This is a genomic window from Bacillus sp. ISL-47 (assembly GCF_018613175.1).
Classification (GTDB): Bacteria; Bacillota; Bacilli; order Bacillales; family Cytobacillaceae; genus Cytobacillus.
In genome coordinates, this window is the sequence record NZ_JAGGQS010000011.1 from 1 (window position 1) to 114,033 (window position 114,033).

Annotated in this window: 117 protein-coding genes, 1 pseudogene and 3 riboswitches; of the genes and pseudogenes, 87 read left to right on the forward strand and 31 right to left on the reverse strand. The window is 42.4% G+C overall.

Translation table 11 applies throughout. The features are described from left to right. Positions 1–6: 6 nt before the first annotated feature. Positions 7–150, reverse strand: a complete 144-nt coding sequence (locus J7I93_RS04670; protein WP_214723805.1) for an LAGLIDADG family homing endonuclease — start codon at positions 148–150, stop codon at positions 7–9. A 153-nt stretch (positions 151–303) separates the two neighbouring features. Here J7I93_RS04670 and J7I93_RS04675 point away from each other — a divergent pair, with 153 nt between their 5' ends. Next, positions 304–741 carry a hypothetical protein gene (locus tag J7I93_RS04675; RefSeq protein WP_214723807.1) on the forward strand — a complete coding sequence of 146 codons (438 nt, stop codon included), beginning with the start codon at positions 304–306 and terminating at the stop codon, positions 739–741. A gap of 18 nt (positions 742–759) precedes the next feature. Here the strand turns inward: J7I93_RS04675 and J7I93_RS04680 are convergent, their stop codons facing one another. Further along, positions 760–1,299, reverse strand: coding sequence for a flavodoxin family protein (locus tag J7I93_RS04680; protein ID WP_214723809.1), 540 nt, complete (start codon positions 1,297–1,299; stop codon positions 760–762). Between the two features lie 376 nt (positions 1,300–1,675). Here J7I93_RS04680 and J7I93_RS04685 point away from each other — a divergent pair, with 376 nt between their 5' ends. The 4 genes from J7I93_RS04685 to J7I93_RS04700 all read left to right on the forward strand — a co-directional run bounded on the left by J7I93_RS04685 (position 1,676) and on the right by J7I93_RS04700 (position 7,510). Then, a complete protein-coding gene (locus J7I93_RS04685) occupies positions 1,676–3,052 on the forward strand; it encodes an alkaline phosphatase (RefSeq protein ID WP_214723811.1) in 1,377 nt (458 codons plus the stop codon). 68 nt (positions 3,053–3,120) lie between these two features. Beyond that, the gene (locus J7I93_RS04690; protein ID WP_214723813.1) at positions 3,121–3,756 is read left to right on the forward strand and encodes a DUF4352 domain-containing protein; all 636 of its coding nucleotides are present in this window, start codon (positions 3,121–3,123) and stop codon (positions 3,754–3,756) included. A gap of 160 nt (positions 3,757–3,916) precedes the next feature. After that, positions 3,917–4,378, forward strand: coding sequence for a MarR family winged helix-turn-helix transcriptional regulator (locus tag J7I93_RS04695; RefSeq protein WP_214723815.1), 462 nt, complete (start codon positions 3,917–3,919; stop codon positions 4,376–4,378). A gap of 3 nt (positions 4,379–4,381) precedes the next feature. Next, complete coding sequence (locus J7I93_RS04700; protein ID WP_214723817.1) at positions 4,382–7,510, forward strand: MMPL family transporter; 3,129 nt, start codon at positions 4,382–4,384, stop codon at positions 7,508–7,510. Positions 7,511–7,651: 141 nt separating this feature from the next. Here the strand turns inward: J7I93_RS04700 and J7I93_RS04705 are convergent, their stop codons facing one another. Beyond that, positions 7,652–8,368, reverse strand: a complete 717-nt coding sequence (locus J7I93_RS04705; RefSeq protein ID WP_214723819.1) for a 3-ketoacyl-ACP reductase — start codon at positions 8,366–8,368, stop codon at positions 7,652–7,654. Between the two features lie 143 nt (positions 8,369–8,511). Here J7I93_RS04705 and J7I93_RS04710 point away from each other — a divergent pair, with 143 nt between their 5' ends. Further along, positions 8,512–9,504 (forward strand): LLM class flavin-dependent oxidoreductase, encoded by a 993-nt coding sequence (locus J7I93_RS04710; protein ID WP_214723821.1) that lies wholly within the window; start codon positions 8,512–8,514, stop codon positions 9,502–9,504. Positions 9,505–9,937: 433 nt separating this feature from the next. Here the strand turns inward: J7I93_RS04710 and J7I93_RS04715 are convergent, their stop codons facing one another. The 3 genes from J7I93_RS04715 to J7I93_RS25110 all read right to left on the reverse strand — a co-directional run bounded on the left by J7I93_RS04715 (position 9,938) and on the right by J7I93_RS25110 (position 11,610). Beyond that, positions 9,938–10,627, reverse strand: a complete 690-nt coding sequence (locus J7I93_RS04715) for a C39 family peptidase (protein WP_214723823.1) — start codon at positions 10,625–10,627, stop codon at positions 9,938–9,940. A gap of 126 nt (positions 10,628–10,753) precedes the next feature. Further along, complete coding sequence (locus tag J7I93_RS25105) at positions 10,754–11,305, reverse strand: DUF4097 family beta strand repeat-containing protein (RefSeq protein ID WP_214988822.1); 552 nt, start codon at positions 11,303–11,305, stop codon at positions 10,754–10,756. Beyond that, positions 11,302–11,610 carry a hypothetical protein gene (locus J7I93_RS25110; protein WP_251025729.1) on the reverse strand — a complete coding sequence of 103 codons (309 nt, stop codon included), beginning with the start codon at positions 11,608–11,610 and terminating at the stop codon, positions 11,302–11,304. The genes J7I93_RS25105 and J7I93_RS25110 overlap by 4 nt, the downstream gene beginning before the upstream one ends. A gap of 173 nt (positions 11,611–11,783) precedes the next feature. Here J7I93_RS25110 and J7I93_RS04725 point away from each other — a divergent pair, with 173 nt between their 5' ends. The 9 genes from J7I93_RS04725 to J7I93_RS04765 all read left to right on the forward strand — a co-directional run bounded on the left by J7I93_RS04725 (position 11,784) and on the right by J7I93_RS04765 (position 18,587). Beyond that, entirely contained in the window at positions 11,784–12,284 is a 501-nt protein-coding gene (locus J7I93_RS04725; RefSeq protein WP_214723825.1) for an HIT family protein, read from the forward strand. Then, the gene (locus tag J7I93_RS04730) at positions 12,277–12,732 is read left to right on the forward strand and encodes a GNAT family N-acetyltransferase (RefSeq protein WP_214723827.1); all 456 of its coding nucleotides are present in this window, start codon (positions 12,277–12,279) and stop codon (positions 12,730–12,732) included. Before J7I93_RS04725 ends, J7I93_RS04730 begins: the two co-directional genes overlap by 8 nt. A 114-nt stretch (positions 12,733–12,846) precedes the next feature. Further along, positions 12,847–13,404, forward strand: coding sequence for a tyrosine-type recombinase/integrase (locus J7I93_RS04735; protein WP_214723829.1), 558 nt, complete (start codon positions 12,847–12,849; stop codon positions 13,402–13,404). A gap of 16 nt (positions 13,405–13,420) precedes the next feature. Continuing rightward, the gene (locus tag J7I93_RS04740) at positions 13,421–14,911 is read left to right on the forward strand and encodes a potassium/proton antiporter (RefSeq protein ID WP_214723831.1); all 1,491 of its coding nucleotides are present in this window, start codon (positions 13,421–13,423) and stop codon (positions 14,909–14,911) included. A 492-nt stretch (positions 14,912–15,403) separates the two neighbouring features. After that, the gene (locus J7I93_RS04745; RefSeq protein ID WP_214987657.1) at positions 15,404–15,925 is read left to right on the forward strand and encodes a sigma-70 family RNA polymerase sigma factor; all 522 of its coding nucleotides are present in this window, start codon (positions 15,404–15,406) and stop codon (positions 15,923–15,925) included. Continuing rightward, entirely contained in the window at positions 15,918–17,276 is a 1,359-nt protein-coding gene (locus J7I93_RS04750) for a DUF4179 domain-containing protein (protein WP_214723834.1), read from the forward strand. The genes J7I93_RS04745 and J7I93_RS04750 overlap by 8 nt, the downstream gene beginning before the upstream one ends. Before the next feature lie 220 nt (positions 17,277–17,496). Then, positions 17,497–17,688, forward strand: a complete 192-nt coding sequence (locus J7I93_RS04755; protein WP_214723836.1) for a helix-turn-helix transcriptional regulator — start codon at positions 17,497–17,499, stop codon at positions 17,686–17,688. Beyond that, entirely contained in the window at positions 17,681–18,259 is a 579-nt protein-coding gene (gene def / locus J7I93_RS04760; RefSeq protein WP_214723838.1) for a peptide deformylase, read from the forward strand. The genes J7I93_RS04755 and def overlap by 8 nt, the downstream gene beginning before the upstream one ends. Before the next feature lie 115 nt (positions 18,260–18,374). Beyond that, on the forward strand, positions 18,375–18,587 hold the full coding sequence (locus tag J7I93_RS04765; RefSeq protein ID WP_214723840.1) for a hypothetical protein: 213 nt from the start codon (positions 18,375–18,377) through the stop codon (positions 18,585–18,587). 36 nt (positions 18,588–18,623) lie between these two features. On the opposite strand, the gene J7I93_RS25370 is transcribed toward J7I93_RS04765, so the two are convergent. Then, positions 18,624–18,755: a hypothetical protein gene (locus J7I93_RS25370; protein WP_277875282.1), complete on the reverse strand. Its 132-nt coding sequence runs from the start codon at positions 18,753–18,755 to the stop codon at positions 18,624–18,626. Between the two features lie 132 nt (positions 18,756–18,887). Here J7I93_RS25370 and J7I93_RS04770 point away from each other — a divergent pair, with 132 nt between their 5' ends. The 6 genes from J7I93_RS04770 (at position 18,888) to J7I93_RS04795 (ending at position 24,000) form a co-directional block, all read left to right on the forward strand. Continuing rightward, complete coding sequence (locus J7I93_RS04770) at positions 18,888–19,712, forward strand: DUF2935 domain-containing protein (RefSeq protein WP_214723842.1); 825 nt, start codon at positions 18,888–18,890, stop codon at positions 19,710–19,712. Positions 19,713–19,909: 197 nt separating this feature from the next. Then, positions 19,910–20,728 carry an amino acid ABC transporter substrate-binding protein gene (locus J7I93_RS04775; RefSeq protein WP_214723844.1) on the forward strand — a complete coding sequence of 273 codons (819 nt, stop codon included), beginning with the start codon at positions 19,910–19,912 and terminating at the stop codon, positions 20,726–20,728. Then, a complete protein-coding gene (locus J7I93_RS04780) occupies positions 20,715–21,416 on the forward strand; it encodes an amino acid ABC transporter permease (protein ID WP_214724065.1) in 702 nt (233 codons plus the stop codon). The genes J7I93_RS04775 and J7I93_RS04780 overlap by 14 nt, the downstream gene beginning before the upstream one ends. A 24-nt stretch (positions 21,417–21,440) precedes the next feature. Next, positions 21,441–22,175, forward strand: a complete 735-nt coding sequence (locus J7I93_RS04785) for an amino acid ABC transporter ATP-binding protein (RefSeq protein WP_214723846.1) — start codon at positions 21,441–21,443, stop codon at positions 22,173–22,175. Between the two features lie 236 nt (positions 22,176–22,411). Continuing rightward, positions 22,412–23,290 (forward strand): GNAT family N-acetyltransferase, encoded by an 879-nt coding sequence (locus tag J7I93_RS04790; RefSeq protein WP_251025734.1) that lies wholly within the window; start codon positions 22,412–22,414, stop codon positions 23,288–23,290. A 74-nt stretch (positions 23,291–23,364) separates the two neighbouring features. After that, on the forward strand, positions 23,365–24,000 hold the full coding sequence (locus tag J7I93_RS04795; protein ID WP_214723850.1) for a universal stress protein: 636 nt from the start codon (positions 23,365–23,367) through the stop codon (positions 23,998–24,000). Between the two features lie 99 nt (positions 24,001–24,099). Here the strand turns inward: J7I93_RS04795 and J7I93_RS04800 are convergent, their stop codons facing one another. Genes J7I93_RS04800 through spoIIP form a run of 3 tightly spaced genes read right to left on the reverse strand, consistent with a single transcriptional unit; the run spans position 24,100 to position 26,218 of the window. After that, the gene (locus J7I93_RS04800) at positions 24,100–24,855 is read right to left on the reverse strand and encodes a (S)-benzoin forming benzil reductase (protein ID WP_353050254.1); all 756 of its coding nucleotides are present in this window, start codon (positions 24,853–24,855) and stop codon (positions 24,100–24,102) included. Positions 24,856–24,912: 57 nt separating this feature from the next. Further along, positions 24,913–25,098, reverse strand: coding sequence for a hypothetical protein (locus tag J7I93_RS04805; protein ID WP_214723854.1), 186 nt, complete (start codon positions 25,096–25,098; stop codon positions 24,913–24,915). Then, entirely contained in the window at positions 25,082–26,218 is a 1,137-nt protein-coding gene (gene spoIIP, locus J7I93_RS04810) for a stage II sporulation protein P (protein ID WP_214723856.1), read from the reverse strand. The genes J7I93_RS04805 and spoIIP overlap by 17 nt, the downstream gene beginning before the upstream one ends. Positions 26,219–26,638: 420 nt before the next feature. Here spoIIP and J7I93_RS04815 point away from each other — a divergent pair, with 420 nt between their 5' ends. From J7I93_RS04815 to J7I93_RS04845, 7 genes are all read left to right on the forward strand, one after another. Next, positions 26,639–27,250: a LysE/ArgO family amino acid transporter gene (locus J7I93_RS04815; protein WP_214723858.1), complete on the forward strand. Its 612-nt coding sequence runs from the start codon at positions 26,639–26,641 to the stop codon at positions 27,248–27,250. Between the two features lie 14 nt (positions 27,251–27,264). Beyond that, the gene (locus J7I93_RS04820) at positions 27,265–27,423 is read left to right on the forward strand and encodes a hypothetical protein (protein WP_214723860.1); all 159 of its coding nucleotides are present in this window, start codon (positions 27,265–27,267) and stop codon (positions 27,421–27,423) included. A 19-nt stretch (positions 27,424–27,442) separates the two neighbouring features. Further along, positions 27,443–27,742 carry a GNAT family N-acetyltransferase gene (locus tag J7I93_RS25500; protein WP_353050255.1) on the forward strand — a complete coding sequence of 100 codons (300 nt, stop codon included), beginning with the start codon at positions 27,443–27,445 and terminating at the stop codon, positions 27,740–27,742. Positions 27,743–27,758: 16 nt separating this feature from the next. Further along, positions 27,759–28,214, forward strand: coding sequence for a hypothetical protein (locus J7I93_RS04830; RefSeq protein WP_214723864.1), 456 nt, complete (start codon positions 27,759–27,761; stop codon positions 28,212–28,214). A 369-nt stretch (positions 28,215–28,583) separates the two neighbouring features. Further along, positions 28,584–29,342 (forward strand): FixH family protein, encoded by a 759-nt coding sequence (locus J7I93_RS04835; RefSeq protein ID WP_214987655.1) that lies wholly within the window; start codon positions 28,584–28,586, stop codon positions 29,340–29,342. 105 nt (positions 29,343–29,447) lie between these two features. After that, positions 29,448–30,230: a DUF4931 domain-containing protein gene (locus J7I93_RS04840; RefSeq protein ID WP_214724069.1), complete on the forward strand. Its 783-nt coding sequence runs from the start codon at positions 29,448–29,450 to the stop codon at positions 30,228–30,230. Between the two features lie 285 nt (positions 30,231–30,515). Further along, positions 30,516–31,688, forward strand: coding sequence for an FtsW/RodA/SpoVE family cell cycle protein (locus tag J7I93_RS04845; protein WP_214723866.1), 1,173 nt, complete (start codon positions 30,516–30,518; stop codon positions 31,686–31,688). Positions 31,689–31,725: 37 nt separating this feature from the next. Here the strand turns inward: J7I93_RS04845 and J7I93_RS04850 are convergent, their stop codons facing one another. From J7I93_RS04850 to J7I93_RS04865, 4 genes are all read right to left on the reverse strand, one after another. Continuing rightward, positions 31,726–32,784, reverse strand: a complete 1,059-nt coding sequence (locus J7I93_RS04850; protein WP_214723868.1) for a Ger(x)C family spore germination protein — start codon at positions 32,782–32,784, stop codon at positions 31,726–31,728. Continuing rightward, positions 32,781–33,884, reverse strand: a complete 1,104-nt coding sequence (locus J7I93_RS04855; protein WP_214723870.1) for a GerAB/ArcD/ProY family transporter — start codon at positions 33,882–33,884, stop codon at positions 32,781–32,783. Before J7I93_RS04855 ends, J7I93_RS04850 begins: the two co-directional genes overlap by 4 nt. Before the next feature lie 62 nt (positions 33,885–33,946). Continuing rightward, a complete protein-coding gene (locus tag J7I93_RS04860) occupies positions 33,947–35,440 on the reverse strand; it encodes a spore germination protein (RefSeq protein WP_214723872.1) in 1,494 nt (497 codons plus the stop codon). A 593-nt stretch (positions 35,441–36,033) separates the two neighbouring features. Beyond that, positions 36,034–37,005 (reverse strand): ABC transporter substrate-binding protein, encoded by a 972-nt coding sequence (locus tag J7I93_RS04865; RefSeq protein ID WP_214723874.1) that lies wholly within the window; start codon positions 37,003–37,005, stop codon positions 36,034–36,036. A gap of 320 nt (positions 37,006–37,325) precedes the next feature. Between J7I93_RS04865 and J7I93_RS04870 the strand changes: the two genes are divergently transcribed. The 5 genes from J7I93_RS04870 to J7I93_RS04890 all read left to right on the forward strand — a co-directional run bounded on the left by J7I93_RS04870 (position 37,326) and on the right by J7I93_RS04890 (position 41,348). Further along, positions 37,326–38,327, forward strand: coding sequence for a FecCD family ABC transporter permease (locus J7I93_RS04870; RefSeq protein ID WP_214723876.1), 1,002 nt, complete (start codon positions 37,326–37,328; stop codon positions 38,325–38,327). Then, complete coding sequence (locus tag J7I93_RS04875) at positions 38,327–39,382, forward strand: FecCD family ABC transporter permease (RefSeq protein ID WP_214723878.1); 1,056 nt, start codon at positions 38,327–38,329, stop codon at positions 39,380–39,382. The genes J7I93_RS04870 and J7I93_RS04875 overlap by 1 nt, the downstream gene beginning before the upstream one ends. Positions 39,383–39,509: 127 nt before the next feature. Then, entirely contained in the window at positions 39,510–40,328 is an 819-nt protein-coding gene (locus J7I93_RS04880) for an ABC transporter ATP-binding protein (RefSeq protein WP_214723880.1), read from the forward strand. A gap of 2 nt (positions 40,329–40,330) precedes the next feature. Continuing rightward, a complete protein-coding gene (locus tag J7I93_RS04885; RefSeq protein ID WP_214723882.1) occupies positions 40,331–41,080 on the forward strand; it encodes an IucA/IucC family C-terminal-domain containing protein in 750 nt (249 codons plus the stop codon). Between the two features lie 16 nt (positions 41,081–41,096). Then, positions 41,097–41,348 (forward strand): YusU family protein, encoded by a 252-nt coding sequence (locus tag J7I93_RS04890; protein ID WP_214724071.1) that lies wholly within the window; start codon positions 41,097–41,099, stop codon positions 41,346–41,348. Between the two features lie 138 nt (positions 41,349–41,486). Here J7I93_RS04890 and J7I93_RS04895 read toward each other — a convergent pair whose 3' ends face one another. The 3 genes from J7I93_RS04895 to J7I93_RS04905 all read right to left on the reverse strand — a co-directional run bounded on the left by J7I93_RS04895 (position 41,487) and on the right by J7I93_RS04905 (position 42,492). Next, a complete protein-coding gene (locus J7I93_RS04895; RefSeq protein ID WP_214723884.1) occupies positions 41,487–41,840 on the reverse strand; it encodes a spore coat protein in 354 nt (117 codons plus the stop codon). A 14-nt stretch (positions 41,841–41,854) separates the two neighbouring features. Further along, complete coding sequence (locus tag J7I93_RS04900; RefSeq protein ID WP_214723886.1) at positions 41,855–42,127, reverse strand: hypothetical protein; 273 nt, start codon at positions 42,125–42,127, stop codon at positions 41,855–41,857. A gap of 233 nt (positions 42,128–42,360) precedes the next feature. Next, positions 42,361–42,492: a YuzL family protein gene (locus J7I93_RS04905; RefSeq protein ID WP_214724073.1), complete on the reverse strand. Its 132-nt coding sequence runs from the start codon at positions 42,490–42,492 to the stop codon at positions 42,361–42,363. 288 nt (positions 42,493–42,780) lie between these two features. On the opposite strand from J7I93_RS04905, the gene J7I93_RS04910 reads away from it, so the two are divergent. From J7I93_RS04910 to J7I93_RS05055, 30 genes are all read left to right on the forward strand, one after another. Continuing rightward, positions 42,781–45,162: a 3-hydroxyacyl-CoA dehydrogenase/enoyl-CoA hydratase family protein gene (locus J7I93_RS04910; protein ID WP_214724075.1), complete on the forward strand. Its 2,382-nt coding sequence runs from the start codon at positions 42,781–42,783 to the stop codon at positions 45,160–45,162. Between the two features lie 183 nt (positions 45,163–45,345). Then, complete coding sequence (locus tag J7I93_RS04915) at positions 45,346–46,521, forward strand: acetyl-CoA C-acetyltransferase (RefSeq protein ID WP_214723888.1); 1,176 nt, start codon at positions 45,346–45,348, stop codon at positions 46,519–46,521. A gap of 62 nt (positions 46,522–46,583) precedes the next feature. Beyond that, positions 46,584–48,368, forward strand: coding sequence for an acyl-CoA dehydrogenase family protein (locus J7I93_RS04920; RefSeq protein WP_214723890.1), 1,785 nt, complete (start codon positions 46,584–46,586; stop codon positions 48,366–48,368). 551 nt (positions 48,369–48,919) lie between these two features. Then, complete coding sequence (locus J7I93_RS04925) at positions 48,920–49,279, forward strand: arsenate reductase family protein (RefSeq protein WP_214723892.1); 360 nt, start codon at positions 48,920–48,922, stop codon at positions 49,277–49,279. 90 nt (positions 49,280–49,369) lie between these two features. Continuing rightward, positions 49,370–49,753 (forward strand): glycine cleavage system protein GcvH, encoded by a 384-nt coding sequence (gene gcvH / locus J7I93_RS04930; protein ID WP_214723894.1) that lies wholly within the window; start codon positions 49,370–49,372, stop codon positions 49,751–49,753. A 105-nt stretch (positions 49,754–49,858) separates the two neighbouring features. Further along, positions 49,859–50,116, forward strand: a complete 258-nt coding sequence (locus J7I93_RS04935; protein ID WP_214987650.1) for a YusG family protein — start codon at positions 49,859–49,861, stop codon at positions 50,114–50,116. 794 nt (positions 50,117–50,910) lie between these two features. Then, positions 50,911–51,264, forward strand: coding sequence for a toprim domain-containing protein (locus J7I93_RS04940; protein ID WP_214723896.1), 354 nt, complete (start codon positions 50,911–50,913; stop codon positions 51,262–51,264). A 10-nt stretch (positions 51,265–51,274) separates the two neighbouring features. Then, positions 51,275–51,580, forward strand: coding sequence for a thioredoxin family protein (locus J7I93_RS04945; protein WP_214723898.1), 306 nt, complete (start codon positions 51,275–51,277; stop codon positions 51,578–51,580). A gap of 211 nt (positions 51,581–51,791) precedes the next feature. After that, positions 51,792–53,063 (forward strand): MFS transporter, encoded by a 1,272-nt coding sequence (locus J7I93_RS04950; RefSeq protein ID WP_214723900.1) that lies wholly within the window; start codon positions 51,792–51,794, stop codon positions 53,061–53,063. Positions 53,064–53,215: 152 nt separating this feature from the next. Continuing rightward, on the forward strand, positions 53,216–53,560 hold the full coding sequence (locus J7I93_RS04955) for a hypothetical protein (RefSeq protein WP_214723901.1): 345 nt from the start codon (positions 53,216–53,218) through the stop codon (positions 53,558–53,560). A 53-nt stretch (positions 53,561–53,613) separates the two neighbouring features. Continuing rightward, positions 53,614–53,716: riboswitch (SAM riboswitch) on the forward strand. Positions 53,717–54,044: 328 nt separating this feature from the next. Beyond that, complete coding sequence (locus J7I93_RS04960; protein ID WP_214723903.1) at positions 54,045–55,361, forward strand: O-acetylhomoserine aminocarboxypropyltransferase/cysteine synthase family protein; 1,317 nt, start codon at positions 54,045–54,047, stop codon at positions 55,359–55,361. 147 nt (positions 55,362–55,508) lie between these two features. Beyond that, positions 55,509–55,613: riboswitch (SAM riboswitch) on the forward strand. A 175-nt stretch (positions 55,614–55,788) separates the two neighbouring features. Beyond that, positions 55,789–56,814 carry a methionine ABC transporter ATP-binding protein gene (locus tag J7I93_RS04965; RefSeq protein WP_214723905.1) on the forward strand — a complete coding sequence of 342 codons (1,026 nt, stop codon included), beginning with the start codon at positions 55,789–55,791 and terminating at the stop codon, positions 56,812–56,814. Further along, positions 56,807–57,475 (forward strand): methionine ABC transporter permease, encoded by a 669-nt coding sequence (locus J7I93_RS04970; protein WP_214723907.1) that lies wholly within the window; start codon positions 56,807–56,809, stop codon positions 57,473–57,475. Before J7I93_RS04965 ends, J7I93_RS04970 begins: the two co-directional genes overlap by 8 nt. A gap of 11 nt (positions 57,476–57,486) precedes the next feature. Then, positions 57,487–58,335, forward strand: coding sequence for a MetQ/NlpA family ABC transporter substrate-binding protein (locus J7I93_RS04975; RefSeq protein ID WP_214723909.1), 849 nt, complete (start codon positions 57,487–57,489; stop codon positions 58,333–58,335). 150 nt (positions 58,336–58,485) lie between these two features. Next, positions 58,486–58,857, forward strand: coding sequence for a carboxymuconolactone decarboxylase family protein (locus J7I93_RS04980; RefSeq protein WP_214723911.1), 372 nt, complete (start codon positions 58,486–58,488; stop codon positions 58,855–58,857). A gap of 602 nt (positions 58,858–59,459) precedes the next feature. Beyond that, positions 59,460–59,600 carry a YuzK family famiily protein gene (locus tag J7I93_RS04985; protein WP_214724090.1) on the forward strand — a complete coding sequence of 47 codons (141 nt, stop codon included), beginning with the start codon at positions 59,460–59,462 and terminating at the stop codon, positions 59,598–59,600. Between the two features lie 384 nt (positions 59,601–59,984). Next, positions 59,985–60,770, forward strand: coding sequence for a Fe-S cluster assembly ATPase SufC (gene sufC / locus J7I93_RS04990; RefSeq protein ID WP_214723913.1), 786 nt, complete (start codon positions 59,985–59,987; stop codon positions 60,768–60,770). 17 nt (positions 60,771–60,787) lie between these two features. Next, the gene (gene sufD, locus J7I93_RS04995; protein ID WP_214723914.1) at positions 60,788–62,098 is read left to right on the forward strand and encodes a Fe-S cluster assembly protein SufD; all 1,311 of its coding nucleotides are present in this window, start codon (positions 60,788–60,790) and stop codon (positions 62,096–62,098) included. Further along, positions 62,098–63,327 carry a cysteine desulfurase gene (locus J7I93_RS05000; protein WP_214723916.1) on the forward strand — a complete coding sequence of 410 codons (1,230 nt, stop codon included), beginning with the start codon at positions 62,098–62,100 and terminating at the stop codon, positions 63,325–63,327. The genes sufD and J7I93_RS05000 overlap by 1 nt, the downstream gene beginning before the upstream one ends. Next, complete coding sequence (gene sufU, locus J7I93_RS05005) at positions 63,317–63,766, forward strand: Fe-S cluster assembly sulfur transfer protein SufU (RefSeq protein ID WP_214723918.1); 450 nt, start codon at positions 63,317–63,319, stop codon at positions 63,764–63,766. Before J7I93_RS05000 ends, sufU begins: the two co-directional genes overlap by 11 nt. 179 nt (positions 63,767–63,945) lie before the next feature. Then, positions 63,946–65,343, forward strand: coding sequence for a Fe-S cluster assembly protein SufB (gene sufB / locus J7I93_RS05010; RefSeq protein ID WP_214723920.1), 1,398 nt, complete (start codon positions 63,946–63,948; stop codon positions 65,341–65,343). A 357-nt stretch (positions 65,344–65,700) separates the two neighbouring features. After that, entirely contained in the window at positions 65,701–69,744 is a 4,044-nt protein-coding gene (locus J7I93_RS05015) for a S8 family serine peptidase (RefSeq protein WP_214723922.1), read from the forward strand. 537 nt (positions 69,745–70,281) lie between these two features. Continuing rightward, a complete protein-coding gene (locus J7I93_RS05020) occupies positions 70,282–71,847 on the forward strand; it encodes a spore germination protein (RefSeq protein WP_214723924.1) in 1,566 nt (521 codons plus the stop codon). 12 nt (positions 71,848–71,859) lie between these two features. After that, positions 71,860–72,957 (forward strand): GerAB/ArcD/ProY family transporter, encoded by a 1,098-nt coding sequence (locus tag J7I93_RS05025; protein WP_214723926.1) that lies wholly within the window; start codon positions 71,860–71,862, stop codon positions 72,955–72,957. Then, entirely contained in the window at positions 72,944–74,113 is a 1,170-nt protein-coding gene (locus J7I93_RS05030; protein ID WP_214723928.1) for a Ger(x)C family spore germination protein, read from the forward strand. The genes J7I93_RS05025 and J7I93_RS05030 overlap by 14 nt, the downstream gene beginning before the upstream one ends. A gap of 394 nt (positions 74,114–74,507) precedes the next feature. Next, positions 74,508–75,353 (forward strand): DUF72 domain-containing protein, encoded by an 846-nt coding sequence (locus J7I93_RS05035; RefSeq protein ID WP_214723930.1) that lies wholly within the window; start codon positions 74,508–74,510, stop codon positions 75,351–75,353. Positions 75,354–75,482: 129 nt separating this feature from the next. Further along, on the forward strand, positions 75,483–75,785 hold the full coding sequence (locus J7I93_RS05040; RefSeq protein WP_214723931.1) for a YunC family protein: 303 nt from the start codon (positions 75,483–75,485) through the stop codon (positions 75,783–75,785). Between the two features lie 166 nt (positions 75,786–75,951). Continuing rightward, entirely contained in the window at positions 75,952–77,046 is a 1,095-nt protein-coding gene (locus J7I93_RS05045; RefSeq protein WP_214723933.1) for an HD-GYP domain-containing protein, read from the forward strand. Positions 77,047–77,108: 62 nt separating this feature from the next. Beyond that, on the forward strand, positions 77,109–77,855 hold the full coding sequence (yunB, locus tag J7I93_RS05050) for a sporulation protein YunB (protein WP_214723935.1): 747 nt from the start codon (positions 77,109–77,111) through the stop codon (positions 77,853–77,855). A 67-nt stretch (positions 77,856–77,922) separates the two neighbouring features. Beyond that, a riboswitch (Lysine riboswitch) is annotated at positions 77,923–78,129 on the forward strand. Positions 78,130–78,622: 493 nt separating this feature from the next. Then, positions 78,623–80,203: a Na+/H+ antiporter NhaC family protein gene (locus J7I93_RS05055; RefSeq protein WP_214723937.1), complete on the forward strand. Its 1,581-nt coding sequence runs from the start codon at positions 78,623–78,625 to the stop codon at positions 80,201–80,203. A gap of 130 nt (positions 80,204–80,333) precedes the next feature. Here the strand turns inward: J7I93_RS05055 and J7I93_RS05060 are convergent, their stop codons facing one another. Continuing rightward, on the reverse strand, positions 80,334–81,212 hold the full coding sequence (locus J7I93_RS05060; RefSeq protein WP_214723939.1) for a YsnF/AvaK domain-containing protein: 879 nt from the start codon (positions 81,210–81,212) through the stop codon (positions 80,334–80,336). Positions 81,213–81,736: 524 nt separating this feature from the next. Between J7I93_RS05060 and J7I93_RS05065 the strand changes: the two genes are divergently transcribed. Both J7I93_RS05065 and J7I93_RS05070 read left to right on the forward strand, forming a co-directional pair. Then, positions 81,737–83,248, forward strand: coding sequence for a sodium-dependent transporter (locus J7I93_RS05065; RefSeq protein ID WP_214723941.1), 1,512 nt, complete (start codon positions 81,737–81,739; stop codon positions 83,246–83,248). Then, entirely contained in the window at positions 83,248–83,355 is a 108-nt protein-coding gene (locus J7I93_RS05070; protein WP_214723943.1) for a methionine/alanine import family NSS transporter small subunit, read from the forward strand. The genes J7I93_RS05065 and J7I93_RS05070 overlap by 1 nt, the downstream gene beginning before the upstream one ends. 53 nt (positions 83,356–83,408) lie before the next feature. Here J7I93_RS05070 and J7I93_RS05075 read toward each other — a convergent pair whose 3' ends face one another. After that, positions 83,409–84,350 carry a M23 family metallopeptidase gene (locus J7I93_RS05075; protein ID WP_214987665.1) on the reverse strand — a complete coding sequence of 314 codons (942 nt, stop codon included), beginning with the start codon at positions 84,348–84,350 and terminating at the stop codon, positions 83,409–83,411. Between the two features lie 390 nt (positions 84,351–84,740). Between J7I93_RS05075 and lipA the strand changes: the two genes are divergently transcribed. Then, the gene (lipA, locus tag J7I93_RS05080; protein WP_353050256.1) at positions 84,741–85,715 is read left to right on the forward strand and encodes a lipoyl synthase; all 975 of its coding nucleotides are present in this window, start codon (positions 84,741–84,743) and stop codon (positions 85,713–85,715) included. A gap of 62 nt (positions 85,716–85,777) precedes the next feature. Here lipA and J7I93_RS05085 read toward each other — a convergent pair whose 3' ends face one another. Beyond that, positions 85,778–86,464: a YhcN/YlaJ family sporulation lipoprotein gene (locus J7I93_RS05085; RefSeq protein ID WP_214723949.1), complete on the reverse strand. Its 687-nt coding sequence runs from the start codon at positions 86,462–86,464 to the stop codon at positions 85,778–85,780. A 166-nt stretch (positions 86,465–86,630) separates the two neighbouring features. Between J7I93_RS05085 and J7I93_RS05090 the strand changes: the two genes are divergently transcribed. After that, a complete protein-coding gene (locus J7I93_RS05090; RefSeq protein WP_214724080.1) occupies positions 86,631–86,906 on the forward strand; it encodes a YutD family protein in 276 nt (91 codons plus the stop codon). Positions 86,907–86,950: 44 nt separating this feature from the next. On the opposite strand, the gene J7I93_RS05095 is transcribed toward J7I93_RS05090, so the two are convergent. From J7I93_RS05095 to glpX, 3 genes are all read right to left on the reverse strand, one after another. Further along, complete coding sequence (locus J7I93_RS05095) at positions 86,951–87,238, reverse strand: cytosolic protein (RefSeq protein WP_214723951.1); 288 nt, start codon at positions 87,236–87,238, stop codon at positions 86,951–86,953. A 108-nt stretch (positions 87,239–87,346) separates the two neighbouring features. Beyond that, a complete protein-coding gene (locus J7I93_RS05100; RefSeq protein ID WP_214723953.1) occupies positions 87,347–87,613 on the reverse strand; it encodes a DUF3055 domain-containing protein in 267 nt (88 codons plus the stop codon). Between the two features lie 55 nt (positions 87,614–87,668). Continuing rightward, complete coding sequence (gene glpX, locus J7I93_RS05105; RefSeq protein ID WP_214723955.1) at positions 87,669–88,637, reverse strand: class II fructose-bisphosphatase; 969 nt, start codon at positions 88,635–88,637, stop codon at positions 87,669–87,671. 237 nt (positions 88,638–88,874) lie between these two features. Here glpX and J7I93_RS05110 point away from each other — a divergent pair, with 237 nt between their 5' ends. From J7I93_RS05110 to J7I93_RS05125, 4 genes are all read left to right on the forward strand, one after another. Continuing rightward, positions 88,875–89,441, forward strand: coding sequence for an EAL domain-containing protein (locus tag J7I93_RS05110; protein WP_483297123.1), 567 nt, complete (start codon positions 88,875–88,877; stop codon positions 89,439–89,441). Positions 89,442–89,456: 15 nt separating this feature from the next. Then, positions 89,457–89,897 carry a type VII toxin-antitoxin system HepT family RNase toxin gene (gene hepT, locus J7I93_RS05115; protein ID WP_214723957.1) on the forward strand — a complete coding sequence of 147 codons (441 nt, stop codon included), beginning with the start codon at positions 89,457–89,459 and terminating at the stop codon, positions 89,895–89,897. Positions 89,898–90,003: 106 nt separating this feature from the next. Next, the gene (locus J7I93_RS05120) at positions 90,004–90,630 is read left to right on the forward strand and encodes a helix-turn-helix transcriptional regulator (RefSeq protein WP_214724082.1); all 627 of its coding nucleotides are present in this window, start codon (positions 90,004–90,006) and stop codon (positions 90,628–90,630) included. Between the two features lie 646 nt (positions 90,631–91,276). Further along, positions 91,277–92,044, forward strand: a complete 768-nt coding sequence (locus tag J7I93_RS05125) for a TIGR01457 family HAD-type hydrolase (RefSeq protein ID WP_214723959.1) — start codon at positions 91,277–91,279, stop codon at positions 92,042–92,044. Positions 92,045–92,078: 34 nt separating this feature from the next. Here the strand turns inward: J7I93_RS05125 and J7I93_RS05130 are convergent, their stop codons facing one another. Continuing rightward, entirely contained in the window at positions 92,079–92,582 is a 504-nt protein-coding gene (locus J7I93_RS05130; RefSeq protein WP_214723961.1) for a phosphatidylglycerophosphatase A family protein, read from the reverse strand. 200 nt (positions 92,583–92,782) lie between these two features. Between J7I93_RS05130 and yutH the strand changes: the two genes are divergently transcribed. The 5 genes from yutH (at position 92,783) to thrB (ending at position 98,381) form a co-directional block, all read left to right on the forward strand. Beyond that, entirely contained in the window at positions 92,783–93,790 is a 1,008-nt protein-coding gene (gene yutH, locus J7I93_RS05135) for a spore coat putative kinase YutH (protein WP_214723963.1), read from the forward strand. A gap of 73 nt (positions 93,791–93,863) precedes the next feature. Continuing rightward, on the forward strand, positions 93,864–94,832 hold the full coding sequence (locus J7I93_RS05140) for a 2-hydroxyacid dehydrogenase (RefSeq protein WP_214723965.1): 969 nt from the start codon (positions 93,864–93,866) through the stop codon (positions 94,830–94,832). Between the two features lie 254 nt (positions 94,833–95,086). Further along, on the forward strand, positions 95,087–96,385 hold the full coding sequence (locus tag J7I93_RS05145; RefSeq protein WP_214723967.1) for a homoserine dehydrogenase: 1,299 nt from the start codon (positions 95,087–95,089) through the stop codon (positions 96,383–96,385). Beyond that, on the forward strand, positions 96,382–97,443 hold the full coding sequence (gene thrC / locus J7I93_RS05150; RefSeq protein ID WP_214723969.1) for a threonine synthase: 1,062 nt from the start codon (positions 96,382–96,384) through the stop codon (positions 97,441–97,443). Before J7I93_RS05145 ends, thrC begins: the two co-directional genes overlap by 4 nt. Continuing rightward, positions 97,440–98,381, forward strand: a complete 942-nt coding sequence (thrB, locus tag J7I93_RS05155) for a homoserine kinase (protein WP_214723971.1) — start codon at positions 97,440–97,442, stop codon at positions 98,379–98,381. The genes thrC and thrB overlap by 4 nt, the downstream gene beginning before the upstream one ends. Before the next feature lie 120 nt (positions 98,382–98,501). Here thrB and J7I93_RS05160 read toward each other — a convergent pair. Then, a pseudogene (locus J7I93_RS05160) lies at positions 98,502–98,723 on the reverse strand (NifU family protein); the annotation flags it as partial. 185 nt (positions 98,724–98,908) lie between these two features. Here J7I93_RS05160 and J7I93_RS05165 point away from each other — a divergent pair. After that, a complete protein-coding gene (locus J7I93_RS05165; RefSeq protein ID WP_214723973.1) occupies positions 98,909–99,235 on the forward strand; it encodes a YuzD family protein in 327 nt (108 codons plus the stop codon). 113 nt (positions 99,236–99,348) lie between these two features. Here J7I93_RS05165 and J7I93_RS05170 read toward each other — a convergent pair whose 3' ends face one another. Continuing rightward, complete coding sequence (locus J7I93_RS05170) at positions 99,349–100,416, reverse strand: NAD(P)/FAD-dependent oxidoreductase (protein WP_214723975.1); 1,068 nt, start codon at positions 100,414–100,416, stop codon at positions 99,349–99,351. A gap of 482 nt (positions 100,417–100,898) precedes the next feature. On the opposite strand from J7I93_RS05170, the gene J7I93_RS05175 reads away from it, so the two are divergent. Then, positions 100,899–101,138: a YuzB family protein gene (locus J7I93_RS05175; protein WP_214723977.1), complete on the forward strand. Its 240-nt coding sequence runs from the start codon at positions 100,899–100,901 to the stop codon at positions 101,136–101,138. A gap of 80 nt (positions 101,139–101,218) precedes the next feature. On the opposite strand, the gene J7I93_RS05180 is transcribed toward J7I93_RS05175, so the two are convergent. Further along, the gene (locus J7I93_RS05180) at positions 101,219–101,908 is read right to left on the reverse strand and encodes a DUF2225 domain-containing protein (RefSeq protein ID WP_214723979.1); all 690 of its coding nucleotides are present in this window, start codon (positions 101,906–101,908) and stop codon (positions 101,219–101,221) included. 200 nt (positions 101,909–102,108) lie between these two features. Here J7I93_RS05180 and J7I93_RS05185 point away from each other — a divergent pair, with 200 nt between their 5' ends. Next, positions 102,109–102,471 carry a HesB/IscA family protein gene (locus J7I93_RS05185; protein ID WP_214723981.1) on the forward strand — a complete coding sequence of 121 codons (363 nt, stop codon included), beginning with the start codon at positions 102,109–102,111 and terminating at the stop codon, positions 102,469–102,471. A 466-nt stretch (positions 102,472–102,937) separates the two neighbouring features. Here J7I93_RS05185 and J7I93_RS05190 read toward each other — a convergent pair whose 3' ends face one another. Next, on the reverse strand, positions 102,938–103,936 hold the full coding sequence (locus J7I93_RS05190) for an NAD(P)/FAD-dependent oxidoreductase (RefSeq protein ID WP_214723983.1): 999 nt from the start codon (positions 103,934–103,936) through the stop codon (positions 102,938–102,940). Between the two features lie 395 nt (positions 103,937–104,331). Between J7I93_RS05190 and J7I93_RS05195 the strand changes: the two genes are divergently transcribed. From J7I93_RS05195 to J7I93_RS05215, 5 genes are all read left to right on the forward strand, one after another. After that, positions 104,332–105,549 (forward strand): NAD(P)/FAD-dependent oxidoreductase, encoded by a 1,218-nt coding sequence (locus J7I93_RS05195; RefSeq protein ID WP_214723985.1) that lies wholly within the window; start codon positions 104,332–104,334, stop codon positions 105,547–105,549. Positions 105,550–105,670: 121 nt separating this feature from the next. Further along, positions 105,671–106,162 carry an NUDIX domain-containing protein gene (locus J7I93_RS05200; RefSeq protein WP_214723987.1) on the forward strand — a complete coding sequence of 164 codons (492 nt, stop codon included), beginning with the start codon at positions 105,671–105,673 and terminating at the stop codon, positions 106,160–106,162. Positions 106,163–106,321: 159 nt separating this feature from the next. Next, positions 106,322–106,447, forward strand: coding sequence for a YuiA family protein (locus J7I93_RS05205; RefSeq protein ID WP_158638743.1), 126 nt, complete (start codon positions 106,322–106,324; stop codon positions 106,445–106,447). A 168-nt stretch (positions 106,448–106,615) separates the two neighbouring features. Then, positions 106,616–106,939: a YuiB family protein gene (locus J7I93_RS05210; protein ID WP_214723989.1), complete on the forward strand. Its 324-nt coding sequence runs from the start codon at positions 106,616–106,618 to the stop codon at positions 106,937–106,939. 201 nt (positions 106,940–107,140) lie between these two features. Then, the gene (locus tag J7I93_RS05215) at positions 107,141–107,854 is read left to right on the forward strand and encodes a 3D domain-containing protein (RefSeq protein ID WP_214723991.1); all 714 of its coding nucleotides are present in this window, start codon (positions 107,141–107,143) and stop codon (positions 107,852–107,854) included. A 57-nt stretch (positions 107,855–107,911) separates the two neighbouring features. Here J7I93_RS05215 and J7I93_RS05220 read toward each other — a convergent pair whose 3' ends face one another. The 3 genes from J7I93_RS05220 to J7I93_RS05230 all read right to left on the reverse strand — a co-directional run bounded on the left by J7I93_RS05220 (position 107,912) and on the right by J7I93_RS05230 (position 110,235). Further along, positions 107,912–108,697, reverse strand: coding sequence for a cobalamin-binding protein (locus J7I93_RS05220; protein WP_214723993.1), 786 nt, complete (start codon positions 108,695–108,697; stop codon positions 107,912–107,914). A gap of 15 nt (positions 108,698–108,712) precedes the next feature. Continuing rightward, the gene (locus J7I93_RS05225; RefSeq protein WP_214723995.1) at positions 108,713–109,189 is read right to left on the reverse strand and encodes a divergent PAP2 family protein; all 477 of its coding nucleotides are present in this window, start codon (positions 109,187–109,189) and stop codon (positions 108,713–108,715) included. Between the two features lie 386 nt (positions 109,190–109,575). Then, positions 109,576–110,235 carry a hypothetical protein gene (locus tag J7I93_RS05230; protein WP_214723997.1) on the reverse strand — a complete coding sequence of 220 codons (660 nt, stop codon included), beginning with the start codon at positions 110,233–110,235 and terminating at the stop codon, positions 109,576–109,578. Positions 110,236–110,395: 160 nt separating this feature from the next. Between J7I93_RS05230 and J7I93_RS05235 the strand changes: the two genes are divergently transcribed. The 3 genes from J7I93_RS05235 to J7I93_RS05245 all read left to right on the forward strand — a co-directional run bounded on the left by J7I93_RS05235 (position 110,396) and on the right by J7I93_RS05245 (position 113,974). Beyond that, complete coding sequence (locus J7I93_RS05235) at positions 110,396–110,773, forward strand: DUF309 domain-containing protein (RefSeq protein WP_214724084.1); 378 nt, start codon at positions 110,396–110,398, stop codon at positions 110,771–110,773. Between the two features lie 101 nt (positions 110,774–110,874). Next, entirely contained in the window at positions 110,875–112,377 is a 1,503-nt protein-coding gene (locus tag J7I93_RS05240) for a leucyl aminopeptidase (protein WP_214723999.1), read from the forward strand. Positions 112,378–112,660: 283 nt separating this feature from the next. Beyond that, complete coding sequence (locus J7I93_RS05245; RefSeq protein ID WP_214724001.1) at positions 112,661–113,974, forward strand: Na+/H+ antiporter family protein; 1,314 nt, start codon at positions 112,661–112,663, stop codon at positions 113,972–113,974. Positions 113,975–114,033: the final 59 nt, after the last annotated feature.

The window sequence follows — 114,033 nt, forward strand, 5'->3', positions numbered from 1 at the left end:
AACGCACTACAGGAATGCTAATAGTTCCATATCGGTTGATGCAATGGTAATGCATGGCCTTCGATGCTCACTGGCATGCATTCTGGTTAAAGTGATTGTTCCTTCTCCGTCTATTATCCCTGCAATATATGCTGCCTCCCAATTATTCATGTTTTAACCCCCTCCCAAAAGGGAATGTGTGTTCTATTTTATTTTAATTTAAAGTGGTTGAAGTTGTAAACAACCGACTTAAACTGTCTCCAAATAAAATGTAATTATATAATGGTGTTAAATCAGAATCCTTTTTAAGGAGGGACGAACAACGTGAGCCGAAATATTTCTACAGGAATCACCGCAGGCCTTATCTCAGGCATCTTTCTCGGCCTATTCTTTAAAGTCATTGAGTCTATTACCCGAATAAAAGTATATACACTGCTCCTCAACGTAGATTACATCCCGATCCTAAATAGCTATCGTTTCCCTGAAATTGTGGAATTCTTATTCCATTTAATCATTTCAGTCCTCTTGGCTGTCATCCTCTTTCATCTAATAGAAAAATTTCAATGGACCGGAAAGCAGATTATTTTTCGCAGTGTATCCATATCTATCATTATCGGCCTGCTGCTTTATCCAACGACGGCCTTATCCGACCGCACCCCTGAGATGACATCTGCTGCAGCCATTATTTTCTGGCTGTCAGGTCATCTTTTATATGGAGGCATGCTGGCTGCTTTTCTCAGAAAAAAGGGACCGTACAGCTAGACGGTCCTTTAGACGGCATTATTTTAAAAATAACTGATTCCACTGTCCCGCTTTTGCCAAAGCAAGGGTATCTTCCTTGACCTCTCCCGGTTTAACTCCGCTTCCAATGATATAGTCAGCAAACTCCATCCCGACAAAGTCAAATATGTATTGAAATTGCTGGACAAGCGGCAAGCCCTTCACTTTGGCGCTGTTTCCTCCAGTGATCACGACATATGCTTTTTTCTTTGCCAGTTCTTCTTTAAGATTGAATCGCTCATCTCTTAAATACTGTGACCAGCGATCAAAGAAGTCCTTCATCGGGCCGCTCATGCCATACCAATATAAAGGTGTGGCAAACACAAAGACATCATGCGACAGCATGTGCTGTATTAATTTTTCATAATCGTCGTCAACAGGTGAGAAGCCTTCCTCGGCATGCCTTTTATCAACAATCGGCTCTATATGCATATCTGCCAGTTTAACAAGGGTATGGTTGGTACCTTCGACAATCTTTTTGGCTAAGTACTCAGAGTTGCCATTTTCTCTTGTACTTCCAAGCAGGGCCAATACTTTCATTAAAAATCGCTCCTTTATCATTAACGTCTGTTTTTATGGATTTTACATAAAAAATTTTAATAAAGCAAAGTAAAGGCTCTGTTAAACTTGTCTGTTGATTTCCGCTCCAGGCACTCAGCGAACGCGGGCGGTCCGGGAGCCTCCTCGGCGCCTTGCGCCTGTGGGGTCTCCCTTTGACCAGCTTCTCCCGCTGGAGTCTCGTGCCTTCCACTCCAATCAACAGGGTGCTAAATTCAACATTTAGCTTTAACACAGCCAAGACAAAGAACTGGATCTTTACATAAGTGTTATAGGATTTTTACATTCTATTAATCTCTCATTTACACTATGTCCCTATACTTTTACTTGTAAGTTACTAACAGGGAGGTTCTAAAGAATGACATTTAAGAAGTTCACAAAAAAAGCACTTCCGGTCCTTGCTGCTTCTGCCGTTGCGTTTGGCGGACTAATGGGTACCGTTCAGCAAACAGAAGCAAAGGGACAATCAAATAATAGAGAGATCAAGAATGTTATTTTCCTGATCGGAGATGGAATGGGCGTATCTTATACGTCTGCATACCGCTATTTGAAAGACGACCCTAGCACAAAATTTGTTGAGCGTACGGAGCTGGATAAATATCTGGTCGGCCAGCAAATGACTTACCCGGAAGATCCGGAACAAAATGTAACAGACTCCGCCTCTGCAGCAACAGCCATGTCTGCAGGGATTAAAACTTATAACAATGCGATTGCAGTAGATAATGATGGCTCTGAAGTGAAAACCGTTTTAGAAGCAGCGAAAGAGCAAGGAAAAGCGACAGGACTTGTGGCCACTTCTGAAATCACACATGCGACTCCTGCTTCATTCGGTGCACATGACGAAAGCCGCAAAAATATGAACGCCATTGCTGATGATTACTATGATGAGCTTATCAACGGCGAGCATAAGGTTGATGTTCTTCTTGGCGGCGGAACCGATTTATTCATCCGCAAAGACAGAAACATTACAGAAGAGTTTAAGAAAGATGGATTCAGCTATGTAACAGACCGCAAGGAACTGCTGGCGGATCAAAACGAGCAGGTTCTTGGTTTATTTGCAGACCGCGGCCTTCCTAAAATGATTGACCGCAAAGAGGATGTTCCTTCACTCGAAGATATGACTGCTTCTGCAATCGAGCGATTGAACAAGGATAAGGACGGTTTCTTCTTAATGGTAGAAGGAAGCCAAATCGACTGGGCGGGTCATGATAATGATATCGTTTCAGCTATGAGCGATATGGAAGACTTCGAAAAAGCATTCAAAGCAGCGATCGAGTTTGCGAAAAAGGACAAGCATACTCTTGTTGTTGCAACTGCCGACCACTCAACTGGCGGCTACTCGATCGGTTCTGACGGGGTTTACAACTGGTTCAGCGAGCCGATTAAAGCTGCTAAGCGCACACCAGACTTTATGGCTCAGGAAATGGCCAATGGTGCAAGTGTAGAGGATACTTTGAAGCAATATATTGAGCTTGATCTGACAGCTGAAGAAATCAAATCTGTTAAAAAAGCTGCCGAAACGAAAAAGGTAACAGATATTGATAACGCTATTGAAGAAATTTTCAACGAGCGCTCCCATACTGGCTGGACAACAGGCGGCCATACTGGTGAAGACGTACCTGTTTACGCATTTGGACCTTCAAGCGAACGATTTGCGGGACAACTTGAAAATACTGACCAAGCTAAACTGATTTTTGAATTATTGAAGACCAATGTAAAGGTTGAAGATAAATAAATCTTAATCTCCCGCTGCTTTCATAGAGCAGCGGGAACTTTTTTACAAACAACTGAAGGGGGATCATCATGAAAAAACTTATCACAATGATTGCTCTCTTATCTATCGTTTTATTTGGCTGCTCCAGTACGCCCGAACAGCCTGCAGATGCCAGCGCCGAAGCTAAGGTTGAGAATGAAGCCATGAAAAACTATGCACCCAACCCACAGGTTCCGGATGACCGCCAGCTGTATAAAGCTGGGCAGACTCACCTGGATGAAAAAGGCGAAATAACTTTAAAAAAAGTTAAAAATGAAAATGGAACCTATAACATGGGTCCGATTGAATTGAAAATTACCGAAGCAAAAGTCATGCATTTAAAACCAGATTACAGCTTAGTGGACTACTTTCATACCCTGACACATGACGAAGAATTCGACTTTGTCAAAGTCTTTGCAGAAATCAAAAACACATCCGATGAAAAAGTAAACTTTGCCCCTGTGGCTATTATGGAAACAAGCGAAGGAGAAAAAGTCACCTGGGAAAATGATATTTATCTTGATGGATTAAATGAAGAAATAAGACCAAACGAAACGAAGGCCGGCAACATCGGCTTTATTATAGAAAAATCCAATTTGAAAGATATCGAAATTACGACGAGTGACGTCTTCAATGCTGAAGGGAAAAAGATTGAGGATGCAGAGAAGATTAAGATCGATTTTTAAAGGGAGAGGCTCCAGTGTTGGGGTCTTTTTTGTTTTTAGAGTTGGAAAGGTTTATAAGGATTGACAACTACCCCTCCATCCATTAAAGTTAACTACATTAATAGTTAAATAATTGAACAGTTAAACAATAGAATAATTTAGGTGTGAGGTGAATATATAAGTGAGTGTGCCAAATATTAAGGAGTTGGTCGACCGGTATATAGCTGTTTCTTTTTCTGTGGAAAAAAAGGCAGCTTCTCTTGTAAAGGATCAGATTGGCAGTGATCTTACCAATGATCAGCATTATACGCTTAGGTACATAAATCAGGTGGGTTCCTGTACTTCGTCCGAGCTTGCGGAAGTATTTGATGTGAAAAAGAGTGCGATTACCGCGATGATTACGCGGATGTGGGAGAAGGGACTGATCCAGCGGACGCGCGATGAAAATGACCGCAGGGTTGTGTATTTGACTCTGACTGAAAAAGGCAATGAGCTGTATGCTGAGGCAGAAGAAAAAATCCATAAGCTTGTAGAATCACTGATTACGAGATTTGACCAGACTGAAATCCAGCAGTTTATTGAAACCTTTGAAAAACTGAACAAAGTCTTATTAGAAAGCACAGATCATAAAGCGGGGGAATAAAGAGTGCATACAATTATTAAAAGAAAATTGCTTGTCATTATTGCCTGGATTGCCATAGTTGCCGGTTTGTTTCTGGCAGCACCGAACATGGCAGATCTCGTCCGTGAAAAGGGGCAGATCACCGTTCCTGAAGAGTATTCTTCGACCCTTGCCGGAGAGATTATGGAAGAAGTGCAAAAGCAGGAAGGCGGCGGGGATGAGACCCAGGTTGCGCTTGTTTTTCATCATGATAAAAAGCTGACTGATGCAGAAATAAACGAAGCGGAAAAAGCCATCCGCACGCTTGAAGAAAAAAGGGACGAGCTTGGCATTACTGAAATCCTGACTCATTTTAACGAAGAAAGCTTGAAAGAACAGCTCGTTTCGGAGGATGGTAAATCGATTCTGGCTTCTGTCAGTGTCAGCTGGGATGACCGCGAGGCAGCTGAGCTGAGGAAAGAGTTATATTCAGCTATCGATGATGTAAAAGTAGATTATTATTATACGAGCGAGTGGCTGATAAATGAGGACTTGATGACGAGTTCCCAGGAAGGGCTAAAAAAGACTGAAGGGATTACAGTCGTCTTTATTTTGGTTGTTTTGCTGCTGGTATTCAGATCCGTAATTGCCCCGGTCATCCCGTTATTGACAGTAGGTTTTACGTATCTTGCTTCACAGTCTATTGTTGCTTTTTTAGTTGATAAATTGGATTTTCCGATCTCAAACTACACACAGATTTTTCTAGTTGCAATTTTGTTCGGAATCGGAACAGACTATTGCATCCTGCTGCTGAGCCGTTTTAAAGAAGAGCTTTCATATAACGAAAGCACAGCTGATGCGATTGTCGCGACATACCGCAATGCGGGGCGCACCGTCTTTTTCAGTGGCGTAGCGGTTATGATTGGTTTTGCTGCGATAGGCTTTTCGCAATTTATTCTTTATCAATCCGCGGCAGCTGTGGCAATTGGGGTAGCGATTCTTCTTATTGCGCTGTTTACGATTGTGCCATTCTTTATGGCTGTATTAGGTCAGAAGGTATTCTGGCCATCGAAAAAGAGTGCTGAGCATGGCGAGAGTAAGCTTTGGGGTACAGTCGGACGCTTCTCACTGGCACGTCCATTTCTGGCCTTGCTTATCGTGGCTGCTGTTTGCGTACCGTTCCTGGTGACATATGACGGAGAATTATCTTACAACTCACTGGAGGAAATTGGCGGAGATGTTAACTCCATCAAAGCTTTTAATGCCATTGCCGATAGCTTTGGCCCAGGAGAATCCATGCCGACGCAAATCGTTTTGAAAAATGACGAGGCTATGGATTCAGCAGAATATGTAGGCCTGGCTGAAAAGATAAGCCGGGAAGTCGAAAAAGTAGACTTAGTTGATACAGTCCGCTCTGTCACAAGACCGACTGGTGAGCCAATTGAAGACTTTTTTGTTGCCAAGCAAGCTGAAACTCTTGAAGAAGGTCTAGGAGAAGGAAAAGACGGCCTGAATAAGATTTCGGACGGCTTGAATGAAGCGAGCAGTGAACTGGCCAAATCGGAGCCTGAACTGAAAGGTGCCACTAAAGGAATCAATGACTTAATATCCGGTACAAATGAAATCAAGTTCGGATTAGGCGAGATCCAAACCAATCTTGCTAAAATTGAAAACGGTATTCGCCAGGGATCTGCAGGTTCAGAGGAATTGAAAGCCGGATTGGCTAAAACGAAGGCAGGAGCGGAGGAACTCCTTGCAGGCTACCAGCAGCTTTTAGCTGGATATGAATCTGCGGAAGAAAACATTCCTAACTTAATTGGCGGGTACGAACAAATTCAAAACAACTTGAATGAGCTATCTGCAGGCATTGAACAGGCTAATGCAGCATTGTTTAACTATGTTGAGGGCCAATATCCTGAATTGGCACAAGATCAGCAATATCAAGGAATCAAAGGCCAGGTAGCAGGTCTTCAGCAGCAGCTGCCCAAGGTTTCTGAAGGAATTACTGAAGCCAACAAAGGATTATCCCAGCTGCAGGCTGGCTTGGAAATAGCTAATACAAACTTTGAAAAAGCACTAGGCGGCCAAAAAGAATTAGCTGCTGGCCTGCAAAAACTAATCGATGGAATCGATGCACAGCAGGCAGGTCTTGACCAGCTTGCCGACGGTCAGGGACAAATCGTCAATAGCTTCCCGCAGCTGACAAACGGTTTGGCTGGAATTAATGGAGGTCAGGAACAGCTGCTTGCAGGCTTTGGTGACCTGGGCGGGCAAATCACCCAGCTGACAGATGGACTTGGCCAGAGTGCAGATGGCCTGGAGCAGGTATCAGAAGGCCTGGGCTCAGCACAGGAGTACTTGGCAGGACTATCAAGCTCGGAAAGTATGGACGGATTCTATTTGCCGCCAGAAGTTCTTGAAGATAAAGAGTTTGCACAAGTATTCGATGCGTACATGTCTGAAGACCGCAAAGTGATGACAATAGACGTTGTGCTGGAAGCCAATCCTTATTCCAATGAAGCAATTGGCCAGATTGATGAAATAAGAGAAGCGGTTGAAAGGGCAGCAAAAGGAACAAAACTTGAAAATGCCATTGTGGCAGTCGGCGGTATTACAAGTACGAATGCCGATTTAAGCACAATGTCAGACCAGGATTATTCCCGTACAGTTGTGCTGATGCTGCTAGGTATTTCCATTATCCTTGTGTTCCTATTCAGATCTATTATTATGCCAATCTATCTAATTGGTTCACTGATCTTGACCTACTATACAAGCATGGCGATGAATGAGGCCATTTTTGTGAACCTTCTCGGATACTCAGGCATCAGCTGGGCGGTTCCATTCTTCGCGTTTGTTATTTTAGTTGCACTCGGCGTGGACTACAGCATCTTCTTAATGGACCGCTTTAACGAATATCGCGATTTATCCATAGCAGACGCCATGCTGCTATCCATGAAAAAGATGGGTACCGTCATCATCTCGGCCGCCGTCATCCTCGGAGGAACATTCGCTGCGATGATGCCATCCGGAATGCTATCACTATTACAAATCGCATCCATTGTCCTCATCGGACTCATGCTCTACGCCCTGGTCATGCTGCCGCTCTTCATCCCGGTCATGGTCAAAAACTTTGGCCAGGCAAACTGGTGGCCGTTTAAAAGAAGCGCTAATTAAAGAGGGAAGAGGCTATCCTTGTTGGGTAGCCTCTTTTTGGGGACTCCTCCGCTCCGCCGCCAAAGAGTCCACCGGCAAAAACAAAGGCAAACGCTATATCCTCTAAAAAAAGCAGACCCATACCGGATCTGCCATTAACATTTATGGATTTGTCGACCACATGCCAGCAGTTTTTACAAACACACGCGGATTTAATTTCAGCTGTGCCACGATAAATTCTGCAAGGTCTTCCGGCTGCATTACTTTTTCAGGATTGCCGTCAGTCAGGTTTGTTTCAATCGCAAGGTCAGTTGCAACTGTGCTTGGAGTCAGTGCGCTTACACGGATATTATGCTTTCTCACTTCAAGCATTAGCGATTCCGTCAATCCTAGAACCGCAAACTTGGATGCACTGTATGCACTTGTGACTGGGGCGCCTTTTTGGCCTGCTGTGGATGCAATGTTGATAATATCCCCGGACTTCTGCTCAATCATATCAGGCAGAACTGCTCTTGTAGCATTATACACACCCATTAAATTAACTTGGATAATGCTGTCCCATTCCTCAGGTGAAAGTTCCAGGAAGCCGCCGAATTTGGCTATGCCCGCGTTGTTGATCAGGATATCCACAGAACCGAGATCCGATTTAATATGCTCAACAGCATGTGTTACAGCTTCAAGATCGGCAACATCAGCTGCAGCAGCAGAAACATTCACATCATACTGGCTTAGTTCATCTGCCACTTTTTCAAGGTTCTCCATTGTGCGCCCCAGCAATCCGATGTTGACACCTTCTTTTGCAAGCGCGATAGCGGTTGCACGCCCGATTCCTCTGCCAGCTCCGGTAATCAGTGCTGTTTTGCCTTTTAATGTATGCATCTTTTTTCCTCCTCTTAAAAAAATCATTCATATACTACCAAAAAGAATGTAAAATTCCTAATAAACCGCCTGCTCAAATTGAATATTTGAGAAAAGCGCCCTCCGTATGGTAAGATCATTTTCACAAAAAGGAGGGCTGCCCCATGAAGCTTAGCGTACTGGATCAATCAGTCATCACGAAAGGGGAATCTGCCGGTGATGCTCTCCGCAAAACAGTAAAGCTTGCCCAGACCGCGGAAGAGCTTGGCTACACCCGGTTCTGGGTAGCCGAACACCATAACTCCAATGGCATAGCAGGTTCCTCTCCAGAAGTCCTGATCTCCCATATTGCGTCAAGCACCCGCCATATCCGTGTTGGCTCAGGAGGAGTTCTGCTGCCTCAATATAGCCCTTATAAAATTGCCGAAAATTTTAATATGCTAGAAACTCTATTTCCTGGCAGGATCGACCTTGGTGTAGGCCGTTCACCCGGAGGTTCTGCATCAACCCGGCTCGCGCTGACTGATGGAGTAAGAAAAAGCCTGAACGAATTTCCGAGGCAGGTAAAGGATCTCCAGTTTTTTTTATACAAGAAACTGCCAGAGGGGCATCCTTATCAGACTGTTGAAGCTATTCCACAGGTGGCTGATCCAGCCCAAATTTGGATGCTGGGTATAACGCATCGGGGTGCACGGCTGGCTGCCGAGTATGGAACCGCATTTACATACGGCCATTTCATAACTCCTGCCAACGGAAAAAGGGCCATGGATACGTACATGAGTCAATTCCGGCCCTCAGCTGGGCTATCAAAACCGAAGGCAAATGTGTGCATTTTTGTTGTATGTGCCGAAACACAGGAAAGGGCGGAAGAGCTGGCATTAAGCCAGGACATGTGGCTGCTGGCGGTAGAAAAGGGGAGGGACACGAGGATTATCGCACCCTCAGAGGCAAAAAGCATCACTCTGACACCAGAGGAAAAAGCAAAAGCCGCGGAAAATCGCAAACGGATGATCATCGGTACGCCTGCAAAGGTGAAAGAAGAATTGCAGCTGCTCAGTGAAATATATCAAACAAATGAATTCATGGTCATCACCAATATTTATGATTTTCAGGACAAGCTGAATTCCTACAGGCTGCTGTCCGAAGCTTTCGCATAGTGATAAAAGATCCCTAAAATGAGGATCTTTTATCATTATTATGCACAAGCATCCTCGGCTTGAGGATAATTGTCTTTTTAAATAAGAATCGGATCTAATAATCTAACTTTACACAACTAATCCACCACATAAGAATGTGTTCACTTGCAAAAGCGATCTTATCTATTTTATGCACAGCTTATCCACCAAATTAGGCTAAGGGAATTCAAACCGAAGGATTCTTTCTAATTGTGGATAAAAAATTCACTGACTTTTTTTATTTTTCTGAAGTCATCCACAATACAAGGTGTTTTCAATTAAAATTATCCACACCTAGTGGATAATTCACCGCATTAGCTTCTTTTTCGAAAAGTATCCACAACATAATAATCGATCATTCTTCATTCCCTAAAGTTATCCCCAGCCGAAGGTTTTCCCTCCCGGAATCCTTTCCTTAATCCACATACGTAATCGCCTGTTTTCCAATCTGCTCCCAGCCGGCAATGAACTCATTCTTTGGGTATTGGGTGTTTTTCTCTTTAAGCGGGTCGTTTGCATAAATATGTTCATCATCATAGCCAGTGACTAAAACGGCGTGCATTCTGTAAGTGACTTTTATCGGGCCATCTTTTGTTTCCCAGGTTTCCCATTCCGATTCAGGCAAGACGTCATAGGTGCTTGTAATAATGACCCATACAGGGCGCCCATCATCAAGCTGTTCGATGATTTTATCAAAATCACTGCCTGTCAGATCTTTAATTTTTCCCGGCAGGTAGTTTTCAGCGAGTTCTGCCACAGGTTCGTGGTAGGCTCCAAGTCCGGGTTCATCCAATGTTCGCATGTTGCCTACAAAGCCTTCATGGATGTTTCCTTTGTAGCCGTCCTCTTCAAAAGGGACCCGATTAATTTCCTCTGATAGTGTCATTTTATCCGTTTCCACTCCCGCATTATTTAAAAGCATGGCCAGGCTGGTGACTTCGCAGCCTCTTTCCAGCTCAGGCTTTTGCAAATAATGGGGAGCATCAATCAGGACCTTGCCGTTCTCTTGCTCAACAGACTCTTTTTCAGTTTCCTGCCCCGTGTTTCCGGAAGGCGCTGAACACCCCGTGAGCAGTACCATAGCCAATAAAATCGCTATCCTCAAAAAATTCCCTCCTTTTGAAAGTTTCGTTTATCAAAATATCAGTTATAAGGTTATTTCCCAATGAAGACCGTGGTTAACCATCCTAAAGCACATCAAAAAAAGCCGGTTTCCCGGCCTTTCCAATTTTTATTTAATTTCCGCTTTCCCGCTCGATACGGACACATTAATATCATGTTCACCTGTTCCGTGCTTGCCGGAAATGTCATTCTTATCCCGATTTTCCTCGTCTAGCGAAAAGCTGCTGCTGATATGTCCGCTGCTCGCTTTCCCTTTTAGTGTAAAGTCAGCGTCATCAGGCAAATCAAGGCGAACGAAGCCCGAGCTTGCTTCCACATTTACGGAATCGGTTAGTTTTTCCATCATAATATCAAGCTGACCAGAAGAAACCTCCGCATCCAATTTTCCCTGGTAGTTTTGGACTTTTACTCTTCCCGAACTCATGTCAATTTCACCGCTGCGGGTAATCAGATGATCGGCATCCATCATCCCTGAGGAACCTTCATGCTCAAATTCATTCGCTTTAATATTTGAAAGGCTGACTTTTCCGGAACTCATATCGACATCCAGTTTTTCAAGCTCGAATGGTTCGCTCTTAGATTCACCTGCAAAATCCAAACGCCCAGAACCAATATTAATCGACATGGACCTGCTGTAATCTTCCGGAATATAGATCTTCAAGTTGCTCTTATTGTTAAAAAATTGAAGCCATCAAGCCATTTACGTTTGTATTCCACATGAACTTCATTTCCGGATTTATTAACCGTTACTTTCCCTTTGCCGTCAAGCTGGGCTCTAACATCGCTGCGCTTTTCCGGAATAATCACAGTATCTGAACCGGAAACATCGATGCTGATCAAGTCCGTTCGATCGTTAATGGAAGCTTCTGTTGCGCTGCCTCCGAAGGTCATCCAGCTAGTGACACCAGTAAACAATAGATAAGAGCCGACCAGGATGATAAAAATCATAAAAATCCTTTTCAACATAATCCCTGCTTTCATTCATTAGATTTCTTATCTTTATTTTATGAAAATCCTCAGCTGAGCACATTGAGCCGCAGATTTAATTTCAGCTAAGACTTGAGGCTTATAGATTTGTAAAAAAGGATTTTCTTTTCACCGTCTATATTTTATCATAAAAGGAAAAAACAGGAGAATCTATGAAAACGATTACGCTTGCAAATGGAAAGACAATTGAAGTGGAATGCCTGAGCTGTGCTATTACCAGCGGAATGATAGAGCCGGATGGCGGAACGATCTTTGAATCAGAGAACTTTCATGCACACCAGGATGTTGCTTATCCTGTGAAGGGGCTCGTCATTCTGGCTTCCAAAAGACACATCAAATGCCTCGATGAACTGACCGAAACGGAAAGAGCAGAGTATATCAATCTTTTATCAAAAATCCGCAAATCACAGAGAGAAGTTTTGGGGATTGAACATGTTTACTATTTTTATAATGAGGATACCACTCACCATTTTCATACATGGATGGTTCCGCGATATGAATGGATGGATCAGTTTGGGCGTTCGGTCGAATCGGTAAGGCCGGTGCTCCTGCATGCAAGAAACCATATGAACCATGGTGAAAACGTGTCGGAAGTGAGAAAGGCCATTGCCAATCTGGCTGACGAGTTAAATAGGAGAGGTCCTCATGATTAAAGCAGAGTTAAAGACCTTTAAAATTACAAAGAAATATGAAGCTGCAGCGAAACAGTTAATTCTGGAAGGGTTCCTTGAGCGCTTCGGATTCATCGACCACTCCTTAAATCCTGATTTAAATAATATTACGAAAACCTATAGTCTGGAAGGAAGCCTTTTTCTGATTGGATTTATAGGGGAGGAAATGGTTTGCACAGGTGCGCTGACAAAAGAGAGCGGGGACATATGCAGGCTTCAGCGAATGTCGGTGAAAACAGCATTCCGGAATAGGGGAATTGCCAGAACGATGGTGCAAGTACTGGAGAGCCAGGCACAAGCAGAAGGTTATAAAAAAATCGTCCTTGAAACTCATTTGTCCTGGAGTAGCGCTGTTACACTTTATAAAAGCTGCGGATATAAGGAATATTTACAGGAAGAAGGAATGATCCATCTATTCAAATCGATATAAAGGATTTGCCTCGGGGCAGATTCTTTTTTTTTGTGCATTTTCAAAGTGCATATGAAATGTAATGTTACATAATATAGTGTATAATAAACTTATGTTACATTATAGGGTGATCAAATGAAGACTGTTGAAGCAATAAAAGATATTGACAAGCTGGAAGTGATGAAAAAATATCTGGAGCACAGGTCTTCCCGGGACTACTGTTTATTCCTATTTGGCATAAACACCGGTGTACGCATTCATGACCTTCTGAACCTCCTGGTCAAGGATGTGCTCGATGAGAACAATCATGTTCTTCCCTTTCTTTCCTCTACTCCATACAATAATCCGCCTGTTTATTTAAACCCAAATGTCCGTCAATCCATCCTAAACTGGATTGAAGAAGGATTTCTTACATCAGATGATTATTTATTTAAATCCAGAAAGGCCAATGCGCCGATTACGCGCCAGCAGGCCTACCGCATTTTAAATGAAGCTGCTAAAGAAGCTGAAATAGAAGGCCCCGTTGGCACTCATACCCTACGAAAGACGTTTGCCTTACATGCTTATCGAAAGGGAATTGCGATCTCGCTGATTCAAAAAAGGCTGCAGCAATCCTCGCCTGCAGAAACCCTGGCTTATCTCGGCATTTCTGACCGCCATTCCGTTCCCATTGTTCTTGATGTGAATTTATAGAAAGAAGGTGATTAAATTGGCTGAGATTATTTGGCAAACTGATGCACTTATATTATTAGCTGCCATTCTCTTTATAATCGGTGTTCTGACAACGAAGTTTTCCGCCCGCCTTGGAGTGCCGGCCCTTGTTCTCTTTATTGCTGTCGGAATGGCTTTGGGTCATTTCATTTATTTTGATAATGCCAGACTTGCACAGATGATTGGCGTACTTGCTTTTATTATTATTTTGTTTGAGGGAGGGCTGCAGACAAATTGGAAAACTGTAAGGACTGTTGTTGCCCCTTCTTTATCATTGGCAACCCTTGGAGTTCTTATCACTACAGGGCTCGTTGCAGTCGCTGCCAAGTTCATTCTCGGGGTGGATTGGGTGGTTGCCCTTCTGTTTGGCGCAATTGTCGGTTCAACAGATGCTGCTGCCGTTTTCGCCGTATTAAAAGGCCAAAATATTAAGCCAAGAATTGCTGCAACACTGGAGGCTGAGTCAGGCTCCAATGATCCAATGGCTGTGTTCCTGACTGTTGCCATGATCGAACTCATTACAATTCCGGAATCAAGTATGTTTTCTCTCATAGGTTCATTCTTTATCCAGATGGGCGTCGGGTTGCTGCTCGGGCTGCTTTTTGGTAAATTGGCTGTATTCGCACTTAATCGCATTAATTTGGATTCCAGCGGACTTTATCCTGTATTCGCAACCGGCTTTGCGATGCTGACATATGGCATTACTGCTTTTTTCGGGGGAAGCGGGCTGCTGGCTGTGTATGTTGCCGGAATTATCATCGGAAATACCGATATTGCTTACCGTCATTCCGTTTTTCGCTTTACCGAAGGCTTTGCATGGATGATGCAAATTTCGATGTTCGTCATTTTGGGGCTGCTGGTTTTTCCCGATGAGCTCTTTCATGCGGACATATTATTAAAAGGCCTTGCCATTTCTGCTCTTCTAATTTTTGTTGCCCGGCCGGCAGCAGTCTACCTGTCTACGATTAAAATGGGCTACACGCATAAAGAATTAATTTTTCTATCATGGGCCGGACTGAAAGGAGCAGTACCAATCGTACTTGCCACTTTTCCGCTGCTATCGGGTGTGGAAGGAAGCCATGTCATTTTCAATGTTGTCTTTTTCGTCGTCCTGACCAGCGCCCTTGTCCAGGGATCGACGATCACTATTCTTGCTGAAAAGCTGGGTCTTTCAGGCCCTGAAAAAGCAACGCCTATGCACTCTCTTGAGCTTGTTTCCCTCGGCAAGGCAGATGCGGAAATGATTGAATATGAAATAGAAGAAGATGCCGTCATTATTGGGCATACGCTCCTGGAGATTCCTTTCCCTGAAGGTGCCCTTGTCAATGCTATTATCCGTAAAGATCAGCTTATTACACCAACAGGAAACACGACTATTGAGCAGGGGGATTTTCTGTATATCCTCACAAAAAGAAAATATAAAAGAGAACTAAAGCAGCTGCTGAAAAAGAAAAAACTGCCTGAAGAACTGGCAGAGGCAGAAGCTTAGTTAAGCAAAAAGGTCTGTCTGTTATGGGGCAGGCCTTTTTTTAATAGGCTTTGTGCCTGTTGATTTCCGCTCCGGGAGCCCAGCGGACAGCGGGCGGTCTGACGCTCTCGGCGCACTCACGCCATCCGCTCCAATCAACAGGGTGTCAAAATCAACAACGAGTTTTAATATAGTCTTTAGTTAAGGCTCTTTTCGTATAGATTGTTGTTTTTGGACTATAAAGCTTGCCCGTTGATTTCCGCTCCAGTCACTTGCTTTCCGCGGGGAGGAACTGGAGCCTCCTCGGCGTTTCACGCCTGCGGGGTCTCCCGCTCCCTCTCTTCCCGCAGGAGTCAAGTGCCTTCCGCTTCAATCAACTCAGTAATTAAAACCAGTATGTAAGCAACAATCTTTGCGAAAACAGCCTTAGTTAAAAAGAAAATTAAATAGATAAAACTTTTTTTCCGTTTCGGAAGTCTAATGTACAGATAGAATTGAAGGGGGGACCCCGGTTTGGCGATCGATCCGCTTGTGCTGAAGGCAAAGGAAGGCGATGATGAGGCCTTTCTGCAAATCATCAGCATGCTAAAAATAGATTTATATAAAACCGCTCTTTCTTATTTGCGGAATGAGGAAGATGCACTAGAAGCGATTCAGGAAGTAACATTTCGAGCTTATAAAGGGCTTAAGGAGTTAAAGGAAGCTTCTTATTTTAAAACATGGCTAATCCGCATCATGATCAATTACTGCAACGATACATTGAAAAGGCAAAAGCGGATGGTTTTGAATGAGGATTTGCTCCTGACAATGGGAAAATCGGAGAGCCATTCGTTAATAGAGATTCAGGATGCCATGCAAGCTTTGGATGAGCGCTCACGAGAAATATTGACTCTTAAATATTTCCATGATCTGAAGATTAAAGATATCGCAGGAACACTTGATTGTCCGGAAGGAACCGTGAAAACCTGGCTGAACAAAGCGCTTAAATCTCTAAGAGAGAAGCTCGAGGAGAAAGGGGGGATGTCTCATGTATGAAAAAGAAGAACAGGACCTTGCAAAAATGAAGAAAAGTTTTGATGAAATAACGATTTCAGAGGAGAAAATTGACGCGGCTATTTTGGCAGGATTCCAAAAAGCAAAAAGAGAAGGGGCACCTGCAGAATCTGCAAGCATTAAAAAGCAACCCGGCCTGCGCAGGAAACGGTGGATTCTTCCCAGTGTGGCGGCAGCTGTGCTGGCGATTGTTTTTCTGACCAGCATTAGGGTATCACCGGCATTTGCCCATTATGTGGCAGAACTTCCGGGCATGCAAAAGATTGTGGAGATCATCCGATTTGATAAAGGGCTTATGTCGGCAGTGGAGAATGATTATTTACAGAAAATTGGTGTCACACAGGAAAAAAACGGGCTAAGAGTTACAATTGATTCAGTTATTGCGGACGAGACAGGATTGGTCATTTTTTATACGATGGAATCGGAAAAGAAGCAAAAGCTTTTTGATGTAGAAGAGATGGAGCTTGAGCCGGCAGATGGTACAAAATTTGTTTTAGGATCTTCCAGCTATGGTACTCATTCACCTTACGACGATAAACCGAGAAAATCGGTATCCTCTGCTTTAGAGCTTTTTTTTCAGGAGAAGCTTGAAACGAAAAAGTTCAACCTATCCATGAAAGTGAAAACGGATGATCTAAATGAAACGTTCCAAATTCCTTTTTCTATTGAAAAGCCTGTGAAGGTCAAAAAAACGTATGAAATGAACAAAGAGGTAACAATTGAAGGCCAGAAAATTACGGTAAAGGACATAACGGTGTATCCGCTCCGAGTCGCAGTCCATCTTGCTTATGACCCAAATAACAGCAAGAAAATCTTTGAGTTTCAGGATATCCGCCTGGTCGATGAAAACGGGGAGTCCTGGACGAAAATTTCCAATGGCATAACAGCCAGCCATGTCAGTGATCACGAGGATATTCTTTACCTCCAAAGTAATTACTTTAAGGAACCGAAACAATTATACCTGGTCATGAATAAAATTCAGGCTGTTGATAAGGATGAAGCATATGTCTTAGTTGACACGGATAAAAAAGAGATTTTGAAGCAGCCAAAAGGGTCAAAGCTCTCCTGCGTAGAATGGGAAGACGATATGCTGATGTTCACACTTGATACAAAAGAAGACTTTCATTACTTCCTTTTTAACAGTGTGAAGGACGCGAATAACAAAGATATTTATGATGGAATGTCTACTTCTTACCGGGAAGAAGGGGGTAAACAGAAGATCGGCATCTCACTCCCGTCAAGAGAGGAAACTGATTATAAAAACCCTTTAAGACTGGAACTTTCTTTCTTCCCTGCCTGGATTGAAGGAGATGTAAAAATGAAGGTTAAGTAACCGAACCAGTGTGGGCAGTGCGCCCACACTGGTTTTTTGCTAAAAAAGCGGTTTCGCGGATAAATGCAAATAAATCGCGGCGATTATATTTGTTTTTTCGCGGATATAGACGATATTTCGCGGATAAATTTTTTCCGTGCAGAAGAATGTCCAATTGGTTGGACATCATCACAGCCAAAATGATACGATAAATACAGTTTCAGCCCAAAAAGGTGATAATATGAAGAATAAAATAAAAGAAATGCGGAAAAAGCTGGGGATTACGCAGGAAATGCTGGCAAAAGAGTGCAGTGTGGTCAGGCAAACGATCAATTGCATTGAAAATAATAAGTATGACCCAACCCTGGAGCTTGCTTTTAAGATTTCCAAAACATTAAATGTAAAGGTAGATGAAGTATTTATTTATGACTAAATTTGATGCAAACACAATAATTACTATGAAAGATATTGTTCGGGAGGGCGATCCGGTTCTGCGCGAAGTGACGAAGGAAGTTCCCATACCGCTTACTGAAGAGGACCGTGGAACGTTAATCGCGATGATGCAGTATTTGAGAAATAGCCAGGATCCTGCCACGGCGAAAAAATATAGCCTGCGCCCGGGGGTCGGTTTATCAGCAAACCAAATTGGACTGAACAAACGCATGTTTACAGCATATTTTAGCAATGAAAAAGGCGAGCCGCAGGAATACTTTGTAATCAATCCGAAAATTATCAGTCACTCAGTGGGCGTGATTTTCCTTCCTGATGGGGAAGGATGCCTGTCTGTAGACCGGGATGTTAAAGGGTATGTCCCGCGTTATGAACGCATTAAGGTAAAAGCATATAACCTGGAGGGCGAAGAAGTAACCCTTCGTTTCAAGGGAGTCCCATCCATTATTATGCAGCATGAAATTGATCATCTGAACGGGATTATGTTTTATGACAGAATCGACAAAAACGACCCATTTAAAGTGCCGGAAAACTCCGTAATGGATCATCTTTAATAACGAAAGCATAGGACACACTGTGTTCTATGCTTTTTTGTTTTACCCGAGTACAGGTGTGGTAAATATTTAATACTCATTTATCAAACACTAAAACGAAAAAGGAGGAATGGTAATGGACGAGAAAGCGGCTGAAACGAATATAAAGCTGAATGAAAAGCTGGAAGATCAGAATATCCACTCTAAAATGAGCAGCAGGACAGAAGCAGAGGATGCCAATCTTAAGCTTCAGGAAGCGATGAATAATAGAGAAGAGCACCAGAACATGGCTCCAACCTATCTGTATAACAATACGCCTGCTATTAAAATATCTGGGGACGATGAATAGGAAAAACCGGCTTTGAACAGAAAGCCGGTTTTTTCTTTAATCCATATCCGTCTTATCGTTTTGATCCTTATTTCGCTTATTGCCTTTGCTGTTATCTCCGCTGATCGGTGATTGGTTTCCTCTTGGTGAGTTTTGATTTTTGCTGCCTTTGTTATATTTTTTCGTCATGGTGATTCTCCTTTCTTAAAAATGCTCCCTTATTTTCTCTAATTCACCCCTTTTTTATCCGAAATGCTCCATTCATCATTCCTTTTCGAAAAGCATATACATCTAAAAGGATTAATATGGGGGGATAGCAGGATGAATGAAATAGGGCTGACGCCTTGGGAGGAGCATGCCTTTTGGCTGGAAATTCTCGAGGACCATGCAATTTTTGTAAGAGACCATCTTTCACCGACAGAAACAAAATACGTAAAGAGAGCAGATGAATATAGACAAGCCTTTCGGAATCTGCGCAGCAGGCTGAACCAACTTCCGCCTTCTGCACAGGCAAATTCCCAGGAAGCCATTTCTTTTGCAATGGAAGTATGGCCGATTGCAAACGGCTATTTTCAATTCGAAGGAAAGCTGCAGAATTTACGGATTAATAACGTGGTTAATATAAACCTTTCTCCAACATACTTCAACGGTACATTAAGCGAGAACGAGGAATACTTGCGGCTGTTAAGCTATTATGCAAAAGGGCTGACACCGCCGCCTCAATCTCTAGTTGACTTGCTTGATTTATGGCTGGAGGACCAGCTTGGCCATATTGTTCTGCTGAGGAATTCAATTGATCCAATTGAGGTTTTTGTTGAGGAGAAGGCCGAAGTCTATACGCGGATATTCCAGGGCTTCATGGTGCAGAACCGCCATATGAAGGGATATCTGAAATTCACACAGCCGGGATTTCCGCGCCAGCAGGAATTGGCACGTGATGTTGGGCTTGCTGTTATTGAAATGAATGAATACATTAAGGGAATTGTTCAAAAATACGCCGGCAAAAGGATTCTTAATAAAACGACGTTAAGATTTCTCGAGCACCATTTCCCGGAAGCTTGCTATTTAATAAAAAAACTTAGTTATTATGCGCCCGAGCTGGCAGGAGAAGCTTCCAAATGCTCGCTGAAAAAGCCTTCTTATTAATAATCCTTCCTTTTAACCTTCTTGCTCAAAGAAGGTTTTTTGTTTGGGAAAGAGTCCCGTTCAAAGAAAGATTGCAGTAGTAATTTGGCTATTAAAGGAAAAGCTATAAAAGTAAGATTTTTTCTTTTGACAGATGTTAATTCATATAATAATATTGCTAATGCTAATAAAACACATCAGAATTAGGGGGATTAAAAATGAAAAAATTTACGATGCTTCTCATGCTGCTTATGAGCACTTTGTTGTTAATTGCAGGCTGTGGAACGAATAAAGCGAATCCAGAAAACACTGCAGAGGAGAAAAATACGACCGAGGACCTATTGGCTAAAGTTCAGGATGAAGGAAAATTAAAAATCGGAACAGAAGGGACATACCCTCCATTTACCTTCCATGACGAAACAGGTGAACTGACAGGATTTGATGTTGAAATTGCGAAAGAGGTGGCGAAAAGACTGGATCTAGAACCGGTATTTTTAGAAACACAATGGGACGCAATGTTTGCTGGTTTGGATTCTAAGCGTTTTGATATGATTGCAAACCAAGTAGGAATTCGCCCTGACCGTCAGGAAAAGTACGATTTTTCTGATCCATATATTTCTTCTGCGGCAGCACTAATCACTCATGAATCCAATAATACTATTTCGGGCTTTGAAGACATCGAAGGATTAAAAGCTGCCCAGTCCATGACAAGTAATTATGCGGATCTTGCCAAGTCCTATGGAGCGGAGATTGTGGGTGTAGAAGGATTTAATCAAGCGATTGAGCTAATAAATTCCAAGCGTGCTGATATTACAATCAACGATAATTTATCGTTTTTGGATTTCAAAAAGCAAAAACCTGATGCTCCGGTTAAAATGGTTGCAGAATCTGAAGATGCTTCTCAAAGCGGCTTGATGTTCCGAAAGGGAAGCGACACATTGGTGGAAGAAGTTAACAAAGCCTTAAATGAAATGATTGAGGATGGCACGTATCTAAAAATCTCGGAAAAATGGTTTGGCGAAGATGTACTTAAGTAGTATTTTTTTAGACCCTGAAAGGGTCTCCAGGCTTATAGAGATTGGCAAGAGTTCATTCCAGCCTTTACTTGAAGGTGCCATTATATATACCATTCCATTGACGCTGATTTCATTTGTATTCGGTTTGGCATTGGCGATTTTAACGGCTCTTGCACGAATTTCAGGCAATAAGATTCTGCAGACAATTGCTAGAATTTATGTATCAGCAGTAAGGGGAACCCCGCTGCTTGTTCAGCTCTTTATTATTTTTTATGGGCTGCCGACCATCGGAATCATTATTGATCCATTCCCTTCTGCTGTTATAGGATTTTCGTTAAATGTAGGGGCATATGCTTCTGAAATCATACGTGCAGCGATCTTATCGATTCCCAAAGGGCAATGGGAGGCTGGATACTCTATTGGAATGTCATATCCGCAAACTCTTAAGAGGATTATTCTTCCGCAGGCATCCAGGGTATCGATACCGCCTCTTTCTAATACATTTATCAGTCTTGTAAAGGATACATCTCTGGCTTCCATGATCCTGGTTACAGAGATGTTTAGAAGAGCACAGGAAATAGCAGCAACCAATTATGAATTTTTGCTTCTGTATATGCAGGCTGCCCTCATTTATTGGGTAATTTGCTTTTTGCTCTCCATCGTGCAGGGAAGGATTGAAAACCGCCTTGACCGGTATGTTTCTTCATGAAAAGGCTAGACAAGGAGCAATTCAATGATTAAGATAAACGATTTGCATAAGCAGTTTGATCAGTTAAAAGTATTAAAAGGAATTAATCTGGAAGTGGCTAAAGGAAAAGTTGTAGTGGTGATCGGACCGTCTGGATCAGGAAAAACAACATTATTGCGCTGCTTGAATGTTCTCGAACAGCCTACATCTGGGCAAATTGCGATTGAGGATCAAGTTCTTGATTTCTCACAGCAAGTGCCAAAGAAAAAGATCCCTTCTTTTCGCCGCCTTACCGGAATGGTTTTTCAGAACTACAATCTCTTTCCCCATATGACTGCACTCGAAAATATCATGGAAGGGCCTGTAACAGTTAAAGGTGAAAAGAAGGAAGCTGCCAGAAAAAAGGCCGAAATGCTTTTAGGGAAAGTAGGTTTGGGTGATAAGATCCATTATTATCCCTTTCAGCTTTCGGGAGGCCAGCAGCAGCGGGTAGGGATTGCAAGGGCACTTGCTATGGAACCAAAGGTCATGCTCTTTGATGAGCCCACTTCTGCCCTTGACCCTGAGCTTGTTGGGGAAGTGCTGAAGGTGATGAAGGATCTTGCCAATGAAGGAATGACGATGGTCGTTGTTACCCATGAAATGAGATTTGCCAGAGAAGCAGCAGATGAAGTCATTTTCATGGATGCCGGCGTGGTAGTGGAACGCGGCAATCCTGAACAGATATTCTCTAATCCAAAAGAGGCTCGCACCAAACAATTTTTAAATCTGATCCAATAAACCAAAACTCCGCGGATAAACAGCGGAGTTCTTACATATTATCTGCGTTCCCCCTCATAGAATGGCGATTTTCTCTTTTGCAAAAAAAAAATGCTTCCAATTTGGAAGCGAAAAAAAAGGGGGATTTACACTTGTAGGAATAGTATGTCCAGCCCTATTATTCTTTATTCACGTTTCTATAAAAAATTCAAAAAAAATCTGCTATTCTAATTAGTATAGGGGGAAGGAGCTTGCCAATGCTGAATTTTATCAAAGACTATAAACACCATGAACTGTACCGGGAGAGCTTTAACAGCCTTGCCTGCAAAGTATTCGGAATCACTTTTGAACGCTGGTATAAGGAAGGGTTTTGGGGAGATAGCTATATTCCGTATTCCTATGCGGACAAATATGAGATTGTCGCCAATGTTTCTGTTAATGTTGTTAACCTATTGATACACGGGGAAATCCATAAAGCAATCCAGATTGGAACTGTCATGACACATCCGGATTATCGGGGCAGAGGGCTATCTGCCGATTTGATGAATAAAGTAATCAGTGATTATGAAAGCAAATGTGATCTACTCTATTTATTCGCCAATAGGTCTGTGCTTAACTTCTACCCGAAGTTTGGCTTTAATCCTTATGAAGAAAAGCTTTTTTCGATTGGAACCAGTGACCTTAAACCTTCACCGCTGGAGGGCATCCGAAAGCTAAATGGCTCCAGCAACGACGATCTCCAATTCATTCAAAAGTTTGCCTCGAAGAGAATGCCCCTCTCGACCAGCCTGGCAGCTGAGGGTACGATTAACATTCTTATGTTTTACTGCAGCCATGTTTTCAATGAGGATATATATTGGCTTGAGGATGAAAAAGCAATCGTTCTATTAAAAGAAGAACAGGGAACGCTGCATGTTTACGATGTGATCTCACATGCAAAGATACATATAAAACCTATCCTTTCCAAATTCATTTCAGGCAGGACAAAGCAAATCCTGTTCCATTTTACCCCCAGCTTTCCGGATATTAATCCAGCAGCAAGAAGCTTTCAACCGGACGAGGTGCTTTTTTTCCGCGCCAAAAAAGAACTGATGCTTCCAGTCCATTTTAAGCATCCGCTGACAGCACAGGCTTAGCTATGGAAGAATAAGGTTTATTCCCCTGTTTGAGTGCTATACTAATTAGAGGATCATGTGAAAGAGGTGTGGAGATGAGAGAAAATATTTTAGTATGTGTCAGCAACCCTAACCATGCGGAAAGGCTGGCCCAAAGAGGAAAAATATTAAAGGACGCTTTCCAGGGGGAAGGGTATATTCTCTCCGTAGAAAACCAGAAACATGAAGATCTTGACTTTAATGAGCTGCAAACGAAATTTCTGTTCGAAAGTCTGGCAGAAAAATACGGACTGAAAATGCTCTCAAAACACTCAGAAGGCAAGAGAATCGCCAAAGTGATAGCGGATGTGGCCCAGCAATATAAGATCACCCAGATTATTCTCGGGCAGGCTGTCCAGACCAAGCTTGAACGGATGGTAAAGCATTCGCTGATCAACGAGTTGTTCGAGCTGCTCGAAGGGGTAGACATCCATGTAGTGGAGGTCACGAGAAAAATCCATGATTCATCAGAGGATTGGGATAAAGGCTTTCCCGCCCAGCTTGTCAAAAAAGGGTCTGAATACCATTTAACGATCGGCGAAAAGCATGAGAAGGGAATTGATGGAATTTTCTTCAAAGAATTATCCTCAGACTTTTCGAATGGATTTTTCGTTATTCAAAAAGATAAAAACCATGAAGTCGTCCGGATTCACCATGGTGTCGTGGACAGTGATATTTTAGGGAAAGAATAGCTTCTATTAACTGTCTAGCTCCAGGTGCCTTGCGCTTTTTTTTAAATTGAAATGCCGGCTGTTCAAAAGTAACAGCCGGCTTCGCTATTGGAGCTACTATCAAATCAAATCGTTCACATAATAAACTTTTCCGCTTTCAAGCTCTTTATTCAGCATAAGGTCGATCAATGCATCTGCCACGGTATCTGTATCTCTCAGCATACCCTTTTCCTTGTATGTTTGGAACTTTTCAAGGTCATGAAAGTCTTCCTTTGCCGAGGAACGGATGATGCCCTGCATATCTGTGTCCATGACACCAGGGCTGTATGCGATGATTTTGTGGCTGCTGCCTGCTGTTTGCTGTTCGAGTGCGGCTGTTTCTGTGAACATATTTATTCCTGCCTTTGTGCTGCAATAAGCACTCCAGCCCTGAATGGGCCTTTCTGCCGCGCCCGAAGTAATATTGACAATGGTCATATCCCGTAAAGCTTCACCCAGCAGGATGTTCGAGATCATGAAAGGTGCGATCAAGTTGACGTGCACATTTTGGATTAAAGCCTTGTGATCCAGGTTGCCGGCTGTCCCGATTGGATCAATGACCCCTGCATTGTTAAAAACATAAAGAGCTTCCGGCTGCTTTTCCCGCAATAGCTCTGTAACTTCCCCAAAGACGGATTCCACTTCCTCAGGCGAAGCCAGGTTGCAGAAATAGTGACCGTAGAAGACTTGATTCTCTGCAGCAAACTCTGTCAGTTCCGGGTTTTCTGTTCTCGATACAGAGATGATGCCTGTTCCTTCTTTGATCATTCTCTTTGCGATGGAAGCTCCAAGGCCTTTGGAGGCCCCTGTAATGACGGCCAATTTCAATTCAATCACTCCTATTTCCTGTCTTATTATGTCTATTAAAACAGAAAATAATAAATTTTGCCTGCATCAGCCATTGCGGTCCGGCCCGTATTGTTTCATTTCGTCTTCAATTAAGTTGATAATCGAGAGAATGACTCCCGAGAGCAGACAGGCAACTGTGAGGGTGCTAAGACCAAACAAAAGGTAGGTAATCATGGTGCTGAAAAATGTAAACAGGAGGCAGTAATGGCTTGCTTTAATTTCCTTCCGCATTGACCGTCTCTGCCTTCCAGTAATATTCGCTGAACACTTCAGCAAAAGCCTCAATCGAATGGTTCAGCTCATCCAGGGTATTTTCCACTCCTCCGAATTCCAGCAGAAGGGCTCGCTCGGAAAGATCCTGGTTATAAATGCCGTTGCCCTCGCTTTTCCCTTTTACAAAAACACCCCTGCTGATCCCTTTATACTTTGCCTCAAGTGCTTTATGGAGCTCCGAGGCTACTTTCAGGTTTTGCTCGTAATTTTTATGCTCTTTTCCAACAATAAAAAACAGGCGTGCATACGGCTTCTGGCCGATTAAAGCAGTTGTTTCCTCCCGGGGAAGTGAATCCCTGTGGATATCAATTAAAAACTTTACGTCCTTATTCTCAGCCAGGGCTGCTTGCACAGTCTCCCGTGAAAGAGAATAAGAGCTTTCCCAGCTCCAGCCCTTCTTTTTTAGCTCTGCGGCTGTATTCGTTTTATCATGCTCAGCCCCTATGCCTTTTGCCGCAAGCTCTTCACTCAGCTTTTTTCCGACAGCGATCACATTAACCTGTTCATTTGGGCTGACCGCCTCATTTGAATCCTTCACATCTTTTAAAAGCGGTGCAAACGACTCCCAGCTATGAGAATGATAGATGAGGACACTTTTTTTATCCGGAATGGCTGGCGGTGCGGCGATGCCCCCGCTATCCCCATTATTCAGAGCAAGCTCTCTTTCTTTTAAAAGAACTTCAAGAGGCGGTGCAGACTCTACCGGGAGATTGGTAAAATCGGTTCCCTCTCCGGCAACGGCAATGCCGGTGTCAAAGATAGAAAAACCAGGCAGTTCGCGTCCAAGGAATGTTCTGACGTCCTGTGGCTGGGTGTTGGTGGCCAGCTTGAAGAGTGTTCCTGAAAGGGAATAGCTTTCGGTTGGCACATCCCGGTAAAAATAATGGTTCTCAGCTTTCAGGAAGTGGATGAACAGCTGATCTGCCTTAATATCCTTTAGCAGCAGATTCATATGGGAAGAAGTAAAGGCGGACGGATACTTCGTTACAAGCCCAGCAAGAACCACAACCGCACAAATACTGAACACCCAGCTGTTTATGTAAAAGAAAACAGAATGGACTCTTAATTTTGAATTCATTTGGATCCCTCCATCTCTTCAAATATATGACGGATAAGCTAATTTAGAAGATGAGCAGGAAGGAAAAAGGGAAATGAAAGACGAATAAAAGAAGGTCTATTGTAAACGCTGTTTTCGCAAAGTTTGTTGCTTTCGAACCAATTTTAATCACTGAGTTGATTGGAGCGGAAGGCGCGAGATCCTCGAAAATGCTGCCGCATTTTCTTACGGAGGCGTCCGTTCGAAGAAGCTTATTCAACGTCCTACGGGAGTAGCGTTCCAAGGGAGACCCCGCAGACTCGGGAGCGTCGAGGAGGCTCCCGGTAGCCCCGTGGTTCGCTGAGTGCCTCGTGCTGAAATCAACGGGCAGATTTCTTATGCAAAAACAACAATCTATACGAAAAGAGCCATTGTAAAGGAAGCATGAAAGGAATTATTAGCATGTTAACTGCAATTATCCATGGTTTTGTGCTTGCATTTGGCTTGATTTTGCCGCTTGGTGTCCAAAATGTCTTCATCTTTAATCAGGGTGCACAGCAAAAAACATTTGTAAAAGCCCTTCCCGCCGTTGTTACAGCGTCACTTTGTGATACGATGCTGATTTTGCTGGCTGTGCTGGGAGTGTCAGTCGTTGTCCTGGCTAATGCCGTTCTTAAAACTGTTCTTCTTGGTGCGGGAATTTTGTTCTTGATCTACATGGGGTTTGTAATATTTAGAAGCAAACCTGCCAGCCAGGAAGGTGCCGCAGCTACTAAGTATGCCCCAAGGAAACAAATCCTGTTCGCCGCCTCCGTTTCCTTATTAAATCCCCATGCCATTCTGGATACAATAGGGGTCATCGGCACCAGTTCCATCAGCTACAGCGGTCAGAATAAATGGGCCTTCTCAGCAGCTTGCATAGTCGTATCCTGGCTTTGGTTCACTGGCCTGGCATGGGTGGGCAAGGTAACCGGAGAGCTGAAATCAGCGGGTACTCTTGCTGCCATTAATAAAGTGTCCGCATTGATCATTTGGGGTACGGCATTGTTTCTGTTTTTTGATCATTTTTTATAAAAGGAGAATGCAAGATGAATTCCATTTTAGAAGAGGTCAGTGAGGAGCAAAAGCATGTGCTTGGGAACCTTCTGGAGTTCTATGTGTATGAATTTACTGCTTATCTGGATATCGAATTAAATGAGGAAGGACGATACGGCTTTAAAGATCTGGATCTATACATAAAGCAGTGAGGAGTTCTTTCCTTATTTTATTAAAGTGAATGGGAACCTGGCCGGCTTTGCGATCGTGAAAAAACATAGGAGTGCAGATTTTGATTACAGCATGGAACAATTTTTTGTTATGAAAAAATATAATCGGAGGGGAGTTGGCCAAGAGGGGGCCAAATTAGCTTTTGAAACATTCAAGGGACGCTGGCGGATTACGCAAACCGAAAAGAATTATCCAGCACAAGCCTTTTGGAGAAAGGTCATTAAGCAATATACGGGTAACACCCATGAGGAATCTTATGATCAGGATAGACGATCTGTACAGAGTTTTTCAAATCTATAAAGGGGAGATGTTTTGAATGGCACAGCCATCTGTTATAGAAATAGAGGATCACAAAAAAATCGCCATCAGCCTTTTCAATAGAGTATGGGACTTGATGGAAAAGCCGGACAGAACCAGGGAAGAAGACCTGCAAATGATCCATATGGTGCATACTTCACGCTTCCATTGGGAAATGGCAGGGAAGCCTGTTAATCTTTCAAGGGGAGAATGGCAGATTTCCAGGGTGTATACTGTTTTGAACAGAGCGGAACCGGCACTCTACCATGCAAAAAGGAATCTTGAAATTTGCCTTGATCATAATATAGGAGACTTTGACCTCGCGTTCGCCTACGAAGCGCTCTCCCGGGCATACAAAACTGCCCAGGACGAAGAAAATACCCAGCATTATAAAAAACTGGCCTATGATGCAGCAGAACTGATTGCAAAAGAAGCGGACAAAAAAGTTGTTCTGAATGAACTTGCTTCCGTTTAGTATATAAATCAAAATAATTAGCAAACTTATTTACTGTTGGAATAAAAGTCTCTTTTCTAAAAGATTGTTGTTTTTATGTAGATCTGGAAACAAAAACATTGATAAATAAGGATGGTTGATTGGAGCGTAAGGTGCGAGACTCCAGCGGGAGGAGGCTCACCGCCCGCCCCGCGTTCGCTGAGCATCCTGGAGCGGAAATCAACCACTTCTCACTACTTGTTTAAAAAGCAGCAAAGTTTGCAATGACAGCCTAATAAAAAGACCTATAAGGGTCTTTTATTTTTTTAAAAAAACTTCATCGTTCTATCACAAATTCCTTTTATATTTACGTTATACAATGTAAATACAGAAAAAAGAGAGGAAAAGAAATTGAAAAAATTACTCGTTTTGATAATGGCAAGTTTTCTTATTCTTGGAGGATGCAGCCAGTCCAGCCAGCAAAAGGCCAAAGAAAGTGAAGAGACCCCACAGGTGATTGAAGCGATCTTGCAGGTGCCTGAAACACTGGAAGCAAGTGAAGAAGCGTCCCTTGCTGTTACTGTGAAACAAGGCAATGAAGCCGTAACAGATGCAGATGAAGTGAAATTTGAGGTTTGGAAGGAAGGCAAGAAAGAAGAAAGTGAAATGATAGAGGCGAAGCATGATAAAGAGGGGAAATATATGGCTGATTATGCATTCGCCGATGAGGGCATATACTTTGTGCAGGCCCATGTGACAGCAAGAAGCCAGCATACGATGCCTAAGGTTTCTATCCAAGTTGGAGACATGAAAGCTGAGAATACTGGCCATGAACATGTGGAAGAAGGGCATAAAGAAAGCCACTCCCACGGCCATGATGGAGAAGTGTCCATCGAGCTGAAAACATCTGACCATGTTCATGCAAAAGAGCAGACTGATTTGTCAGTCATGCTTGATAAAGAAGGTAAGCCGCTAACAGAAGCGAAAGTTAAGCTCGAAATCTCCCTTGATGGTTCTACACCTGAATGGGTTAACCTAAACGAAAGTGAAGAAGGCGAATACACAGCTGACCATCAATTCTCAGAAACTGGCACATACATCATCACCATCCACGTCGAAAAAGGCGATGACCTCCATGAACACACCGAAACAAAATTAACGGTAGAATAAAAGTACCAGGTACCTATACCAGTTGGCCAAACTGGTACAGGTACCTGGTACTCGTTTTCATGATAAAATAGGGGGAGAGATTATAGAAAAGCAGGTGTAAGAGTGATGGCAGATACGCATTTGCATTTTAATACCGGGATTGGAGTCCAGAAGCCTAATAGTATTCGGAATAAGGATATTAGCTGCCCTTTTTGTGCGAGGGAGGAGCTGACGGATATTATTGAGATGCAGGATTCAATTATTTTATTGAAAAATAAGTATCCTGTGCTGGAAAATGCATATCAAACGGTTTTGATTGAAACGGATCAATGTGACAGTGAGCTTTCTATGTATTCCGAGGAGCATTTAATCAGGCTTATTTCATTCGGGTTAAAACACTGGAGTGAAATGGAAGATAGTGGAGAGTATGAATCTGTCCTATTTTTCAAGAATCACGGACCTTTATCAGGAGGAAGCGTTGCCCATCCGCATATGCAAATTGTTGGGCTTAAAAATATCGATTATAAGGAAAAAGTCCATGCAAGCGATTTTGAAGGGCTTCTCATCCATGAAGAAAGCGGAACGATCTTCACGTTATCGACTTCACCGAGAATCGGCTTCTATGAATTCAATGTCAAGCTTGCCGATGAGGAGGATATTCCATACTTCGCCAAATGTATCCAGACTGCGGCCCATTACATTTTGAATGGCTTTCCTTTTCCAAGCAACAGCTACAATTTGTTCTTTTATAAGCTGGGCAAGGATATTTATGCCAAAATCGTCCCGCGTTATGTAACCACCCCTATTTTTATCGGCTATAGCATCCCTCAGGTTCCCAACAACCTGGAATGGATGAGAGATGACATTAAAGTGCGGTATTTCAGCGGGGATTATAAAAATAGGTCCTAATCCACCCAGAGAAAACGGATTTGGGCACCAAGGCGGATCTGCAGAAGTGAGTGCTGGGCAAAAGTAATCATTTTGGTTTCGCAAAAACTTGAAATAATACCCATTGCCTCTTTAGAAGTTGTGATTTATCTCTATAAAAAATATAATGGAATATTGTAGCGAGGATTAATGAGAGGTACATAAATTAATCTCTGGATTCTCTCACTTTTATCCCTTAAGCTGCGTCATACTCCGTTATGCCTGGCAAAATCCCAAAGGCAGATGGTTTTTTAAAGGAGAATGATTATGACTTCTAATCGGCATACACCCCCTAAGCTTGATTGGGGCTTAGTATTAATATTGATGCTTTTATTTTTAGTAAGCGCGATCTCGATATACAGCGCGCAGACAACGGGACAATATACTGAAAATTTCCTTCTGAAGCAGATTGTCTGGTATATCGTTGGAACAGGGATCATTGCCGCTGTTATCACATTGGACTCTGACCAGCTAAAGAAGATTTCCTGGTATGTCTACGGCCTTGGCATCCTGCTGCTCGGCTTTTTAATTATTGCGCCAAGCAGCATTGCTCCTGTCATCAACGGAGCCAAGGCTTGGTATAAGGTTCCTGGGATGGGTTCCCTGCAGCCGGCAGAGCTCGTTAAGGTGTTTATTATCCTTGTTCTAGCAAAAACGATTGATGATCATCATCAAAAAAATGCCATTAAAACCATACAGACCGATTTATGGCTGCTTATTAAACTGGTCGGTTTAACGATGGTGCCGCTCATGCTTGTCATGCAGCAGCCGGATTTGGGTACAAGCCTGGTTTTTCTTGCGATTATGCTTGGCCTGATTTTTATATCGGGAATCAGCTGGAAGCTGCTGGCTCCGATTTTTGGCACAGGAGCTGCACTGGCCGGCACCATCCTTTATTTCGTCCTCTGGCATCCTGACATTCTTGAGAAATATCTGGGAGTCAAGGAATATCAGTTTGCGCGTATTTATTCCTGGATTGATCCCTACAATTACCAGAGCTCAACAGGGTTCCAGCTTACCCGGTCTCTCCTTGCCATTGGATCAGGAGAAACAAGCGGCAAAGGGTATGGAACAAGGGAAGTTTATCTGCCTGAAAGCCATACTGACTTTATCTTTAGTATTGTAGGCGAAGAATTTGGGTTTATTGGAGCAAGTATTGTAGTCAGCCTTTTCTTCCTGCTGATTTATCATATTACCAAGATTGGCATGGAAACAAAAAACAACTTCTATACTTATATTTGTGTAGGGGTAATCAGCATGGTCACCTTCCATGTCTTTCAAAATATCGGCATGACCATCGGACTTTTGCCAATCACGGGCATTCCGCTTCCATTCATCAGTTATGGGGGAAGCTCGCTTATGGGGAATATGCTGGCTATGGGGCTTATATTCTCAATCCGCTACCATTATAAAAAATATATGTTCTCAACGAGCGACTAAAAAAGAGCGGGCCCGAAATTAAACGGCCGCTCTTTATTTATTCAATAACACCTGTTTCTTCAATCAGCACATTACATTTAACATTGAAGCTCATATTCTTGTAGTCATCTTCCCATTTCTTAAAGTCAAAATTTCTGTTCTGCGATTTCTTTAATTGGCCTATGCCGATTGGATCGATCCCCTGCTCCTGAAACCTTTTCAAGAGCTTTAAGCATTTTGTTTCCACTTCTTTCTCCAGATTTTTTTCAATCTTTTTTATCACGTCAGGAGTTAAAGCATCACCAGTGAACTCACGGATAACGCCCCTGATTTTTATTTTTATATCTGCTTTATTGTCTAGAATTTTTATTTTATGCTTGGATCTGATGCTTTTTACGGCAGCTGTAGCATCTTTGGATACAGAAATATCAAAATTGCCTTCGCTGTATTTGTCCACTAATAATTTAAAAAAGAACAAATTTTCTACTCGCAGAATATCTACTTCTTTATCATCCTTAAATAGGCTAATTCCGGAGATCTCCACTTTATCCTTGCTGACCTGTTTTAAACGCGGGAGGAACGGGTCCTTTCCTTTTTGGTAAAAATCATGGGCAGCCAGGTGCAGGTTGGTCTTTGGAATATCCCTTTTTTCGACGTTATGGCTAATCATATTATATATGTAGGTGGAATTCCCCCTTGATCCGTATTCACCTTTTAATAGATCTTCAGTTTTTCCATCCGAGGTGGCAACAAATAATCTCGCACCGATGCTGGCATCTCTTTGCAGAGAATCAACAATATCATACATTCCCTTTTTTACAACTTCAGGACCGAAGATCGCCAGTTTTAAACCGCCTGTGACCACAGGTTCAGAAGACTGTTTGGATATTGCCATTCTGATGTCCTGCCTTATAGTGCCCTCACCGCTGAAGGTACGGTTAATCACGCTCTTATCAGGCTGGAATTCCTGGAACAGAACAGTGCCTCTGTATTTATCTTCAGAATCCTCCAGCATGTCATAGCCAACAGCTACCTCAATATTAATATCATCAAGTATTTCTTTTTCTACACATCCTGTAAGAAGCATGGCAAGAAATAATATCAATAGCTTTTTCATTTCTTCTTTCCCTTCTTCTTCAGTTTTTTTGCTATCATAATGGCGAAAAAAAGCATGGGGATATAAATAAAGGTAAACGCAAATCCCATTTTTCCTATATTGTTGTTAAGCATGTTTATTTTTTCGCGTGTATCCAGAAAAGTAATTGAGAACAGAACCGCCCCTACAATAAAGAACACGCCTATTTTTTGCCTGATATTAAAAATTCTTTTTACCAGGCGGGAAGCAATCCATATTGAAATGCAAACATTTGGAAGAATGACTAAATTCCAGTTTGCAATTCCGATATATTCAAATCGTTCTACAAAGGGCATTTCAACTATTTTCCACATAGTCAAGGTAGCCCAGATTTGTTTTGCCAGCTGTTCTTCCGCAAAATAGGCAAAAGTGATAATGGCTAAAACTGTATAAATGAGGGTAGTCGCCAAAACAGCCAGATGGGCCCACTTTTGGGATTTCTTTGGCTCTTTTATAAAAGGATAGAAAAACAAGATGATTTCAAACCCAATAAAGGTAAGCGACATATGAAAGGAGGCTGTTAGAATCTCCTTGATGGAATGGTCCCAAATGGGCAAGAGATTATAGAAATTGGCGAATTTAGTAGCCCAGCCAAATGTCAGAAGCAGATAAGCAGGAAGGACAAGGCCGAAAAAGGCTGTCCCGACTACAGTCCGAAATCCGCCAAAAATGATATAAACAACAAGGATCATGAATCCAAAGGAGAACCAGAATGTGTTTAATTCCGGGAACATCCATACCTGAATAACTTCAATAAATGTCCTGACAACTGTTAAGCTGTAAAGGATGTAATAGCCAATAAAAATGGAGCTGAGAGCTTTGCCGAAAAAATTTCCCAAAAGAAATTTATGGGCAGTTACGATGTCCCCGTTAACCGCTTCGCCAATTTTATAGATCATCCAAACAATGACATGAATGCATCCCCCAGCAAACAGGATAGATATCCATGCATCATAGCCAGTATCCATGGCAATAATTCGCTGATAGCCTAGGACACCGATTCCAATTTGCATAGACATAATCATATAAAATACTAAAAAAGGGGATATCTTCAGTCTATCTGGTACTTCCTGCTCCTGCATCTGGTTCACCTCCGCTCCATGCTTGTTAACTGGTGGATCATTATTTGGGCTAGCACTTCGTGTTATTCATCAATATCCTTTTTCTCCTCGGCCTTTTTCTTGCTAAACCGGAAAGGATTTTTTGTTCTTAAATAGATAGGCCTCTTGGATTGCTTTTCAAATGGCAGTCTGATAAGCGCATCTTTCATATCTACAACCCGAGGGGGGTAGAGCGGCTCAAGAAACGGCCTTCCAAGTGAAGTAAGCCGCACTAAATGGGTCAGCAGTATACAGAAACAGAAAACGATTCCCAGCAGCCCCCAAAGCTCGGCAAAAAATAAGAAAGGGAAGCGCAGCAAACGGATTGTGTTGCCCATCCGATAAACAGGTGTCGTAAAGGAAGCGAGAGCGGCAAGGGCAACGATAATGAGGAGGACGTTACTTGTCAGGCCGGCTTCTACTGAAGCTGTCCCGATAACGATTCCGCCCACGATACCGATTGTCTGGCCGACCTTGGTAGGCAGCCGGGCCCCGGCCTCACGAAGCAGTTCAATTGTCAGTTCTAGAAACAAGGCTTCAAGAATTGGAGGGAGGGGGATCTCCCTCCTTGACGTAATCAAAGTACTTAGTAAATCTTTTGGAATGAGTTCATAATGATAAGACAAGGTCGCCACATAAATGGGCGTTACAAGAATTGAAAAAGCAACCGCAAACAGACGAATTAGACGGAAAAAGGATGATAAAATCCAATTTAAAAAATAATCTTCAAATGAACTGAAGAATTCAACCAGAGTAGTTGGCGTGATTAGAACATGGGGCGATCCATCCACCACAATGGCAATTTTCCCTTCAGCCAGAATGCCCGCCACCCGGTCGGGTCTTTCTGTATCCAGCAGCTGAGGGAAAGGGGAGTTCGAGTTATCCGAAATAAGCTGTACAATGTAGGAACTGTCTGTTATGGCATCAAACTTTACATTCGATAGCCGCTGCCTGACGGTATTCACATTGTCCTCGTTTGTAATATTTTCCATATACAGCATCACGACACTGGTTTTTGACAAACTGCCAAGTTTAAACTCTTCAATAATCAGTTCTTTTACGGGAAGGCGCTTGCGGATTAAATTCAAATTTTGCCCGAGAGACTCAACGAACGCTTCCTTAGGCCCAATAACGGAAAACTCAACTTCCGGCTGGCTGATTCCCCTGACAATTTCTTTTTGCGCTGCGATAAAGCCGAAATGCTTAAGCTCTGTTTCAATTGTCAGCATCACATAGCCGTTCATAATCTTCTGTTCAATTAAAGAAGGATCATCACAAATTTGGACATCGGCAACGGGTACAAGCTGTTTAATATCCTCAATTTCCCGGAATTCCTCATCCAGCAGATTTGGGAGAATGCCTTCCTGAATGATATTTTCATCCACTAAAGTAGCCATGAAAGTTAGCCCAAAACGCACATTTGTTTTTTGGTTATAATAAAAAACTTTCTTAAAGTCTTTGGATTTAATAAAGGACTGTTCCCATTCCTTGTGCTGAACATCCTCTTTAATTCGCTTATTTTTCAACCATCTTTTCATAGGAAAATCACCATCATTTTCGGCATTACGCTTATTGTTGCCGGTTTTGGAAAACTTATGAATGGAAGGCAATAAAAAAGTGGGGAGTACGTTGAAAAAGGGGAGACGGAGCAATTATTTTATTTTAGGTCTGTTAAAATGTCCTGTTGAATTCCGCTCCAATCAACAGGTTACCCAAATCAAAAATGAGTTTTACATTCCTATATAAAAAAGGCAAATTGGCAGTAAAAAAGGAACCTGCACAAGACAGGTTCCTTTATATATGAGCTCTCATAAAAGAGGGGGGATTATGGGAGCGCAATCACTAAGTTTTTTACTTTTGCTCTTTTCTAAAAGATTATTGCTTTTGAATAGGGTATAAGAGATAAACAAGGTTGGTTGATTGGAGCGGAAGGTGCGAGATCCTCGAAAATGCATTCGCATTTCCTTCGTGCGGTGATGATTCGAGGATGCTTATTCAAAGTCCTGCGGGAGCAGCGGGACAGGTGAGACCCCACAGGCGCTACGCGCCGAGGAGGCTCAACGCCCGCCCCGCGGAAATCAACCCCTACTCTCTTTTATTAAATAGCAACAAAGTTTGCAAAAAACAGCTCTTACTTCACAAGATATTTCTCAATGTCATCCAGAAGCAGATTTGCCGAAATGACGCCGCCTGCAGTATTCCAGATGGTGTCGCTGACTTGATAAACATTGCCTTCCTGGGCAACTTTCAGATTTTTAAATAACGGATCTTCAATCCATTCCTTTTCAAGCTGGCTTGCTTCGCCGTCGCCTGTTTCATACGTGAAGTAGAACAGTACATCTCCATCCATGGCCGGAATTCGTTCTTTTGTGGCATTTTTTTCAGCAAAGTCATCAACATTTTGGCTTTCAGGACGTGCAAGGCCGATTTGGTCTAGAATGACTCCGGAAAATGAATCTTTATGGTAGATACGGACATCGCCGGCCATAAAGCGGACAATCGATACTTCCTGACTTAATTTGTCGCCAAGGTTTGTTTTAATCTCTTCAATACGGCTGTCATAATCAGCAATAACCTTTTGCCCGTCTTCTTCTTTATTAATTGCCTTTGCATATAGCTCAAAGTTTTCCTTCCAGTTACCGCGCAATGTTTCGGCAAAAATGGTAGGGGCAATGTCATTTAATTGATCATAGATTTTTTCCTGGCGCATTTTGTTTCCGATAATAAGGTCCGGCTGAAGTGCAGCGATTGCTTCTACATTTACTTCGCTCTCTGTCCCGACAACCTGGACATCTTTCATATCATCTGCGATGTGCTCATACCATGGATCACCTGTCCAAGACTGTACAGCTCCCACTGGAGTAATGCCCATGGATAAAAGAGCTTCAGTTCCTTCATTTGTTAAAATGACAACTTTTTCAGGGGTTTTCTCCAAAGTAGTAGTTCCCATTGCATGCTCAACAGTATAGCTTGTATCTTCTGTTTTGTTTCCTTCGTTTTCTTTTTCAGCAGCCTGATCATCTTGTTCATTGTTATTTCCGCATGCGGCTAAGAACAAGATAGTCAAAACTGAAAGTATGGCAAGTAAAGATTTAAATTTCATAATGCAACCTCCAATATGTATTGTTAATGATAATCATTTTCATTTGACAACTTTATAATAAAATGGATTCTTCCGTCTGTCAATGGGTAAATGAAAATCATTTTCAATTATTTATTCGAGCCTTTAATAACCATTATTAAAGGCTTTTTTGCAAAATTAAATTAGGGAACACCAGCATATGGGAAAATCATGTCATTACATTAAACGTGATAAATTGCCAGTGAAAATGATTTTCAAACTCATTGACAGCCATTAGCCCTGTACAATAGACTTATATTGTAAATAAACCTTATTAAATAGAAGCTGGAAAGGTTTTCACTATGCTATTAAAAACGAATTTCCTAAGATGGGCAGGGCTTATTTTAACTATGCTCCTGCTGTTAGTATTAATGTCTTTCAGCATTGTATACGGATATACGGACACAACCTGGAAGATGGCCATTGATGCATTTACAGAATTTGATGGATCCAATGAACATATCATTATACAATCTGTCCGCCTTCCCAGGGCGTTAATTGCAGCGGCGGTAGGGGCTAGTCTGGCGATAGCCGGGGTATTGCTTCAGACACTGACAAAGAATCCGCTTGCTGCTCCGGAAATATTTGGGATAAACGCAGGGGCAGGATTTGCTGTTGTGATCTCTGTTTCTCTGCTATCCATCAGTAATCTTCAGTTTTTTACATGGATATCATTTCTCGGAGCAGCTGTCTCATTTATCTTTGTTTATATTATTGGTTCGATTGGCAGGGAAGGGTTAACACCCATGAAACTGACGCTTGCCGGTGCGGCAATGAGTGCCATGTTTGCCTCCATGACCCAGGGCTTTCTTGTTTTAAACGAAACGGCCCTTGAGCAGGTCCTGTTCTGGCTTGCCGGGTCTGTATCAGGAAGGAAATTAGAAACTCTTGCTGCGGTGATTCCATACCTTCTGGCAGGATGGGTTCTTTCATTGGTTATTGCGGGAAAAATGAATGTCTTATCAATGGGGGAGGATGTGGCAAAGGGGCTGGGCTTAAAAACCGGAATGCTTAAGCTTGGTGCCGGTATTATTGTCGTTCTATTATCCGGAGGGGCTGTAGCGGTTGCAGGTCCTATTGGCTTTCTCGGCATTGTTATTCCCCACCTAACCCGCGCAGTTGTTGGCATTGACCACCGTTGGGTCATTCCGTATGCAGGGCTTTTTGGCGGGATGCTCCTTCTGGTGGCAGATATAGCTGCAAGATACATCATCATGCCGCAGGAAGTACCTGTTGGGGTCATGACCGCTGTAATCGGAACTCCTTTCTTCGTGTATATAGCCAGAAGGGGGTTCAATCAATAATGAAAAAATACTATAATTTGCGCCTTTTTGGCGAAAAAGTTTCCTTTTTAATTGACCGCAGGGCACTAATGATTTTCTTTATCCTCACTGCTTCTGCTGCAGGGGTTTTTATCATTAGTACAGGGACGGGTGAAATGAAGATCGGCCCACTAAAGGTTTTGCAGGTCTTCTTTGGCGGAGGCTCGGATATGGAAAGGCTTGTTATTCAATCCTTTAGGCTTCCCCGAATTATCGTTGCACTCATGGTAGGGATTGCTCTTGCAGTAGCTGGAGGCATTTTGCAGGGGATGATCCGGAACCCGCTTGCTTCACCGGACATTATCGGAATAACCGGGGGTGCCTCTGTAGCGGTGGTCGGGTTTCTTGCCTTTTTCAGTGATGAAAACAATGCATTGACCGTAAGCATAAATTGGATGCCTCTTGCTGCGTTTGCCGGAGCTGCTATTGTGGCTTTTCTTGTTTATTTTTTAGCTTACAAGGATGGAGTTTCGCCGATCCGCCTGGTTTTGATCGGAATCGGCATCGCCAGCTTGATGAAGGCCTTAACAACTTTAATGATGGTTTTCGGCCCGATTTACCAGGCAAGCCAGGCGAATATTTGGATAACTGGCACTGTTTACGGTTCTAACTGGGGAAATGTCGCCATTTTGGTGCCATGGACGCTTATCCTCTTGATTCTGGCATTTATTTCAGCCAGAAATGTTAATATCCAGGAGCTTGGGGATGAAATTGCCACAGGCGTTGGCAGCACGGTGCAAAAATACCGCTTCCTGCTCCTGATGGTGAGTACTGCTTTGATAGGCGGAGCCGTGGCATTTGCCGGCGGGATTGGCTTTGTTGGGTTAATGGCACCCCATATGGCGCGGAGACTGGTTGGTTCAGCTTTTGGGGCTTTGCTCCCGGCCTCTGCTTTAATCGGAGGAATCCTGGTTATGGCTGCGGATCTGATCGGAAGAACTTTATTTTCTCCGCTGGAAATTCCGGCAGGTGTCTTTACAGCCAGCATCGGTGCACCTTACTTTATTTATTTGCTTTTTAAAACAAGGAACTCATAAGCATAATAAAAGAAAGTTTCTGCAGCGGAAGGCACGAGCTCCTCNNGACCGCCCGCGGAAAGGGAGGGCCTCGTGCTGAAATCAACAGGTCAATTTAACAGAGCCTTAAAAAAAGGAGAGGGCAGACATGACAACAGGGCAAGCGATCGCAACAAAGGATTTAACACTGTCATATGGAGATACGATAATCATTAATGAGCTTAACTTGGAAATCCCAAAAGGGGAAATCACCGTTTTTATCGGTGGAAATGGCTGTGGAAAATCGACCTTGCTCAGATCCATTGCCCGGCTTCTGAAGCCTAAGTCAGGTGCTGTTTTACTGGAAGGGGAGGCCATAGCCAGACTATCAACAAAAGATGTTGCCAGGAAAATGGCAATCCTGCCCCAATCTCCTGCAGCTCCTGAGGGCCTGACAGTGCTCCAGCTTGTAAAGCAAGGAAGGTATCCGTACCAGACCTGGCTGAAACAATGGTCAACAGAAGATGAACTAAAGGTTAGAAACGCTCTGAAAGCAACCGGCATGGAGGAATTAAAGGACCGGACTGTTGATTCCTTATCCGGAGGTCAGCGCCAGAGAGCGTGGATAGCGATGACTTTAGCCCAGGATACAGATACGATTTTACTTGATGAACCCACCACTTATTTGGATATGACCCATCAAATTGAAATTCTTGACTTGCTCTTTGAATTAAATGAAAAAGAGCAGCGCACGATTGTGATGGTACTCCATGACCTTAATTTGGCCTGCCGCTATGCACATAATATCGTCGCCATAAAAAATCAGAAAGTATTTGCCCAGGGCAAGCCAGAACATGTCATTAATTGCGGATTAGTTAAAAATGTATTTGGCATGGACTGTGAAGTCACGATTGATCCGTTATTCGGCACCCCGCTATGCATTCCGTACGGAAAAGGAAGGTGCATCCTGAAAGGGCAGGGGGTTTAAGGATGATCCGGCTGACAGAAAAACAGGCAGAAGCACTTACGCCATTCAGGCTCTCCCCAGATTCGGCCAACTCTCCTCTTTCCATTGATGTGATTGACTTGCTGGATCCCAAGAAAGCAGGGGAATATCTGGCTGCGGTAAAAGAACATATTGGAGCAAAAGATGAAAAAACAGCCGCTTCCATTCTGGTTAAAAGATATGCATTTCTGCCTGTGATTTATTTATATAGCATGACCGCCTGGAATTTGCGGCTGAATATTTCGCATGAGAATCTTTCTCTGGAAGGCCAGGAAAAGGGTGAGCTTTGGCTGCCGGCGTTTCGATTTAAAAGCCTTGTAGGTGAATGTGCCGGAGCAGACAGGGAGCAATGGAGAGAAGAATCTATTCGTGCTCTATTTAGCGGACATGTGTTTCCAATCTTGGATAATATCGCAAAAGAAGCGAAGATTTCAAAGCTGATTCTTTGGGAAAATATTGCGATTTATCTATTCTGGCTTTATGAAACGGTCCTGCCAGGGGAAACATCAGCGGCTGAGCAGGCGGCGGAGGATTTCAAGTTTATCATGGAAGAAGCCTCTGGGGATCTCTTCGGGGGATATAATCAAAATCCGCTGAAACGGTATCATAACGAGAAAATATTTGTGGGAAGCAAAGGGAAGCTCGTCAGGCCGCGAAAAACCTGCTGCTTTTCCTATTTAACGGACAGCGGCAAACGCTGCGGTACATGCCCTCAGATTTGCAAGAGCTTATAAAAAGGAGGGAAACATGATGGATGTCAAATTCAAAGAACAGCTGGATGGACTGCTTGAAAAATATACGGAACTCCTAATTGGCGAGAGCGATCCTGAACTAAAAGAAAAGGTTGAAGCATGGGCATTGTACTCCTTTATCGCAAAATCCCTGCCCCCGCTTGCCAAGCACTGGAATGATACATATCCGGATGCAAAAGAAGAAATGAAAGCTCTTATTGCTGAAATTAAGAAGATGAATGAGGAGCTAAGAAGCAAAAAATCAAATTAAGAGGAACCGGATTTTAAACGCCTACTTCATTTATTTGCAAGTCTCATGATAGTTGCAAACTCTTCGATATATTTGAAGTTAATACTTCCTTTTGCAAATCCAAAATAACCGCTGCAGGAACGATGCAGCGGTTTTTCTTTATTGCATTTGCCCATTTCCATATGGGAACTGATTGGAATATCCCTGAAATTGCTGATAGGACTGCTGCAGTTTTTGCTGGTCAGCTGCTTCAACTTTATACCAGCCTTTTTTGAACATAAGATTATAAAGATCTCTCTGGTGGTTTTGCGTTTCATTGAAAACAGTCAGCATATCCTGATAAAGGCTTTGGTGGCTCGCTTCATTCATTGCAACAGAATAAGCATTAGTCATCCATTTCTCCATTGCCAGCATATCATTTGTAAAGTCGCGGTCGTTCATTTGCGGTGTTTTATTAACCTGGGTTTCAGGATTTTGAATCGTATTTTGGTTTTGATTCTGATTTTGGTTCATTTGAATTTCCCCTCCTATTGCATTCCCATAAAGTTTTGCTGATTTTGCTGGTTTAAATGGGTAAGCAGCTGCTCATAATGGCGCTGGTGCATTTGCCCGCACTGTTCGAAATGAGTCTTAAGCTCCTGATCCTGGCACTGTTGAGCGTAAAAATGAGCCTTTTTAAATGCGAGAAGATTCCAGGAAAGCATATCTGTTAAGTACAGGGAATCCTTAGTGGAAACAACTGCAGGAGGCTGCTGCATAATGCCCTGCTGGTTTTGCATGTTCATATTTTGCTGTTGCATAATAAATCCTCCTCATTTATTTATTGACACCGCAAAGCAGTTTGGGAATAAAAGTACTTTTATTCGTACATATCTTTCCTCTGAAAAACGCCAGTTATTCTTAGGGAGAGGATTTATAGATTTACCCTATGTCCATATTGGAAAAAGGCTGACAGACAGCAGCCAGCCTTTAAATGCTAGTAGATTACCTCTTGAAGTGCAGCTCATATAAGCCGCTTGGCATTTAACCCGGATTATCGCTTATATTGATTATTTTGGCTGTTCCTCTTTTTGGGACCTTGTCTCTCAACAGTAGGACCTGCATCACCCTGCACGCTTGCTGCACTGACACCAGCCCTGGATGGATCCTTCTTCATTTTTCCCATTTTTTTCACCTCCGTTGCAATCAGCTCCTGTCGTCCGCCGACAGTTGCTTCTCCTATAGAATGTCCAAAAAAACCTTTATCATTTCGCCCAAACAGTCCCAGCAATCATATTGTCCCTTTAATAAATTTCAAAACATTTTCAAATTTCCGCTTAAAATCATTGCGTAAATTTTGCAAATATTTTATAGTTATAACTAACAGGGCTCATTCAGATTAGGGAAATATTTTTTTTGGCTGTAAAATGAATGAGTATTCATTCAAAAACGCTAAAAGGGGGAAATAAAGTTGATCCAACAAATTAAAAAGGCGGCAGTTTTGGGCTCCGGAGTGATGGGGGCAGGAATCGCGGCGCACCTGGCTAATATCGGAATACCAACATTATTGCTGGATATCGTACCTCGTGAATTAACAGATGCAGAAAAAGCAAAAGGGCTTACCCTTGAAAATAAAGCGGTGCGCAACCGTATCAGTGAAAGCAACCGCCAAAAGCTATTAAAGCAAAAACCCGCTCCGCTGACTTCCAAGAAGAATCTTGCTCTGATTGAAGCAGGCAACTTTGATGATGATTTGGAACGCCTTAAAGATGTCGATTGGGTAATCGAAGTAGTTGTAGAGAATCTGAAAATTAAAAAACAGGTTTTCGAGAGAGTGGACCAATACCGCAAACCTGGCAGTATTGTAAGCTCAAATACTTCAGGAATTTCCGTTGAAGCAATGTCTGAAGGCCGCTCGGAGGATTTCCAGAAGCATTTTCTTGGCACACACTTCTTTAATCCGCCACGTTACTTAAAGCTATTAGAAGTAATCCCAACTAAGAATACTGATCCTGAAGTGCTTTCATTCATGAAGCAATTTGGTGAAGATGTGCTGGGCAAGGGTGTTGTAGAAGCGAAGGATACCCCAAACTTTATCGCAAACCGCATCGGCACCTATGGACTCCTGGTCACTGTACAGGAAATGCTGAAAGGCGGCTATAGCGTTGGTGAAGTTGATTCCGTTACAGGCCCGTTGATCGGAAGGCCGAAAAGTGCAACTTTCAGAACACTGGATGTGGTAGGCCTTGATACATTTATACACGTTGCGGGCAACGTTTATGAGCAAGTAGAGGGAAAAGAGAAAGAAGTATTTGAAGTGCCGGGCTTCATGAAAGCCATGCAGGAAAAAGGCTGGCTGGGAAGCAAGTCAGGCCAGGGATTCTTCTTGAAAAAAGGAAAAGAAATCCTTGAGCTGGATCCAGAAAGCCTGGAATATGGACCTCGCAAAAAGCTTAAAACAGCTTCAGTAGAATTGAGCAAACAGGAAAAGGGCACGGCCGGAAAAATGAAAGCGCTTGTATATGCAGATGATCGGGCAGGCCAGCTTTTATGGAATATTCTTAGCCCGGCGCTTCTTTATTCAGCTCAGTTGCATGGTGAAATTGCAGACGATGTAACAGCAATTGACCGTGCGATGAAGTGGGGCTTTGGCTGGGAGCTTGGACCATTTGAAACATGGGATGCCATTGGTGTTGAAAAATCAGTCCAAAAGATGAAAGAAGCCGGTGAAGAAGTGCCTGCATGGGTAAAAGACATGCTCGCAAAAGGCTTCACTACTTTCTACAAAGAAGAGGAAGGCCAGCTGTATTTCTATCATAATGGCGAATATAAATTAATTGAAGAAAATCCAAAAGTGATCAACTTAAAGCAGCTAAAAAAGAAAAAAGGGGTTATTAAAAAGAATACTGGCGCAAGCTTTATCGACCTTGGCGATGGTGTTGCCCTTCTGGAATTCCATTCACAAAGTAATGCGATCGGACTCGATATTATCCAAATGATTAATTTTGCGGTTGATGAAGTGGAGAAAAATTATAAAGGCCTTGTCATCGGGAACCAGGGCAAGAATTTCTGTGTCGGTGCAAACCTTGGAATGATCCTGATGGAAGCACAGGATGACAATATTTACGAGCTTGATATGGTAGTCCGCCATTTCCAGAATGCCATGATGAAAATCAAATACAGCTCCAAGCCGGTTGTGGCTGCTCCATTCGGAATGACGCTGGGAGGCGGGGCAGAGGTCTGCCTTCCTGCAGCACATATTCAGGCTTCAAGCGAAACGTATATGGGGCTTGTTGAAGTAGGAGTCGGACTGATTCCTGGCGGAAGCGGAAATAAGGAGCTATATATTAAGCATCTTGAAAGCATGCCAAATGGCGTCGAATTCGATCTGCAAAAGGTAGCCAACAAAGTATTCGAATCAATCGCTATGGCAAAGGTTTCTACTTCAGGTGAAGAAGCCCGGGATCATAACTTCCTGAATATTGCCGATGGCATTAGCGTGAACGGAGATCACCTTCTTTATGATGCCAAGCAGGCTGTCCTCGTCATGCATGAAAAAGGATATAAGCCTCGCGTACGCAAGAAGGTGCCAGTGGTTGGAGAAACAGGATATGCAACCCTGCTGCTTGGTGCGCATGCCATGTTCCAATCAGGTTATATTTCTGAGCATGATCTTAAAATCGCCAAAAAACTTGCGTATGTGATTGCTGGCGGTAAAGTGCCATATGGAACAGAGGTTGATGAACAATACCTGCTCGACCTTGAGCGTGAAGCGTTCTTAAGCCTGGTTGCTGAGCCAAAATCACAGCAGCGTATGCAGCACATGCTTTTAAAAGGAAAGCCATTGCGGAACTAATAAATAGATTACAACATTGATCGCAGTTTAACGGGCAGTAAGCCCCAAAATAGAAACTAGGAGAATCGGGACGGCATTGCGGGGGCGTAACTGCCCGTATAAGCCCGATTGGTTCGACTAACACTCAGCGGGAAAAACCCCCCTCTGAGTGAAGTCTCACTTTATAGAAAGAGAGGGAATAAGATGAGAGAAGCGGTAATTGTTGCAGGTGCCCGGACACCGGTCGGGAAAGCAAAGAAAGGTACGCTTGCAAATGTAAGGCCGGATGATTTAGGTGCTCTTGTTGTGAAGGAAACATTGAAACGTGCAGGAAATTATGAAGGAAATATCGATGACTTAATCATTGGCTGCGCTATGCCTGAAGCAGAACAGGGCTTGAATATGGCGAGGAATATCGGAGCGCTTGCCGGCCTTTCCCACGAGGTTCCAGCCATTACAATCAACCGGTATTGCTCTTCAGGCTTACAGTCAATCGCTTATGCGGCCGAGAAAATTATGATCGGCCATGCCGATACCATCATTGCAGGCGGAGCGGAATCGATGAGCCTTGTGCCAATGATGGGGCATGTGGTCCGCCCCAACGCCAAATTGGCGGAAACAGCTCCTGAGTACTATATGGGCATGGGACATACAGCAGAGGAAGTGGCCAAGAAATATGGCATTTCACGACAAGACCAGGATGCTTTTGCCGTAAGAAGCCACCAGAGAGCAGCAAAGGCCATTCAGGATGGGCGATTTGCGGATGAAATCGTTCCTGTGGATGTCATCATAAGATCCGTAGGAAAAGACAATAAGCTAACGGAAAAGACAATCCAATTCAGCCAGGATGAAGGCGTACGACCTGATTCGACAGTTGAAACCCTAGGAAAGCTGCGCCCGGCATTCTCTGTGACAGGAACAGTTACTGCCGGAAACTCTTCACAAACCAGTGATGGAGCAGCGGCAGTAATGGTAATGGACCGTGAAAAAGCAGAATCATCAGGCCTGCAGCCGATGGCTAAGTTCAGAAGCTTTGCAGTAGGCGGAGTTCCTCCTGAAATCATGGGGGTCGGACCGGTTGTAGCAATTCCTAAAGCGCTTAAGCTAGCAGGACTTGAGGTTTCCGATATCGGCCTATTCGAACTGAATGAAGCGTTCGCATCTCAATCCATTCAGATTATCCGCGAACTAGGCTTGGATGAAGAAAAAGTGAATGTAAACGGCGGAGCGATTGCTCTTGGACACCCGCTTGGATGTACGGGTGCAAAGCTGACTTTATCCCTAATCCATGAAATGAAGCGCCGCAACCAGCAATTCGGAGTCGTAACGATGTGTATTGGCGGCGGAATGGGTGCAGCTGGCGTATTTGAACTTCTATAATCCTTAAAATTCGAGAAAAGCCCCATCGGCTTTTCTCCCCAAATAGAATGGAGGAATTAAAAATGGCAAATCAAACTGATAACTTAATTAAAGGCGGAAGCTTTTTAATTGAAGATGTTTCCTATGATCGTATGTTTACACCTGAAGACTACACAGATGAGCAGGTTATGATTGCAAAAACCACAGAAGACTATGTGGTAAATGAAGTGGTTCCGCAGATCGAACATTTGGAGAACCATGAGTTTGACCGATCCGTTAAATTATTAAAGCAAGCTGGTGAGCTTGGCCTTTTAGGAGCGGATGTTCCCGAAGAATACGGCGGACTTGCATTAGATAAAGTCAGCTCCGCCCTGATCGCTGAGAAAATGGCGCGTGCCGGCGGATTCTCCATCTCCCATGGTGCACACGTAGGGATCGGTTCCCTTCCAATCGTACTTTTCGGTAACGAAGACCAAAAACAAAAATACCTTCCAGCATTGGCAACAGGAGAAAAGCTGGCTGCATACGCTTTGACTGAACCAAGCTCCGGTTCTGACGCGCTAGGCGCAAAAACAACTGCAAAACTGAATGCAGAAGGTACTCATTATGTATTAAACGGTGAAAAGCAGTGGATCACAAATGCTGGCTTTGCTGACGTATTCGTGGTATATGCAAAGGTTGATGGAGAGCACTTCTCAGCGTTCATCGTTGAAAGAGAGTTCCCTGGTGTATCTGTAGGGGCAGAAGAAAAGAAGATGGGCATTAAGAGCTCTTCTACCCGTACATTAATTCTAGAAGATGCACAAGTTCCAAAAGAAAACCTGCTTGGCGAATTCGGCAAGGGTCATGTAATTGCTTTTAACATCTTAAATATCGGACGTTATAAATTAGGAGTAGGTGCAGTTGGCGGCGCCAAGCGTGCATTCGAACTGGCTGTTCAATATGCTAACCAGCGCCAGCAGTTCAAAACACCTATCGCCCAGTTCAACCTGACAAAAGAAAAATTCGGAACAATGGCTTCCAAAATCTATGCAGCTGAAAGTGCAGTGTACCGCACAGTAGGTTTATTCGAAGACCGCATGAGCAAGCTGACTGATGAAGAAGTGAAAGATGGTAAAGAAGTAGCAAACTCAATCGCTGAATATGCCATTGAATGCTCCATGAACAAATTCTTCAACACTGAGGTCCTTGACTATGTGGTAGATGAAGGCGTTCAAATCCATGGGGGATATGGATTCATGGCTGAGTATGAAATTGAAAGAGCATACCGTGATTCCCGTATTAACCGGATTTTTGAAGGCACAAATGAAATTAACCGTCTATTGGTGCCAGGCACATACCTTCGCAAAGCTTTAAAGGGCGAGCTTCCATTATTCCAAAAAGCTCAGGCACTTCAGGAAGAGCTTATGATGATGATGCCTGAAGAGCCTGGCGATGAGCCATTGGCACAGGAAAAATATTTAGTTAAAAATGCGAAGAAGATCGGCTTGCTAGCTGCAGGCTTAGCTGCTCAGAAATACGGCAAAGCTCTGGATAAAGAACAAGAAGTTCTTGTAAACATTGCCGATATTATTTCAAATGCATATGCAATGGAATCAGTTGTTCTTCGTACAGAAAAGGCTATCGAAAAAGCTGGTCTTGGAAAGAGCAAGCAAAAGCTTCTTTATACACAAATTTTCTGTCAGGAAGCATTCAACAAAATTGAGCAGGATGCAAAAGAAACGCTTGTTGCGGTTGAAAATGGCGATGCTCTTCGCATGATGATGTCAGCGCTTCGCAAATTTACGCGCCACACGCCTATCAATGTGATTGCTAAAAAGCGTGAAGCTGCCGAGAAGCTAACAGACGCTGAACGTTTCGTGGTTTGATCATAAGCTGGCTCCCTTCCTTGTGAAGGGGGCTTATTTTTTTAGCTCCGTAAGCTGATTGTTCATTTTGTACTGTATTGGAAGGCGCGGAAGGTGCAAGGCTCCCCGAAAATGCACTTGCATTTCCTTCGGGCGGAATTACTTCACGGACGCATATTGCGGGCAAAGGAACCCGCAGGTATAAAACGGACAGGAGGCCAGCATGGAAAGCGTGCGTCATGAGCGGTAATCAACAGCAAGTTTAACATAGCCATTAAAAATTTATTCTGCCGGCAGGAAACTGAAGAAATATGTCGAATATTATCTTGGTGTTCATTGTTATTCTTTTATGGTAGTATTCAATTAAAAGGCAGCAATTTAGAAGATAAGTCTACCTTTCTGAAGCCAGATAGTGTCTAGCTCCAGGCGCCATCGGCTCGAGGTCATAAGCCAATCCGTCAAGAAGGTAAAAATCAACCTTCATGCCGGCTCGTCTTATGCTTGTCGCCGATAGGCAGGCGCCTTGCGCTTTTCTAGTAAGCCTGGATATGCTAACATTGGGTGGTGATAGAATGGCGTTGACTTTTTACTGGTATCCCAAATGCGGGACATGCCGGAAAGCGAAGAAATGGCTCGATGAACATAACTTGTCTTATGAAGAAGTACATATTGTGGAGAATCCGCCTTCACGAAGCGAGCTTGAATCGCTTTATAAAAAAAGTGGGTTGGACGTAAAAAAGTTCTTTAATACAAGTGGCCAGAAATATAGGGAGCTTGGCTTAAAGGACAAAGTGAAAACCTCATCAGAAGAAGAGCTGCTGGATATTTTGGCAACGGACGGCATGCTAATTAAGCGTCCAGTTCTGACAGACGGCCAAAAGGTAACAGTTGGCTTCAAAGAAGAGGATTATGAAAAGGCATGGCTATCCTAAGGGCTGATATTATGCTCCTACGGGCCATCATGAATTGAGCGATCGATTTTACGATCATAAATTGAAATATAAAAAGTGGAGGGATAAACTATGAGCACACCTAAAGAATTACGTTATTCAGAAGAGCATGAGTGGGTAAAAACAGAAGATGGAAAAATCCGCATTGGGATTACGCATTTTGCGCAATCAGAACTTGGCGACATCGTATTCGTTGAGCTTCCGGAAGTTGGGGATGAGCTGACTGCAGATGAGCCATTTGGAAGTGTTGAATCCGTTAAAACGGTTTCCGAGCTTTATGCACCTGTAAGCGGCAAAGTAGTTGAAGTTAACGAAGACCTTAACGACAGTCCTGAATTCGTAAACGAATCTCCATACGAAAAAGCCTGGATGGTTGTTGTTGAGCCTTCAGACTTAAGCGAAGTAGACAAGCTTATGACTGCTGAGCAATACGAGGATATGACAAACGAAGACTAATTGACTGAAAAGCCGGCTCAATACGAGCCGGTTTTTTTGCTGCATTGCCTTTAATTGCTATTTTTCTTTTATGTAGATAGGGCAAAACTATGAGTACCCAAAGGTATGAAAGGATTGGTTACCATGACATTGAAGCAGCAGAAAATCGATATAACTGACCGGGTTGTCGGCAAGCTGAAAAATGATCATATAGAGCTTTACCTTGAAAATGAAAAAATAGGACAAATCAGCCTGCCTGAAGGCTCTTCCTTTAATCTGGAACATCATTTTGAAACTGACCAGCAAAAAATTTATCAGAACGTTTCCGTTACAGATGAGGCGCAAGCCCGCTATACTGACTGTGACGAAGGCGGCTGGTGCTAACATTGTAAACAGCGGGAGAATTTCCGCTGTTTATTTAATAGGCTAAAGCATAGAAGAAGAGCATATATTGGTGTGGATAGCTGGTTCACCTAAAGAGCGTCATATTAAGGAGTGGCGCATATATTCGAAAAAGTGACGCATAAAACCCGGAAATTGATTCATAAATGTTGAAAGTAACGCATAAATTCCGGAAATTGATTCATAAACCAAAATAGATGTTAGATAAATTCAAAAACATGCTAGAAAAACCAAGTATCCTGCTCGAAAAGTATAAAACAAGTTAGATAAATTTAAAAATGACAAAGATTTGCAAGATAAAGCCAAGAAAAAGGGTTTATTTACAAGGCTGTTTTCGTTAAGTAAGTTGCTTTTTGAAGGCAAAATTAATTTTACCCAACTGAGTTGATTGTAGCGGAGGGCACTTGATCCTCAAAAATGCATTCGCATTTTCTTCGTGCGGTGATTATTCGAGGAAGCTGATTCAGTGTCCTGCGGGAGGAGAGGGAAGTGCGAGACCCCACAGGCGAAGCCGAGGAGGCTTGCAACCCTCCCCGCGGAAAGCAAGTGCCCGTAGCGGAAATCAACGGGCAGAATTCATAAACAAACACAACAATCTATGAGAAAAGAGCCTTTTACAAATCTAAATTAATAAATCTGCAAAACCCTTCCGCTCAAAAAGGCAGGAGATTCACACCATAATCAAGAATAATGAATATATTGGATAAACACTTTCTTTAACGGTTTTTAACTGCAAAGCAATTCTGCTTCAAAATAACTCCTTTCAGGTGATGACGATGAATGAGGCAATTCCGGAGAAAGTTATTATTGTTGAGGGAAAGTCAGATAAAACAAAGGTGAAAAGTATCATAAGAGAGCCGGTAGAGATTATTTGCACTAACGGAACAATCAGCATAACGAAACTGGACGAATTAATTGACACACTGTTTGATAAGGATGTATATATATTGGTGGATGCTGATTCAGCCGGGGAAAAGCTGAGGAAACAATTTAAAAGAGAGTTTCCCGAGGCAGAGCATCTATACATCGACAGGATGTACAGAGAGGTAGCCACAGCTCCTGAACATCATTTGGCTACGGTTTTGCTGGGAGCTAATATTGACGTTTATACACAGTACTTAGACAGGTAAGGATGATAAAATGCTGGAATGGTCGCACCATGAGATTGATGAAGCGGTAAATGGGCAAAAAAGCGCTCTCTTATATTTGTACACGCCTATGTGTGGAACCTGCCAAATGGCAGGCAAGATGCTGGCCGTTGCAGCTGAATTGCTGCCAGACAAAAAAATGGGGAAAGCGGATTTAAACTATATGCCGGAAATCGCTGAAAAGTGGGGAGTCGAAAGCGTCCCTTGCCTCATCATCTTCAAAGAAGGAAAAGTTCATGAAAAGCTTTATGCTTTCCGGTCTGTCCCACACTTATTGGAGAAAATCAGGAATAGATAAATAAGTCCCATTAGCATGACTGCGGTACCGGCCGAATGCTTTGAAAAACCAGGTGTTGATTCCACCTGGTTTTTTCTATTAAGAAACTGAAATCCCACCTTTTAAAATATTCAAAATATATTTACAAACGTTTGCGGAAAGGAGTATGATACTTAGGAAATCGAAATAAAATCAAATGTGATTATACATACAGCGCAGGGATGGGATCGAGATGGCATTTTACAGGGAATGGGCTGGCCAGATTAAAGGCTACAATCGCAATATAAAATTGGCCTTTATGGCTAATATACTTACGCAAATAGGCTTTGGAATCTTCATGGTCATTTATAATTTCTACATAAGGGAACTTGGTTACTCTGAAAATATTAATGGCCAGGTTATATCCATGACTGCACTCGCAACGGCGATGATTCTTGTTCCGGCAGGGATTGCGAGCGACAGGATTGGCAGAAAGAAAGCGATGCTTTTTGGAGCTGCAGCCACGGGTGCTGTTATGCTGTTCAGAAGTGTGATTGAATTGCAGTCACTGCTAATTTTGTTTGCCTTTTTTTCAGGGCTGACGACTGCCTTTTTACAGGTATCCAGCATTCCATGGCTAGCCGAAAATTCGAAGGCTGATCAGAGGGTTCACCTGTTTAGCATTCATTTTGCGATCATGACCGGAGCCAATGTAATAGGCAATCTGAGCGGCGGGATCTTAACGGACATATTTTCTCTATTTACTACCCACCTGAACAGTCTTCGGATCACGCTTTTAATTGGCAGCCTGTTTTTTATGGCTGGACTGATACCAATCCTGCGTTTCAATGAAAAGCAGAAAGGTAAGAGGGAGGACAAACCCTTAAAGAGATTCTCTTTTAAAGACCTTTCGTTTAAAAATGACGGTATTAAAATTATTGCCATGTTTGCTTTTGCTCAGCTGCTGATTGGGTTTGGGGCTGGATTAGTTATTCCTTATCTGAATTTGTATTTCGCTGACCGTTTTGCCGCATCAAATTCTGCTATTGGATTTATTATTTCCCTTGGGCAGGCAGCCACTGCTTTTGCAATGATTATCGGTCCTATCGTCGTAAGGAAGGTTGGGGAAGTCAAAGCTGTCGTGATTCTGCAGCTAATGTCGCTTCCATTTCTGCTTTTAACCGCTTATACGGAACATCTATGGCTGGCTGCCATCGGTTTTCTATTCCGCCAGGCCCTGATGAATGCAGGAAATCCAATCCAAATGTCGCTCATGATGTCCAAGGTAGATGATTCAATGAAGGGGCTCGCAAATTCTGTTAATCAAATGGTATTTAATCTTGGCTGGGCGGTGATGGGTCCCGTATCAACCGGAATCGTCATTAAATACGGGGCTTACTGGGGCTACGCACTCGTCTTCTCGATAACTGCTTCATTGTACCTTGTCGGATCTCTTTACTTTTTCTTCGTGTTTAGAAGCTACAAAAAGACAAAAGCTGCCAATCCTGCAGTAAAAGCAGTATAATCTGACATATTTCTCGGGAAATGATTGATAATGCCTTTTAAAAACGGGCATTGTCTTTTTTTTATGCTGTATTTGTCGAACAAAAATAAAAGGACTGTAAAACGCAATTACTGAATATAACAAGGAAGAAACCCAGTACGAGGGGGGAGGCTATGGAAGATTTAGCAGATCTATTTGTCAGGGAGAATCAAGCAAAAGGCCATGTAGGATATTTATTAAGAAAATCGTCTTTTTCTATCCTTATCCAAGCGGGAAATATTAGCATACCTCTGCAGATTACAAAAGGGGAAATCAAGAAAGCCAGGCGAACAAAGAAATTTGATGTTAAGATAACAGGCTCTGAAGAAGCTATTCATTCAATTATTTCCGGCAGGGTCAAGCTTAGAGATGCCCTAACCCGGAAAGATATCGCAATAGACACCACCTTCCGAAAAACTCTTTTGCTTGAGTCCTTTTTCTGTTTAGGCAAGATCAAGATTTCATATGAAAACACTTGACCACTTTCGAAAAAGTATGATAGTATCACTTTAACTTAAAAATTAACTGAATATTCTTATCAAGAGTGGCGGAGGGACTGGCCCAACGAAGCCCGGCAACCGGTAGTTTACACGGTGCTAAATCCAGCAGAGCAATTTGGCTCTGGAAGATAAGAAGAGATGGTAGAGCCCTCTTCTTATGAAGAGGGTTTTTTGGCTATTCGTGATTTTGGCACCCTTTTGATTGTAGCGGAGGGCACTTGATCCTCGAAAATGCATCCGATTTTCTTACGACGAGGGTCTATTCAAGGAAGTTTATTCAATGTCCAGCGGGAAGAGAGGGAAGTGCCAGACCCCGCAGGCGAAGCCGAGGAGGCTCGCAAACCTCCCCGCGGGTTCGCTGAGTGCCCCATGCTGAAATCAACGGGCAGAATTCATAAACAAAAACAACAATTTATGAGAAAAGAGTTTTTATTAAACAATAACAAATAAAGGAGAGAGAAACATGACTGACAAACAAAAAAGCTACCGTTTTGAAACACTAGGAGTACATGGGGGACTGAATCCTGATCCGGTTACGGGGGCAAGAGCAGTGCCGATTTACCAGAACAATGCTTACCAATTCAAAAATACAGACCATGCCGCAGATCTTTTTGCCTTAAAGGAACCTGGATACATTTATAGCCGGATACATAATCCGACTGTAAGTGTATTTGAGGAAAGAGTGGCTTTGCTTGAAGGCGGAGTGGGTGCTTTGGCGCTTGCAAGCGGTCAATCTGCTATTACTCTGGCAATCCTAAATCTTGCTCAGGCGGGGGATGAGATTGTTGCGGCCTCCAATCTATATGGCGGTACTTATAATTTGTTTGCAGTCACCCTTCCTAAGTACGGGATTGATGTTAAGTTTGTGGATCCAAAAGATCCGGAAAACTTTAGAAACGCCATAACAGATAAAACCAAGGCAGTCTTTGCTGAAACGATTGGAAACCCGAGTTTGAAGGTTCTTGATCTTGAAAAGGTGGCTGCAATCGCTCATGAAAACGGAGTTCCTCTAATCATTGATAATACCTTTGCAACACCTTATTTATGCAGGCCGATTGAGCATGGCGCTGATATCGTTATTCACTCAGCGACTAAATGGCTGCTTGGAAATGGAACAACAATGGGCGGCATTATCGTGGATGGCGGAAAGTTTGATTGGAATTCACCGAAGTTTCCTGGCTTCACAGAACCTGATCCAAGCTACCATGATATTGTTTATAGTGAAGCGATTGGCGAGGCTGCTTATATTATTAAAGCACGAGTTCAGCTTTTAAGAGATTTGGGGCCGGCAATGAGTGCGCAAAGTGCATTCCAGTTCACATTGGGACTTGAGACCTTGCATGTGAGAATGAAGGAGCATATTGCCAATACGAAGAAAGTGGTTGAATATCTGGAAGCCCACCCTGCGGTTAACTGGGTGCTTTACCCAGGCCATGAAAGCCATCCGGATAAAGCTCTGGCAGATAAATATTTGCCTAAAGGAGCAGGCGCTGTCGCTGTTTTCGGAATTGCAGGCGGCCGGGAAGCTGGTGCAAAGCTGATTAATAGCCTTCAGCTTTGGGCCCATGTGGCCAATGTCGGGGATGCAAAGAGCCTAATCATCCACCCGGCCAGCACGACCCACCAGCAGCTCGATAAAGAAGGTTTAAAGGCAGCGGGGGTACCTCAAGATTTAATTCGGATTTCTATCGGGATCGAGAATGCGGATGATCTGATTGAAGATCTCGAGCAGGCAATTGAAGCTGCGACAGGTATAAATTCTTTGGCTGCAAAAGCTTAATGACGGCAAGAAAAATTTACCGTCCATTTTTTAAAAAAGTTTAAAAGTTCATCGTTGACACCTTTTTAAAAGCTATGATACGATAGCAAACGTAATTAAAAAGCTGCTTAAATCATTTAAAGTGTTAATTGAATATAGAACGTTACGCTCTTATCAAGAGAGGTGGAGGGAAGTGCCCTATGAAGCCCGGCAACCGTCATTAATTTGAAATGGTGCCAATTCACTCAAAGCAATCGCTTTGACAGATGAGAGAAAGGACTTAAATTTTTAATGCCTTTCTGCTCATGCGCAGAAAGGCATTTTTATTTTTCGGGCATCAGCTCGTTATTCTGCTCATGAATGAAAGCGGCTGAGCAGTCGAAAACTAGAAAAAAAGCGGTCTTTTAATTAAAATCTGTATTTTCGATTAAAGAGGTGAAACAACACGTTGATTTCCATAAAAGATGTAAAGAAGATTTATTCCTCTAAAAAGGGCCAGGTGAAAGCCGTAGATGACGTAAACCTGGAGATAAAAGAAGGAGAAATCTTCGGTGTGATCGGATATAGCGGCGCAGGTAAAAGTACTTTAATCCGCATGCTAAACGGCCTTGAGCTTCCAACACAAGGAAGTGTAATCGTGGCCGGCAATGATGTTTCAAAAATAAAAGGCAGCAAATTAAGGAAAGCACGCCAGGAAATAAGCATGATTTTCCAGCATTTTAACCTATTATGGTCGAGAAGTGTCAGGGATAATATTGCATTTCCGCTTGAAATTGCAGGTGTTCCAAGGCAGGAAAGACTGAAAAGAGTAAACGAACTCATCAAGCTGGTCGGCCTGGATGGCAGAGAGGATGCGTATCCTTCTCAGCTGAGCGGCGGACAAAAGCAAAGGGTCGGGATTGCGAGAGCCCTTGCGAATAACCCAAAAGTGCTGCTTTGTGACGAGGCCACATCAGCACTCGATCCGCAAACAACTGACTCGATTCTCGATTTGCTTGTTGATATCAATGAGCGTTTAGGTTTAACAATTGTACTGATTACACATGAAATGCACGTAATCCGTAAAATTTGCCACCGTGTTGCTGTCATGGAAGGCGGCAGGATTGTTGAAATTGGCCCTGTGCTGGATGTCTTTAAAAATCCTAAAGCGATGATTACGAAGCGCTTTGTCCAGCAGGTCACAGAGCCTGAGGAGACAAAAGAAACAATTGATCACTTAGTGGATGTATATCCGCGCGGAAAAGTAGTGCAATTAGGATTTGTCGGAGAAGCAGCTGAACAGCCATTAATAACGAATTTGATCCGGAATTTCCAGGTGACAGTTAATATTCTTCAAGGGAAGATATCTCAAACACAAAATGGCTCTTATGGAACTTTGTTCATCCATTTGGATGGAGATGCAGAGGAAGTTGCCAAAGCAATTGATTATATCCAATCCCAGCAGGTTGGCGTGGAGGTGATTTCCAATGCTTAACGAATGGTTTCCAAATGTAAAATGGGACTCCATGTGGGAAGCTACCATGGAAACCCTTTATATGACTGCTATATCTGTGGTTGCAACATTTATTTTAGGTGCGATTTTGGGGCTGCTTCTCTTCCTGACCTCAAAGGGGAATATCTGGGAAAATGCTGCAGTCAATAAAGTCATTTCAGCTTTCGTAAATATTTTTCGTTCTATTCCGTTCATTATCTTAATTGTTCTTTTAATTCCTTTTACCAAATTCCTAATCGGAACCATGATTGGGGAGGATGCAGCATTGCCTGCATTAATAATTGGGGCAGCGCCATTTTACGCGCGGATGGTTGAGATTGGGCTTAGAGAAATTGATAAAGGCGTCATTGAAGCGGCCAAGTCCATGGGTGCCAAAACAAGCACGATTATCTGGAAGGTCCTTCTTCCTGAATCCATGCCAGCCCTAGTTTCGGGTATTACAGTAACAGCCATTGCCCTTGTTGGCTACACAGCTATGGCTGGTGTGATCGGTGCAGGAGGACTAGGGAACCTTGCATACCTGGAAGGATTCCAGAGAAGCCGTAATGATGTCGTTTTGATGGCGACCATTATTATTCTGATCATCGTATTTATCATCCAGTTTATTGGTGATTTAATAACAACAAAATTAGACAAACGATAGGAGAGATCAACATGAAAAAGTGGTTATCACTCGTTCTTGCACTTGCAGTGGCACTTGTACTTGCAGCTTGCGGAACTTCAGAAGAAGAAGGAAATAATGCAGGGGATGGCGGAGATAGCAAAGAAAGCACTAAAATTACTGTAGGTGCTTCCAACGTACCGCACGCTGAAATTCTTGAAGAAGCGAAACCGCTTCTTGAGGAAAAAGGCTTTGAACTAGATGTTGTTACATTCCAGGATTATGTGCTGCCAAACCAGGCTTTAGAGTCTGAAGAGCTTGATGCAAACTATTTCCAGCACATTCCTTACCTTGAATCACAAAAAGCAGAGCATGGCTATGACTTTACAAATGCTGGCGGAATTCATATCGAGCCAATCGGTGTGTATTCTCAAAAATATAAGAACCTTGAAGATCTTCCTGAAGGTGCAACGATCATCATGAGCAACTCTGTAGCAGACCATGGCCGGATCTTATCCATGCTAGAAGCAGAAGGCCTTATTACATTAAACGAAGATGTTGAAAAAACAGAAGCTACCTTAGAAGATATTAAAGACAACCCTAAGAAGCTGGAATTTGATACAGAATATGAAGCTTCCCTGCTTCCGCAAATTTACAACAATGGTGAAGGCGATGCTGTTCTAATCAACTCTAACTATGCAATTGACGCAGGCTTGAATCCATTAAAAGACTCAATTGCGATCGAGGACAAAGAGTCACCATATGTAAACGTGATTGCTGTCCGCAGCGGAGATGAAGAAAAAGAAGGAATTAAAGCTTTAGTACAAGTTCTTCGTTCAAAGGAAATTCAGGACTTCATTCTTGAAAAATATGAAGGAGCCGTTGTACCGGTTTCCGAATAATAGAGCTAAAAAAGCAGGCGCGTATGCCTGCTTTTTTGTATCTTATTAGGTTTCCATTATATGCCCAGCCTATTGGCTTATCTATCCGCATAGTTTGAAAAATAATCAAACATACTAACGTTGATAATAATTTGAATGGAGTGGAGCAAAATGGAACATTATCATGAACCATCAAACTCAATAGAAGCAGCTCTTCATGATTATAAAGTAGGATTAGGTGTATTCACTGAAAAAATGCCTGATTTGGCCCAGCATTATAATGCCTTTACAGAAGCTTGCTTTAAGGAAGGAACATTAAGCCAAAAACAGAAGCAGCTCATTGCACTTGGAATCAGCTTATATTCTCAGGACGAATACTGCATTATCTATCATACAAAAGGCTGCATTGACCAGGGAGCTTCAGAGGAAGAAATTCTGGAAGCGGTAGGTGTAACAGCTGCATTCGGCGGCGGTGCTGCAATGAGCCAGGCAGTTACTCTTGTCCAGGAAGCCATGACTGAATTGAATCAGCTTAAACAATAAATAACCCTTCAGCTCCTGCCTAAAAGCAGGAGTTTTAATTTTTTAGACTCTTTACTCATGGATTGTTGTTTTTGTTTATAAATCCTACCCGTTGATTTCCGCTGGGGCACTTGCTTTCAGCGGGGAGGGTGCGAGCCTCCTCGGCTTCGCCTGTGGGGTCTCACACTTCCCTCACTTCCCGCAGGACAATGAATAAGCATCCTGAATAAACATCGCACGAAGGAAATGCGAAGCATTTACGAGGAGTCAAGTGCCCTCCGCTACAATCAACTCAGTTGGTTAAAATACGTTTGCCTTCAAAAAGCAACAAACTTTACGAAAAAGTCTTTTCTATAAGCTTGTATAATTTCAGAAAATTTTTAAAACAACCATTTATCAGGAGGAAATAGCCTTTATTGTAAGAATGGGTGAGATGAAAGCGCTTCAGCAAATCTGGTTCCTTATTTTGCTAAAAAAATCAGGTTTTTTCGGCTTTGTGTCGGGTATAAGTGAAGTGTTAAGATTTTAAATGTAAAAACTAAATGCGAAAGCATAAAAACCGAAAGGATTGATTCATTATCAGTCAGTTACAGCTGAACTACACGAGTGAAATGGAGAAAGCAATGCAAGCTGCCCATGGAGTTGGATATGAAGTGTACAGCCGGAAACATGATGTTCGTATGGAAGTTGAAAAGAAACGTGAAGAAGATTATCTGCAAAGCCAGCGTTTAGTTGCCGATCTTGAAAGAAAAATTCATTCCTAGGATTAAACCATATATGTAATAAAGAAGAAAAATGGAAACCAGCTGCTCTGTGCGCTGGTTTTCTTTTTTATAAATATTTTGACGTACCCTTCCATCCATTCTCATTTAAGCTTTCCATACATGAATCAACCATCGGGGGAAAAAATAAATAGGACATGCCTGTTTTTTTAAGCCGACACTCTTTGATGAAGGATAGATTCTATGATAAAATCTTCATTTAAAGACTTTCTAAACATTTTTGTTTGAAAAGTTTGTTAAAGGGTCTTAAAGAGTTGCTATGAAATTTCATTTGTTATAAGATTGTAATGAGAATAAAATGAGAATAGAGATTTGCGGCAAACAGCCGATTACACAAATCTTCTTTTATTGACGGAGGTATATATTATGGCAGGATCAGTACTAACTATCAAAGACCTTCATGTTGCTATTGAGGGGAAAGAAATATTAAAAGGTGTAAACCTTGAAATTAAAGGCGGAGAAATCCACGCAATCATGGGGCCTAATGGAACAGGTAAATCTACATTATCATCTGCAATCATGGGCCACCCTAAATATGAAGTAACTGGGGGAAGCATTACTTTAGATGGTAAAGATGTTCTTGAAATGGAAGTTGACGAACGTGCACAAGCTGGCCTTTTCCTTGCAATGCAATACCCAAGTGAAATCAGCGGTGTTACAAATGCTGACTTCTTACGTTCAGCAATCAACAGCCGCATGGAAGAAGGCAATGAAATTTCTTTAATGAAATTTATCCGTAAAATGGACAGCAAAATGGAATTCCTTGAAATGGATCTGGACATGGCACAGCGTTACTTAAATGAAGGTTTCTCTGGCGGTGAAAAGAAGCGCAATGAGATTCTTCAATTAATGATGCTTGAACCAAGAATCGCGATTCTTGATGAAATCGATTCAGGTTTGGATATTGATGCATTGAAGGTTGTTTCTAAAGGAATTAACGAAATGCGCGGAGAAGATTTTGGATGCTTAATTATCACTCACTACCAGCGCCTTCTTAACTACATCACTCCTGACCATGTACATGTGATGATGCAGGGACGCGTTGTAAAATCAGGCGGTCCTGAGCTTGCACAGCGTTTAGAATCAGAAGGATATGACTGGATTAAACAAGAATTGGGCATTGAAGACGAAACAGTTGGGCAAGAAGCGTAAGCGTTAGGGGGATCACTATGACAACGGAAATAAAACTACCATTTGACAAGGAATATGTAAGTTCCTTCTCAAAAGATATGGGCGAGCCGGCATGGCTGACAGAACTCCGTCTAAATGCGCTTGCAAACGCGGAAAACCTGCCAATGCCAAAGCCTGATAAAACAAAAATAGATAAATGGAACTTCACACAGTTCGAAAAACACATCGTAGGAAGTGAAGACTTTGCTTCATTAAACGACCTTCCTGAGGATGTTAGAAATCTGATTGACCTTGAAGCAGGCGACCAGAATCTTTACATTCAGCGCAATAACAGACCAACACATTTGTCTCTTTCAAAAGAGCTTCAGGGTAAAGGCGTTATTTTCACTGACATCTTTACTGCTGCAAGAGAACATAGCGACCTTCTTCAGAAGTACTTTATGAAGGATGGCGTGAAAACAGATGAGCACCGTTTGACTGCGCTGCATGCAGCCCTTTTAAACGGCGGAGCTTTCTTGTATGTTCCTAAAAACGTGGAAATTGCAGAACCTATTCAGGCTGTATATATCCACGATAATAAAGAAGCAAACCTTTTCAATCATGTATTGGTTGTGGCTGATGATAACAGCTCAGTCACATATGTTGAAAACTATGTTTCAACAGTTGAAGAAGCAAATGGCATTTTTAATATTGTGACTGAAGTGATTGCGAATGCCAATGCTAAAGTTCAATACGGTGCAGTTGATACGCTTGCAAAAGGCACAACTGCTTATGTGAACCGCCGCGGTGTTGCAGGACGCGATGCACGCATTGAATGGGCTCTTGGCCTTATGAATGATGGCAACACGGTTTCTGAAAATACGACTAATCTTGTTGGCGATGGCTCCTTTGGGGACACAAAAACAGTTGTAGTCGGACGCGGGGAACAAACGCAAAACTTCACTACAAAGGTCATTCATTTTGGAAAGAATTCAGAAGGATATATTCTGAAGCATGGAGTTATGAAAGATTCCGCATCTTCCATCTTTAATGGAATCGGAAAAATCGAGCATGGCGCTACGAAGTCAAATGCCGAGCAGGAGTCACGCGTACTGATGCTAAGCGAAAAAGCGCGCGGAGACGCCAACCCAATTCTATTGATTGACGAAGACGATGTAACCGCAGGACACGCAGCATCAGTTGGACGGGTGGATCCTTTGCAGCTTTACTACTTAATGAGCCGCGGGATTTCACAAAAAGAGGCAGAGCGCCTTGTTATTCACGGATTCCTTGCACCGGTTGTTAATGCTCTTCCAATTGAAGGAGTTAAAAAGCAGCTGACAGCCGTCATTGAAAGGAAAGTAAAATAATGAATGTCCGGGATATTCGGCAAATGTTTCCCATCCTGGATCAGGAAGTCAACGGAAAGCCTCTTGTTTACTTAGACAGTGCGGCTACTTCCCAAAAGCCTGCTCCTGTTATCGAAGCGCTTGATAAATACTATCGGGAATATAACTCCAATGTTCATAGAGGAGTCCATACACTCGGAACAAGAGCAACGGATGGCTATGAAGGTGCAAGGGAAAAAGTCCGCAAGTTCATTAATGCTAATTCAACTGAGGAAGTTATTTTTACAAGAGGAACAACAACAGCCATCAATACAGTTGCTGCCAGCTATGGACGTGACAACCTGGATGAAGGGGATGAAATTGTGATTTCCTATATGGAGCATCACAGCAATATTATTCCTTGGCAGCAGGTTGCCAAACAAACGGGTGCAACACTCAAGTACCTTCCTCTTCAGGAAGATGGGACGATCTCCTTGGATGATGTAAGGGAAACCGTGAATGGCAATACCAAAATCGTTTCGATCATGCAGGTATCGAACGTACTTGGCGTGATGAACCCGATAAAGGAAATTGCAAAAATTGCCCATGAAAATGGCGCTATTATGGTTGTGGATGGCGCTCAAAGTGCTCCTCATATGAAGATTGATGTTCAGGACCTGGATTGCGATTTTCTTGCATTTTCTGGCCATAAAATGTGCGGCCCTACAGGCATCGGTGTTCTGTACGGAAAGAAAAAGCATCTGGAGAAGATGGAGCCGGTCGAGTTTGGCGGAGAAATGATCGACTTTGTCGGCCTTTATGAATCCACTTGGAAAGAGCTTCCATGGAAATTTGAAGGTGGAACGCCCATCATTGCTGGTGCCATTGGTTTAGGTGCTGCGATTGATTTTCTTGAACAGATTGGCTTGGATGAAATTGAAGCATATGAGCACAAGCTTGCTGCTTATGCTATGGAAAAACTGTCCGACATTGAGGGCATGACGATCTACGGTCCGAAAGAAGCATCTAAGCGTGCCGGACTCGTCACTTTCAATATTGACGATGTCCACCCTCATGATGTGGCTACTGTATTGGATGCAGAAGGAATTGCTGTTCGTGCCGGCCACCATTGCGCACAGCCGCTAATGAAATGGCTCAAGGTTTCTGCAACTGCACGTGCAAGCTTCTATCTGTACAATACAGAAGAAGATATTGATAAGCTTGTTGCAGGGCTTGTCAAAACAAAGGAGTATTTCAGCGATGTCTTCTAAAAATTTAGATACCCTTTACCGCCAGGTGATTATGGATCATTATAAAAATCCTCGTAACAAAGGGGTACTTGAAGATGACAGCTTGACGATCAATATGAATAATCCTACTTGCGGAGACCGAATTCAATTGACGTTGAAGCTTGAGGATGGCAAAGTGACAGATGCGAAGTTTGAAGGCGAAGGCTGTTCGATTTCCATGTCTTCAGCTTCAATGATGACTCAAGCCATCAAGGGTAAAAATATTGAGGAAGCATTAAAGCTTTCCAAAGTTTTCTCTGACATGATGCTGGGAAAAGAATATGATGAAGATGATTTGGATCTTGGCGATATCGAAGCTCTTCAGGGTGTATCCCAGTTTCCGGCCAGAATCAAATGTGCTACATTGGCATGGAAAGCAATGGAGAAGGGCATTAACGAGGAAAACGAAGACCAGGAATAATCATTCAATCAAACGTTTGATTGAACCTTTATAAAAGCAGTTTTATAGCTAAATGTTAACAGAGCCAAAGAAAAAATAATCAAACTTTTGTTCAAAATTTTTTCACCTGCCTTGTGTGATAAAATATTATGAAATGATTGGGCGAGGGCCCTTTCCTAAACGAATGGAGGAATACGACGATGGCAAAAAAAATGCCTGAGATCGGCGATTACAAGTATGGTTTTGCCGATAAAGACGTTTCCATTTTCCGATCAAAACGCGGTTTGACAAAAGAAATTGTTGAAGAGATTTCAAAATTGAAGGAAGAGCCACAGTGGATGCTTGACTTCCGTTTAAAATCATTAGAGCATTTCTATAACATGCCTATGCCGCAATGGGGCGGAGATTTAGCGTCATTAAATTTTGATGAAATTACGTACTATGTTAAGCCTTCTGAAAAAACGGAGCGCTCCTGGGATGAAGTGCCTGACGAAATCAAGCAAACGTTTGATAAATTGGGTATTCCGGAAGCGGAGCAGAAGTATCTTGCTGGTGTTTCTGCACAGTACGAATCAGAGGTAGTTTACCATAACATGCAGGAAGACCTTGAAGCTAAAGGAATTGTGTTTAAAGATACTGATTCCGCTCTTCGCGAAAATGAAGACATTTTCCGTGAGCACTGGGCAAAGGTTATCCCTCCAACAGATAACAAATTCTCTGCGTTAAACTCAGCGGTTTGGTCTGGCGGATCGTTCATCTACGTTCCTAAAGGTGTTAAGGTGGATACGCCATTACAGGCATACTTCCGCATTAACTCCGAGAACATGGGACAGTTTGAGCGTACGTTAATCATTGTGGATGAAGGTGCACATGTACATTATGTAGAAGGATGTACGGCTCCTGTTTACACAACAAATTCACTTCACAGTGCGGTTGTTGAAATCATCATCAAGAAAGACGCATACTGCCGCTATACAACGATTCAGAACTGGGCGAACAACGTATTTAACCTGGTTACAAAGCGTGCGGTTTGCGAAGCGAACGCAACAATGGAATGGATTGACGGAAACATTGGATCAAAATTAACAATGAAATACCCAGCAGTTATCCTTAAAGGAGAAGGTGCGCGCGGTATGACCCTTTCCATTGCATTAGCAGGTAAAGGGCAGCACCAGGATGCAGGTGCGAAAATGATCCACCTTGCACCAAACACTTCTTCAACGATTGTATCCAAATCGATTTCCAAGCAGGGCGGCAAAGTAACATACCGCGGGATCGTTCACTTCGGCCGTAAAGCGGATGGTGCACGTGCCAACATCGAGTGTGATACGTTAATCATGGATAACCAGTCAACTTCAGATACAATTCCTTACAACGAAATCCTGAATGACAACATCTCTCTTGAGCATGAGGCGAAGGTTTCAAAAGTATCCGAAGAACAGCTATTCTACCTAATGAGCCGCGGAATTTCCGAGGAAGAAGCAACAGAAATGATCGTAATGGGCTTCATCGAGCCATTCACGAAAGAGCTTCCAATGGAATACGCAGTAGAAATGAACCGTCTAATCAAGTTCGAAATGGAAGGTTCTATCGGTTAATAATATAAATTTTTGAAAAATGATTGAACGGCCATGCCGTTCAATCATTTTTTAGTATAAAGAGGTTCCTCCTTTGCAGCGTTGAACTGTGCTAGAAGGCAGCCCTTCACCTTATCTTAGTCCTTCTGCCGATTTCTTAATGTCTTAAATAACCCCAAATAGAATATTAAAAATTCATCTATAATGACTAATCTTAGGCTATAGAACCCCCTGTTCTATCATCGGTATCCGCCAAAAGTCACACAAAAAAACCCCAATAGCTACTGATAAAATTAGAGATTACAATAGTGAATGTAAAATTCTTAATTTTACGAAAATAAACAACTCACAAATTAATCTAATGAAAGCGGGGGTCTTATGGAATTTCATTCACTATTTAAAAAAACAGCAGTATTGGCTTTATCAGCTAGCTTGCTAATGTCGCCGGTCCATTCGGTATTATCAACTGATGCAGCAGCGGCGGAGTATAAGGCGGAGGATATTTTAGCATCTTTAACTGCAGAACAGCGACAAGCATTGCATCAATTGCAATTAAACAATCGTACAGGTCTTCAAGGTTTTACTGAAGAGGATCTAAAATCAAGAGATGAAATATCCGTCATTGTTCAGTTCAAATCAAAGCCTAGTAAAGTGTCCGTTTTAGAAGCAGCTGCAAAAGGCAAAGCATTAAAAAAGGAAGAAGCAGAAGCACAAGTTGAAAAAGAACATAAAAAGTTTAAAGAAGACATCAAAAAATATTTGCCTCAAGAGAACTCCAAAACAAAAAGCCTTTCTAATTCCATCACCCAGACGTACAAAAGAGCATATAACGGTGTAGCGATGAAGCTGCCGGCGGACCAAGTTAGACACCTTTTGGAATCCGATGTCGTACAAGCTGTTTTCAAAAGCCAGACGTTTACTGTGGATCCTATTCAAACAGAGCTTCCATCAGATGTTGAGAGAGAAGTTACTACTTCTGTTGAAAGTATTCCTTATTTGAAGATAGACAAGCTGCATAAGGAAGGCATTACTGGAGAAGGTGTAAAAGTAGCAGTTCTTGATACTGGAATCGATTATAATCACCCTGATTTAAAGGATGCATATTTGGAAGCGACCTATGAAGATTGGAAGAAATCAAATAATCCCGAGTTTTCTCCATATGGAAGCGCATATTACACATCCCATGGCACTCATGTTTCCGGAACAATCACAGGTCAAAATAAAAATGATAGTGAAGTGTCCGTAGTGGGTGTAGCACCGGACGCAGATCTTTATGTATATCGTGTTTTAGGGCCTTATGGTACTGGTACATCTGAAGGGGTTATTGCAGGGATTGAAAAAGCTGTGGAAGATGGAATGGATGTTATGAACCTTTCATTAGGGGCAACCGTTAACGATCCGTATTATCCAACAAGTACAGCAATTAACTATGCGGTATTAAATGGTGTGACAGCAGTTGTTTCTGCCGGAAACTCTGGTCCCGGTGCTCATACAGTAGGCTCTCCTGGTACAGCGGCATTGGCACTTACAGTTGGAGCAAGTGATGTTCCTGTTGAGTTAACTGCGTTTACAGGCAGCATTACAGGAAACTGGTCTACCGAGCTCATCAGCATGGGAAGAAGCTTTGCGGATGAATTCTCATCATTAAATGGGAAATCTCTTGAAATTGTTGATGTCGGTTTAGGGGCTCAGGAAGATTATACAGGCAAGGATGTTGAAGGGAAGATTGCGTTTGTTCAACGAGGGAATTTTGCCCTTAATGAAAAAATCAAATTTGCAAAAGAACATGGTGCGAAAGCAGTTATTTTATATAACAATACAGATGGGCAGCTAGGTATTAATCTAGGGGAATCACCTCAATTTGTTCCGGCGTTCTCGATGACAAAAGCGGCAGGTGAGCAATTAAAAGAGAAAATTGTGCAAGGAAACACAACCTTTACGTTCTCGAATATGAAAGAACTGAAATCTGAAGGAGATAAACTGGCAGATTTCAGTTCAAGAGGGCCTGTAAATAATAACTATGATATCAAACCAGAAGTGGTTGCGCCTGGAGTGAGCGTTCTATCTACTTTCCCTTCATATATGATTGACCCTGAAAATCAGGAAGATTATAAATATGCGTATGCGCGACTTTCAGGAACATCTATGGCTGCACCGCATACAGCAGGGATTGCAGCATTATTATTAGAGGAAAATCCTGACCTTGATCCAGATGATATTAAAACAATTCTGATGAATACAGCGGATCCAATGAATGGCGAATATAGCTTGTATGAGGTTGGGGCTGGCCGAGTAGACCCTTATCAAGCCATCCATGGTGAAATGAAAATGCAAGTGACCGATGAAACGCTTATACCTAATGGCGAAGATTATATGAGGATTTCAAATCCATCGGGTGATATCAGTTTTGGTATTCATTTTGGTGCGGAAGGCAGCAATGTTCATGTGAAAGAAAATAATTTAAGCTTCACAAATAACAGCGACATCACGAAAGAATATGCTGTTTCTGTAGAAGAGAATCCAGCTGAAGGCACAAACAGTTTAAGTGAAAATGGCATAACCGTTAAAACAAACAATAAGATTAAAGTCAAGGCTGGCAAAGAAGTAAAAAGCAAAGTATCTTTAAAGTCGCCGAAGTCTGCAAAAGCCGGTCTATACGAAGGATTCCTAGTACTGACAAATAAAGCGGATGCCTCTGATGTTTATCGAATTCCATTTAATTATAGAGTGACAAAGGATGGGCTAGGTCATTTAGATCTTTTAACACCGTCCATTACACCACCGTACTTAAATCAAGGAAGAACGCATATTGACAACCGCTTAGGTGCTTTAGTTACCTTTAGCTTAAGTTCTCCAGGCGAAAAAATGGATGTCGTTCTGCAAGATGGTAAAACAGGAGAAGATTTAGGGTTAATTGGGACCCTGGATTTAACGAATCGTCCACTGGACACAACACTATTCTTATTTGCTTTTAGAGGAATGTATTATCCATTTACAGGGGACTCCAAACAGCCGATTGCAAAAGAAGTGAGTTATGCAAAGCCTGGCCACTATAAGTTAAACTTTATAACGACAAGCCAATCCGGAAAAGTGACAAAAGAGATGCGAAATCTTTTCATTGATATTGATGATCCGGCTTTTACAAGTTCATTAGATGGGCCTGCCCCGTTCATTGAATACAAACCAGGCCAGCCAACATATCCATTTGAAATTCAAATTAACGATTCACTTGTAGCAGAAATGCAAAGTGCAGGAGTGGACATCGACCAATCTTCAAATTCGGTTATTTATACGTGGGGAGAATGGGGATTCCCTTCAAATCCTGTTCCAATGGATAAGGACGGGAAATGGGTAGAGGAAATTGCAATGGAAGAGTCTATGCCAGCATTGAAATTTACAATGACTGCCCTGGATTCTGCCGGTAATTCACCGCTAACAAAGGAATATTTCTTTGTAAAGGAAGGGACTCCTGTTACGTATGCTAAGAGCGATACTACAAAAGCAAAAACGGGTGAAACGATTAAAGCACAACTATTCTTGGATAATGTGAGCGATGCGAAAGAAATCATTTGGAACATGAAAGAACAATATGGAAAAACTTTGAAATTAGTCGATGCCAAGCTTGCTGATGGAGCTACAGGTAACGGAACTGTATCAGTTAATGGAGATGAGGTAAAGGTTGTCTTTAATGATTCCAGTGTAGCCTTTAATCACACTGCTGTTGTTGATGTTACATTAAAAATTACGGATGAAACATTCCTTATAGGAACTAGAATTAATCCCACAGCTAATGTGGTTAATAGTCAAAATCAAACTAGCAAACTATTAAACGCAGGCTACGCTTTTGAAATTTCTCCGCAATATAATGCCGCATATGGCTATGTATTGCCTGACGGATTCATCAATCCTGCAAATGGTCTTCAGGATAGAAAGGATTGGACAAAGGTTGGGGCATCGCTAAAATTCAAAGAAGCTGCCGGTTTTGTTTTGGATGCTACTTCTTTAATAAAGGATCGGGCTGACTATAGGGTGGAAAAGCTTCCTTTAAGCAAAGATCCATATATTTTAGAAATCAAGGTGCCAGGCCACTTTGAAGTTCACAGCAAACAAAATATTGGGTTTGAATATAAGGGAGAACTTTATGGTATGAATCATTATGTTAATCCGATTCATATTACGGCTGGTGATGTCAATCAGGATAACGTAATTGACGTCCTAGACGCAATTGAAATCCAAAACGCTTGGAAGACAAGCAGCCGTGCAGCTGATATTAATTTCGATAATATTGTAGATGAGAAGGATATCGGCTTTGTTCAAGAGAATTACTTGCTGCAAAATGAATATGTTGAAAATCCTCCTGCTGCAAAAGAAATGCATGACGGCAAAACATTAGAAAGTATTCTGGCGGAGCTGGGAATTTAATAAATACGCGAGGGCTGGAGATGATGCATCTTCGGCCCTTTGGTGTTTAATACTTCCAGTCTGTTTGTTAACAATAGATCACCAAAACCCGTTTGCCAGTTCCAGTAAGCGGGTTTTTAATGTGTGCCAGACATGGGTGCAGTCTTTATAGGTGCAAAGTCTATAATCTTCATAAATAGATCGATATGGATAATGTAAAACGGCAATCTCGTTACATGAAAAAGTGTTCATATTCTAATTAATTTATCTTCTAGTTAGGATTTTATAGGAAATGAATGAAAAAAAAGTGTTGGGTGACAATAATAAGCAGGTGATGAGTTTATGAAAAACATAATTTCTTTCCTTCCAAAGTGGGAACATTTCATAGGTGCTTGTTTAGCTTTTATCATTCCCTATTCGATTTCCAAAGTTTCAAAATGGTTACGATCTATTAAATCTAGTTAAGGATTTAGCACCCCCCTAAAACAAAATTCCACAACTAAAGCAACTTAAAACTTATCCGTTTTAAAAAATATTTCATGTCAGCAGGTGAGGGAGATGAATCGATGGGCTTGGTTGCAAAAAAAGCAAAAACAAACGAAAAATGCTCGTCAACAGGTAAAGATACATGGAACAGATGTATTCTTTTCATCGAGTTTGGATTCTAACCTCGAGCAATTACAAAATATCTTAGGAAATAACCCTGATATCGCGATTCGCAGATTTAAAATTGACTTATATAACGCCAAAGCAGCTGTCGTTTTTATTAAAGGCCTTGCCGATAAAGAGCAAATTCATGAACAAATATTAAAGTCAATCATGTTAGAACTTCAAATGCGAGAATGCTATGTAAAAGAAGACCGGGCCACCGGCTCTCACATCAAAGAAATCATTAAAGACCATGTTGTAACGCTAACGGATGTAGAAGAAAACAACAAGATAGAAGACTGTGTGATGAAGGTTTTGAATGGAGATACGGCATTACTAATTGATAACGTCGATATATCCCTTTTACTTGGAACAAAAAAATGGCCATCGAGACAAATTGAAGAACCAATTACAGAAGCTACTGTAAGGGGGGCAAGAGAAGGGTTTGTCGAAAATATTCTTGTGAATATGTCTTTAATTCGAAAGCGAATTAGAGATCCCCATTTAGTTTTAGAGAAATATACAATCGGACGAAGAAGCCAAACACCGGTTATCGTGGCATATATAAAAGATATTACAAATGACAGCATCATCCAAGAGGCCAAAAAACGATTAGAAAAAATTGATATGGACCAAATACTTGAATCAGGGATTATTGAGCAGTTCATTGAAGATGACTTTTTATCACCGTTTCCACAACTCATAACAACTGAAAGACCGGATAAAGTAGCAAGTGGATTATTAGAAGGACGTGTAGCCATTTTAGTTGATGGAACGCCTTTTGTATTGCTGCTGCCAATCACGATTACATCTATTCTTCAGGGGCCAGAAGACTATTATGAACGGTGGTTTGTTGGTACTCTCATTCGCTTCATGCGGTTTGGAGCAGCGTTTGTCTCTTTATTCGGTCCTTCATTATATGTAGCACTTGTTTCGTATCACCCAGGGTTAATTCCAACTGATTTAGTGATCTCGATTGCAGGAAGCAGGGAAGGAGTCCCCTTTCCAACCATTGTGGAAGCATTATTGATGGAAATCACAATTGAAATACTGCGGGAAGCTGGAGTCAGGCTTCCAAAACCAATTGGACAAACAGTTGGAATTGTAGGAGGGCTTGTTATTGGGGAGGCGGCTGTAACAGCGGGCTTAGTCAGCCCAATGATGGTCATTGTTGTGGCAGTCACGGCAATTTCGTCCTTTTCTTTACCGCAGTATGGGGCGGCAATCGCTATTCGTATATTACGCTTTGGAATGATGCTTTCAGCTGCTGTATTAGGGTTATTTGGAATTATTATGTTTGCGATGGCCATAACGATTCATCTTGTCAAGCTTAAAAGTTTTGGTGTTGACTATACCTCTCCATTTGTTCCATATCAATTTAAGGATTGGAAGGATGCAATACTTCGATTACCATATAGTGTTCTAAAAGAGAGACCTGAAATGTTAAAACCAAAAGACTCCACTCGGATGAAATAAAGGAAGATCATAGTGAATGGTTCAAATGAACAAATTACATCTACACAAGCAACAGTTGCTTTAACCATGACGGTCATTGGTGTTGGGATTGTAACATTACCCCGCGTGAGTGCAGAGGAAGTTCAAACGCCGGATATTTGGATCAGTATGATCATTAGTGGCGGAATCACATTTGTTGCTGCATTTTTTATAACCAAGTTATGTCTTCAATTTAAAGGAATGACGATTTTTCAATTTAGTCCTATATTGGTTGGTAAATGGGCAGGTTTCATTTTTAATCTATTTATCATTAAATATTTTATATTAGTTGGTGGATATCAGGCGCGATCAATGGCTGAAGTGCTTCGCGCTTATTTGTTAGATAAAACTCCGATAGAAGTAGTGATTATCGTATATATCGCTGTAGGGGTGTATATCGTGATTAGCGGCATTTATCCTATTGTAAAATTGCTTCAAATTTACTTTCCGGTTGTTTTGGTATTTATTTTATTTATGCTGGGGCTTAGTGTAACAAATGTTGATTTAAATAATCTTCGCCCGGTCTTAGGTGAAGGGTTTATGCCAGTTGTTAACGGGATTAAGCCCACAGCATTATCTCTTGCTGGAATTGAAAGTTTTCTTATTTTAATCGCTTATATGCAAAGATCGCAGCAAGCTATGAAAGCTGCAGCCGTAGGGTTATTTATCCCCTTATTTATGTATATTTTGATCGTAATAGCTGTTGTTGGCTCATTATCAATAGATGAGGTCAGGCTGTTAACATGGCCGACGATCGAACTGGTCAAATCAATTGAAATGAAATTTCTCCTTTTAGAAAGGTTTGAAAGCTTTTTTATCATCCTTTGGGTGATTACAACGTTTACATCCTTTATTATGAATTTTTATTTTGCTAGTTTAGGTTTGAGTCAAGTTTTTAAGAAAGCGTACAAACCTTTTGTGTATGGTCTTATACCATTCATTTATCTATGTGCGATGTATCCAGAAGATATAAATGGAGTTTTTACATTAGGTGACTATATTGGCAACTTGGCCATCATAATTACAGGAATTATCCCCGTCTTTTTTTTAATCATTGCCTTCATAAGGAGGAAACGAAATGCGAAGAATTAAAAAAAGCATCTTGATATGCTGCTGCATCTCGATTCTTTTTATGGGAGGGTGTTGGGATCGCGTTGATATTGAAGATATAGGTCTGGCTTGTGGTGTCGGAGTGGATTATCAAGAATATTCAACAAAACGCATAACTCCTGAATTTACAATTCAATTTGTTGTACCTAAAGTATTGGCTGGGGAGAATGGAGGCGGCGGGAGTCAAGCAGAGCCATTTCAAAACTTAACAATGGAGGAATCCTCTTTATTTGAAGCGGGCCGTGAAGCTTCCACGGTTACAAGTCGCAGTCCGAATTATGCCCATTTAAAAGTATTGGTAATTAGTAAGGAAGCGGCACAATCCATTAATTTGCTCCAATTATTGAATTTTTTCTTTCGCGACCATGAAATAAGACGGACAGTTCATGTATTGATCTCAGAGGAGAAAGCAAGCAAAATATTAAGCATAAAAGGAACAAAGGATCCGGTACCTGCTTTAAAGCTATTGGCTATAACAGAAAATATGGAAACAAAAACGGCAAAAATGCCCCCAAAATTATCCTTAGGAGATTTCTCGGAAAAAATGTCGGCCAGTTCAAGTTTTTTGGTTCAGAAAGTACAAAAATTTAAAGATGGAGTTCAAATCATTGGAGCAGCAGTTATCAAAGGGAATACACAGAAAATGATTGGGGAGCTTAATGAAGATGAAACCTTTGGCATTAATTGTATTACAGGTGAAGCTAAAGCTGGTGCCGTAACAGGAGTTGATAAGGAAACGGACAAAATCATTTCATATGAAATTGATCACTTAAAAAGTTCTATTAAGCCTAAGGTAAATGGAGAGGACATTTCGTATACAGTAAACATTAATACTGAAGGGCGATTATCTGAAGATTGGATTCCAAACAGTGATGCTTTTAATGAGAAGTTTATCCGGAATGCAGAAAAGCAAGTTGAAAGAGAATTTATGAGATTAATGGAAGCAGGATTAGCCAAGACCCAAAAAGAATTAAAAGTAGATGTCGCTGGATTTGGAGAGAGTTTACGAATCAATCAACCGAAAGTGTGGAAAAAAGTAAAAAAAAATTGGGAGGAACGTTTTCCTGAAGCATCAATTGATATTAACGTGAAAGTTAAGATTAGACAATTCCAGACTCAAGGCAGAAAAATGAATTAATCGGAATAATAAAAGTAGTGCAATAGCAGCAAAACGCTCAACAAGCTTATACCTTTTCCTTTTAAATCTATAAGAGATGGCACCTGCACAATATAGGGTAAAATCAGCGGAGTAACAAAATAAGAATATTTTTTAACCACAGGACGCTTTCTTCGAATTAAGGAGAAAGCGTCTTGTTTTATAAAGGGCAAGACCGTGGAATTCTTTATCATTAATACTTAGCTAATCGTTTGTTATTTTAAAGGAAGGTTAGAAAAGTGATATTTTAAATCCTATGATAAACTGATTAAAAATCTTGGAAATTTAAACGTTTTATAACTTATAATCATATAGAGTTCCAGTTTTGAAATTTCCGTTAAAAGTAAGAGTGAAGTAAAAAAACGGAGGTGTAACCATGATTATCATTGGCGTTACAGGGTGGGGCGACCATGATAGCTTATATACGGGCAATATTTCGCAGAGAGATAAATTAAAGGAGTATGCAGGCCATTTTCCGACGGTTGAGGTGGACTCTGCTTTTTATGCGGTGCAGCCAAAAAGGAACTCCTCCAAGTGGGTAAAAGAAACCCCAGCATCCTTTCAATTCATAGTAAAAGCTTATCAGGGCGTGACAGGCCATCAAAGGGGAGAAATCCCCTTTGATAGTAAAGAAGAGATGTTTGACGCTTTTAAAGACTCTTTGGAGCCATATATCGAAGCGGGAAAGCTCGCCATGGTGCTGTTTCAGTTCCCGCCCTGGTTTGACTGCAAAAAGGCAAATGTAGATTACCTGCGCTGGTGTAAAGAACAAATGGGGGATATTCCATGCGCGCTTGAATTCAGGAACCAATCCTGGTTCAGGCCTGAATTTAAGGAAAGCACCTTGCATTTTATGAAAGAGGAAGGCTGGATTCACAGCATTTGCGATGAGCCGCAAGCAGGCGAGGGCTCTGTTCCAACCGTTTTGGAAACGACCAGCCCTCATAAAGTGCTTGTTCGCTTCCATGGCCGCAACTTCCATGGGTGGCAAAAGAAAAATGGGGATAACTGGCGCGAAGTCCGCTATCTTTACCGCTACAACGAAAAGGAACTTACCGAATGGGCGGCCCATTTAAGGGAGCTTGAGAAGACCTGCCAAAACGTCTTTGTCGTATTCAACAACAACTCTGGCGGAGATGCGGCAGACAATGCAAAGCAAATGATTGATTTACTAAATATCGAATACGAACAACTCGCTCCAAGACAGCTCGATTTATTTTAAAAGGTACCAGGTACCTATACCACTTAAGCCAACTGGTATAGGTACCTGGTACTTTTCGCTTTTTAAATACACGCTTTTCCTTGTCCGCACATATTGTGTAATGGAAAAGGGAAAGGAGTGGCGGAAAAATTGATTGATTTGAAACCGATTGATATAGATGGCCATACTTTTTTAAGTGTTTCGGTGCAATTGCCGAAAACGAACTTACTAGTTGTAACCAATGATAAGGGATATATAATGTGCGGTGCGCTGGATGTCGGATTGCTTAATGAAAAGCTGAAGGACCGTAAAGTCATAGCAGGCAGGGCAGTTGGTGTTAAAACAATTGAGCAGCTGTTAAATGCACCTCTCGAGTCTGTCACTTACGAAGCCGAGGAGCTTGGCATCCATAAAGGAACGATTGGAAGGGAAGCTCTTCTGAAAATGCTGTAAAGGCATGCCTTATAAGGGCTGCCTTTTTTCCATTTCATTTTCATTATATCCCTACCACCTTTCCAACCGAACCGTGAAAATTTTGTCGCATAATGTAAATAAACCTTATATAGACCCGATATGATAAAAAAGGGTGCAATTTCAAAAATGGAAACAGGAGAAACATATGAGATTAGCTGCAACAGAAACGATTGAAGCTGGCAGTGTTTTGGCCAAGGCTATATATAATGATAAAGGGCAGGTTCTCTTGAATGAAGGGGTAGAGCTGGCAGAAAGGCTGATTAGAAGGCTGCAGGAAATGGGCATCACTTACATCTATATCAGAGATCACCGCACCGGGGATATTCAATACAAAGATCCTTTGCCGTCCCATATGCGCAAGGAGGCCATTCAAACGATTGAATCCGTTTTCCGCCAAGTGGAGGAAGACAGGAATTTAACAAGCTCCTTAGTGATTGAAAAAGCTTCTAAGCGTTTCTCTGAATTAATTCGCCAGCTGCTTGGAGAGATAAGAGGAAACAAAGAGCTGCTGACGATTCTTTCTGATGTTTATACATATGACCACTATATCTTTACTCATTCCCTTAATGTCACTCTCTATTCACTGGCAATCGGAATGGAGATGAAAATGGAGCCCAAGGAGCTGGAAACTCTGGGAATGGGGGCTATCTTGCATGATGTTGGAAAAATGAAGATTCCTGCCGATATTTTGCTGAAGCCAGGAAGATTAACGGCAGAGGAGTTCGATGAAATAAAAAAGCATCCGGAAGAGGGCTTTAATATCTTAAGAGGCGTCCAGACAATCCCGCTGATTGTTGCCCATTGTGCATTTCAGCATCACGAACGGCTTAATGGTTCGGGCTATCCGAGAGGACTGCAGGGGGAACAGATCCATGACTATGGGAAGATCATTGCAGTCGCTGATGTATTTGATGCGGTAACCTCCAATCGAATATACAGGCAGGCAATGCTTCCGCATGAGGGACTGGAAATTTTATATGCTGGAGCGGGAACCCTTTATGAGACAAAACTTATTGAAGCTTTCCGACAGGCAGTTGCGATTTATCCTGTTGGCATAACCGTTGAATTAAGTGATGGAAGAAAGGGAGTTGTCTGCAGGCAGAATGCAGGGCTCAGCGATAGGCCGGTTATTCGGATACTGGAAGAAAACGGAATAGAAGCCAATCCGTATGAAGCAGATTTACGGACTGAGCTGAATGCCGTTATCATAGGCTGTGACATTACTTTTGTAAAACAATGAACGATTTTGGATTAGTTCCCTCCTTTACAGCATACATATAGCTTGTAAAGGGGGGATTTGTTTTGGCAAAATTTCGCGGCCGGCTGCCCCGGAAAGGTCCGTTGCCGTTTCGGTATGTTTTTCTGCTGACCTTCGTCTTTTTTGTTTTTTCAACAGCTGCCGGCCTATGGATTATCAATGAAGGACTTAAACCCACACTTATGAGTTATGCCGATTCTCAAACAAGAAAAATCGCATCGTTGGTTATCAACAATGCGATCAATAAAAAAATCACAAATGTCATGGATTTGGAAGACATGTTTGAAGCAAGCGAAAGCGGTGTCGTCAGCATAAATGTTGAAAAACTGAACAGGGTAAAGGCCGAAGTGACCGAACTTGTTCAGGATAATATTAAAAAAGCGGAAAAAGGAGATCTCGATGCGTTAGAATCGTTTACAGATGTTGAGATTAATACAGAACAAAAGCAGAGTTCAAATGGCATTGTCTATTATGTGCCTCTTGGGCAGGCGACCAATAATGCGCTTCTCGGGAACCTGGGGCCAAGGATTCCCGTCAAGTTCAATGCAGTTGGTTCCGTTACGTCCAACTTCATTACCGAAACAAAGGACCACGGCATCAATAATGTTGAAGTGAAGGTTCTGGTCAGGTTGGATGTTCAGGTTCAAATCATTATCCCTTTTGCGACCAAAATCATTACCGTCCAGGAAGATGTGCTTGCAGCGTATGGCATATACCCTGGAAAGGTTCCTCAATTCTATAATGGCGGCGGAGGAACATCGCCTTCCATAGAAATTCCTGCAGGTCAATAAAGGCTTGCAAGAAGATTCACAGTTTGCTATACTTATATATACAATTGTATAAAAACCTTATCATATCCGATGGGGTAGAGGAGCAGGATTCAAGAGTAAGCTGTGTGAGGATGACAACCGTGACCGCAGCTGAAAGGGAATTTTGCCGAAGCAGAATAAATGGGTCAGCGTTTATTCCGCTGGGGTTACTTCGAATAGGAGTAACACTGTCATTATGAGGGGAAGGTATGAATATACTTTGTCAAAGCCTTCATAATGGGGAGCTACAGATCGTGATGGAGAAACTAATTACTTCAAAAGAGTAATGATAGATTTTTCTCTATCGTTACTCTTTTTTTATTTTCGCTCTGTCATCATCCATGTTGTTCCCCCTACGAAAAGCGAAAGGCGCCCGCCTGAGATGAACGCAGACTAAAATCGCCACATCCTGTGGCAACGTCTGCATGACCCGCATCCTCCCAAAAGCTGCCACTTTTGGTCGTGCGATGAATAGGCTGACGAAGCCTTCCTTATCCTGCGGGCCTCAAGCATAAGACAAGCCGGCATGAAGGTTGTTCTTTAACCTTCTTGACGGATTGAAGAAATGTTGAGGCGACTGCCCAGGGACGACAAGCATAAGACGGTCCCTGTAAGAAGGTGTTTTTTCCTTCTGGAAGGGAACGGCTTATGACCTCGAGTCCCTAGGAGCCGAAACTAGACACGCTTATGACCTCGAGCCGATGGCGCCTGTAGCTGGACACCAATCAAATTTCAGAGGAGGACAAGTAATGGCAAACACGATTTTTTCCCTGCTGCCGCCGCTGGTAGCCATCGCAATGGTAATCCTGACAAGGCGCGTACTGCTGTCTTTGGGAGTAGGGATCGTAACAGCAGCCCTTTTGCTGGCTGAATTCAGCATTACAGAAACATTTAGCATTATTTTTGATGCAGTAAAAGGAATTTTCGTTTCAGACGGAGAGCTGAACACCTGGAATGTATATATTATTTTATTCTTGCTTGTATTAGGAGTTATTACTGCATTTATATCTATTTCGGGCGGAAGCCGGGCATTTGGCGAATGGGCCATGAAGCGGGTAAAAACCCGTGCAGGTGCACAGATTGTCGGAGCTGTTTTAGGTATTATCATTTTTATTGACGACTATTTTAATGCTCTGGCAGTTGGGCAGATTTCACGTCCGATTACTGACCGCCAGCATGTATCCCGCGCGAAACTGGCATACTTGATTGATTCCACTTCAGCACCTGTTTGTGTGGTTTCGCCGGTCTCAAGCTGGGGAGCATACATCATTGCATTAATTGGCACTATCCTTGCTGCCCATAATGTAACAGAGTTTACTGCATTCTCGGCATTCATCCAGATGATTCCGATGAATCTGTATGTATGGTCTACTTTGGCTATTGTGTTTATTGTGGCATTAAGGAAAGTAGAAATTGGGCCTATGAAAGTTCATGAAAAGCGTGCAGTGGAAGAAGGATTAGTCATGGATCCTGACAAGCCTGCACCTGGTGAACTGAAAGATGATCTTCCAACAAGCTCAAAAGGTTCTGTAGGCGATCTTGTATGGCCGATTGTGGCTCTTGTCATCGGTACTGTTGGGGCAATGCTCTGGACAGGGTCCCAAGCGGTTGAAGGTAACGCAACGATCCTGCAAATCTTTGAAAACACAGATGTTTCGAAATCACTAATCCTTGGCGGGCTGATTGGCTTATTTGTCACAATGGCCTTATTCCTGCGCCAGGCCTTTGTTTTAAAAGGCATTAGCTCAAATGTCTTTGGAAAAGGGGTATGGGAAGGAATTAAATCCATGCTGCCTGCCGTTTATATCTTATTATTTGCATGGGCGATCGTTGACTTGATTGGCCGTCTGGAAACAGGAAAGTATTTAGCCGGGATCGTAGAAAGTTCAAACATGAGTACTTCCTGGCTTCCGGTTATTCTATTTATCATTGCCGGAATCATGGCATTCAGTACAGGAACTTCATGGGGATCCTTTGGCATCCTGCTTCCGATTGCAGGAGATATTGCCGCTGCAACAGACATTAATCTATTGCTGCCGGCAATGGCAGCAGTACTTGCAGGAGCAGTATTTGGAGACCATTGTTCACCTATCTCTGATACAACCATTCTTTCCTCAACAGGGGCAGGATGTAACCATATTGACCATGTGATGACGCAACTGCCATATGCTTTGATCTCGGCAGGCATCGCGTCGATCGGATACCTGATTATTGGTTTTACAGGAAGCACCATTTTCGCATTGCTGACTGTTGCAGTCCTTGTAATTGCCTTTGCACTAATAGCAGGCAATAAGAAAGATGGCATGATGCAAGAAAAGACAGCAAGCTAAACCTTTATACTGATGAATAAGGCTTTCTCTTTGTGAGAGAGCCTTTTTTTATTTAAGTACAGATCAAGCATGAATCTTATTCCCTTTTCCACATAAAAGGGGGCTCCTTATGGAGACCCCTTCAACTCTATTACCATTTATCGTTATCTTTTCTATTAACCGGACGGTCCATATCTTTTTCATCAGATACGTACTCACGGCCGCCATCTAGATGAACTTCTTCTTTTTTAAGATTCTCCGTTACCTGCTGTGTTTCCTGTACTTCACGCTTGCCGACAACTACTTCATCGGTAACAACAGGCTTTTTGGAAACTTCCACTCGTTCTTCTGTGATTGGTATGCGGATTGTTTCATCTTCCCCAATTGGTGAAGTGCTTGCTGCAGTCGGATCATCCACTTTTCTTCTTTCTACATATACTTCTTCATGCTCAACCGGCACATTGACGGTTTTTTGTTCTTCCACAACATCCTTATGAACCTCAACTTCTCCAGCTTGAACACGATCCTTTGTCACATCCATCTGTTCTTCACGAAGCTTTAATGATTGTTCTTCATCTTCAGTTAAACCGTTGCGCTGGTCATAACCATCAGTGTAAGTGCTATTCATTCTGGCTTCAGTTGTTCCTCCTGTAAAACCTGTTGCGGTATCAATTCTGTCACTATATAAGATGATTTTTCCTTCATTCACATATGTTTCGTATTTGCTGGCTTCATCATCAGACATGCCCAGCTCTCTAAATTTTTCCACTGTAGAACCTTGATTTGTGCTACCATCATCAAACCATGATGTTAAACTGTTTAAGAATCCTGCACTTTCACTGCTGTCTCTATCCTTTGTTTCGAAGGTCTCTGCATGAACACCTGTTTTATCTTCAAGAGATGAATCAAGATGTTCTGTTTGAGCGATGATGGATAAGTCCTGAACAGGGTATCCGTCATTCTGCAGTTCCTGAATGGCATCTACTACTTCTCGCTGTGAATTATAAACTCCGATAATATTGGCATCCATTATTAAAAACCTCCTATAAATAAAGTTGCGCTTTAAGCTTTAATGTTAAAGTGAAGCACATTGATTTTATTCCCGGGTCTTGACAAAGCAAACAAGTTCAATACTGGGAACTTGTCCAAAATTTTCATTATGCACTAGTAAGTGGTAACTAAAACCACAATTTGAATTTTCTGAATAATTAATGAAAGTTTTTGGGTTGCGAGAATAAAGTTTATTAAGGGAGGTGTGGACAAAATGATAAAAACCAAATAGATTAACCCTAGATAAAATAGATCCTGGTGCAGGGGTTTTAGTTGAAAATTAAAATAGAAAAATACTAATTTTGAATGAGCTTTTACTTTAGTATAGTGTTCGGTTAAAGGATTTTGAAAAATATTATTATTGCCAAAATAATGTTTTGACAGAATTTAAAAAAGTAGCTATACTAGTTTATGTTAGATAGAATTATCTGAAAATATAAAAAGTTCCCATTGTTCTTTTCAATTGGGAGAAAAGTAATTTATTTACAGGGGGTAGAAAATACTATGGATAATCGTCCACAGTGGGGTACAAGGGCAGGCTTTATTTTAGCTGCTGTAGGTTCGGCTGTCGGCTTGGGAAACATTTGGCGATTCCCGGCAGTAGCCTATGAAAATGGAGGAGGAGCGTTCTTCTTTCCTTATTTATTTGCATTATTGACAGCAGGGATTCCTTTGCTGGTCATGGAATTCACAATCGGCCATAAATATCGCGGATCTGCACCGCTGTCTTACGCCAGATTAAGCAAAAAATATGAGTGGCTTGGCTGGTGGCAGGTTGCAGTATCATTTGTCATTTCCACTTATTATGCAGTTATTATTGCTTGGGCTATGTCTTTCGCAGGTTTTTCATTCAGCCTGAAATGGGGAGATGATCCTGAAGGATTCTTATTCGGAAGCTACTTAAACCTAGCTGAAGCTCCCGGCCAGGTTGGATCCATTGTTCCAGGCGTATTTATTCCATTGATTATTGTTTGGGTCATAACACTTGGCGTTCTATTCAAAGGTGTTAAAAAAGGTATTGAAATTGCGAACAAAATCTTTATTCCTGCACTTGTTGTATTATTCTTAATTATAGTTGTTCGCGCCCTTACATTGGAAGGTGCTGCACAGGGACTTGATGCTTTCTTCAAGCCTGACTGGAGCCAAATTGCGAACCCAAAAGTTTGGGTAGCGGCATATGGACAGATCTTCTTTAGTTTATCCATTGCCTTTGCAATAATGGTAACTTACTCAAGCTACCTGCCAAAGAAAACTGATATTACAAACAACGCCTTTATAACAGGATTTGCTAACTCAGGATTTGAGTTGCTTGCTGGTATCGGAGTATTTGCTGCTCTAGGATTTATGGCAAATCAAGCTGGAGTCCCAGTCAGTGAAGTTGTATCTGCCGGTGTAGGTTTGGCATTCGTTGTCTTCCCGCAGATCATCAATGAATTCCCTGCGTTAAATGGCCTTTTCGGCTCACTATTCTTCATCTGTTTAGTGCTTGCAGGATTGTCTTCTTTAATTTCAATCGTGGAAACCTTTGTTGCTGGAGTTCAGGACAAATTCAAGGTTTCCCGTACAAAAGCGGTTTTATACGGTGGAGGATTATCTGCCGTTATCTCGATCTTGTTTGCCACTCAGGGCGGTTTATACTTCCTTGATGCAGCCGATTATTTCATCAACCAATTCGGTGTTGCGCTTGCAGGCCTGGTTGAAGTTGTGATTGTAGCTTGGGTACTAAAAGAGCTTAAGAATCTTCAAAACCATGCAGACAGCATGTCTGATATCCGCCTTGGCGGCTGGTGGAGAGTGTGCTTGGGCATCATTACTCCAGTAGTTTTAGGTTATATGATGGTTCAAAACATCATTACTAACATTAAAGACAATTATGAAGGATATCCTACTAGCTTCCTGCTATATTCCGGCTGGGGAGTAGCAATCGGAGCGATTGTCCTTGGGTTTGTCTTCATGTCCATCAAATGGCAGAAAAATACGCTCGATATGCCTGAAAAGAAGGAGGTATCTCAATAATGTCCGGTAGCGCGATTACAATGATGGTGATTGGGATGCTCATTATTTGGGGCGGCCTAGCAGCAAGCGTTATGAACGCAGTTTCAAAAGCAAAAAAGGCAAAATAATTTAAAGATTAGGACTGTCCCTGTTGAAGAGGCAGTCCTTTTTAGTTTGTATTCTAATTTTTCCTCGCTTTTATCCGATCTTGCCTTTCCCAAAGTCTTAAGTGAGGATATGGATCATAGGACCATTCAGTATAACCGTTATCCTTATATATGCCGTAATGAAGGTGGGGAGGGAATTTTCCTGAAGTACCAGGCGGGCCATAGCCTGAACTTCCAACTCCGCCGATTAGCATTCCGGGCTCAACAATTTGGCCAAGCTTTAGGTCCTTGGCAAATCCGCTTAAGTGGGCGAAGTAATGATAGTTGTTATTTATATCGCGAATGCCGATTCGCCATCCTCCATATTTATTCCAGCCCTTCATTTCAACAATGCCATAGGATGTGGCCCTGACAGGCACTCCATAATCAGCAAAAATATCGGTTCCCTCATGTATTCTTCTTCCACCCCAGCCCCTTGCGTCCCCCCAGGTATTCCTGTAACTGTAATTGCTTCTTAGAGGAACGGGAAAAGCGTGGTCATCGAGGTTAAGGCGTCCAAAGTGCTTATACACTTGTGCTTTTCCGATGATGATGCCCACCGTTTTATCGCGTTTATAATAATTCCATAATCCGATTTTTAAATTGTCATGATCTGTACCATAGGCTAGAAGGAAATTTGCAAAGGAATGAAGTACATCTTCATCGCTTTTCAGGCTTGCTTTTCCGTCCCCATCCCCATCGATTCCCATTCCATCGAAAAATTGAATAGATGTGGGATTCTCATCATTTGAATCCGGATTTAATATCCCAGCCCATTCTTCAGGCTTAAAATAAATTCCGGTAATGCCATCGGCTTTGGGAATATCCCTTCTGGACTGCCTGACATTCCGCTCGTACTGGTCAATTCCGGCAAGGTAATACCAGGGAATATTCGTGACGGCTTCCACTTTTTTATATAGCTCCATCCTTTGCTTATATTGATCAGACTGATTTTCCTGAGCGCTTACTGTACACATAGAAGTCAGAAATAACGATAAGGCCGCAGCAGCGGTTATTAATATCCGCACGGAAATCCTCCCTTCTTTTCTTGTCTGCCTATCGCGTCTAACGGGCAGCAGTTAAGCTATTGCCCGTATAGGCCCTGATTAGGAACTCAGGCTAACGGGCGCCATAAATTGTGGCAACGCCTGAGTTACCCGCATCGCGCGGGACGTAACTAACACTCCTTAAAAAACCACTGAGTGAAGCTTTACTTAATATAGTTTGTGAGTAATGGTAAATTTAATTAATATCAATTAATGGTAATACCAATATCTTCGGCTTGTCCTCTTTAATTCATTATGATAAAGTGGCATCAGGTGAAGCCTAATCAGCTTAGTCGGAATTTTTTATGACTGGCTTTTTTAATACGTCTAGCTTCGGCGCATGATAACTGCGCTTACGATTTTCTAAGGAGTGGGAAAATGAGCAAAAAAGAAGAGTACTTGCGCAAGCCCGAATGGCTGAAAATAAAATTGAATACGAACGAAAATTATAATGGCCTTAAAAAGATGATGAGAGAGAAAAATTTACATACTGTATGCGAAGAGGCCAAATGCCCAAATATCCACGAATGCTGGGCAGTAAGAAGAACGGCAACATTTATGATTCTCGGGGATGTTTGTACGCGTGCCTGCCGCTTCTGTGCGGTTAAAACTGGCCTGCCAACAGAATTGGATCTTCAGGAGCCGGAACGTGTAGCAGATTCAGTTGCGCTGATGAACCTAAAGCATGCTGTTGTAACTGCAGTGGCACGAGACGACCTAAAAGACGGCGGCGCAGCTGTTTTTGCGGAAACAGTCCGTGCAATCAGAAGAAAAAGCCCGTTCACAACGATTGAAGTATTGCCATCTGATATGGGCGGTGTTTATGAAAACCTTAAGACATTAATGGATGCCCGTCCTGATATTCTTAACCACAATATTGAAACCGTTGAACGTCTTACTCCAAGAGTTAGAGCACGTGCAAAATACAAGCGTTCTCTTGAGTTTTTAAAGCGTGCCAAAGAAATGCAGCCTGATATCCCAACAAAGTCCAGCTTAATGATTGGCCTTGGCGAAACAAAAGAGGAAATTATTGCAGTCATGGATGACCTTCGTGCCCATGACGTTGATATTATGACAATTGGCCAATATCTGCAGCCGTCCAAGAAGCATATAAAAGTTGTGAAATATTATACTCCAGAAGAGTTCCAGGAGCTCAGAGAAATTGCCATGAGCAAAGGCTTTAGCCACTGTGAAGCTGGGCCGCTTGTGCGTTCTTCTTACCATGCAGACGAGCAGGTAAATGCCGCTTCCAAACAGAAGCAGCTAATGGGGGAACAAGAAATCAAGGAAGCTTAATAAAATAAAAAAGAGTTCAGCGCCATATCGCTGGACTCTTTTTCGTTTGAAAACATGCAACTTTAACGGTTTCCTGCTTTTTGGAGGGATTCGCTTACATCATCTTTATCCATATCGTCATTTCGTTCTCCTTGCATTTCACCGTTTTCATTTTCGCTTTCGCTCATTTTTTCTCCCTGAGGGGATTTGAGCATTTGCTTGATTAATTGTTCTACGCCATGATCTGCATTACGGCCGTCTGAGTCAACAGTGGCGAAATTCTCCACGTTTTTTCTTAAAGAAGTATTATCACTCACATAAACATGATACCATCTAGGTACAACAGACATTGCCATCTTTTTAACCTGGTCTGCGGTTTGATTACGATTTTCTGAATCTGTATTGTAGACAATTAAGACTTCTTCATCTGTAACAAGGGTAGATATATCATCTACATTTGGAATTTCAGTACAATATTTACCAATTATATCAGCAACTTGTTCACGGTCAATTGCTGCATAATGGTCAGCGGAAACATTGTCCCCCATAATTGGGCTTTTTTGATGGCGAACATACCCGAAGTCTTCGCCTGCATTGTTTCGTCCATTTCTGCCGTTGCCCATATCCCGGTTATATAATTCTGCACGCTGGTCGTTGACGTTAATGGTGTTGCCGCTTTCTTCGTAAATATCTTCTCTTGCAGCATTGTTTTGGCATGCTGTCAGTGCAGCGATACCGCAAATTCCAAGAATGATTAGTGATTTTTTCACTATAAACACCTCCTCATCTATAGAATTGCCACCAGCAAATTTTTTTCTCTTAGTAATTGATGGGGAATCAGTTATAATTTAAGTAGGACATTCAGAATCAGTTTTCATATATCGTTACTTTTCAATATAATATTGATACATAAGCAGTTAAGTTGAGGTGAAAAAGATGGTTTGCATTAATAATATTTGTTATGAAGTAATCGAGGAAGAGCGGGACGGTTTTAATGAGGAAGCGTTTCGCGGGAGATATAGTGAAATTCTATCCAGATATGATTACATTGTTGGGGACTGGGGATATGGACAGCTTCGTCTCCGCGGTTTTTTTGACGACCAGAATCAGAAAGCATCCTTTGATACAAAAATCAGCACATTAACAGAATATCTGTACGAGTTCTGTAACTTTGGGTGTGCCTATTTTGTTGTTAAGAAGGTAAAAAGCTAAAAAAGGGCTCGGGTGAAACCCGGCCCTTATCCTTTGTCTGATTGTTAAGTCTCTGTATATGGCGGTTCTTCGTTTTTATCGGGATCATCATGGGGAGGATGCGCCCCGTCCATCTGTCGCGGCAGGTTTTGGTGAAGGGACTTGAATTCATAATTGAACGCACTGTAATAACGCTGCCCTTCACGCCAAGGAGTGCTTTTATTTTCTACAGGTTCATCCGCATTCCTGGGAGCGCCATAGGGTCCTTCCGGCAGGTCTTCAGGAATGAGGAAGTTCCTTTGCGTTTCCACATTTGAAAAGTCTGTATAGGTCCTTCTTTCTTTATCGTCCATGCTATTCACTCCTTAAGAAGTATCTGGATGGAGACTTTTAATACAAATTGAAAAAAGGAGAACCCATTATACAAGGGTTCTCCTTTAGTATTTGTTGATTATTTAATATTAAACAAGTTCCATCAGAAATGACCGCAGTTCTTCGGCATCTTCTTCTGAAAGCTGGAATACATGTTCAAGGTAGCCTTCTTCCTTCAAATCATCTTCCCCGATGATCGCGAAGCGGCTTCCCTGAATATCAAGCACCAATTGTTTGCCATAATAACGATCAGATCGAATAATGGCGAGATCGAATCGCTGATTTTCACCCATAAAGCTGACAAACCGGGTTTTTGTATTTTCCAGGTCATCGTATAAGAAAAAACGTTCAGCCATATTTGCACTCTCCTCTTTGTGAATAATATAATAGGGCGCCATGCAGCCACGGTATTTATGACATCACCAGGTGTGGCTTATGCTCAAGATGATGGTGGGCCGTTATGTAGCGGACGGTCTTGGTTTTGGAACGCATAACAATAGAGTGGGTTTCAACTAAGTCACCGCCAAGAAAGCGAACCCCATCAAGCAGCTCCCCGCTTGAAACGCCTGTTGCAGCAAAAATGGCGTCATCTCCAGAAACAAGGTCGTTAAGGAACAGAAGCTGTCGCGGGTCCTTTAGGCCCATCCCGATGCATCGTTCTTCTTCTGCTTTTGTATAAGGGACGAGACGTGCCTGCATATCTCCGCCAAGCGCTTTTAAAGCGGCAGCCGAGATTACCCCTTCAGGAGCGCCGCCAATCCCGACGAATAGATCAATCCCTGTGTGAGGCAGTGCAGTCGCAATCGCGGCACCCACATCACCATCGCCAAATAATTTAACGCGGGAGCCTTTAGCCCGGATTCTTTCAATTAAATCTTCGTGGCGGTCCCGCTCTTGAATAATAACAGTCAGATCCTGGACACGCTTATTATTTGCTTCGGCTACAATGTCAATGGTCTTTTCGATTGGATCAAGTAAACTCACTTTCCCGGCAGCATTTTTTCCAACAGCGATCTTTTCCATATACATATCAGGGGCGTGCAGCAGTGTGCCTCTATCAGCTACAGCGATAACTGCCATGGCGTTGTTGTGCCCTTTTGCCACAATGCTTGTACCCTCCAAAGGATCAACAGCTATATCTACCTTGGGTCCCATACCTGTACCAAGCTTCTCACCAATATAAAGCATTGGTGCCTCGTCAAGTTCTCCCTCTCCAATAACGACAATGCCGTCCATATTGACTGAATCAAACATTCCGCGCATGGCGGCTGTTGCAGCGCCGTCTGCTTCGTTCTTTTTCCCTCTGCCCATCCATTGCGCAGATGCAAGTGCGGCAGCTTCTGTAACACGGACAATCTCTAAAGCCAGCTCACGTTCCACCAGGTTTCCCTCCCGTTAGCAATACTCTATCTAATTTTTGTAAAATTAAAGCCGTATAGGCTAATGCGCTTACATAATACTTGCATCAGCATGCAGCTTCTGTTTCCTATACTATCTTATCAGAATTATCCCTAATACTGAATGTCATTCCGGCAAATTCGACAAAATTCCAGCTCGTCCATATTTCTATAATAGGAAAAAATACTCAATTCGAAATATTGTGATACAATAGGAAGCATAGGGATTAGCTATGAACTGGAGCTGAGTGTTTTTGAAAAAACAATCGAACAGATCACAAAAACAAGCTGCCTCCAGGATATTTTTATAAACTTTACCCCCATCACAATTGGCCGTGCACGGTTTGTCAGGGATATAAAAAAGATGCTGGCCAAAAATAAAAATATCTTTCCCAGCCGGATTACTCTTGTAATTACAGAGCGGGATTCCATTGAAGGGATGGAAAACTTTATATACAATATAAAGGTACTAAGAACTTTGGGATTTCGGGTGGCTGTGGATGACACTGGCGCAGGATACGCCAGTTTGCATTCCATTAGTGAGATTATGCCGGACATTATTAAAATCGACCGTTCCGTCATTCAGGGCATTGATACAAACACAGTGAAAGAATCCATGCTGAAGGGCCTCCTTTTAGTAGCTAAAGAAGCGGGTTCTTTAGTTGTTGCCGAGGGAATAGAAAGTGAAGGGGAAGCATCTGTACTCTTCAGAAACAAAGTCGATTTAGCGCAAGGTTATTACTACGCTCGGCCAGATACTTTAAATAAGAGCCTGAAATCTTCATAGGAGGAAGGAAGCATTATGTATTTCGTAGACAGGGAAAAAATAGAAGACACGCTTAATTACTTGGAACAGCAAATCTCCCTTTTTGAAGAAGTGAAGGAGTGGACATCCCCTATTGAAAAGGCCGCACTGGAACGCATCGCCCAAATTATAATCGAAGCCATCCTTGATACAGGAAATGCGATGATTGACGGCTTTATCATGAGGGATCCAGGCAGCTACGAAGATATTGTAGACATTCTTGACGATGAAAAAGTAATCAGCAAAGAGATGAGCGAAAGCTTTAAAGAAGTGATTACATACCGTAAAATGCTTGTACAAAGTTATACAAAGGTTAATCATGAGGAAGTTAAGGCGGCATTCAGCAAACATTTGCTGATGCTGAAGGAATTTCCGGGCCGTGTAAGAGAGTATTTAATGAATGAATTAGGGCCTGTTTCTGCATTTAAACCGCAATAAGACCGGAGCAATCCGGTCTTTTTTTTCTAACTGGACTGATTAAAATATAAATAATTGTGATGGTTTGCAGTTATAAGCTAATATATAAGGAAGGACGGTGAATTTCATGCTTGTTGGAGCAAAATCTACTAAAGATCTTATCCTGCGATTCATTAAGACATCCGGAAGATTGTCCATTATTGAACTGGCAAGCGAATTAGGGATATCCGAAATGGCTGTCAGAAGGCATATCCAGGTTCTTGAAAAAGAAGCCTATATAGAGTCAGTTATTCTAAGGCAGACAAAGGGACGCCCTTCAAAGCTTTATCAGCTTACGAAAAAAGGCGAAGACCTGTTTCCTAAAAAATACAAACAGCTGAGTGTCGAGCTCTTAAGGGAACTAAAAAGTATGGGACAGGAAAGCTTAATCACAGAATTGTTCACAAGACGAAAAAACCGCCTGGTACAGCAGTATGAAATTCAAACATCCGAGAAAACCTTTGCGGAAAAACTGGAAGTTCTCACTGAAATTCAATTGATGGAGGGCTTCATGCCTGAAATCCGAAAAGAAGAAGGGCATATCCATCTGAAAGAATACAATTGCCCCTATATAGAAACAGCCGCAGAATTCAAACAAATATGCAAATCTGAAAAAGAATTTATAAAGGACTTTCTAGATACAGAGGAAGTCGAAATCAAATCCTGTATGGCCACCGGTGACGGCTGCTGTCATTATATAATAAACCAAGACTAGTATAGCTCCTGCTGAAGGAGTTTTTTCTTTAGGCTCTTTTCTAAAAGATTGTTGTTTTTTTATAGATTTTGTGATTAAAAAACATTGATAAATAAGGTTGGTTGATTGGTGCGTAAGGTGCGAGACTCCAGCGGGAGGAGTGGGACAGGTGAGACCCCACAGGCGCTGCGCGCCGAGGAGGCTCACCGCCCGCCCCGCGGTTCGCTGCGCATCCTGGAGCGGAAATCAACCTCTCCTTACTACTTGTTAAAAAAGCAACATAGTTTGCGAAAACAGCCTTTCTTTTTGATCTGGTTGATAAATAGATCCGATGAAAGTTTTATTTAATGCAAGCCGCTGGAAACGCTATTTACTGGATGATCGGAACTAATCGGAAGAATTAGATCCATTGGAATTCGGTTTTGAGTGATGAGTGGACCAAACTGGAATGAACGAGCCCGAGAAAGGGATAGTAGAAGAAGCAGGGGAGCCAATGTCTTATAAATGGAGACACATCTTACCCTAATTTGAAAATCGAATCGATCGTGAAAAATTGCACAAATCCCGACTATCCTTTAAGATAACTTTTATGGGTATTTTACTTAGCTAAAAAGCCAATCTCATACAAATACTAAATTTGGCCAAGATAAATTTGGGAGTGATTTTTTTGAAAAAATATAAAGGCTACTTAATAGATCTGGATGGCACGATGTACCGCGGAACAGAGCTGATCAGCGAGGCTGCTGACTTTGTGAACAAGCTGCGTGAGCAAGACTTGCCGTATTTGTTTGTGACAAACAATTCTTCCAAAACACCTGCACAGGTAGCGGATAAGCTTGTTAAGTTCGGCATTCCTTCGGAAGAGGGTCAGGTTTTTACAACGAGCATGGCAACTGCCAACTACATATATGAACAGAAAAATGATGCATCTGTTTATGTGATCGGTGAGGAAGGAATCCGCGAAGCATTGGCTGAAAAAGGATTAAGCTTTGCCGAGGAGCATGCCGATTATGTTGTGGTAGGGCTTGATCGCTCCATTAACTATGAAAAGCTGTCAATTGCCTGTTTGGCCGTTAGAAATGGAGCCACATTCATTTCTACAAACGGCGATATTGCCATTCCAACTGAAAGAGGGCTGCTGCCGGGGAATGGTTCATTAACTTCTGTCATCACGGTGTCCACTCAAACCCAGCCTGTGTTTATCGGCAAACCTGAGTCAATTATTATGGAACAGGCTTTAAAGGTGCTGGGCACCGCGAAGGAAGAGACGCTTATGGTGGGAGATAACTATGATACTGATATATTGGCAGGCATGAATGCAGGCATGGATACATTGCTTGTCCATACAGGCGTGACAACGAAGGAATTGCTTAAGGGCTATGAAAAAAAGCCGGCATTTGTGCTTGATTCTTTAGCAGAATGGGATTTTAAATAAACAAAAAAGGATGGAGAACACTCTCCATCCTTTTCTATTCTACATGTGCAGCGCTGTGTGCCAGGCGGCTTGATGCTGCCGCTGCGATGGCCCCAACAATATCATCAAGGAACGTATGGCATCTGCCTGAGCTTTTATCGTTTAGGTCCTTTAGAATTCCAGGCTTTAATTTATCGATATAACCAAAGTTTGTAAATCCGATGGATCCATATACATTAACAATGGATAATGCCAGTACTTCATCCGCTCCATATAACCCTTCGTCTGACTCGATTATCGACTGAAGCGGTTCCAATAGCTTTTTCTCCTCTGCAAGCATGTCAAGCTGAATGCCTGTCAAAATAGCATTTTGCACTTCTCTTTTGGATAAAACCCTCTGGACATTATTGATGCAGTCTTCCATCTTTAAATCAGGGTGATATTTTTCCTGAAGAAAGAAGACTAAATCAGCTATATCCTGAATTTCTACGCCTCTTTCATGGAGCCATTTCCGCGCTGTCTGTTCTGTAACACTTACTACTTTTTCTTCTCTATTCATTGGCGTCACCTTTTCTATTTATTTTCCCTATGTATATACCCTTTTTTGCAAAAATATGCCCGCTGCCGGCAAATGTGATAAGTTTCATTTCTTTTATCAATATCTCCATGGTACATAGTCTTATTCAAGAAAACAACAAGTTTTCCTGTGCTCTTTCATATATATTCCCTAAGGACTCATTTCCAAACGAGGTGGTAAAATTGTTTACAAAGTTGCTAAAGGAGCAATTTGGCATAGAGGCAGAAGGTACGATGCGGATCGGAAAATATGATGCATGCCGAAAGCAAGGGCAGCTTTACTTGCTTGTACCTGCGGGGCATGTAGCTGACGAAGAGCTTGAAGAACTGGAAAAAATGGCTGAGCATCTTGTGAAAAATGGTGACAGGAACATTAGTGCCTTTTTAAAAACGAAGGATGGAAAGCAGTATATTGATTGGCAGAATAGCCGTTATTGTGTTCTGGTCAATCAGCATGCTCAAAATCGAAAAATGACTAAGTTTGGCCGGAAACTGGCGAAATTCCATTATAGAGGAAGGACTATTTCTTTTCCGGTGAAAAAAATGAGCAGAATCGGGCAATGGAAACAGCTCTGGGAACAGCGGCTGGACCAAATGGAAAAGGTTTGGAATGAAATGCTGTTTCAGAAGCCCGATAATGATTTCGAGCGGATGTTTTTGGAATCCTTTCCTTACTATATGGGGCTTGCCGAGAACTCCATACAATATCTTGTTGATGCAGAGCTGGATGATGAGCCGGTCATGGTTGACAGCGGGACGGTTTGCCATGTCAGGTTATTATCTTCCACCTGGGGAGATTCCTATTATATGAAGAATCCATTTGACTGGGTGTTTGATCATTCTTCGAGAGACTTGGCCGAGTGGACGCGGGAAAGGTACTTCCATAATATTAAAACCTACCAGCCAGAGCTTCGCCAATTTTTATCGGAATATCAAAGTGTCGCACCGCTGTCTTCTTTTTCTTGGAGGCTCTATTACGCCCGGCTCCTGTTTCCGCTACATTATTTTGAAACGATTGAGGACTATTATGTGACGGATTCTGAGCAGCAGAAGCTGCTGCTGCAGGAGCGGCTTCAAAAGTATCTTTGGCAGTCTGATGACCATGAGAAATTTCTTGGAGGATTTTTCGAATTTGCCGAGGTTCCTGTGAAGAAATTCAGGATTCCGGTGCTCGATTGGATCAGGAGTTAAAGAGAAAGAGGAAGGGATAATGGCCCATATTGGCGAAAGAAACATACAGCAGAGAAAATAAGAGGGGTGCTGTATGAAACCATATATCTTTATTAGCAGAATGCTGCCTGACGATGCAGTCGCAATTCTTAAGGAAAAATACGATGTCCATATGTGGAATCAGGAAGATGTGCCTGTCCCTTATGAAATATTCCTGGAGGAAGCAAAAAAGGCGGATGCCCTATTGACGATGTTGTCCGAACCAGTCAATGAAGAAGTTCTCCATGCTGGCGAGAGGCTGAAAATTGTTGCCAATATGGCTGTTGGCTATGACAATGTGGATGTTGAGGCAGCATCAAGACTGGGAATCACAGTAACCAATACGCCTGATGTGTTAAATGATTCAACGGCCGATTTAACTTTTGCCCTCGTGCTGGCTGCTGCCCGCAGGATGGTGGAAGCGGCTGAGTTTGTGAAGGAAGGTAATTGGAAGAGCTGGAGTCCGCTGCTGCTGGCTGGCCAGGACGTGCATCATAAAACGATTGGGATTGTTGGAATGGGGAACATTGGGGAAACTGTAGCAAAGCGTGCAACCGGGTTTGAAATGGAAATTTTATACCATAACCGTTCCAGAAAACCGGACGCTGAGCAGGAGCTAGGAGCCCAATATGTCAGCTTTGATGAGCTTTTGGAACGTTCGGACTTCGTTGTCTGCCTGACTCCCTTAACGGACGGCACAAGAAATCTATTTAATCGCGATGCTTTTAAAAAGATGAAGAAGCATGCTGTTTTCGTTAATGCCTCCAGAGGACCGGTTGTGAATGAACAAGATTTATTTAAAGCATTGCTGGAAGGTGAGATTGCTGCAGCCGGCTTGGATGTATTCGCTGAAGAACCAATTGGCTCCAATCACCCGCTGTTAGAACTAAAGAATGTGGTGGCTATGCCTCATATCGGAAGCGCAAGTACGGAAACACGCTATGCCATGATGAAGCTTTGTATGGATAATATCGACCTTGTCCTTTCAGGAAATCCGCCTAAAACACCAGTCAATAAGAAATGAATTGTGAAAAGCACCCAAATAGCTGGGTGCTTTTTCTATAAGGTGTTTTATCGTGAAAACGCCCACATGTAAAAGAACCTTCAGTAAAAGAAAAATATTTTTACTATTAAAACCGCAATATGATAGGGTGTTAAGCGTTTTCAATATAATTTTTCGGAAAATTGCCTATTGTAAAAATTAGCGCGCGCCTCTATAATGTCTACTATACAAATACAAATGTACTTACATAGTGAACATTAAAAGGGGGAGCTAGCGTGGAATCAATCTCAATCGGTTTATTAGGATTAGGAACAGTTGGATCAGGTGTCGTGCAAATCATTGAGAAGCATCAGGATAAGCTTATGCATCAAGTCGGTTGTCCTGTGGTTGTAAAAAAGGTGCTCGTTAAAAACTTGGAAAAGGAAAGAGCGGTTAGAGTCGATCGGAATAGGCTGACGGCGAATCCTGATGATATTTTAAATGACAATGATATAGATGTAGTAATTGAAGTAATGGGCGGAATAGAAGAAACCAGAAATCATCTAAAGAAAGCATTGAACAACGGCAAGCATGTGGTGACAGCAAATAAGGATCTAATGGCCGTTTACGGTCCGGAGCTGCTGTCTGCTGCTTCACAAAATGGCTGCGACCTCTTTTATGAAGCGAGTGTCGCAGGCGGTATTCCAATTCTGAGAGGACTTGTGGACGGCTTGGCCTCGGACAGAATTACAAAAATGATGGGAATCGTCAATGGAACAACAAACTTTATTTTGACAAAAATGAGCAAGCAGGGCAGCGCATATGAAGAGGTACTTAAGGAAGCACAGGATCTGGGATACGCTGAAAGTGATCCGACCGCCGATGTAGAAGGCCTTGATGCGGCTAGAAAAATGGCTATTCTATCAACTCTCGGCTTCTCTATGAATATAGACTTGGATGACGTGAAGGTGAAAGGAATAACTGAAATTACTGAAGAGGATCTCCAATATGGCAAGCAGCTTGGCTACACAATGAAGCTAATCGGCATCGCCCATCGGGAAGGAGAGAAGGTGGAAGTCAGCGTACAGCCGACATTGCTAGCTGAATCCCATCCGCTTGCGTCCGTCCAAGATGAATATAACGCTGTATATGTATATGGTGAAGCTGTGGGAGAAACCATGTTCTACGGCCCGGGGGCAGGCAGTCTGCCAACTGCAACAGCCGTTGTATCCGACCTTGTTGGTGTGATGAAAAATATGCGACTTGGCGTTAACGGCAAAAGCGCCGTAACTCCTCAATATGAAAAGAAGCTAAAGGCTGCAGATGAAATTTATTCAAAGTACTTCCTAAGGCTGCATGTGAAAGATGAAGTTGGCACTTTTGCCAATATTACTTCCATTTTTTCAGACCATCATGTTAGCTTTGAAAAAATCCTGCAGCTGCCTTTAAAGGAGAAGGGCCTTGCTGAAATCGTCTTGGTTACACACCAGGCATCACTGCAAGATTACGAGGATATTTTAGTGAATTTAAGAGACTTGCCAGCGGTACAAACAATTGAAAGTTCCTACCGTGTAGAAGGGAGTGCAAAGGTATGAGATGGGAAGGGCTAATAAAGACATATAAAGATTTTCTGCCTGTAAATGAAAATACGCCAATGCTGACATTGAATGAAGGCAACACACCCCTGATCAGGCTTGATAAGCTCTCAAGGGATTGGGGCATTGACCTTTATGTAAAAACAGAAGGCGCCAATCCGACTGGCTCCTTTAAAGATAGAGGCATGGTAATGGCCGTTGCCAAGGCGAAGGAAGAGGGAAGCGATGCCATTATCTGCGCTTCAACAGGCAATACGTCTGCGGCGGCGGCTGCCTATGCGGCCAGAGCGGGTATGAGATGTGTTGTTGTCATTCCGGAAGGAAAAATCGCCATGGGCAAGCTCGCACAGGCTGTCATGTACGGTGCAGAGGTCGTTTCAATCGAAGGCAACTTCGACCAGGCGCTGGCGATGGTCCGGAAAATCAGCGAAACAGAACCTATCACTCTCGTAAACTCGGTGAATCCATATCGTCTTGAAGGGCAGAAGACAGCTGCCTTTGAAATCTGCGACCAGCTGGGGGGATCTCCTGATATCCTCGCTTTGCCGGTCGGCAATGCAGGCAATATTTCTGCCTATTGGAAAGGCTTTAAAGAATACCATCAAGCACGCCAGACTGGACTGCCTAGAATGCACGGAGTCCAAGCTGAGGGAGCGGCAGCCATTGTCCATAACCGTGTTTTTGAAAATCCGGAAACAGTTGCGACAGCAATCCGAATCGGAAACCCGGCAAGCTGGCATTTAGCGAATGCGGCATTGGCAGAGTCCAATGGGAAAATTGATGAAGTCAGTGATGATGAGATTCTTTGCATGTACCGCAAGCTTGCCTCATCGGAAGGAATTTTTGCTGAGCCTGCTTCATGTGCTTCTCTGGCGGGAATTTACAAGCAGCTCCGCAATGGTGAAATTCCTCATAAAACAAAGGTTGTCGCGATTCTGACAGGAAATGGGCTAAAGGATCCAAGCACAGCTATTGATTGCAGTCCTGTTAAGCCGGTACTGCTGCCAAATGATGAACAAGCGGTGGCTGAGCATATTAAGGGAGTCGTCCATGTATGAGCGAAGGTGAAATGCTCGTCATCAAAGTTCCTGGCAGCACGGCAAATCTGGGGCCAGGATTTGATTCTATCGGCCTCGCATTAAACTTGTATTTAACGCTTGAAGCGGAAAGGGCTGATAGGTTTGAAATGATCCCCCTGTCAGCACCTTTGAGCATTTACCCTACCGATGAATCGAATTTCATTTTTCAAGTTGCAAGGGATACAGCAAAGAAGTATGGGAGAGAGCTTCCGGCCTGCAAAGTCAGGATTACCAGTGATATCCCGCTGACAAGAGGCCTTGGTTCAAGTGCTGCAGCCATAGTAGCCGGAATCGAGCTGGCAGACTCGCTCTGTAACCTTCATTTAAGCCAGCAGGAAAAATTAGAGCTGTCTTCACGTATGGAAGGCCATCCCGATAACGCAGGAGCATCGCTGCTAGGCGGGATGGTGATTGGCTGCCAATCAGAGGACGAGGTCCATGTACAATCCATTAAAAATCTTGAATTGGATGTCGTTGCAGTCGTACCAAAGGAAGAGCTTCTCACGAAAGAATCGAGGGGCGTTCTGCCGGAAGAATGGTCTTTTAAAGAGGCGGTACAAGCAGGAGCGGTAGGAAATGTCATGGTAGCGGCTTTGCTGAGCGGAAACTATCCACTGGCAGGGAAAATGATGCAAGCGGACTTATATCACCATCCTTACCGCAAAAAAATGGTTCCCCATCTGGAAGTTATTGAAAAAATGGCTCCTGAGCTTGGCGCCTTTGGTGTAGCCTTAAGCGGTGCAGGACCAGCAGTACTCTGCCTTGCAGAAGCAGGATTAGCTCCATCAGTGGCAGAGGGGCTGCAAAAGCTGCTTCCGGATATGGATATCCTCTGCTTGCAGATTGACCAGGCAGGCAGCAGTGTTTTAAAAAAAAGCCTAGCTGAGGAACAGGAACCGGAATTTGGCCATATATAATACCCGCCTTCCGTTCCATTCAACAAGGTTCCGATATCTACAATAAGCTTTAACAGAGGCTTATAAAAAGAAAGCAAAAAAAAAGCGATGTCATGCCGACATCGCTTTTTGTCAATGAAATTAAAATACTTGTTCTACTTCAACTACACCCGGTACTTCTTCTAAAAGAGCGCGCTCAATACCGGCTTTTAACGTGATTGTTGAGCTCGGACAGCTTCCGCATGCACCAAGAAGGCGCAATTTTACAATACCGTCTTCAACATCCACCAATTCGCAGTCCCCGCCATCGCGAAGAAGGAACGGGCGCAATTTATCTAATACTTCCTGAACTTGTTCAGTCATTGTCGTTTGTTCTGCCATGTGAAATCGACTCCTTTCCTTATATTTATTATAATCAAATCAATCCTAAAAATCTATTCCCGGAACATAATTTCCACACATTAGGAAAAATATTTTCTTATGTTAACTGTTTGTTTATATTGTAAAATGGAGCTAAGAAGAGCGTGAGCAAAGAGGGGGATTATGAAATGAAGAAAGAAATAGAAATAACCGTATATGGAGCAGAACAGCTTTGCCCAAGCTGTGTGAACCTTCCTTCATCAAAGGAGACCTACGAGTGGCTGGATGCAGCCCTATCCAGGAAGTATGCAGACCAGCCTTTTAAGATCGTGTATGTTGATATCCATAACCCGCCTGAAGAAGAGGATAAAAGAGAATTTGCACAGCGGGTCATTGAGGAGGATATGTTCTATCCTGTAGTCCTTATTGAGAATGAGATCGTCGGCGAAGGGAATCCCAAGCTGAAAACTATCTATGCAGAAATGGAAAAGTACGGCTATCAGGCTGTTTTATAAAAAGGCTCAATGTTGATTATTGCACTTTGTTGATTGGAGCAAAAATCAACAGGCAGACATAGCCAATAAAAAAGAGCATCCTGGAGAGGATGCTCTTTAAATTTACGGTTGGATCAACCGTTGTGGTACTTGTACATCCATAGAATGCCGGATTTCAAGAGGCGGGCTACACGGCCAGTGATTGGGCGTTCAGCCACCAATCCAAATCCATGCTTCTTCCCTAGAGAACCTAAAACCCCTTTAAGCTTAATGACAGGCAATGACTCAGGAAGGTCTTCCCCTTTCCAGCGTTTCAATAGGATTTGAACAATTTGCTCAGCCTGGCCTTCAGCAAGCTGTGCACTAGGTGCATGAGGAAGACTTGCACAATCGCCCACTACATATACATGTTCATTGTCAGGGATATTGTGATGCTTGGTTAAAACAACGCGTCCTTGCTGATCTTTTTCTACATCCATATCCCGGACTACCTTATTAGGCTGTATTCCAGCAGTCCATACGATCGCATCGCAATGGATGGCTTCCTCATGATTGAAGAGGGTATTCTCTTCAACTTTCGTAATATTGGAATGGTTAATAATTTCAACATTATGTGATTCAAACCAATTTTCCACATACGTGCTTAATCTCTCAGGGAATGCTGATAAAATATGCTTGCCTCTGTCGAATAATTTCACCTTCAAATCTGGACGGCTTTCATTCAATTCGGAAGCGAGCTCCACACCGCTTAATCCTGCTCCAACAATCGCAACAACAGATCCTGGAGATAAATTATTTAAGGTCTGGTAGGTTCTTCTGGACTTTTCGATCGTTTGAATGCTGTAAGTGTGGACGTCCGCTCCAGGAACATTATGGTACTTATCCTCACAGCCGAGGCCTATAATTATATCATCATAAGAAACAGGCTCTCCATCTTGCAGATAAACCTTGTTTTCCTCAATGTCGATTTTTGTTACTTCTCCATATTTAATTGATAATCTTGGATGTTCAGGGTAGGAAACACGTACGTGCTGATCGGAAATTGTGCCGGCAGCAAGCGCGTAATATTCCGTCTTCAGACAATGGTATGGCACACGGTCTATTAACGTAATGGAGACATCATCAGGAAGCTGGTTAGGCAAAAGTCGGGCAAGCACCCTCATACCGCCATAGCCTCCGCCAAGTATCACAAGATTTTTCATAGTATAATTCCCCTTTATGTCCGTACTGTTTATCTGTTAGTCTCTGTTAATGCTCAGTGTTGATATTGGCCCCTGTTGATTCGCTCCAGTGGGAGAAGCGGGTCAATGGGAGACACCCTGCAGGCGCAAGGTGCCGAGGAGCGTTGGACCGATCTCGGAAAGCGAACGCCTGAAAGCGAAAATCAACTGCCAAGTTTAACTGAGCTAACTGCTAAATAAGTCTTTCTCTCTATTCAGAAATTTTACTTAAACGTATACAAATTATCTTAAAAAAATAAATAAATAAATAAATGATATTAATAACCTTAAACCCATAAAAAAGTATAACGAAATTGTGACAAAATCACAACACATATCAGCGGGAAACTTGACAATATACGACATGAAGTGGTAAATATGTGCACTTAAAGGAGAGAAAGGATCCAAATCTTGCAGTATTCTCTTAAAAAAGGTAGCATTAACAGGGTAGAGAGGTGATAGATGTGATCAAGCCAATCATCGAATTTTGCATAAGCAATTTGGCCAGCGGCTCGCAAAAAGCATTGGAAACATTAGAAAAGGACTATGACCTTGATGTGATTGAATATGGCTGTCTGGGCTATTGCGGAAAATGTGCAAGCACTCTTTTTGCTCTTGTAAATGGAGAAGTCGTTACGGGAGAAACGCCAGATGAACTGGTTGAAAATATATATCAATATCTGGATGATAATCCGATGTTTTAATAGAGAAAGGAGCGAATGGTTCGCTCCTTTTTTGTTTAAGTCTAGTTCTGAATAGGAATCAATGTTTTTACACAACTGTTTTAGTTAACCGCTGATTTTTGCTCTGCCCTCATTTCATACCATTGTTCTCTTGCCATTTCAATTAGCTTGGGCTCTTGGCTTCTCTTTTCGATTACTTTTGAAAAATACTTTATAGCCTGTTCAATTTGCTGTGTCCTCTTTGAAAGCTCTCCAACCAGATAGAATAGTCTAGTTTCTGAAACTGGCGATCCCCTAAAGTCATCTGCCATATACGATTCCAGATATTCCTTAATGGCTAGCTTCATAAAGCGCTGTTCCTGTTCAGTATTTTTCAATGAGCGGTACATCCAGGCAAGCCTCATATATAATCCGGCGAGGATCAGATGTTTTTCCTTTTTTAGTGTCCCGCAATAAACAGCTAGCTTGTATGTGCTAATAGCATCCGTTATACTTCTCTCCCTGCTATAGTCATGAGGTTTCCAGACATCGGCTACTTTCAATTTGATAAGCTCCAATGCTCCAGGAGGAAAATAAGGTGAAAAATCTTCTGATTCTGAAAAGCCGCAATGAGGGCAGGTGTGGATATGGTAATAAAGCGGGTTCATGCCTTCAGCAGAGTAGCTGGGACAAAAATCAGTGTCATAACTGGAGACTTTCACAAATCTGGAGCGAAGTTTTTTAGTGGTAAAACTCTTTTTGCAGACTTTGCATTCTAATTTTTTATCATAAGTGGGCTCTAATTGCTGCATTTGAATGTCACCTCCGGGGAAATTGGATGATTATGACTATTGTAACATGTCTTGTCAGTGGATTGGGTAAAAAGAACTACTTTAAATGCGGAATTTATAAATAGTAAATAGATAGTTAAGCTTCTTAAGTTGAGCGCATATCATTTACTGTATATACTATGAATATAGAAGTATCCTTACATTGACAGGAGGGAATAAAAATGGAACAAGTAGTGGTCATTACAGAAGCAGCAGCTTTGCATATAAAAGAAATGATGAAACAAAACGAAGAAGAAAATGCTTTCTTGCGTGTGGCGGTAAAGGGAGGCGGCTGCAGTGGTCTTTCATACGGAATGGGATTTGCCCATGAAGTTGAGGAAAGTGATATCCAGGCAGATCACTATGGCATTCAGGTCCTTGTCAGCAAGGACGATGCAGCGATCTTAAAAGGAACAAAAATTGATTACAAAGAATCCATGATGGGCGGCGGATTCACAATCGACAATCCAAACGCCATTGCATCCTGCGGCTGCGGATCCTCTTTTCGTACAGCTACAAACACAGGCACACCTGAAGAGTGCTGATCGAGCAGGAGAGAGAGCTCCTCTTTCTTAGGCCGCGTCACTTCAACGAGTGACGCATATATTTGAAAAGTGACGCATATATCCGAAAAGTGACGCATAAGCTGTGCCAGCTGATGCATAAGTTGGCCCATTTGGCGCATAAGATTCTGAAGTGACGCATAATACGTCTAATCAGTTGCAAAAAATGGGCCACGGTGCAGAAAAGGCTTGATTGCAGACAAAACAAGCTAAAAAAGACGCATAAAGTAGCTTGAAGGCGGCGCAATGAACCAATCAATGCTCAAAAAAGAGCTTGACTGGACTCAAAAAAAGCTGAAAAGACGCTAAGGCAGGCTGGATGACACGATAAAAAGCTGGCTAAATCGATGCCAATTTGGATCTCAACGCCAACTGAAAACCGAACAGGCTAATCGTCTCATTTCAACAAAAAAGGGTGGACCCCATCAGGGCCACCCTTTTGCTATTTTTATTTGCCAAACATTGAAGAGCTATGCATTGGCTGTACTTTTGCTTTTGGATCGATAAAGGATTTGGCATGGTTGACTGCAGTTGGTGCTTCACCAAAGCCGCAGGCAATTAGCTTCACTTTGCCATCGTATGTGCAGATGTCGCCTGCAGCATAGATGCCTTCAACGTTTGTTTCCATTCTGGAGTTAACAACGATTGAGTTCTTCTCGATATCAAGTCCCCATTCCTTGATTGGCCCAAGGGAAGAAACGAAACCGTAATTGACGATTACTGCATCGACGTCGTATACTTCTTTTTCTTTGTCTGTTACGCCTTCAAGAACGACTTGTTTGATTCCTTCATCGTCACCGATTAGCTCTGCAGGTACGTAAGGTGTTTTGATTTCCACCTTGGAGTTTTGCAGGTTTTCCACACTGTGCTCATGCGCGCGGAATTTATCGCGGCGGTGAACAATGGTTACCTTTTCGGCAATTGGCTCAAGCATTAGTGCCCAGTCAACAGCAGAATCTCCGCCGCCGAATACAACCACTTTCTGGCCTGCGAATTTATTCAGGTCATCGATGAAATAATGAAGGTTTTTCCCTTCATATTGTGATGCACTATCAAGTTCAAGGCGGCGTGGCTGGAATGCGCCATTACCAGCAGTGATGATGATTGTTTTGGAATAGTGGATTTCTTTATTGGTAGTCAGCTTAAAAGTGCCGTCAGCCTGCTTTTCCAATTTTTCAACAGACTGTTCAAGAGAAACTGTTGGCTCGAATTTAGCCATTTGTTCTTTCAGGTTATCGATTAATTCCTGAGCGCGGACTTTCGGGAAGCCAGCAACATCGTATATGTATTTTTCAGGATAAAGAGCAGATAATTGTCCCCCAAGCTGCGGCAAGCTTTCAATTATTTTAACTGAAGCTTGTCTCATACCCCCGTAGAAAGCAGTGAACAAACCAGTTGGCCCCCCGCCAATAATGGTTATGTCATACACTTTTTGATCTTCTTTCATGCTATATCCCCCCAAGTATGTATTTCAATTCCACTCTATATTCTAACATAAATCAAAAAAAACCTCACTAATCGTGGTAAATATTATGAATAATAAAAACTCTCTAAAAAGGATACATTGAGGGCTAAGAATCAAAAACACGTATATTCTCTTAAAAAAGTCTTAAAATTTTTAAGTTTTTCAACTATTTTTTTAGGCTTGAAAAACAATTGGAAGTAGAATAATATGTAAAGTAGGCATAATGTTAATATTTTGTGACAATTTCAAGGCATTTTTTTGAACTAGTTAGTGAATAAAATCACAAACTTTTTTATATTTTTTGAAATAAAAAATATAAAGCAGCGGAAGATAAGAAAAACATTAGAAAATACTTAATAAAGGTGGAAGTGATACACTTGAGAAAGCCAAAGATTCTTATCCTAGGTGCAGGCTACGGCGGATTGATGGTTGCAACCCGTTTGCAAAAATCTTTAGGAACAAATGAAGCAGAAATTGTATTAGTGAATAAAAATGACTACCATTACGAAACAACATGGCTGCATGAGGCATCAGCCGGAACCCTTCATCACGATCGTGTACGCTACGATATTAAAGATGTTATTGACCGTAATAAGGTGGAATTTGTTCAAGGAACTGCTCTTGAAATTAAAGCAGAAGAAAAGAAAGTCATCTTGGAGAACGGCGAAATTGACTATGATTATCTAGTAGTTGCCCTTGGCGCGGAACCGGAAACTTTCGGAATCAAAGGGCTTAAAGAACATGCATTTTCGATTGTTAATGTGAATGCAGCACGCCAAATCCGTGAGCATATTGAATATCAATTTGCTACTTATAATACAGAAGTAGAGAAAAAGGATGAGCGCCTGACGATCGTTGTCGGCGGAGCTGGATTCACTGGAATAGAATTCCTTGGAGAATTGGCAAACCGTATTCCTGAGCTTTGCAAAGAGTACGATGTAGATTACCACAAGGTTAAATTAATCTGTGTAGAAGCAGCGCCAATGGTACTTCCTGGCTTTGATCCTGATCTTGTCAATTATGCAGTCTCCCACTTGGAGAAAAAAGGCGTACAATTCATGATCGGCACGGCCATCAAGGAAGCTACCCCTGAAGGCATCATTGTTGGAAAAGGCGAAGATGAAGTTGAAGAAATCAAAGCTGAAACAGTCGTTTGGGCAGCAGGTGTACGCGGAAACTCTATTATTGAGAACTCGGGCATTGAAGCAATGCGCGGCCGTGTAAAAGTTCAGCCTGATTTACGTGCTCCTGGCCATGATAACCTGTTTATTATCGGAGACTGTTCTTTAATAATCAATGAAGAAATTAACCGCCCATACCCTCCTACTGCACAAATTGCTATGCAGCAGGGTGAAGTGTGTGCAAGGAACTTAACAGCTCTAATCCGCAATAAGACTGAGTTAGAAACATTCACTCCTGATATTAAAGGTACTGTATGTTCACTTGGTGAAGACGATGCAATCGGTGTTGCATTCGGCAAGAAAATGGTTGGTTCCAAAGCTTCATTTATGAAGAAAATGATTGATAACCGTGCGCTATACATGGTTGGCGGACCTTCCCTTGTATTGAAAAAAGGTAAATTCAACGTTCTTTAATAAAACTGCTCTTATATTATTGTGAAGGGATAGACCTAATGGGTCTGTCCCTTTTTGATGCCCAAAATGGAGCTGTCAGGATTAAGCTCATGATACAATATTTTAAAAAGGGGGGTGTCAGATGGGAGTGGAGCATAAAAGGGGTAGAGTCTGGCTGGCTGTATCAGGATTGGTTATTTCTCCTGATGGCAAGTGGCTTGTTGTGAAAAAGAGGTACGGCGGTTTGAAAGGAAAATGGTCACTGCCTGCCGGGTTCGTGGAGCCAGGAGAAACAGCGGATGAAGCGGCAGTTCGGGAAATTGAAGAAGAAACAGGAGTTAAATGCACAGTGAAAGGGATGATAGGCTTGCGAACAGGGGTCATAAAAGGCGAAGTCAGTGATAATATGATCCTTTTTATGCTGGAAGCAGAGCGAGGTCAAACCTTAAAAGTACAGGAGAGCGAGCTTTTTGATGTACAATATCGTGAGCCGGGGGAGCTGGCCATCGATCCGGACTCTTCAGTTCTTCTAAAATACATATTAACTTCTTCGGATTCCTCTTTAAAACCCTTAATTGATGGAATTAACCCGGGGGATACATTTGGATATACAGCTTACAAATTATTTTTATAATTTTCTGAAATTTAGAGATACAGGGAGATTTCAGAAGTAAAACATGCTTGTATGCGTTTCCACCGATATTTTTTCATGAAATTTGAAGCTTTTCATTTATTCGTATCCTTGGTATATTATCAGAAAATTCAGTTACAAAAAACGAAGGAGATGAATGACATGGCAGCTAAGAATTATGAAAATAAAGAGTGTATGTATTGTTCAGGTAAAGGATATTTCCAATTATTATTGGGAGGTTCAGAAACCTGCTCATGCTGCGGCGGCACAGGTAAGAAAAAGGACTAAGAATGAAACTTCGCGGGAAGCGAAGTTTTTTCTTTTTGAATACTATTATGGAGATGATAGAACTGCCAGCTAAGACAGGGGCTTTCAGGTACATGCGCTTTTCTTATTGACTCCCCAACCCACATTAAGTACACTAAATATTGATGTGTTAAGGGAGGAAACAAGTCTATGCAAATGACGATCTTCGTTTTGCCTATCTCCATGCTCCTGTTTTTTGTGCTGTTTTTTGGGATAGGTTTTATATTGAATATGCTATTGAGAATGTCCTGGATTATGGCCATTATTTATCCGATCATTGCGGTCTTGATTATTGATAAGGTCCGTTTTATTGAATATTTTCAAAATACAGGTGAATCCTTCTCCAGTCTCGGTGTTGAGTTATCCAGTCTTGCTCTGGCGGATATACTAATTTTAAGCAGCGGAATGGCAGGGGCCATTGTTGCCGGAATTACAATAAGGCTGCTCCGTAAAAAAGGTTATCGTATGTTTTAAAAATATCATTCATATACTAAATCTCTGCTAATAGCAGGGGTTTTTTTATTTTTTTGAATAGTGTGTTTAAATTTGGACGAGCCCTTGGCATCATTGGCTTCATTCTATCTGTAACTGCTTGCTGGAAGCCTTGAACTTCTTAAAGTTATGAATATTTCTCTGAAAGATGGGAAATGAATAACTTTGGGAGGAGTGTTTTAGATGAACAGATTAAAAAAATGGACAAAACGATCCATCATGTCAGCTTTATTTTTAGGGGCATTGTTAACGACTTTTCACTCGATATCCGGAGTTGAAGCTAGATCGATCGTTAACTTTTATCAAAGTGAAGCTGAACAAACGAGCAAGGATGAACAATCAGGTTTTGATCATACATTTAAGTCGGTTGGAGTGGCATTTAAATTTTTAAAGCGTGTAGCCAGTCTGGATCCAAAGATTTCAGCCAGCGAAGCGGTTGCAAGCCAGACCCCAACTTTGGAGGAATCAATTGACTGGTCGCAATATCAGACAAAACAAGTCATTGCCACGGGTTATACGGCATTTTATGAATCCACAGGAAAAAATCCTGATCACCCTTCATTTGGCATTACATACTCAGGAGTTAAAGTAAAACGAGATTTATATTCTACTGTCGCAGCAGATTTAAATGTTTTTCCGATTGGGACAATCCTGTTTATCCCTGACTATGGCTATGGTGTTGTGGCCGATAAAGGCGGCGCGATTAAAGGAAACAAACTTGACCTATATTATGAAACGGTTGAAGATGTTTATAATAATTGGGGAAAAAAGACGCTAGATGTCTTTATCATTGAAATGGGCGATGGCACTCTGACGGAAGAAGATTTAAGAATACTGAATGAAAATGAGTCGATGCAGGTTTTTAGGCAGCGATATATTAAATCCGAGCAAAAATAAATAACAAAGTTAAAAATAAGGCAAATCCGAAATTATAACGGATTTGCCTTTTTAATTCTATAACGAGGAGAATGCCTCTGGATGGATTTTCTTTGCTAATCTGATAGCTCCTTCAATCAACCGTGGCGATGGCCTGCAATAAAGCTCTTCTTCAAGGACAAGAATTTTATTCTGCTTTACTGCCTCTAACTCGCTCCAGCCAGGACGTTTCAACACTATTTCCGGATTTACCTTTTCCCTTCTGACGCCTACCCATGCAAGGCAAATATAATCCGGCTGCCTTTTCAGTACATCATCCCAATCGGTTTGGACACTTGCAAGCTCAACGTCCTTAAATAGGTTCTTAGCTCCAGCAATCTCACTGATCTCTGTGAGCCAATTGACTTTGCCGGGTGTAAAAACAGGTTTCGGCCACCATTCCCAATATAAGCTGGGCTTTTCCCTTATCCCTGCTGAGATTTTTTTGAGCTCTTCTATTTTTGCTCGAAAGTTTTTAGCGGCAGAAATGCCAGCATCAGGCTTACCGATTTTTTCGGCAGCAGTGATTAAATCCTGCTCAATATCCTCCAGGCTTTGCGGGTTTAAAACAATGTGGGGAATGTGTCTATTTTTCAATTCCTCCACATTCTTTTCCATACCCGGTACGCTTAAAGAGGCAAGCACCAGGTCAGGCTTCAATTCCTCAACCCTATCCATATTGATGGACAAGTCGGGCCCCAGCCGCGGAAGCCCGCTAATTTGATCAGGCCAATCTGAGTAATCGTCCACACCGGCCAGCAAATGGGTAAAACCTAAATACTCCATTAACTCCGTATTGCTCGGACATAAGGAAAGGATTTTCAATTCCAATCACACCTATCAGGATAATAAATAATGAAGTCCTAAAGTTAATAGGATGCCTGTTAAGCCGCCAAATAAAACTTCAACTGGTTTATGGCCAAGCAGTTCCTTCAATTCTTTTTGCTTTTCTTTTTCCTCTTTCTTTTGCCACATCTTTGCTTCTTCAACAAATTTATTGAAATCCGCGACAAGCTGGTTTAAAACGATTGCCTGTTCCCCTGCCTGGCGGCGTACGCCGGTAGCATCAAACATGGTGATGATGGCAAAAACGGCAGAAACGGCAAATACAGCGGAGTCCATCCCGGTTTCAAGTGCAACACCAGTGGAAAGGGCTGTAACAGCCGCAGAATGGGAGCTTGGCATCCCGCCAGTACTTGTCAGCAGTGACCAATCCACTTTCCTGGTAGCGATAAATTGAATCGGCACTTTTACAAATTGGGCAAAGAAGATGGCTGCGAGAGCAGACCATAGAGGGAAGTTCGTGAATAATTCCATATGAGACCACCTTTAAGTTGTATGTTACTTCACTGGAACTGTCATCGTTTTTTTAGCATGTTTTCTTATAGAGCTGCTTTGAGAAGGCTAACTAAGTTTAACCGCTGAGTTGATTGGAGCGGAGGGCACGAGACTCCTACGGGAGTAGCATACCAAGGGAGACCCCGGAGACGCAGAGCGTCGAGGAGGCTCCCGGTAGCCCCGTTGGTTCGCTGAGTGCCTGGAGCGGAAATCAACGTGCAAAATTCCTAAGCTAAAACAACAAAACTTTAAGAAAACAGCCCTTTTTAAAATGCAGTTCAACAGATTGACTGAAATTTCTTGAAACTTATATCTAATATTCTCTAATAGTTTTCCTCTTTCTGCAAGCAGTTCTCTTATAAGCTTTATGAAGAGTTATTCTTTTTTTGAAAATGGGCCGTTGCAGTTAATGAAAGCAAGAGGATTAATTCAAACGCATTAACAGCTGCAGCACTTTTGATAGGGAGTTTTATGGCGCTTCCGATGATCATGATTAGAGATCCGGCAAAAAACCAAAACCATTTTTGTATGCGCCAAATCATGATTGAGGATACCAGCAGAACAAGAGAAACGATCAGCACCATGAGAGGCGGTCCGCTTTGAGCTTCCGCACTGCTATAACTCAAAACATTGTATTCCCATTGCGGCTCGAGTTTAAGGCCAAACACCTCTGTAAAAAGCTCAAACATAATTAACCCTGCAGTGAGGAGAAATGCTGTAATTTTCAGCCAGCCTTTACTCGCCCACTCAAGTCCAGCCTGTTTTAAGGTATTCCATGAATAAAGAACAAGCATAGGCGTGAAAAAGGCATGAATCCAAAAACGGGCATCATTCATGAATTCAAGCGTGGTCCCCTCTCCGATGAAACGGCCGGCTGCCAGAATTCCATTATCATAAATCAGACCCGCTATAACGGGCAGCAAGAAGGCAGCACTCGCAGACCCGCTGTTTTTTACCAAAACGAGCGCCCAGACGAAAAGCAATATATAGGCGATAGCGAATCCGGCAAATAAAATCGTGTCCATATCGTACTCCTTTCTTTCTCTTTTCTTCTTTACCCATTTATGCCGGAATATACTTAAGAAAATGTGCTGGAGCTGTAAATGTGCGAATAATCTTTCCTTTTGCTAAAATGGGCTGTAACAGCAGGGCAGGACTTGTAAAATGAAGTGGGAGAGGATGCTCTTGGAAGATTACCCGATTGAATATTACGAGTTCTTCGTCAGCTTTAATGAGGGTGACTATTATACGTGCCACGATCTTCTTGAGGAAATGTGGATGACGGACAAGGGCAACCTCTTTTTTAAGGGGCTGCTCCAGATGAGTGTAAGCATCTATCACTATGAGTATGGCAATGTAAAAGGAGCAAGGCTTATGATGCAGGCAGCCCATGATTACTTGCAGTCGTACCGGCCGAAGCATTGGGGGCTGGACTTGGAGAATATATATAAATTCATTGAGGAATGTCTCTCTATTTTTCCGAAGCAGATCGATCGGGTGCCCTTTAAAGAGGTCGGAAATCTTCCAAAGCTCCCTCAGCTCGTATTGTATCTGGAGGATTAGGCAGGAAGGATCATGTTATAAAATTAGATAGTCGAAATAATTCTGTGTTTTCGATATAATTAAGATGAAGTCATGAGTGAAGCTATTATGGGGGTGCTAAAATGTTTTCAGTAAAACAGGAATTCAATTATTCAGCTGAACACGAATGCCTGATTGTCGGTGTGTTTGATAAACCAAACAAGTTTGAAGGTGTTCTTGCCAGTGCAGACGAGCAGTTTGACGGCCAGCTGACAGAGCTTGTGAAAAGTGGAGATATTTCTGCAAAGAGAAAAGCCGTTGCAAAAATACATACATTTGGAAAAATCGGGGCTAAGCGCTTACTTGCAGTGGGTCTTGGGAAGGAAAAGGACTTTAGCTTTGAGCTTCTGCGCGAAGCATTGGGCAGAGCTTTTAATGAGGTGAAATCGTCCAAGCTTCAGGATGCAGCAGTATACCTGGATACTTTTACAAACGAAAAAGTAGATGCGCTGGACGCAGCCCACGCAGTCAGTGAAGCATTTGCTCTTGCTACATACAAATTTGAAGATTACAAACAGAAATCGAATGAACCGGAAAAAGAAATTGAAAGCGTTGTGGTGTATAGTGATGCAGCGGATGAAGAAGATGTTAAGGCATCCCTAACGGTTGGATATGCATACGGAAAGGGAACGAACTCAGCCCGTACACTGGTAAATTTGCCAGGGAATATGCTGACAGCTACAGATATGGCAAATTACGCTTCAGAGCTTGCATGGAGATACGGATTCGAAGTTGAAATCCTTGATAAAGAAGACATGCTTAAGCTTGGCATGGGTGCCCTCTTGGCCGTTAACCAGGGGTCAGCAGAGCCTCCTAAAATGATTGTCCTTAAATATCAGGGCAAGGAAGAATGGAAGGACGTAATTGGTCTGGTCGGCAAAGGGATTACCTTTGATACAGGCGGTTATTCCATAAAACCGAAGGACGGCATTGTCGGCATGAAAAGCGATATGGGCGGTGCGGCAGCCGTGCTTGGCGCAATGGAAGTGATCGGAGAATTAAAGCCTGAGCAAAACGTAGTCGCTGTCATTCCTTCAACTGATAATATGATCAGCGGAACAGCCTTCAAGCCCGATGATGTCATCACATCCATGAGCGGCAAGACTATCGAAGTCCTGAATACGGATGCGGAAGGCCGCCTGGCTCTAGCAGATGCGGTAACGTATGCAAAGCATCATGGAGCAAACTACCTGGTTGATGTAGCAACACTGACAGGCGGTGTGATCGTCGCGCTTGGCGAGGAGACAACAGGAGCTTTAGCCAATAATGAAGAATGGTTTGAGCAGGTTCTTGAAGCATCCTATGAAGCAGGCGAACCAATCTGGCGCTTGCCGCTTTTTGAAAAAGACAAGGAAAGAATCAGAAACAGCAAAGTGGCTGATCTGAACAACTCACCTGGCCGCGCCGGGCATGCTATTATGGGCGGAGGATTCGTAGGCGAATTTGCCGAAGACACTCCGTGGGTGCACCTTGATATAGCAGGAACAGCGACAACGACGAAAAACGATGACCTTGGTCCATCAGGCGCAACAGGCGTAATGGTCCGCACACTGGCCCTGCTTGTGGAAAGATTTGAAACTAAATAATATTTTCTTAGAACTCCGGAGAACTCCGGGGTTTTTTATTAGGGAAAGGCTTTACCGGCCGTCAGCCCTGGCAAAGGCCGGCTGCTCCTCTATTTTTTCGCAAATCTTCCAGCGTCAGCCTCCATTTCCTCCTCTGGTCCAAACTCCCAATAGCAATCTACTAAAAACAGATTGACACCCAAAGAGAAGGTATGATAATTTAATATTTGTGTTTTAATACTCTACCAATTTAGCAGAGTAAAGCAAAAAATAAAAAGGTAGCAAACAGAAAGAGGGTTGCATCATGAATGCAGTTGTACTTGCAGTTCTAATCATGCTTGTTCTCAGCCTTTTGCGTGTGAATGTGGTTCTTGCCCTTGTGGCGGGTGCACTGGCAGGCGGGCTGGCAGGCGGTTTAAGCATAGATAAAACAATTGAAATCTTTTCAAACGGGCTGGGAGGAAGTGCTGAAGTTGCTTTAAGCTACGCCTTATTAGGTGGTTTTGCCATTGCAATCTCGGCAACAGGCCTGCCAAATCTGATGGTTGAATGGGTTCTTGCAAAAGTCGGCAAGGATGGTGAATCCAGAGGGAAAACATTATCAAAAGCACTGATCGTATTTTCAATTTTACTGATGGCGATTTTTTCCCAAAATCTGATTCCAATCCATATTGCGTTTATTCCGATTTTAATTCCGCCTTTATTGAAGGTCATGAATGAGTTGAAAATTGACCGTCGATTAATTGCGTCTGTATTGACATTTGGTTTGACGGCACCTTATATTCTATTGCCGGTGGGCTTTGGCCAGATCTTCCAAGGGATCATTGCAGAAAATATGGAAAGCAGCGGTTTGGCGGTAAACATGTCCGACATTCCAAAAGCGATGCTGATTCCGACTGCAGGTCTTGTTGTTGGTTTGCTCATTGCGATTTTTGTTTCTTACCGCAAGAAAAGAGACTATCAAACAACTGAAATCGTTGAGATGGAAAAAGGCGAGTACTCAAAAGCGGGCATTATCTTGTCCCTGGTTGCGATTGTTGCAGCATTGGTTGTTCAGCTGCAGCTTGATTCCATGATTTTTGGTGCTTTAGCCGGTATTTTAGTGATTTATATCAGTGGGGCTGTTAAGTGGCGCGAAGCTGATCAGCTTTTAACAGAAGGTATGAAGATGATGGCCTTTATTGGATTTGTTATGCTGGCAGCTTTCGGATTTGCTGATGTCCTAAAAGAAACTGGAGACGTGGAAAGGCTTGTTGAGCAGGCAGCAGGAGTCATTGGCAACAATAAATCACTTGCGGCATTGCTTATGCTTCTTGTTGGTTTGCTTGTGACAATGGGAATCGGTTCTTCATTTTCAACGATTCCAATCATTGCAACCATTTTCGTTCCGCTTGCACTAGAGGTTGGCTTCAGCCCAATGGCGACAATCGCATTAGTAGGAACTGCCGCAGCGCTTGGAGATGCTGGATCCCCGGCATCAGACAGTACTTTAGGACCGACAGCAGGCTTAAATGCTGACGGACAGCACAACCATATTTGGGACACATGTGTGCCAACATTCGTGCACTATAACATCCCGCTGATCCTCTTTGGATGGCTGGCAGCGGTTATTCTTTAATAAAGGCTGTTTTCGCAAAGTTTGTTGCTTATAAACTAGTTTTAATTACTGAGTTGATT

Excerpts from the sequence above, each read along its gene's own strand:
- J7I93_RS05245 (WP_214724001.1), top strand. The coding sequence starts at position 112,661 with ATGAATGCAGTTGTACTTGCAGTTCTAATCATGCTTGTTCTCAGCCTT.
- J7I93_RS04820 (WP_214723860.1), top strand. The coding sequence starts at position 27,265 with ATGAATTCCATTTTAGAAGAGGTCAGTGAGGAGCAAAAGCATGTGCTT.
- J7I93_RS04725 (WP_214723825.1), top strand. The coding sequence starts at position 11,784 with ATGAAAACGATTACGCTTGCAAATGGAAAGACAATTGAAGTGGAATGC.
- J7I93_RS04790 (WP_251025734.1), top strand. The coding sequence starts at position 22,412 with ATGCTGAATTTTATCAAAGACTATAAACACCATGAACTGTACCGGGAG.
- J7I93_RS04970 (WP_214723907.1), top strand. The coding sequence starts at position 56,807 with ATGCTTAACGAATGGTTTCCAAATGTAAAATGGGACTCCATGTGGGAA.
- J7I93_RS04735 (WP_214723829.1), top strand. The coding sequence starts at position 12,847 with ATGAAGACTGTTGAAGCAATAAAAGATATTGACAAGCTGGAAGTGATG.
- J7I93_RS04955 (WP_214723901.1), top strand. The coding sequence starts at position 53,216 with ATGGAAGATTTAGCAGATCTATTTGTCAGGGAGAATCAAGCAAAAGGC.
- J7I93_RS04765 (WP_214723840.1), top strand. The coding sequence starts at position 18,375 with ATGGACGAGAAAGCGGCTGAAACGAATATAAAGCTGAATGAAAAGCTG.
- J7I93_RS05230 (WP_214723997.1), bottom strand. The coding sequence starts at position 110,235 with ATGGACACGATTTTATTTGCCGGATTCGCTATCGCCTATATATTGCTT.
- J7I93_RS05130 (WP_214723961.1), bottom strand. The coding sequence starts at position 92,582 with ATGAATAGAGAAGAAAAAGTAGTAAGTGTTACAGAACAGACAGCGCGG.
- J7I93_RS04940 (WP_214723896.1), top strand. The coding sequence starts at position 50,911 with ATGAATGAGGCAATTCCGGAGAAAGTTATTATTGTTGAGGGAAAGTCA.
- J7I93_RS04950 (WP_214723900.1), top strand. The coding sequence starts at position 51,792 with ATGGCATTTTACAGGGAATGGGCTGGCCAGATTAAAGGCTACAATCGC.
- J7I93_RS04705 (WP_214723819.1), bottom strand. The coding sequence starts at position 8,368 with ATGCATACATTAAAAGGCAAAACAGCACTGATTACCGGAGCTGGCAGA.
- J7I93_RS04780 (WP_214724065.1), top strand. The coding sequence starts at position 20,715 with ATGTACTTAAGTAGTATTTTTTTAGACCCTGAAAGGGTCTCCAGGCTT.
- J7I93_RS04830 (WP_214723864.1), top strand. The coding sequence starts at position 27,759 with ATGGCACAGCCATCTGTTATAGAAATAGAGGATCACAAAAAAATCGCC.
- J7I93_RS04890 (WP_214724071.1), top strand. The coding sequence starts at position 41,097 with ATGGATGTCAAATTCAAAGAACAGCTGGATGGACTGCTTGAAAAATAT.
- J7I93_RS25110 (WP_251025729.1), bottom strand. The coding sequence starts at position 11,610 with ATGTTGAAAAGGATTTTTATGATTTTTATCATCCTGGTCGGCTCTTAT.
- J7I93_RS05225 (WP_214723995.1), bottom strand. The coding sequence starts at position 109,189 with ATGGAATTATTCACGAACTTCCCTCTATGGTCTGCTCTCGCAGCCATC.
- J7I93_RS04815 (WP_214723858.1), top strand. The coding sequence starts at position 26,639 with ATGTTAACTGCAATTATCCATGGTTTTGTGCTTGCATTTGGCTTGATT.
- J7I93_RS05075 (WP_214987665.1), bottom strand. The coding sequence starts at position 84,350 with ATGTGTACAGTAAGCGCTCAGGAAAATCAGTCTGATCAATATAAGCAA.
- J7I93_RS04880 (WP_214723880.1), top strand. The coding sequence starts at position 39,510 with ATGACAACAGGGCAAGCGATCGCAACAAAGGATTTAACACTGTCATAT.
- J7I93_RS04945 (WP_214723898.1), top strand. The coding sequence starts at position 51,275 with ATGCTGGAATGGTCGCACCATGAGATTGATGAAGCGGTAAATGGGCAA.
- J7I93_RS04915 (WP_214723888.1), top strand. The coding sequence starts at position 45,346 with ATGAGAGAAGCGGTAATTGTTGCAGGTGCCCGGACACCGGTCGGGAAA.
- J7I93_RS04690 (WP_214723813.1), top strand. The coding sequence starts at position 3,121 with ATGAAAAAACTTATCACAATGATTGCTCTCTTATCTATCGTTTTATTT.
- J7I93_RS04895 (WP_214723884.1), bottom strand. The coding sequence starts at position 41,840 with ATGAACCAAAATCAGAATCAAAACCAAAATACGATTCAAAATCCTGAA.
- J7I93_RS05170 (WP_214723975.1), bottom strand. The coding sequence starts at position 100,416 with ATGAAAAATCTTGTGATACTTGGCGGAGGCTATGGCGGTATGAGGGTG.
- spoIIP (WP_214723856.1), bottom strand. The coding sequence starts at position 26,218 with ATGAATTCAAAATTAAGAGTCCATTCTGTTTTCTTTTACATAAACAGC.
- J7I93_RS04850 (WP_214723868.1), bottom strand. The coding sequence starts at position 32,784 with ATGAAAAAGCTATTGATATTATTTCTTGCCATGCTTCTTACAGGATGT.
- J7I93_RS04670 (WP_214723805.1), bottom strand. The coding sequence starts at position 150 with ATGAATAATTGGGAGGCAGCATATATTGCAGGGATAATAGACGGAGAA.
- J7I93_RS04875 (WP_214723878.1), top strand. The coding sequence starts at position 38,327 with ATGAAAAAATACTATAATTTGCGCCTTTTTGGCGAAAAAGTTTCCTTT.
- J7I93_RS04730 (WP_214723827.1), top strand. The coding sequence starts at position 12,277 with ATGATTAAAGCAGAGTTAAAGACCTTTAAAATTACAAAGAAATATGAA.
- J7I93_RS05100 (WP_214723953.1), bottom strand. The coding sequence starts at position 87,613 with ATGGCTGAACGTTTTTTCTTATACGATGACCTGGAAAATACAAAAACC.
- J7I93_RS04885 (WP_214723882.1), top strand. The coding sequence starts at position 40,331 with ATGATCCGGCTGACAGAAAAACAGGCAGAAGCACTTACGCCATTCAGG.
- J7I93_RS05200 (WP_214723987.1), top strand. The coding sequence starts at position 105,671 with ATGGGAGTGGAGCATAAAAGGGGTAGAGTCTGGCTGGCTGTATCAGGA.
- J7I93_RS05000 (WP_214723916.1), top strand. The coding sequence starts at position 62,098 with ATGAATGTCCGGGATATTCGGCAAATGTTTCCCATCCTGGATCAGGAA.
- J7I93_RS04870 (WP_214723876.1), top strand. The coding sequence starts at position 37,326 with ATGCTATTAAAAACGAATTTCCTAAGATGGGCAGGGCTTATTTTAACT.
- J7I93_RS04925 (WP_214723892.1), top strand. The coding sequence starts at position 48,920 with ATGGCGTTGACTTTTTACTGGTATCCCAAATGCGGGACATGCCGGAAA.
- J7I93_RS04935 (WP_214987650.1), top strand. The coding sequence starts at position 49,859 with ATGAAAGGATTGGTTACCATGACATTGAAGCAGCAGAAAATCGATATA.
- thrB (WP_214723971.1), top strand. The coding sequence starts at position 97,440 with ATGAGCGAAGGTGAAATGCTCGTCATCAAAGTTCCTGGCAGCACGGCA.
- J7I93_RS04975 (WP_214723909.1), top strand. The coding sequence starts at position 57,487 with ATGAAAAAGTGGTTATCACTCGTTCTTGCACTTGCAGTGGCACTTGTA.
- J7I93_RS05190 (WP_214723983.1), bottom strand. The coding sequence starts at position 103,936 with ATGAAAGAAGATCAAAAAGTGTATGACATAACCATTATTGGCGGGGGG.
- J7I93_RS05240 (WP_214723999.1), top strand. The coding sequence starts at position 110,875 with ATGTTTTCAGTAAAACAGGAATTCAATTATTCAGCTGAACACGAATGC.
- J7I93_RS04920 (WP_214723890.1), top strand. The coding sequence starts at position 46,584 with ATGGCAAATCAAACTGATAACTTAATTAAAGGCGGAAGCTTTTTAATT.
- J7I93_RS05045 (WP_214723933.1), top strand. The coding sequence starts at position 75,952 with ATGAGATTAGCTGCAACAGAAACGATTGAAGCTGGCAGTGTTTTGGCC.
- thrC (WP_214723969.1), top strand. The coding sequence starts at position 96,382 with ATGAGATGGGAAGGGCTAATAAAGACATATAAAGATTTTCTGCCTGTA.
- J7I93_RS05210 (WP_214723989.1), top strand. The coding sequence starts at position 106,616 with ATGCAAATGACGATCTTCGTTTTGCCTATCTCCATGCTCCTGTTTTTT.
- J7I93_RS05020 (WP_214723924.1), top strand. The coding sequence starts at position 70,282 with ATGAATCGATGGGCTTGGTTGCAAAAAAAGCAAAAACAAACGAAAAAT.
- sufU (WP_214723918.1), top strand. The coding sequence starts at position 63,317 with ATGTCTTCTAAAAATTTAGATACCCTTTACCGCCAGGTGATTATGGAT.
- def (WP_214723838.1), top strand. The coding sequence starts at position 17,681 with ATGACTAAATTTGATGCAAACACAATAATTACTATGAAAGATATTGTT.
- sufC (WP_214723913.1), top strand. The coding sequence starts at position 59,985 with ATGGCAGGATCAGTACTAACTATCAAAGACCTTCATGTTGCTATTGAG.
- J7I93_RS05165 (WP_214723973.1), top strand. The coding sequence starts at position 98,909 with ATGAAGAAAGAAATAGAAATAACCGTATATGGAGCAGAACAGCTTTGC.
- J7I93_RS04795 (WP_214723850.1), top strand. The coding sequence starts at position 23,365 with ATGAGAGAAAATATTTTAGTATGTGTCAGCAACCCTAACCATGCGGAA.
- J7I93_RS05185 (WP_214723981.1), top strand. The coding sequence starts at position 102,109 with ATGGAACAAGTAGTGGTCATTACAGAAGCAGCAGCTTTGCATATAAAA.
- J7I93_RS05090 (WP_214724080.1), top strand. The coding sequence starts at position 86,631 with ATGGTTTGCATTAATAATATTTGTTATGAAGTAATCGAGGAAGAGCGG.
- gcvH (WP_214723894.1), top strand. The coding sequence starts at position 49,370 with ATGAGCACACCTAAAGAATTACGTTATTCAGAAGAGCATGAGTGGGTA.
- J7I93_RS04860 (WP_214723872.1), bottom strand. The coding sequence starts at position 35,440 with ATGAAAAGATGGTTGAAAAATAAGCGAATTAAAGAGGATGTTCAGCAC.
- J7I93_RS04805 (WP_214723854.1), bottom strand. The coding sequence starts at position 25,098 with ATGCGGAAGGAAATTAAAGCAAGCCATTACTGCCTCCTGTTTACATTT.
- J7I93_RS04865 (WP_214723874.1), bottom strand. The coding sequence starts at position 37,005 with ATGAAATTTAAATCTTTACTTGCCATACTTTCAGTTTTGACTATCTTG.
- J7I93_RS04985 (WP_214724090.1), top strand. The coding sequence starts at position 59,460 with ATGCAAGCTGCCCATGGAGTTGGATATGAAGTGTACAGCCGGAAACAT.
- J7I93_RS05060 (WP_214723939.1), bottom strand. The coding sequence starts at position 81,212 with ATGGATGCCAATATTATCGGAGTTTATAATTCACAGCGAGAAGTAGTA.
- J7I93_RS04775 (WP_214723844.1), top strand. The coding sequence starts at position 19,910 with ATGAAAAAATTTACGATGCTTCTCATGCTGCTTATGAGCACTTTGTTG.
- J7I93_RS04845 (WP_214723866.1), top strand. The coding sequence starts at position 30,516 with ATGACTTCTAATCGGCATACACCCCCTAAGCTTGATTGGGGCTTAGTA.
- J7I93_RS05120 (WP_214724082.1), top strand. The coding sequence starts at position 90,004 with ATGCTTGTTGGAGCAAAATCTACTAAAGATCTTATCCTGCGATTCATT.
- J7I93_RS05035 (WP_214723930.1), top strand. The coding sequence starts at position 74,508 with ATGATTATCATTGGCGTTACAGGGTGGGGCGACCATGATAGCTTATAT.
- J7I93_RS05055 (WP_214723937.1), top strand. The coding sequence starts at position 78,623 with ATGGCAAACACGATTTTTTCCCTGCTGCCGCCGCTGGTAGCCATCGCA.
- J7I93_RS04960 (WP_214723903.1), top strand. The coding sequence starts at position 54,045 with ATGACTGACAAACAAAAAAGCTACCGTTTTGAAACACTAGGAGTACAT.
- hepT (WP_214723957.1), top strand. The coding sequence starts at position 89,457 with ATGTATTTCGTAGACAGGGAAAAAATAGAAGACACGCTTAATTACTTG.
- J7I93_RS04770 (WP_214723842.1), top strand. The coding sequence starts at position 18,888 with ATGAATGAAATAGGGCTGACGCCTTGGGAGGAGCATGCCTTTTGGCTG.
- J7I93_RS25370 (WP_277875282.1), bottom strand. The coding sequence starts at position 18,755 with ATGACGAAAAAATATAACAAAGGCAGCAAAAATCAAAACTCACCAAGA.
- J7I93_RS04755 (WP_214723836.1), top strand. The coding sequence starts at position 17,497 with ATGAAGAATAAAATAAAAGAAATGCGGAAAAAGCTGGGGATTACGCAG.
- J7I93_RS05205 (WP_158638743.1), top strand. The coding sequence starts at position 106,322 with ATGGCAGCTAAGAATTATGAAAATAAAGAGTGTATGTATTGTTCAGGT.
- J7I93_RS04905 (WP_214724073.1), bottom strand. The coding sequence starts at position 42,492 with ATGGGAAAAATGAAGAAGGATCCATCCAGGGCTGGTGTCAGTGCAGCA.
- sufD (WP_214723914.1), top strand. The coding sequence starts at position 60,788 with ATGACAACGGAAATAAAACTACCATTTGACAAGGAATATGTAAGTTCC.
- J7I93_RS04785 (WP_214723846.1), top strand. The coding sequence starts at position 21,441 with ATGATTAAGATAAACGATTTGCATAAGCAGTTTGATCAGTTAAAAGTA.
- J7I93_RS04750 (WP_214723834.1), top strand. The coding sequence starts at position 15,918 with ATGTATGAAAAAGAAGAACAGGACCTTGCAAAAATGAAGAAAAGTTTT.
- J7I93_RS05015 (WP_214723922.1), top strand. The coding sequence starts at position 65,701 with ATGGAATTTCATTCACTATTTAAAAAAACAGCAGTATTGGCTTTATCA.
- J7I93_RS04900 (WP_214723886.1), bottom strand. The coding sequence starts at position 42,127 with ATGCAACAGCAAAATATGAACATGCAAAACCAGCAGGGCATTATGCAG.
- J7I93_RS05065 (WP_214723941.1), top strand. The coding sequence starts at position 81,737 with ATGGATAATCGTCCACAGTGGGGTACAAGGGCAGGCTTTATTTTAGCT.
- J7I93_RS05140 (WP_214723965.1), top strand. The coding sequence starts at position 93,864 with ATGAAACCATATATCTTTATTAGCAGAATGCTGCCTGACGATGCAGTC.
- J7I93_RS05070 (WP_214723943.1), top strand. The coding sequence starts at position 83,248 with ATGTCCGGTAGCGCGATTACAATGATGGTGATTGGGATGCTCATTATT.
- J7I93_RS05030 (WP_214723928.1), top strand. The coding sequence starts at position 72,944 with ATGCGAAGAATTAAAAAAAGCATCTTGATATGCTGCTGCATCTCGATT.
- J7I93_RS04980 (WP_214723911.1), top strand. The coding sequence starts at position 58,486 with ATGGAACATTATCATGAACCATCAAACTCAATAGAAGCAGCTCTTCAT.
- J7I93_RS05215 (WP_214723991.1), top strand. The coding sequence starts at position 107,141 with ATGAACAGATTAAAAAAATGGACAAAACGATCCATCATGTCAGCTTTA.
- J7I93_RS04685 (WP_214723811.1), top strand. The coding sequence starts at position 1,676 with ATGACATTTAAGAAGTTCACAAAAAAAGCACTTCCGGTCCTTGCTGCT.
- J7I93_RS04840 (WP_214724069.1), top strand. The coding sequence starts at position 29,448 with ATGGCAGATACGCATTTGCATTTTAATACCGGGATTGGAGTCCAGAAG.
- J7I93_RS04710 (WP_214723821.1), top strand. The coding sequence starts at position 8,512 with ATGAAGCTTAGCGTACTGGATCAATCAGTCATCACGAAAGGGGAATCT.
- J7I93_RS04680 (WP_214723809.1), bottom strand. The coding sequence starts at position 1,299 with ATGAAAGTATTGGCCCTGCTTGGAAGTACAAGAGAAAATGGCAACTCT.
- J7I93_RS05095 (WP_214723951.1), bottom strand. The coding sequence starts at position 87,238 with ATGGACGATAAAGAAAGAAGGACCTATACAGACTTTTCAAATGTGGAA.
- sufB (WP_214723920.1), top strand. The coding sequence starts at position 63,946 with ATGGCAAAAAAAATGCCTGAGATCGGCGATTACAAGTATGGTTTTGCC.
- J7I93_RS04855 (WP_214723870.1), bottom strand. The coding sequence starts at position 33,884 with ATGCAGGAGCAGGAAGTACCAGATAGACTGAAGATATCCCCTTTTTTA.
- J7I93_RS05180 (WP_214723979.1), bottom strand. The coding sequence starts at position 101,908 with ATGCAGCAATTAGAGCCCACTTATGATAAAAAATTAGAATGCAAAGTC.